This is a genomic window from Microvirga sp. CF3062 (assembly GCF_036314045.1).
Classification (GTDB): Bacteria; Pseudomonadota; Alphaproteobacteria; order Rhizobiales; family Beijerinckiaceae; genus Microvirga.
Genome location: NZ_JAYGGN010000009.1, coordinates 1 through 114,425, shown reverse-complemented (window position 1 = coordinate 114,425; position 114,425 = coordinate 1). Strand labels below are relative to the sequence as shown.

The following is a 114,425-nucleotide window of genomic DNA, read 5'->3' as shown; positions in this document are numbered from 1 at the left end:
GCTGGAAGGCGGCGAGAAGCAGTACCTGAAGGCGGTCGACGGCGTCTCCTTCTCCATCGCCAAGGGCGAGACCTTTGCGCTCGTCGGCGAGTCCGGCTCGGGCAAGTCGACGGTCGCCCGCATGGTGGTGGGCTTACTGCCGCCAACGGACGGCGAGGTGGTGATCGACGGCGTCTCCATGTCCAGCAGGGCCGCCCTGGCCGAGCGCCAGCGCCTGCGGCGGCGCATTCAGATGATCTTCCAGGATCCCTATGCCAGCCTCAATCCCCGCTGGCAGGTGGATCGCATCGTCGCAGAGCCGATCCGGGCCTTCGGTCTGATCGAGCGGGAGAAGGAGATCGAGGCGCGGGTCGGCGAATTGCTGACCCTTGTCGGCCTTCATCCGGCGGACGGCAAGAAGTACCCGCACGAATTCTCCGGCGGCCAACGTCAGCGCGTCGCGATCGCGCGCGCGCTTGCGTCGAATGCGGAGTTCATTGTCTGTGACGAGCCGACCTCCGCGCTCGACGTGTCCGTGCAGGCTCAGATCCTGAACCTCATGCGCGACCTGCAGGATCGCCTCGGCCTGACTTATCTCCTCATCAGCCATAATCTCGCTGTCGTGCGCCACATGGCGAGCCGGATCGGCGTCATGTATCTCGGCCGCATCGTCGAGATCTCCAACGGGCGCGAACTCTTCGCACAGCCGAAGCATCCCTATACCCGTATGCTCCTCGATGCCGTGCCGGATGTGGGCATGACCGGGCGCCAGCGCATTCCCGTGAGCGGCGAGATCCCGAATCCGATCAGCCCGCCCTCCGGCTGCACGTTCAACCCGCGCTGCCCCTTCGCCAACGAACGCTGCCGGGCAGAGATCCCGCCGCTCCTCGGAGGCGTAGCATGTCACGCCATTCATGAAGGGCGCCTGGCGGTGGATGCTGCTGCATAGAGTCAAGGTGCCATCCATATTGTTGACAAAGTCAACTATCTGGACGAGTTTGATCGGCAGGGGAGGCGGCTATGTCTCAACTGCCCAGACTGCCTGCGGATGATCGGGTCGAGCAGGTCCGACAATTCAACCGTTTCTATACGCGCCATATCGGGCTTCTGAACGAGGGGCTGCTCGACAGCGAGTATTCCCTGACAGAGGTTCGTATTCTCTACGAACTCTCCAATCGCGGACCGATGACTGCTTCGGAGCTTGGCCAGGAACTGGGTCTCGATCCGGGCTATCTCAGCAGGATCCTCAAAAAGTTCGATGGCCGCAACCTGCTTCAACGGTCCCGTTCAGAGGATGACCGGCGTCAGGTTTTCCTCTCCCTTACCGATGCCGGACGTGCTGCCTTCGAGCCTCTCAACCAAGCTTCTGCCGATCAGATCGGCACCATGCTGTCCAGGCTCTCGAGAACCGAGCAGGAGAGGCTGGTGCAGGCTATGGCCGTCGTGGAGCGCCTCATCGGCGCCTCGCCACCGCAGGTTCCCTACATCCTGCGCTCGCATCGGGTCGGCGACATCGGCTGGATCGCGCATCGGCAGGGGCTGCTCTATGCCGAGGAGTATGGGTGGGACCAGACCTTCGAGGCGCTGGTCGCGGAGATTGCAGCCGCGTTCGCCAGAAACTTCGATCCGGAGCGGGAGCGCTGCTGGATCGCGGAGCGCGACAGCGAGATTGTCGGCAGCGTCTTCCTGGTGCGTCACACGGATGAAATCGCCAAACTCCGGCTGCTTTATGTGGAGCCTTCTGCGAGAGGGCTCGGCCTCGGGCGCCGGCTCGTCGATGAGTGCATCGCCTTCGCCAAAGCCAAGGGGTACCGAACGTTGACCCTCTGGACCAACGATGTCCTGGTGGCGGCTCGCGGGATCTATCAGGCAACGGGCTTTCGGTTAGTGAAGGAAGAGGCGCATCATTACTTCGGCCAGGATCTCGTCGGGCAGACCTGGAATCTCGACCTGTGAGGCGACACGATACACTCGCCCTGCTGGCTGCCGCAGCGACGGGAGTGCAGGTCGGGGCCGCGCTCGTGGCGAGCCGCTTTGTGATCCACGACATTGGTCCGGCATCCCTGGCTTTCCTGCGCTACGCCATCGCTGTTCTCTGCCTTGCACCATTCGTGATCGCGGGCGCGCGGGTGCGGTTTTCATTTCGCGATCTTCTCGCCGTGATGGGGCTGGGAATTGTTCAGTTCGGCATTCTCATCGCGCTTCTAAACCTCGGCCTCCAGTTCATCTCGTCCACGCGTGCGGCGCTTCTGTTTTCCACCTTTCCGTTGATGACCATGGTCATCGCGGCCTTTCTCGGGCGCGAGCGCCTGACAGGTGCCAAGACGGCCGGTGTGCTGCTGACCATCGTCGGCGTTGCAGTCGCCTTGGGCGAGGGGCTGATCAGGAGCAACGGCACAAATGATTTTTTCGGAGCACTTCTCGTGCTTACCGCCGCGCTGTGTGGTGCCGTGAGTTCTGTTTTGTATCGCCCCTATCTCTCCCGCTATCCCACACTGCCTGTCGGAGCCTCGGCGATGCTGGCTTCGATCTTGTTCCTGGCCGGTCCGGCAGGCCTGGAAGGGCTCTTCACGGATGGAACGCACCTCGATCAGCGCGGCTGGATCGTTGTGATCCTGATCGGGCTCTCAAGCGGCGTCGGCTATATTCTATGGCTCTGGGCGCTCAAGCACACGACCCCGACCCGGGTTACGGTTTTTCTTTCCGTTAGCCCCATCACTGCATCCTTGCTCGGTGCGCTGATCCTCAACGAGCCCTTCACGTTTGGTGTCTTTCTCGGGCTCGCAGGCGTCGTGAGTGGATTGTGGCTTGCCACGCGAACGGGCGCCGATGAACGGCGTTGAGAGCTTCAATGATTGTGCGGATCTGACTGAGAGAATTAAGCTTCGCATTCTCTGAGTTTGATATAGCTTAGATCTCGTTTAGTTTAGAAGAACTATAGATTGCACTGATGTTTATGATCTTGCAGGAAAGATCCTCAGGCTAGTTTCCCTGGTAATACATCATCTCAAGGCTTGGCAATACGAGAGCTTGGCCTTCCATGGAGAGAGTATCACAACTCCGTGGGCTTAAAATACGCTTGGAAACCTATCAGGGCGAATGCGTTAAGCCTGTGTTCTTATGGCGAGAAGCCATGCCTAAACCAAGCACAGGAGACTTCTATGAAGAAGATCGCATTTATTGCTGGCGCTGGTCTGATGGCCCTTTCCGGGATTGGCACTGCCGTCGCGCAACCGGCTTCCGGGACGCCAAATTCCCCATTCCCGTATGCGGCTCCGCACGAGATTCGCTGGATCAACGGTGTGCCGTGCCGCACCGTTTATGATTACAGCTCGAAAACAAGGATCCCTGTTACCTGCGCTGGTCCGGTGGCAGGTGTTTCGGGTGCCCCGATGGCCGTCGGCGATGATGTTGTCTCGACCGGCAGCATCGCTCCCGCCCCTGTTGGCCCGATGATGGGAGCTCCCGTGTCTGGGACACCCAACTCCCCGTTCCCACATGCGGCTCCGCATGAGATCCACTGGATCAACGGTGTGCCCTGTCAGACGGTTCTCGACCGGCAGTCGAACACCCGTGTTCCGGTAGCGTGCGCGCGGTAATCTCTGCGCTTCCTAAAATAGGGCGTGCACCTTATGGATGCGCGCCTTTTTCTCCAGCTAGTTTGAACACAGGAAGGCTGATGATGCCGAAATCATGAGCTTTTCTGTTCAGGAACTCGGCCTACTCGGCTGCCGGTCTGAGGGGCAGGAAACCTATGGCTTGACGCTGCGGCCCAGTCTGCTTGAGGGTGCCAACCAGTCCCTCATATTCCCGCTCCATCTCCGGCGTGACGGAGGGGCGCGTTTCACGTAAGGCATGTTCGAAATGGGCCATGGTGACGCTGTGTGCCTGAAGCGACTCCCGTAGCGCAAAGAGGCCGGCTCGACGCGTCAGGTCCTCGAGGTCGGCTCCCGTATATCGGTCCGTCCGTTCGGCGATGGCGTTCAGATCGACATCGGGTCCGAGCGGCATGGTCTTGGTGTGGATGCCCAGAATATGCCGGCGGCCTTTGGCATCGGGAACCGGCACATAGATCAATTCATCAATGCGGCCTGGCCGCAGCAGGGCAGGGTCGATGAGGTTGGGCCTGTTCGTTGCGGCCAGCACGACGACGCCTTGCAGTTCCTCGAGGCCGTCCATCTCGGCCAGGATCGTATTCACCACCCGCTCCGTAACGGCCGGCTCACCGAAGCCACCGCCACGAGCGGGTGCAAGGGAGTCGATCTCGTCGATGAAGATGACCGCCGGGGCAACCTGACGGGCGCGGGCGAAGAGGCGGGAGACCTGCTGCTCGGATTCCCCATACCACTTGGACAGGAGGTCCGAGGATTTGGTCGCCACGAAGTTGGCCTGGGCCTCACGTGCGACAGCCTTCGCCAGCAGGGTCTTGCCGGTTCCGGGTGGGCCGAAGAGCAGGAAGCCCTTGGCGGGCCTGATCCCGAGGCGGCGGAAGGATTCCGGGTTCTTGAGGGGAAGCTCCACACCTTCGCGCAGGCGCGTCTGCGCCTCCTCGACGCCGCCGATGTCGTCCCAGGTGACGTTGGGCACCTGGATCATGATCTCGCGCAGGGCGGACGGCTGGACGCGCTTCATCGCGTTCATGAAGTCCTGCCGGTTCACCTGCAGGCTTTCGAGAACATTCGACGGGATGCCGTCGCGCAGATTGACGCCGGGCAGGATGCGCCTCAGCGAATCCATGGCGGCCTCGCGGGACAGCGCGGCAAGATCAGCGCCGACAAAGCCGTAGGTCGTGCGGGCGATCTCATCGAGATTCACGTCCTCGGCCAGGGGCATGCCGCGGGTGTGAATGCCCATGATTTCCCGTCGGCCTGGCTCGTCCGGCACGCCGATAACGATTTCGCGGTCGAACCGGCCCGGACGGCGCAGGGCCTCGTCGATGACCTCGCGCCGATTGGTGGCACCGATCACCACGATATTCTGGCGCGGCTCCAACCCGTCCATTAGGGTGAGAAGCTGCGCCACGATGCGCCGCTCGACCTCGCCGGTCACCTCCTCGCGCTTAGGCGCAATGCTGTCGATCTCGTCGATGAAGATGATCGCCGGCGCATTCTGCTGCGCCTCCTGGAAGACCTGACGCAGCCGCTGCTCAGACTCGCCGTAATGACGGCCCATGATCTCAGGGCCTGCGATGTGGTAGAACTGTGCCTCCGTCTCGTTGGCGACCGCCCGCGCCAACCTGGTCTTGCCGGTGCCGGGCGGTCCATACAGCAGAACACCCTTGGGCGGGTCGATGCCGAGGCGTTGGAACAGTTCTGGATGGCGAAGCGGCAGTTCCACCATCTCGCGTAACTGATCGACCGTGGTGCCCAGGCCGCCGATATCATCATACGTCACATCGGCGCGGCGGGCTTCCCGCGGCTCCTCGAATTGCGGGCGAAGCTCGATTTCGGTTTCCGCCGTCACATGAACGATGCCGCGCGGTTGGGTCGTCACAACGACAAGGCGGATTTCCTGCAGGCCGTAGGCCGGAATGTTGAGCAGTCCGCGCAACTCCTCCGGCAGGCGCTGATCCGTCGAACGCTGCGAATACACTGAGGTTGAGATCACGTCGCCGGCCGTGAGCGGGCGCTGGTAAAAGGTGCGCTTGAGGGCATCGCCGGAACCTTGAAGCCGCAGTCCCTTCTGGGCTGGCGCCAGCACGACGCGTGTCGCGGGACGAACATCGGCGCGCTTCACCTCCACATGATCGCCGCTGCCGACACCAGCGTTGACACGCTGGAGGCCGTCGAGGCGCACAATGGTGAGGCCCTCGTCCTCGGCATAGGGAGTGACCGCAATGGCCGTGGTGTGGCGCTTTCCGATGATCTCGACGGCTTGGCCTTCCTGCACGCCGATCTCGGCCAAGGACTGACGGCTCATGCGGGCGATGCCGCGTCCGGAATCGTCCGGTCGGGCATTCGCGACTTGGAGCCGTACATTCTGCCCGTCCTCTGCCATGGCTGTCTTCCCATCGTTCGAGTGCTCGCTCATGCGATGGCAGATGCGGGAAGAGGCCGGGGCTCAGGCCTTCCAGTGCCATGCGGCGGGGCTTTGCTGGCATTTCAAGTGGCGAAACCGGAGGGCAAACGCGAGATGCGTGGAATTGTTGCAGGTTTATCGGCAGGTCTCAGAGCTACGAAGAGGCATCCCTGGACGGTGCCCAAAGCCTTTGGAGTGACAGTTCGATTCCGTCCTCCTCAGGGACCAGGCGGCGCGCCGGTATGCCGGCAGGCATGAAGGGGGCAATTGTCGGCAGCCTCAATGACCCTTCGGTGACGTCCTGCTCTGCCGTCTCCTTCGAGGGAGGATCGATCAGTTCCCAGCTGTCGAAAAGATCCATGGTCGAGTGGCCTGGCAGGTCAGAGCCGAGATAGGGGACAATTTCGATCCAGGGGCGCCCATGAGGGCGTGGAGTGACCTTCGTGACGCGTCCAAAGAAATTCGTCAGAGGGCAGCGGACGAAGTCGCCCGGTGCGGGCAGGCGTGCCTTTTCGCACTCGAGTTCGGCTTCGGCTTGCTGAAGCTCGTCCTGCAGCCGGGCGATCCGGGACTCGAGTTCCGCCACACGCCTCGTGCAGGAGTTTTCGTGCTCCTGACTCAGCGTGGAGACCAGCGTTAGGCTCTTGTCCGAACCGGTATCCATCACCGGGAATGCCCTCATCGTGGGCCCTCCAGTCCTTCATGCATTTTGGTGCATCTCTATGTGAGAACAAGATGCGCGGAAGGCTGAGTGGGAACTCAAGCGTGGCGCATGAGGGTTATAGGCCTGACAGGCTGGAGAATTGGAGTTCTCATGAATCTTCAGGGACGTAGGGCAGGGCGGATTTGCGGCATCATAGTTCTGCTGCTGATGATGGCACCTGCTGCCTGGTCTCAAGCGCCAACAGCGCCGCTGCCGCCGCCGCGTCCTGACCGTCCAGCGCAGTCCGAGCCTGAGGCTCGGACTGAAAGTCCGCCTTCAATCGAGGAGCCCGCCGAAAAGTTGGCCTCCGAGGACAACAGCGTCAACAACGCCTGTCTCGACCGGCTGTCCAAGCTGGGATTGGGCTTCGAGAAACGGCCTAACGTGCAGGAGGGCAGGTGCAGCATCGAGAACCCGGTGCTCCTGTCATCCCTATCCAACGGCATCGAGGTTGCTCCCGCGTCGCTCATGGCGTGCCCCGTGGCAGAGGGCCTTGCACGCTGGATGAGCGAAGTGGTTATTCCCGAGGCCGAGCGTCAGCTCCAGAGTGCCCCGACCAAGCTCCTGATCGGAACCTCTTATCAATGCCGTGACCAGCGCAACGGAGCCAAGCTCAGCGAGCACGCGCTCGGCAATGGTGTCGATGTCATGGGCTTTGAGTTCGCCAAGCGCTCTCCCCTGGCGATCGCCTCACAGGCCGAGAACTCGCCGGAGGCGAGTTTTCAATCCACGATCCAGAAGGCTGCCTGCCCCATCTTCAACACGGTGCTCGGTCCCGGTTCCGATGATGCCCACGGCGATCACCTTCATCTCGATCTGCGTGAGCGCAAGGGCGACTACCGGATCTGCCAGTAGATCATCGTGGGAACAGGAAGGAGATCCGGGCTTTGTCGTTCACGACATTGCCCATGGAGCTACCTATGAAGTTTGCCGCCTATGCTGCTGTTGGAATCTTGAGCTTCCTTGGACCTGCTCTGGCCGAGCCTCAAGGGCTCGATCTAGAAGCGGTGAACGGCGCCGAATGGACGCCCAAGAGTGACAAGGGCAAGGAGATCAATCCGGCTCTGATCAAAGCCCAGGTCTTGCTCGACCGGGCACGCTTCTCGCCTGGCGTCATTGACGGCCACAACGGCGAGAACCTTCAGAACGCGATCAAGATCTTCGAGAAGACAAATGAGCTTAAGCCGGATGGAGCGCTCGACGGCGAGGTATGGAGAAAGCTCGCCGAAACATCGGCCGAGCCGGTGCTGACCGAATACACGATCACGGATGAGGACGTGAAAGGCCCGTTCGTCAAGATTCCCGACAAGTTGGAGGATCAGGCGAAGCTCGACCGGCTCGGCTATTCGAACCCGGAGGAGCTGCTGGCTGAGAAGTTCCATATGGACGTGGACCTGCTCAAGGCCCTGAACCCCGACAAGCCTTTCGACAAGGCTGGTACGGCCATTGTCGTGGCTAATATTGATGCGAAGGCCGATTCCGGGAAGCCGAAGGAAAAGGTGGCAAAGATTGAGATCGTCAAAAGCGAGAAGGTCTTGCGAGCAGTGGCCAAAGATGGTGCCGTGATGGCGGTTTATCCGGCCTCCATCGGCAGTGAGGAGAAGCCGGCGCCCAGTGGCTCCCACACGGTCCGAGCCGTCGCAAAGAACCCGAACTACACCTACAACCCGGATTATGCCTTCAAGGGCGTGAAGGCAAAGGAGAAGTTTGAGATCAAGCCAGGCCCCAATAACCCGGTCGGGAGTACCTGGATCGACCTGTCCGTCGAATCCTTCGGCATCCATGGTACACCCGAACCGGAGAAGGTTGGAAAAGCCTATTCCCAGGGATGTGTGCGGCTGACGAACTGGGACGTGCAGGAATTGGCCCAGATGGTGGAGAGGGGCACGCCGGTGGAGTTCATAGAATAGCCCAGGGTCTTAAGACGCGGAAAATTAGCCGTCGTTGGCTGAGTTGAGCTGGTCCGGTCTCAAGCCTTCGTCCGTCTCCGCGTCGTGCGCTTGAACGAGCCACTCCAGCTGCTCCTGGACAAAGTTGGGGTCGCTGTGAAAGCGCATGGCGCAGGCCACGAGGAAGATCGCGATCTCCGGTAGGTCGCTGTCGCCCATATCCGGAAGGATCAACTCAAGATCCGTCATGTTGCCGGAGGTCAAGATGGCGGCCTCATTGGGAGGAATGACGGTTCCGCTGTTGTCAGAATCTTGAGCCATAGAGCTTTTCCTGAGCCTTCTGTTCTGTTGATAGGCGTTTTGGGCCTGGCCTCGCAGGCCTTGTCGAATGTTCTAAGGCGTGCCTTTCCGAGGTAAAGGCTGCGCTGGACATGGAGGTAGCCTGTCCAAGCAAAAGCCCTGCGACAGCACATCTGTCGCAGGGCTTTTGAATGAGTGATCCGCGAAAAATTACGGATAGGTACAGACGTACCGCATTCCGTTCGTCGAAAGGAAGGTTCCGGTTGCGGGGTCATAGGAACGGTACTTGCGCGCGCAGTAGGCCGCGACCTGCGGATTGACGACACCTGGGGGCTGAGGAGCGGCCGGCTGAGCCTGGGCTTGGTTGGCGATCGCGCCGGCGATCAGGGCTCCAGCAGCAATGCCAGCAACGCCTGCTGCAACGGCCGCGCCATTATCACGGCGATAGTAATATCGGTCACGATAATAAGGACGATAGCCACGGCGGTAGGATTGGGCGTAGCTCTCATTCGGATAGGCTTGCTCCACCTGGGGCAGGGGGCGGATCTGAATGGGGGTTGCGCTGGCCGGGAGGGCGGTGGCCAGCATGGCCATACCAAGCAAGGCCGTGATGAACTTGCGCATCATTGTCTCCTGTTGGGCAGATGAGCCGGAAGCATTTTAATCTTGATCAGCCTCGTTATAGCCTCTGTGGCCAAGCTTGCAAAGGCTGACAAGCAATCTGTTGGGAAGGAATCTAACGTGCCTATCAAGCTCAGAGTCTTGCGGCGATTGAGGTGCAAATAATTATTCTGTAATAATTAGTAGGTATACATAAATTAAGTGCGAATTTGCCTATTTGTGAAAAAATATAGTGAGAAATATTATCTTTAATACAAATAATTTATTCATAGTTCAGTAATTTTCATCGGCGTCATGCTTGATATCTTTTCTCCTTCATCCTTCTGGATTTTTAGGATGAAATCGGAGAAGATGGCGTGGTTCTATTATAATCTGTCTTGATTGGGAACTGATGCGTCCTCTCATCGGGCTTATATCCTTTGCAATAGCCATGGGCATAAGCGGCCTGTCCTATGCGGCGGAGCCGCTGCCGCTGCCCAAAGGCCCTGTCGTGTTGACTGTGTCGGGTAAGATCGAACAGACCAATGGCAAGGGCGTTGCACTGTTCGACATGGAAATGTTGGAGGCGCTCGGCAGAACATCCTTTGCCACACGGTCAGAGTTGTCAGAGGTACCACAGCTATTCGAGGGAATCCCGCTTCGCGCATTGCTGGAAAGGATAGGCGCGCAGGGCAAAAGCCTGAGGGCATCTGCCCTGAACGATTATGTCGCTATCATTCCCATGGAGGATCTTAGATTCGAGCCGATACTCGCGACTAAGGTAAATGGTCGTGTGCTGACGATCCGCGACAAGGGACCATTGTGGATCACTTACCCGAGAGATCAGTACAAAGTTCTGCAGGATGCCAGATATGACGCCCGCTGGGTCTGGCAGCTCAACAAGCTTCACATCGAGTAGTCATGCGGTTCAGCTTGCATCATTATAAGACTGCTTTGGTCACGCTTCTTGCAACTGCAAGCCTCGTCGTGTGCCTCGGTTTCACTGTTGCGCGATTGTTCGAAATGGAGCACGAGTTTCGCAATGATGGATCCGTCGTTACAGTTTGGTATGTGACTCAAGCTCAATTCGAGGCAGTCGTCTTCGCAGAGACTCTGGCCCGTGTTGCCGCAAACGAGAGCTTCAGCACCCCGGAGCAGCAGCCAGGTTTTCGCACAAATATCCTGATCAGCCGCTTGTCGGTCCTGCTGGAGGGACGCCAAGGCAAGTTGATGGATGATCTGGGAATTGCAGGCGACCTTAAGCGAGCCTACCTTCAGCTCACAATGGCTGAGCCGCTACTGCAGAACGAGATCAATGCTCAGGCTGCGGTACTGCTTCGCGAGCAGATGATGCAGATCGCTTACAGGCTCAGGGACGCCGCCAATCAGATGATCTCGCTTATCCATGATAAGGCTGCTTTGAAGCGCTCCGGCTATTTGCAAGTCATATTCGAAGGCTTTGCCTTTCTCCTGGGAATAGTTCTGAGCGCCGGCTTCCTTCTCGTGCGCCTCTTCAAGGGCGTTCAGGAGGCGAGTCAGGCCAAGCAGCTACTCAAGCAGGAGCAGGAGTTGTCCGATCTGGTGATCAACAACATCAGCAATCAGGGCATCATCATGTTTGACAACCAGCTCCGTTGCCTGCTCTGGAATCCAGGCATGGAGGATTTGCTGAACGTCAAGCCGGACCAGGCGATCGGCCAGCGGATGGAGAACCTGGATCGGCTGTTCAGCAAGACCGAGATCGTCGATGCTCTCACCCGGGCCACCGAAGGGGCCAGCTCGATCCTGGAGAATGAGGCTGTGACTTCGGAGGGTCACGAACGTTGCCTGGAGATCAACAGCTTTCCTATTTATATGGCCGAGCGGAAGCTGGGAATCGCCTTCATCCGTGATGTGACGGAGCAATGGCTTGCGCGCAAGCAGGCGGAGCGGCAGAACTTCGATCTCGAGATCAAGGTTCTCCAGAGAACTGCTGCCCTGCGCCAAGCCGAGCGCCGCCTGATCGCAGCCATCAACTCCGCCTCGGAGGGTTTTGCGGCTTTCGATTGGACGGGAAAGCTTCTCTTCGCCAACGAACAGATCTGGGCGGCGGCTCCCGTGTCTCTGTGGTGCAACGATGACATGAGTCTGCCCGTGTTCTTGCGGTGCTTCGCCATGTGCGAGGGAGCCGACCTGCGCCTCGTGAACGCTCAGACCCCTTTCGAGGAACTCGAATACGATCTCTTGGTGAGGAAGGATACTTGGCACCGGCTCTCCCTCACAAAGGCCGACGGGGCTACGATCTTTGTGCGCCTGACCGATATTAGCGGGTACAAGCAAGTCGCGAGGGCCCTCGAATCGGCGCTCGAACGCGAGCGCGAGACGACGAACGCCTACCGCAGCTTCGTGTCGATGGTGTCTCACCAGTTCCGGACACCGCTCGCCATCCTGGACTCGAGCGCGCAGCGTATCCTGCGGCGCGGTTCGGCGTTGACCCAGGACGAGCTCGTCACCCGAGTCCAGAAGATCCGCAATGCGGGAACGAGGCTGACGCGCCTGGTGGACAGCGTTCTGAATGCGGCCAAGCTCGATGCTGGAACGATCGAGCTGAATCCAGCGTCCTATAACTTGGTCGATCTGGTCATGGATATCTGCGAGCGGCAGCGGGAGGTCAGCAATCAGGCTGATATCCGCTTCGATGTGCCGGACGTTCCCGTACGCGTCTATTGCGACGGCATGCTCATCGAGCAGGTCGTGGTGAACCTTCTGTCCAATGCCATCAAGTATTCCGGAGCAGCGCCTGTCGTCGAATTCAAGATCTGGATGGACGGCTCCCGAGCCTATTGTTCCGTTCGTGACTGGGGCATCGGAATTCCCGCTGGTGAGTTGCCGAAGATCTTTGAACGGTTCTATCGCGCCAGTACAGCCTCTGGGATTGCCGGCACAGGCATTGGGCTGAACTTCGCTCAACGGATCATGCACCTCCATGGAGGCGAGATCCAGGTTGAGAGCTATGAGGCGGCAGGTTCCCTGTTTACCTTTGACCTACCCATCGCCAATGCGGATCAAGCGCAGCAGGCTGCATGAGTGACAACAATCATGACAATACAAAAAACAATTCTCTGCGTTGAAGACGAAAATGATCTCCGGAGCGACATCGCCGAGGAACTGGAAGCTGCCAATTATCGCGTGCTCCAGGCAGCCAACGGCAGCGAGGCGCTGGCGCTTCTCGAAAAGCATCGTCCGGATCTGGTTCTCTGCGACATCACCATGCCGGGTCTTGGCGGCTATGATGTTCTCAAGGCCCTGCGCGAGCAGGGAGGCATGGCGGACGTGCCCTTCATCTTCCTCACGGCTCTGGCCGAGCGCAACGACGTCCTGACCGGAAAGCAGGCCGGAGCGGACGATTACCTGGTCAAGCCCATTGATTATGAGATCCTGCTCGCAACTGTTGCCGCCCGTCTCGACCAGGTGACCCGGGTGCAGACCAGTGCCGTTCACCGGGCGGAGGAATCCTGGCAGGAGGTCCTGAAGGCTTCTCAAGGGCGCACCGTTGATGCCCTCTACAAGGCCACTTTCGCTTTCGACCGCTTCCTTGTGGGTGTCGTGATCGTCAACGAGGCCGGAGAGGTCCGGGTGATGAACAAGGAGGCGCAGCGCATCCTCGCAGAAGACGATGGCCTGAGCGCATCGCAGGGCATCCTAAAGGGCTCCGTCGCCAAGCAGAACAGTAAGCTCTACTCCGCGATTGAAAAGGCCTTCGAGGAGGAAACGCTCGACGAGATCATCTCTTTCCCGCGCCTTTCAGGTGGACGGCCCTACCTCGTGCTGATCCCAGGTCAGCGCTTCTCGCCCGAGGAGCGGCCCGAGGCCGTGGTGCTGCTCGTCATCGACACGGAGCAGCGCGCCAAGGTTTCCGGCGATACGCTGGTCCGTCTCTACAACCTGACACCGTCCGAGACACGGGTCGCGCTGATGCTGATCGACGGCAAGCGTCTGGACCTGATCGCGGAGGAACTCGAAGTGGCTCAGACCACCGTCGTCTTCCACCTCAAGAACCTTTTCCGCAAGACGGACACCAACCGGCAGGCGGATCTGGTGCGCGTGCTCCTCTCGGTGCCGTTGCGCACCGCCGCTGACTGAACCGGTCGCGAGAGCCGCGTTAAGAGCTTGCTCACCATTCCGGCAAGATCGGCCAAAGCCTAAGCTTTGCCACAATCTGTTCAGCTTTCAGAGAGGTTTCGAACAGTATATCTCAGGGCATGAAGAGGGAGACATGGAGCCTCCCTTCTGTCGGGGGTGTTGATCATGAAGATCTTCCGTCTTGTTTCCGGCACGGCCGCTGCTCTGGCGCTGGTCTCCGGCCTGGCTGTCACTGAGCCGGCTGCAGCGCGTGATCGCCTGTCGCCTGGTGCCGCTGTGGCTCTCGGTGCTCTGGGCGGTCTTGCCGTGGGTGCCGCCGTTGGCGCCGCTGTGGCTCAGCCTCAGCCGCCTGTTGTCTACCGCGCTCCGCCTCCGCCGCCGGTCTATGTGGAAGAGCGTCGGGTGCCGGTATACTACGAGCGGCCGGTTCGCGAGCGGGTTTATGTGGAGCAGTGCACGACCGAGCGCTACCGGGAATGGGTTCCCGGCTGGGGCTGGGAGCACCGCTCGCGCAGGGTGTGTCACTGATGCATTCGATTGGGCCCGCCTCCGAGCGGGCCTTTTCTTTGGACCATCGGAGAACCGGGGTTTTGCTGCCGCGTTGATCGCATGAGAACCATGCGAGATTTGCCATGACCAGCACACCGAAAGATCAGACCGGTTCCGATCAGACGAAGCTGAATCCCGGCGATCAGGCCGAACCGGGCACTCCCGGTGCTGGCGAGAATGTGTGCCCGGAATGCAAAGGCAGCGGCCGAGTCGGCGCTGCTGCGTGCCAGACCTGCGGCGGGACCGGCACGATCATCGAAGGCATTGGCGGCGCTTAAGCCTTAGGGCTTGTCTGGCTTCGCCATCCAACGAATGAGCGGCATGAGCGGGACGATCCAGATCAGGCCGAGAACGATGTAGGCCAGCGTCTGGATGAGCTTCGGCGCTTCGGAGATCCGTCCTTCGGCGACTGCCATGGCGAAGAGCGCGTAGAAGAAGATGAAGGCCAGCATCACCACTGTCCCGATCAGCTTGCGAGCGCGCGTGCCCATGGTCGATACCCTCATCTTGGTGAAATCTCATCACGGTGGTGCGTCACCGGCATGAATTGCCTCCAGGAGGCGCAGCCTCTATGTGACGTCCATATCCTGGGTTCAAGCCCTAATCGATGATGAGAGTGAGCATGGCTGTCGCAGCCTCCACCGAGGACATGCCGCTGGCGCGTGTGCCCCAAACCCGATCTCTGTCCGCGGTCCGGGCCTGGATCTACACCCTGGCTGTCTTGGTGGTGCTGATGGTTGCCGTCGGTGGCGCCACGCGCTTGACAGGTTCCGGCCTCTCAATCACCGAGTGGCGGCCTGTCACAGGCGCCATCCCGCCGCTCACCGAGCAGGCCTGGTTGGTCGAGTTCGAAAAATACAAGCAGATCTCGCAATATGAACTCGTGAACAAAGGCATGACCCTGTCCGAGTTCAAGTTCATTTATGGCTGGGAGTGGGGGCATCGGCAGCTCGGCCGCCTTCTCGGCCTGGTGTTCTTCCTGCCGCTGGTCTGGTTCTGGGTCAGAGGCATGATCCAGGGCAGGCTTGCCCTGACCCTCCTGGGCATCGGGGCATTGGGCGGGCTGCAGGGTGCTATTGGCTGGATCATGGTGGCCTCGGGCCTTGAGCCCGGCATGACCGCTGTCGCTCCCATCAAACTTGCTCTTCACCTGACGGTCGCCAGCATCATTCTGGCCTGTCTCGTCTGGGTGGCGGCCGGCCTGAAGGACCGTTCCACCGCACGCGAAGTGCGTGCAGGCTACGCGCCGCGCATTCTCATGGGGCTGATCCTGTTCCAGATCGCGCTCGGTGGCCTCGTGGCAGGCTCGAAAGCCGGATTGACCTACAACACCTGGCCCTTGATGGACGGCGCTCTCCTCCCGCCGGCCTCGGCCCTGTTCTCGGTCTCGCCCTGGATCGAAAACTTCGTCGACAACGTCGTGCTGGTTCAGTTAAACCACCGCTTGGCTGCCTATGCCATCGTGGCCTTTGCCATGTGGCATGCTTGGGCCCTGCGGCGGACAGCACCGGCCTCCAAGACTGCAAGCAGGGCCACGGCCATGGCCGCTCTGACTTTGTCCCAGATGGCGCTCGGCATCGTGACCCTGGTGCTCGTCGTGCCCCTTTGGGCCGGCCTTGCGCATCAGGTCTTTGCCATGGCCGTTCTGGCGATGGCCGTGGTCCACGCCCGTGTGAGCGCCGCCTGACATGAAAAAGGGCGGCCTTTCGGCCGCCCTGATCTTCAACCGCTTGGATGATTAGCGGATGACCTGGACGATGCGGCGGGTGCCGGGATCAACCAGAACCGGGGTCTCGTTGACCACGGTGTAGCGGTAGTTGGAGACGCCGTACTGCTGCGGAACCTCGTAGTACTGCACGCCGGAGGACGGAAGGGTCGCACCGACGCGAACCTCTTCCTGGTAACGGTAGGACGGAACGCCCTGGGTCACCACGTACTGGCGGAACTGCGGCTGCTGCTGCTCGGCAAGGCCGCCCACGATCGCGCCCGTCACGCCGCCGATGGCTGCGCCAACCGGACCGCCGACAATGGCGCCGCCAACGGCACCGGTGGTCGCACCGGCTGCAGCGCCGCCGCCGGACTGAGCAAAAGCGCTAATCGGCGCAAGGGCCACAAGAACAGCGCCTGCAAACAAGATTTTCTTCGACATGTGTCAGCTCCTAATTGGTGAAGTCTGGAGCTTAACGGCCAAGCACAAGGGTGGTTCCGAGTCTTGAAAGCTGTTTGGAACACGAATTGTGAATAAGTGGAGTTGGCTTCTTATCTAGCCGCACCATTTGGCGCGCAAAACTTTGGAACCTTGCTCTCGCCGCTTAAATCAGCGTTTGGAGACTTGGCTCTCCCTGTGCCAGCCCAATCTGCACATTGGGTTAAGCGGCTTGAAGCGGAACTTAAGGCGTGGCTAAAGTCAGATCGATTCCCGCCGCAGGCTGCGAAGCACCATACAGCTTGGCTCTGCGGGCGCTCAGCCGCCGGAATCTGAGCAGCTTCGGCCGGGAAACGTTAAAATCGCAGTGGGAACAGTGCAGGAATTAGGAAATCAGTACTTGCTCTGCTACAGGTGAACAATATTAAGATGGCCTTACCCCTCAAGCGTAGTGCTGCAGGAATAGGCTGATAAGGAGTCAGGCATGAACGTGCTGGTCTTTGCTTCGCGAAAAGGCGGCTCGGGTAAGAGCACGCTCGCTGCTCATCTCGCGAGTTATATCGCCAACCCTTCACGCCCAACATTGCTGATCGACAATGACCCGCAGGGGTCCTTGTCCTTGTGGCACAAGATCCGGAACCAGGAATATCTTGGCCTCAAGCACAACGTCCGCAACATTGCGGATGCTATCCGGGACGCCAAGCGCGAAGGCTATGAGTGGGTCCTCGTCGATACGCCCCCGAATAAGTCCTCCATCGTCGCCGAGGCGATCAAGCAGGCAACCCTCGTGATCATTCCGACCCGGGCAAGCCTGTTCGACATCGCAGCCCTTCAGGATACGGTGGCTATCGCCCGCGAGCACCGCAAGCCCTATGCGGCCGTGATCAACGCTGCTCCGGCCAAGCACGGGGATAGCGAGGCCCATGTCGTGGCTGATGCACGCGGAGCCCTGAATGCGCTCCAGGTTCCCGTTTGGGCCGGCCAGATCACGCATCGTCCGGAACTGACGCTCTCCCTCTCAACAGGCGAGGGTGCCCGGGAATATGATGCAGGTTCACAGGGTGCGGACGAAGTCGGACGCCTCTGGACGGCGCTCGAACGCTCTCTCAACGCGATTCACAACACCTACAAGAAGGCGGGCTCCTCCCGCGCTGCGTAACGCCGAGCTCTATGGCATGAAGAAGGGCGGCCTTGAGCCGCCCTTTTCGTTTCAGCTATCGCAACGCAGCGCAGCTCAGGCTGCGTCCAGCGCCTGATTGAGATCGTCGATCAGGTCCTGCGTATCCTCGAGGCCGATGGACAGGCGCACAACCTCCGGTCCGGCACCGGCCTGGGTCTTCTGCTCGTCCGTGAGCTGGCGGTGCGTGGTCGAGGCCGGGTGGATCACCAGAGAGCGGGTGTCGCCGATATTGGCCAAGTGAGAGAACAGCTTGAGGTTGGATACCAGTTTCACGCCGGCCTCGTAGCCGCCCTTAAGTCCGAAGGTGAACACCGCACCGGCACCCTTGGGGCAGTACTGCTTGGCAAGGTTGTGATAGCGGTCCGAGCGAAGGCCGGGATAGCTCACCCAGGAGATCTTGCTGTGGCTCGCCAGATGCTCGGCGACCGTCAGCGCATTGTCCGAGTGGCGCTGCATGCGCAGCGGCAGGGTCTCGATGCCATTCAGGATCAGGAAGGCGTTGAACGGTGATAGCGCCGGGCCTAAGTCGCGGAGGCCGAGCACGCGGCAGGCGATGGCGAAGCCGAAATTGCCGAAGGTCTCGCCCAGCACCATGCCGCCATATTCGGGGCGCGGCTTGGAGAGCATCGGATAGCGATCATCGCCGGCAAAGTTGAACGTGCCGCCGTCCACGATCACGCCGCCGACGGAATTGCCGTGGCCGCCGAGGAACTTGGTGGCCGAATGCACGATGATGTCAGCCCCATGCTCGAACGGCTTGATCAGATATGGGGAGGCCATCGTGTTGTCGACGATGAACGGGATGCGGTGCTTCTTGGCGATGGCTGCAATCGCCTGCAGGTCGACAATCACGCCGCCCGGATTGGCAATCGATTCGACGAAAATCGCCTTGGTCTTCGGGGTGATGGCGGCCTCGAAGGAAGACGGATCGTCCGAATCGGCCCAGACCACGTTCCAGCCAAAGTTCTTATAGGCGTGGTTGAACTGATTGATCGAGCCGCCATAGAGCTTCTTGGCGGCAATGAACTCGTCACCCGGCTGCAGGAGAGTATGAAAGGTCAGGAACTCGGCCGCGTGGCCTGAGGCGACCGCCAGAGCCGCCGTGCCGCCTTCCAGCGCCGCCACGCGCTCCTCGAGGACGGCGCAGGTCGGGTTGCCGATACGGGAATAGATATTGCCGAAAGCCTGAAGTCCGAAAAGCGAGGCGGCGTGATCCACATCGTCGAACACGAAGGATGTTGTCTGATAGATCGGCGTGGCCCGCGCGCCTGTGGCCGCATCGGGGGCGGCTCCGGCATGGATGGCGAGCGTGTTGAAACCTGGCAGACGGTCGGACATGGCAGCAGCCTCTTCCTCACAAAGACGACGTTCTGTTCTCTATAAAGAACGAAACGTTCTTCCGGTCAAGGCGGTGCCCGAAAGCTCTCTGCTAAGACTTAGGACCGATTGAGGCTGAGCTTCTGGAAGCCTTTTCCTGACAGAACCGGCTTCTTCGAGCTGATCATCCGCGAGTTGACGCCCTGCCAGGAGATCTCGCCGGAGAGTCGGCCGAACTCGATCTTCGGGCAGCGGTCCATGACCACCTGCAGGCCCTTCGCCTCGGCCTTGGCGGCCGCCTCGTCGTTGCGGACGGAGAGCTGCATCCAGAGAACCTTCGGCAACGGGTCGAGCGCCAGCGCCTCGTCCGTGATGGGTCCGGCGGCTTCCGAGTTACGGAAGACCTCAACCATGTCGATCGGGACCGGCACGTCCTTCAGGGAGGCGTAAACCGTCTTGCCCAGAAGCTCGGTGCCGGCCAGCCCCGGATTGATCGGGATCACATCGTAGCCCCGCTCCAGCAGGTACTTGGTGACGATCCAGCTCGGGCGCGCCGGGTTCTGCGATGCCCCAACCATCGCAATGGTCTTCACGCTGTTGAGGATGCCGCGGATGTAATCGTTCGGATAATTGTCGTGATTCATGAAGGGAACGTATGGGATAGGGCAGGGCAGTTCAATGAGCATCGCACATCCATGGCATCACATCATCCCATCATGACCCGGGACGAACTCGCGGCCTTCCTCGACCGGGAGTTCCCGCAGATCCACATGGGCGGACAGACCTATTTCGTGGATGAGGTCGGGCCTCTCTCGGCGCGGATGCGGATGGCCTACCACGAGCGCCATATCCGACCGGGAGGAACGATCTCCGGACCGGCCATGATGGCCTTGGCGGATCTCGCCCTTTATGTTGCGATTCTGGCCCATATCGGCCCGGTGGCACTCGCCGTCACCACGAGCCTGAACTTCAACTTCCTGCGAAAGCCCGAGCAGCGCGATCTCATCGCCGATTGCCGGCTCTTGAAGCTCGGCAAGCGGCTGGCGGTGGGCGACGTCTCCATCACTTCGGAAGGCAGCCCGGAGGTGGTCTGCCATGCGACCGGGACCTATTCGATCCCGGATCGCCGCTGACGTTCAAAGTCCCGTTCAAGTTTTCGGCGGCAGGAGCGCGTCGTCCTTCTCGCGGGCCTTGAGGGCGGCCGGACGATTGCCGATGCGATTCCAGTAAGCCTCGAAAGCAGGCCGCTTCTCGATTGTCCCGAACATCATGCCCCAGCCCAGCTGAGCGCCGACATAGACATCGGCGGCGCTGAACTGGTCGCCAGCGATGTACTCAGTTTGGGAGACCGCATATTCCAAGGCGTTCAGCACATCCTCGATGGAGCCGTAGCCGACCATGCCCTGGCGGTCAGCCGGCACCTCGAAGCCGAGGGACTTGTTGCTGACAGCCGCTTCCACCGGACCGGCCGCGAAGAACATCCAGCGGTAATAGGTGCCGCGGCGGGGATCTCCAGGCTGCGGCGCCAGCTTGGCATTGGGGAAGGCATCGGCCAGATAGGCGCAGATCGCCGCCGCCTCGGTGACGACCACACCCTCATGAAGGATCGCCGGCACCTTGCCCATGGGGTTGATAGCCCGATACCCAGGCGCCTTCATTTCCGGCCCGAAACCCAGAATCTCCGCGCGATAGGCGCAGCCCGTTTCCTCCAGCATCCAGCGCACGATGCGGCCCCGCGACATGGGATTCGTGAAGAAAATCAGTTCATCAGCCATGTAGAGCCCCTCGTTATAATTGTAGGCTGATTGTGCCTCAGACTTAAGGCCAAGCATAGTGTTCCCTGATCTGAGGAGAAAATCATGCGGTGTCTTAATACCCCATATGTGGTTTCATATTACCGCTTAAGGCTAAGCAATTGTGTTATATGGATTTTACAGCCCTGATAGGCTGCTCATTTCCGGTTGACTTCGACACCTGAAAACACTAAACAGCCCTCACTCGCCGCCGCACCTCGCGGCGGTTTGTCGTTTTCAGAACCTGAGCCATATGGCTCCAACGGGAAACAGCGCAATGAAGACTACGACTTCGCTGAAGCCCGCCGATGTCGAGAAGAAGTGGGTTGTGATCGACGCGAAGGGCCTCGTTGTAGGCCGCCTCGCTTCGGTCGTTGCCATGCGCCTGCGCGGCAAGCACAAGGCCAGCTACACGCCCCACGTCGACTGCGGCGACAATGTTATCGTCATCAACGCCGACAAGGTGGTGTTCACCGGCCGCAAGCGCGAGCAGAAGGTGTACTACCATCACACCGGTTATCCGGGTGGCATCAAGGAGCGCACCGCCAAGTTCATTCTCGACGGCCGCTTCCCTGAGCGCGTGGTCGAGAAGGCTGTGGAGCGCATGCTCCCCCGCGGCCCGCTCTTCCGTCAGATCCTGAGCAACCTGCGCGTCTACAAGGGCGCCGAGCATCCGCATACGGCTCAGCAGCCGGAGACGCTGGATGTGGGTGCCCTCAACAGCAAGAACGTGAGAGCATAATCATGGCGACCCTCCAGTCTCTCGCCGATCTCGGCATCAATGCTGAGGCCGCTGCTCCGGAAGCTCCGAAGCACGTCCAGAAGCTCGACTCGCTCGGCCGCGCTTATGCCACCGGCAAGCGCAAGGACGCAGTTGCCCGCGTTTGGATCAAGCCCGGTTCCGGCAAGATCGTGATCAACGGCCGTACGGCCGAGGTTTACTTCGCCCGTCCCGTGCTGCGCATGATCCTCGCTCAGCCCCTGCAGATCGTCCAGCGCGAAGGCCAGTATGACATCACCGTCAACGTTGACGGTGGCGGCCTCTCCGGCCAAGCCGGCGCGGTCCGTCACGGCCTCGCCAAGGCGCTGACCTACTATGAGCCGGAGCTTCGCGGCCCGCTCAAGAAGGAAGGCTTCCTGACCCGCGATCCGCGCGTCGTCGAGCGTAAGAAGTACGGCAAGAAGAAAGCCCGCCGCAGCTTCCAGTTCTCGAAGCGCTAAGGCTCCTCAGCCAGATATTTTGGAAAGGGCGGTCCTCGGACCGCCCTTTTTGTTGGCCCTATGGCTCCGCTTGTTGACAGGGCGGTGCTTCGACCTCATACAAATGGCATGAGCGAGAGCTATTTCAGCATCCGACGCCGAATGACCGCCGCCACGGCGCGCGTGCGATGACGGCTGCCTGAAGCCCGACCGCAAGCCGCGCCGATGCGCGGCTTTTTTGTTTTCCAAGAACCATATCGGGATTATCGGCTTTGCCTAAGAACAGGCGGCCGCAGGTGAAAACGGATCGATCATGACGACCATAACTCAAAGTTCAGCGGATCTCGGCCTCAAGACGAAGACAGTCTTCATCGACGGGGAGGCGGGCACCACCGGTCTCGGAATCCGCGATCGGCTTCAAAACGTTCCTGGCGTTGCCATCCGCAGCATCGATCCGGAGCGGCGCAAGGATCCGGCCGCCAAGCGCGAGATCCTGGCCGAGGTCGATCTCGTCGTGCTCTGCCTGCACGACGATGCGGCGCGGGAGACCGTTGGCCTCGTCGATGACTTGAGCGGTCACAAGCCCAAGGTTCTCGATGCCAGCACGGCCCACCGGGTGAGCCCGGGCTGGGCCTATGGCTTTGCCGAACTCGATTCTGCCCAGTGGGAGGCGGTTGCCAAGGCCGACCGGGTCGCCAATCCGGGCTGCTACCCGACCGGCGCCATCGCGCTCATCCGGCCCCTTGTGGATGCGGGCCTTATTCCGGCCGATTACCCGATCAGCGTCAACGCGGTGAGCGGCTATAGCGGCGGCGGACGCTCCATGATCGAGGCTTACGAGACCGGTACGGCGCCTTCCTTCGAACTCTACGGCCTCGGCTTCGAGCACAAGCACGTGCCCGAGCTGCAGAAGTACACTGGCCTGACGCGGCGCCCGATCTTCATTCCCTCGGTGGGCAATTTCCGGCAAGGCATGCTGGTGAGCGTGCCGCTCCACCTCGACATGCTGCCGGGCAAGCCGAAGGCTGCGGATCTCGAGGCTGCGCTCATGAGGCATTACGTAGGCGGTGGCCTCGTAAGCGTGGTGCCGACGATCGTGGGGGCTAAGAAGATCGAGCGTCTCGAGCCAGAGGCCCTGAACGACACGGACCGGCTGGAGCTCTTCGTCTTCCAGCAGGACAACTACAACCACGCGCTCCTGGTCGCCCGTCTCGACAATCTCGGCAAGGGAGCCTCGGGTGCAGCGGTGCAGAACATCCAGCTCATGCTGGGGCTTATCTGAGGGACAGTTCTGCTTTGATTGTCATCACCGGCCTTGTGCCGGTGATCTCGATCCGAGAAGCAATAAGCCTCATGAAAGCGAGATGGCCGGGAGCAAGCCCGGCCATGACATGAGAAAAGCACTTGCTTTTCTTGGTGGGGCTAATGTCCCTTCCAGCTCTTGCTGGTGTCCACTGCATTCCCCTCGAAGGCCACGAAGCGCTGCCGCTGTTCGCCGAGCCCCTCGATTCCGAGCGACACCACATCGCCCGGCTTGAGAAAGCGCGGGGGCTTCAGGGCCATGCCGACGCCGGGCGGTGTGCCGGTGGTGATCACGTCGCCGGGCTCCAGGATCATGAAGTGCGAGACGTAAGAAACGATCTGCGCCACGTTGAAGATCATGGTCTTGGTCGAGCCGTTCTGCATGCGCTCGCCGTTCACGTCGAGCCACATGGCGAGGTTTTGCGGGTCCGGGATCTCGTCCTTGGTCACGAGCCAGGGGCCGAGGGGGCCGAAGGTCGGGCAACCCTTGCCCTTGGTCCAGGTGCCGCCGCGCTCGAGCTGATACTCGCGCTCGGAGACGTCGTTGCAGACACAGAAGCCGGCCACGAAATCGAGCGCCTCGTTGGCTCCGATATAGGACGCCCGGTCGCCGATCACGATGGCCAACTCCACCTCCCAGTCAGTCTTCTGCGATCCGCGCGGGATGATCACATCGTCGTTGGGCCCGACGATGCAGGACGGCGCCTTGTTGAACACGATGGGCTCTGCCGGGATGGCCGCGCCGGTCTCGGCAGCATGGTCGGCATAGTTCAACCCGATGGCGATGAAATTGCGCACCTGCCCCACGCAGGCGCCTAGGCGCTGGCCAGATGGAGCAAGGGGGAGGGTGGATGTGTCGGCCTGACGGATGCGGTTCAAGGTCTCCGATGACAGCGTCGTTCCGCCAATGTCGGGAACGAGACCTGAGAGGTCACGAACCTGTCCCTGGGCATCGACCAGTCCGGGCTTCTCCTGTCCCGCTTCCCCAAATCTCACCAGCTTCATCAAGCGCTCCTCTCTTTGCGTCATGTGCATAATTGGCGCGAATGCGCCCCGCTACAATGCATTTTCCCAGTGCAAATATGTTGCTGTTTTGCCACGAGGCCTCACAAAGTGCACGACATCCCTATTCCCATAGGTGGTAGAAAGCAGCCGGAGATTAGCCGCCAATACATTTGTTTATATATGAACCATTGTTCCATACTTGCTCTTGCTATGAGTTTCTGAAAGTAAACTCAAGTATTGAACGAAGAATATACATAAATTTTATAGATTCTTAACAGCCTGAACCTGCCTCATAAACAGATTGCGGCAAAATTTAAGCATTGGCAGATTGTGCTCAAGGCGGGATTCGCCCGCACAAGAAGCAAATGGGCAGGAAAACTTCCATGAGTCATCTCTCTCGTTCTTTGACCCTGGCTGCGGTCTCTCTTGCAGCCCTCGTCGCCGCGCAGGGCGGTGCTCATGCCGGTGCCTTCGGTATCCGTGAGCAGAGCGCCGCAGCTCAAGGTCTATCGTTCGCCGGTGCCGCATCTGGCTCTGGCTACCTGTCCTCCATGTTCTGGAACCCAGCCGTCATCACGATGATGCCGGGCTGGAACACCGAGGCGAGCCTGTCGCTCATCGTTCCGCGCGTGGACATCAACCCGCTGCCGTCCGTTCCCACCTTTGCGCTCGGTGACTCCGGCGATATCGGCCAGGACGCCATCGTTCCGTCGAGCTACAATTCCTACCAGATCAACGACATGCTCTGGGTCGGTCTGTCCACCACTTCGCCCTACGGGCTTGTCACTGATCCGCGCGACAACTGGGCCGGTCAGGTTTACTCGCGCTCGTCCAAGGTCTTCTCCCTGAATGCCAATCCGGTTCTCGGCATCAAGGTGAACAACTGGCTGTCCGTTGCTGCCGGTCCGTCCCTCCAGTACTTCGATATCCGCCTCAAGCGTGCGGCCGCCGTCACGCCTGGTGCTCCGAGCGTTATCCTTGACGGTGATGACATCGGCTTCGGTTTCACGGCCGGTGTGACCCTCACGCCGTTCGCGGGAACGTCGATCGGTATCGGCTATCGCTCTCGGATCGATCATGAGCTTGAGGGAACGGTCACTTCCCCCGCAGGCCAGATCCCGATCAGCTCCGACCTGACGACGCCGGACCAACTCACCATCGGCATCTCCCAGGCCATCACGCCGGCCCTGACCGTGCATGCCGGTTTCGAGTGGACGAACTGGAGCGTTCTTGAGACGCCTCTCGTCACCGGTCCAGGCGGTGTCGTCGTGACAGATCTTCCGCTCAACTACGACGACGGCTACTTCTACTCCCTCGGCTTCGATTACAAGTATAACAACCAGCTGACCCTGCGCGCCGGTGTGGCCTACGAGGAGTCGCCCATCGACACGGAAGTTCGCTCCACCCGTCTTCCTGACAACGACCGCATCTGGGCATCGGTCGGCGCCACCTACCAGTGGAACGAGAAGCTGTCCTTCGACATCGCCTACACGCACATCTTCGCGAAGGAGACGGACATCCGCATCCTTCCGGGCCACCAGGATTACGAAGGCCTGCCCTTCGTGGCCGACGTGGACGCAAGCGTCGATATCGTGTCGGTCGGCCTACGCTACCGTTGGGACAACCCGGCCGTTGCGATCCCGGCTGCTCCGATCGTCCGCAAGTACTGATCTCGTTGGTCAGCAAGCAAACCGAAAGGCCGGCGTTTCGCCGGCCTTTCTTTTTGGGTTCGCGCAAGAAAATTGAAGTTTCAGGATTTCGCCAGGACGTAAGTCCCCGGCGCTTCGCAGAGGGGCTCCAGCTTGCCGCATCCGGGTTCGCGCGCCGGCACCATCTTGGGACCTTGGGCCTTGATCCATTCGAACCAGTAGGGCCACCAGGAGCCGGGTGTCTCGGTCGCCTGCTTTATCCAATCCTCCAGTTCGCCTTCAACCGAGCCGCCGGTCCAGAACTGGTATTTCGGCTTGCCGGGAGGATTGACGACGCCGGCAATGTGTCCCGATCCGGCGAGCACGTAATGAACCGGCCCGCCGAAGGCTTTCGAGCCGACGAAGACGGAGCGGGCAGGGGCGATGTGGTCTTCCTTGGTGGCAAGGTTGAAGATCGGCACCTTCACCTTCTTCAGATCCAGCTTGACCCCGGCGAGTTCCATCTCGCCTTGGGCAAGCCTGTTCTCGAGATAGCAGTTGCGAAGATAGAAGGCATGGTTGGCTGCTGGCATGCGGGTCGAATCGGCGTTCCAGTAGAGCAGGTCGAAGGGGAGCGGCGCCTTGCCCTTCATGTAGACATTGACCACGTAGGGCCAGATCAGATCGGTCGGCCGCAGCATGTTGAAGGCGTTGGCCATGCGTGAGCCTTCGAGATAGCCGCGCTTCTTCATGGAGGTCTCGATGTTGCGGACCTCCTCCTCGCCGGCAAACACCTTCAGGTCGCCCGCATGGGTGAAGTCCACCTGCGCGGTAAAGAGCGTCGCGCTGTCGATACGCTTGTCCCGCTTGGCGGCCATGTAGGCCAAGGTCGTCGCCAGCAGGGTTCCGCCGACGCAGTAGCCGATCGCCGTCACCTTCTTTTCGCCCGTGGCCTGCTCGATGGCCTCAAGCGCCGCGAAAATGCCGTCGCGCATGTAGTGCTCAAAGCCCTTCTCGGCATGCTGCTCGGCCGGATTGACCCATGAGATGCAGAATACGGTGAGACCCTGCGCCACCGCCCAGCGAATGAAGCTCTTCTCCGGGTTGAGATCGAGGATGTAGAATTTGTTGATCCAGGGCGGCACGATCAGCAGCGGTCGCTTGAGCACCTTCTCGGTGGTTGGCGTATACTGAATCAGCTCGATGAGATCGTTGCGGAAGATCACCTTGCCCGGCGTGTTGGCGATGTTGACGCCAATCCTGAAGTTGCTCGGATCCGACTGGCGGATCTTCAGCTCGCCTTGGCCAGCTTCGATATCCTCCGCCAGCATAGTGATGCCACGCACGAGGTTGGCCCCGTTCTCGCGCATGGTCTCGCGGATCAACTCAGGATTGGTCAGGAGGAAGTTGGAGGGTGAGAGAGCGCTGGACAACTGCTTGAGATAGAACTGCGCCTTGTGGCGCGTCCGCTCATCGAGACCATCCGCGTTCTCCACCAGGTCCTCCGCCCAACGGGAGGAGATGAGATAGGCCTGCTTCAGGAAATCGAAGATCGGGTTCTCGGACCACTCCGGATCCTTGAAGCGGTTGTCCTTGGGCTCGGGCTCGGCGACCGGCTCCGCAGGCTCGCCCTGAGCACGCTTCAGGGTCGAGGCCCACAGGCTCAAGAACTGGGTGCCAAGGCGGGTCTGGGCCTCCAGGCTCCTCTGCGGGTCGGTCATCCAGACTTCGGCCACGCGGCTCAAGGACTTGATCGCCTCGGATGCATCCGCCGGGGGTTCCGACAGGGCTTTGCCTTCCTGGACAGGTTTGAAATAGGCGGCGGCGGCCTTGCCGGCCCCTTCGATGAACCGGGCGGCGTTTTGGGAGAGCTGCTCGAAATCCGGGGTAGGGCCTTGGGTCTTCTCTTCACCATATGGCTTGTCCATAAGGCGATCTCCCTCTATCGCAGCATCATTGCCCTCGGGCTGCACTTCCGACATCTTAGCGTTCGATGCGCTGGGTTTGCCAGAGTCATGTTGCCATCCTTAGGTATCAGAAATGCGTATGAAGCCCCTTTCGATCCCTCGTGCTGCGGCCTTTGCGTTGATCATGTTCGCGGCCGCTGGCATGGCCGGCTGCAACAGCAATCCCGTGCGTGACGTAGCCACCTCCCTCGGAGCAGGCCCCCAGGTGGCGCCGAGGCCTGATTTTGTGGAGCGCTCAAGGCCCGCTGATCTCGAGTACATGCCGATCGGCACGCCCGTTCCCCAGCGTTCGACTCCCGCGCGCACGGCGGAGGAGATCAAGGCAGCCGAGGCGGAGCTCGATGCGCTGCGCAGCCGGAATGAGGCTGCGGGTGCTGCGGCTGCAGAATTGGGCAAGACCCCACCGCCTCAGCCGGTCAGGCTCCCGGCCAACACGTCGCAGCAAACGCGCCAGAAGACGAATTCCAACAGAAGGCCTTAGTGCCTATACGGAATGATGTGATTCCGCTCGGGGACGAGAACCATGTCTGATTTCTACCGGATCAAACGCCTTCCGCCTTATGTTTTCGAGCAGGTCAACCGCATCAAGGCCGCTGCCCGGGCCAATGGGGCAGACATCATCGATCTCGGAATGGGGAATCCGGACCTCCAGGCCCCGCAGCACGTCATCGACAAGCTCGTCGAGACCGTGGGTAAGCCCCGGACCGACCGGTACTCGGCCTCCAAGGGCATCGGCGGCCTGCGTCGCGCCCAGGCCGGCTATTACGAGCGCCGCTTCGGTGTGAAGCTCAACCCGGACACCCAGGTGGTGGCGACGCTGGGCTCCAAGGAGGGCTTTGCCAACATGGCCCAGGCGATCACGGAGCCGGGCGATGTGATCCTCGTGCCGAATCCGAGCTATCCGATCCATGCCTTCGGCTTCCTCATGGCAGGCGGCGTTATTCGCTCCGTTCCGGCTGAGCCGACCCCGGAGTTTTTTGTGGCCGCCGAGCGGGCCGTGGCGCATTCCATCCCGAAGCCTGTGGCGCTCGTGGTCTGCTATCCGTCGAACCCGACCGCCTATGTGGCTTCCCTGGACTTCTACCGGGACCTCGTGGCCTTCGCGAAGAAACACGAGCTGATTCTGCTGTCGGATCTTGCTTATTCCGAGGTCTATTTCGACGAGGCAAACCCGCCGCCCTCGATCCTCCAGGTGCCCGGCGCCATGGATGTGGCGGTGGAGTTCACCTCCATGTCCAAGACCTTCTCCATGGCCGGCTGGCGCATCGGCTTCGCGGTTGGCAACGAGCGACTCCTGGCGGCTCTTGCCCGCGTGAAATCTTATCTCGATTACGGTGCTTTCACGCCTGTGCAGGTGGCAGCCACCGCCGCCCTGAACGGGCCGGAGGATTGCATCCGCGAGATGCGCACAACCTACAAGCGCCGCCGGGACGTGATGGTCGATTCCTTCGCCAAGGCCGGCTGGGACGTGCCGGTGCCCACCGCCTCCATGTTCGCCTGGGTGCAGATCCCCGAGAAATTCCGGACTCTGGGGAGCCTCGAATTCTCCAAGCTCCTGGTGGAAAAGGCGGATGTGGCAGTCGCTCCCGGCATCGGCTTCGGCGAGCACGGCGACGACTACGTGCGTATCGCCCTTGTGGAAAACGAGCAGCGCATCCGCCAGGCCGCCCGCAACATCCGCAAATTCTTCGATCACGCGGATCAGACCCTCCACAACGTGGTGCCGATGGTTCGGCGGGTCTGACCCCTGTCGCAGGAACTTATGCCGATGCCTTCGACTGGGATTTCCGGTCCGCATGGACATGGAACCCTAGCGGTCGTAAAAGCAGCCCAAGATTTTCAAGGAGCTGCTGTTCGTGACACGTCCCCTTCGGGTCGGTATTGCCGGCCTCGGCACCGTCGGCGCATCGGTCATTCGCATCCTCGACCGCCAGAATGAAGCCATTGCACAGCGCGGCGGGAAGCCGGTTCAGGTTGTAGCCATTTCGGCCCGTGACAGGTCCAAGGATCGAGGATTCGATCTCTCGGGCTTCACGTGGTTCGACAATCCCGTGGACCTTGCCGGTGCAACTGACGTGGATTGCGTCGTCGAGCTCGTGGGCGGTGCGGATGGGACGGCGCTGGAGACGGTGCGCACGGCGCTCTCCCACGGCAAACATGTGGTCACGGCCAATAAGGCGCTGCTTGCCAAGCACGGGCTCGAACTCGCGAGGCTCGCCGAGGATAAGGGCGTATCGCTGGCTTTCGAGGCCTCGGTCGCCGGCGGCATCCCGATCATCAAGACCCTGCGCGAGGCCATGCCGGCCAATCGAATCTCGCGCCTCTACGGCATCCTCAACGGCACCTGCAACTACATCCTTTCCCGGATGGAGCTGGAGGGGCTGACCTTCCAGGAGTGCCTGAAGGACGCTCAGCACCTCGGCTATGCGGAAGCCGATCCGACCTTCGACGTCGAAGGATTCGACACCGCCCACAAGCTCGCCATCCTCACCAGCCTTGCCTTCGGCACGCAGATCGACGCGGAAGCCATCTATGTGGAGGGCATCTCCTCCATCACCCCACTCGATCTCGCCATGGCCAAGGAACTGGGCTTCCGCATAAAGCTTCTGGGCGTTGCCGAGCGTACCAAGACCGGCATCGAGCAGCGCGTCCACCCGACCATGGTGCCCCGCACATCCTCCATCGCCCAGGTGATGGGCGTGACGAATGCGGTGACCATCGACGCCGATGCTATCCGCGAGCTGACCCTGATTGGGCCGGGGGCAGGGGGCGATGCCACCGCGTCCGCCGTCGTGGCGGATATCGCCGATGTTGCAACCGGCAATGTCCAGCCGCTCTTCGGCGCTCCCATCGACCAGCTGGAAAAGGCGCCCCGCGCCCCCATGCAGCGCCACGAGGGCGGCTACTACATCCGCCTGACCGTCCATGATCGGCCTGGTGTCGCCGCCGGCGTGGCGACCCGCATGGCTGAGGCCGACATTTCGCTCGAAAGCATCCTGCAGAAGCGCTCGGAAGTTGCCGCGAACAAGGATCCGCACGGCCGTTCGGGTGCCCCGGTTCCGCTGGTGCTCATCACCTATGCGGCCACCGAGGCTTCGATCCGTTCTGCTCTGGAAAAGATTACGGGGGATGGTCTTATTGCCGAGCCGCCCCAAGTCATTCGCATCGAACGCGAGTAACCTACGACTGGATCTTAAGATCCAGCCACGACCACGATAAGGGAGACGACACGTCCATGTCGCAAGGCATTACCGTCCAACCGGGCCAAATCATCGAGCGTATCCTGACCCTGGAGCTCGTCCGCGTCACCGAGCGCGCGGCGGTGGCCTCCGCCAGGCTGCGCGGCCGCGGCAACGAAAAGGCCGCCGACCAAGCGGCCGTGGATGCCATGCGCCGTGAGCTGAACAAGCTGCCCATCGACGGCACAGTGGTGATCGGCGAGGGCGAGCGCGACGAGGCCCCGATGCTCTTCATCGGCGAGCGCGTCGGCAACAAGCAGGGCCCGAAGGTCGACATCGCGGTCGATCCGCTTGAGGGCACCACTTTGTGCGCCAAGGACATGCCGGGCTCCATCGCCGTCATGGCCATGGCCGAATCCGGCACCCTGCTGGCAGCGCCCGACGTCTACATGCACAAGATCGCCATCGGCCCCGGCTATCCGACCGGCACAGTCGACCTCGATGCCAGCCCGGAGGAGAACCTTCACAACCTCGCCAAGGCGAAGGGCGTGAAGGTGAACGAACTGACCGCCCTCGTGCTCGACCGTCCGCGCCATGCCGATCTCATCGCAGCCATCCGCAAGACTGGCGCCGGCATCCGGCTGATTTCCGATGGCGACGTGGCCGGCGTGATCTTCACCACGAAGCCGGAAGAGACGGGCATCGACATCTATCTCGGCATCGGCGCGGCCCCCGAGGGCGTGCTGGCGGCCGGGGCGCTGCGCTGTATCGGCGGCCAGATGCAGGCCCGCCTGATCCTCGACACGGAGGAGAAGCGCTCCCGTGCTCTGCAGATGGGCGTCACGGACCCCAACCGAAAGTACGACATGACGGATCTTGCCCGCGGCGACGTGATCGTGGCCGCTACCGGTGTGACCGACGGCGCCCTGATCAAGGGGGTTCATTTCGGCAGGGACGTGATCACCACAGAGACCGTGGTCTATCGCTCCGCCACCGGCACCGTCCGCCGCATCTACGGCGAGCACCGGGAGCTGGCGAAGTTCCACTTGGATTAAGTCGCTCCAGGCACGACACGATCCATTCTGCGTCATGGCCGGGCTCGTCCCGGCCATCCACGTTTCAGATGGATTGAGACGTAGATTCCCGGAACAAGTCCGGGGATGACGATGGAGCAGGTTAGGAGAACTCCATGATTCAAATCCGCCCCTTCCAGTCCGACGACCGGCAGGCCTGGGAGCCCCTCTGGCAGGGCTATCTCACCTTCTACAAATCCTCCCTACCGGCGGAGGTCACGGAGGAGACGTGGCGGCGGCTCAACGATCCTGTGGAGCCCATGCATGGTCTGGCTGCCGTTCTCGACGGCACGATCATCGGCATCGGTCACTACCTCTATCACCGCTCCACCTGGACGACGGGCGATTATTGCTACCTGCAGGATCTGTTCACGGCCGAGGAGGCACGGGGGCGCGGGATAGGCAGGATGCTGATCAAGGCAGTCTACGAGAAGGCGAGGGCAGATGGAGCAAGCCGGGTCTATTGGCTGACCCACGAGACCAATACGGCAGCCCAGGCCCTCTACGAGAAGGTCGCCTCGAGAAGCGGTTTCATACAGTACCGGCATCTGTTGGGCTGATGCCTACTTTCATTTCGGTAGGCCGGGAGTGACGATGTGGGGAAGGTGCTTTGACCACAATTCGCGGTTAAGACTCCCCCTGTGACCGAATCATCTCCTCTTCTCCTGCCCAAGCCCTTCCTGGGCGTCGCTAATTCCGCCCTTGGGCGCACCTGGGTTGAGCGCTGCGATGCCGCCCAGAGCACGATTGCGCTCGCGATCGCCCAGACCCATGGCCTGCCGGATGTCCTCGCCCGCGTGCTCGCGGGGCGGGGTGTTGGCATCCATGACACAGACGGCTTCCTGAACCCGCGCCTGCGGGATCTCATGCCTGACCCGCACAAGCTCACCGACATGGAGGCGGCAGCCTCCCGCCTCGCCGATGCGGTGACGCGGGGCGAGAAGGTGGCGATCTTCGGCGACTACGACGTGGACGGCGCCTGCAGCGCAGCGCTCCTGGCCGAGTATCTGCGCGCCTGCGGGGTGGAATACGCGATCCACATCCCCGACCGGATCACGGAAGGCTACGGCCCTAACGTGGATGCGATACGGGCCCTGAAAGAGCAGGGTGCCGATGTCCTGGTTACGGTCGATTGCGGCACCGCCAGCATCGAGCCCCTGGCCGAAGCCCGCCGACTAGGGCTCGATCCGCTCGTCATCGACCATCACCAGGCCCCCGAGCAGCTGCCCGACGCGCTCGCCATCGTGAACCCGAACCGGCAGGACGACCTGTCGGGGCTCGGCCACCTCTGCGCGGCAGGCGTGGTCTTCCTATTCCTAGTTGCCCTCAACCGGACCCTGCGCTCGCGTGGGTTCTTCGATGGCCGACCCGAGCCCGACCTGATGGGCAGCCTAGACCTCGTGGCCCTGGCGACCGTTGCCGACGTGGTGCCGCTGCTGGGCCTCAACCGCGCCTTCGTGCGCCAGGGGCTGGCCATCATGCGGAGCCGCCGTCGGGTGGGGCTTGCAGCACTCTTCGACACTGCAGGGCTCGCAGGGGCGCCGGAAAGCTGGCATCTCGGCTATCTCGTCGGGCCTCGCATCAATGCCGGCGGGCGCATCGGCGATGCCGCCCTGGGCTCGAAGCTTCTCCTGACCGAAGATCCGGTCCAGGCCGGCAGGCTGGCCGCGGAGCTCGACCAGCTCAACCGGGAGCGGCAGGCCATCGAGGTCGTGGCTGTCGCGGAGGCCGAAGCTCAGGCCATGATGGCCCTCGAGCGCATGCCGGACCTGCCGGTTCTCGTGACGGCTTCAGCCGAGTGGCATCCCGGCGTCGTTGGCCTAATCTCCGCCCGCACCAAGGAGCGGTTCCGCCGCCCGGCTTTTGCGTTCACGCTCAATATGGATGGGACAGCCACCGGCTCCGGCCGGTCCGTGCCTGGCGTCGATCTGGGCTACGCCGTGCGGGCAGCCGTGGGCGCTGGGCTTGCCATCAAGGGTGGCGGCCACACCATGGCGGCCGGCGTAACGATTCAGGCGGCCGATCTCCAGCGCTTCCTGGACTTTGTGACCGAAAGGCTCTCGGAGCCGGTGAGCGCCATGCGACTGCGCGACAGTTTCGCCATCGACGCGACCTTGACCGCCGGCGGCGCCCAGCCGGCCGTGGTGACGGCGCTCGAACGGGCAGGGCCGTTCGGCCAGGGCCAGCCTGAGCCCATGTTCGTCTTTCCGCAGCATCGAGTGATCGAGGCGAGGGAAGTCGGCAGCGGCGGGCATCTGCGCGTCAAGCTTCGAGGCGGCGACGGCAGCTTCATCGGCGGAATCGCCTTCCGCGCCGCAGGCCAGCCGCTGGGCAACGTGCTGTCCCAGGCCATCGGAAACCCGCTCCATGTGGCGGGCACGCTCTCCATCGACCGGTGGGGCGGCGGGGAAAAAGCCGAGCTTCGCATAGCGGATGCCGCAAGGCCCGAATAATTGAAATCGGGTGCTTGCGATGCGTCACGAACCCATCTATAGGTTCGCCCACTTCGGCGGCACCGCCCCGAATGACCCGCGCCCTTCGTCTATCGGTTAGGACGCCAGCCTTTCACGCTGGAGAGAGGGGTTCGACTCCCCTAGGGCGCGCCACACTATCTTCATCCTTGAAAAATCAATGGTCTGAATGAGTTGAAGGCGTTCTTGCGCCTGACTTGTCATCAGGCGAAGCCTCCCACAAGGGCGGTTCTCCTGTCGTAGGTTCGAGGCTTGCTGCGACTCTGGCCTGCTGCTCCAGCTCACGATGCCCGCAGCCACTGGCGCGGGTTGTTTCGCTCTGTCGGCTCGCCCGACAGGGCACGGCAGAGCTCTCCCATGGACGCCAGATTGTGGATGGGCCGGAATTCATCGACATAGGGCAGCATCGCCCGGATGCCGGTGGCGCGGGCCTCGAAGGCATCGAAGCGCAGGAGCGGATTCAGCCAGATCAGGCGGCGGCATGAACGCTTGAGACGATCCATTTCGAAGGTCAATTCTCGGGTCACCTCCCGCTCAAGCCCGTCCGTAAATAGCAGGACGATTGCGCCCTGGCCGAGCACGCGGCGGGACCAGTGGCGGTTGAAGTCGTGGAGCGCATGAGCGATCCGGGTCCCGCCCTCCCAGTCCTGCACGCGCTTCGAGGCACGGGCGAGCGCCTCGTCCGGGTCGCGGCTCGTCAGCTCGCGGCTGATGTTTGTCAGGCGCGTTGCAAAGACGAAGGAATGGACGCGCCGCCGCTTCTCGGCGACGGCATGCAGGAAATGCAGGAAGAGGCGGGAGTAGTCCGCCATGGAGCCAGAGATGTCCATGAGCGCCACCACCGGCGCATGGCGTACGGCAGGAGAGCGGTAGGCCAGATCGATCGCGGCCCCGCCGCCGCGCAGCGACCGCCGGAAGGTTTTTCGTGGGTCGATCCGGCGGCCTCGCGGATCGGACAGGAAGCGGCGCGTGGTTACTTCGTCATCCGGCAGGGACATCTCGGCGATCAGGCGCTTGGCCACAGCGATCTCGGCGGCCGACATCTGGGCGAAATCCTTGGCCTTCAGAACCTCGCGATCCGACACGGTGAGGCGGGCGGAGAACTCGGTCTTCTCGACCGGCTCCGGCTTCTCCTGCCGGGGCGTGGCGAGGGCTTCGGCCACGCGCAAGGCGCCGGCCAGCGGCTTCTTCTCCTCCTTGGCTCCGCCGGGAGCGATGGGCGACATCTGGGCGATCAGCTTCTCAATCAGTGCGCGCCGCCGCCAGAAAATCCTGAAAGCCTGGTCGAACAGGATGCTGTGTTCGTGCCGCTTCACGAACACGGCATGGAGCGTCCAGTAAAAGTCCTCGCGCGTGCCGATCCGCGCCGCCTCGACCGCCGCAATGGCATCGAGAACCGCACCGGGGCCGACCGGCAGTCCGGCGGTTCGCAAGGCCCGCGCGAAATACGCGATGTTGTCCGCAAGACGACCTTCACCCTGACGGGTGGTCTCGTCGTTCACGCAGATGCCCTCAGCACGTTCTGCACCTGATCGAGCATATCCTTGGCCCGGCTGCCCTGCATCTTCTGGATGTCGTCCTGATATTTCAACAGAACGCCGACAGTATCGGAGACAAGCGCCGGATCGAGCGCTACCGCATCGAGCTCCACGAGAGCCGAGGCCCAGTCAAGAGTTTCGGCCACGCCCGGTGCCTTGAACAGATCCTCCTTGCGGATCGCCTGGACGAAGGCGACGATCTCCTGCGACAGGCGTTCGGCCGCCTGCGGAACACGGCTTGAGAGGATCGCGAGTTCCCGTTCGGCATCCGGATAATCGACCCAATGATAGAGGCAGCGGCGCTTGAGCGCGTCGTGAATCTCGCGGGTGCGGTTCGATGTGATGATGACGATGGGCGGATGCTCCGCTTTGACAGTGCCGAGCTCTGGGATGGTGACTTGGAAATCCGAGAGCACCTCCAGAAGGAACGCCTCGAAGGCCTCGTCCGTGCGGTCGAGTTCGTCAATGAGCAGAACCGGGGCGCCGGATGTGTCGGGTTCCAGAGCCTGCAGGAGCGGCCGCTTCACCAGATAGCGTTCCGAGAACAGGTCGCTCTCGAGCGTGTCCCTGTCCACCGCTCCGCCGGCCTCGGCCAGCCGGATCGCCATCATCTGCCCGGCATAGTTCCACTCATAAACAGCCGAGGCGACATCGAGTCCCTCATAGCATTGCAGGCGGATGAGACGGCGTCCGAGCGCGGACGAGAGCACCTTGGCGATCTCCGTCTTGCCGACGCCAGCCTCCCCTTCGAGAAAGAGAGGGCGTCCGAGCTTCAACGCGAGAAAGAGCACCGTCGCGAGCGAGCGGTCGGCCACATAGCCGGCGCTCTGCAGAAGAGCCAAAGTGCTGTCGATGGAACCGGGTTGATCGGCCACGGGCTGTGCTGCTCCCAAGGGCATGATGCCCGGGCGAGGCCCGGGCATCGAGACAACGTCGTACTGGTTTGGCTGTTCATCTCCGCACAGCAGCCTGCACGGCCCTACGGGCCATGACGCCGACGAGGTGAGCCCGATAGGCGGCATCCGCATGGATGTCGCTGTTCATCTCGCTCTCATCAACAGCCACGCCGTCGAGGGCCTCAGGCGCGAAGTTCCCGCTCAGCGCCTGCTCCATTGCCGGCACGCGGAACACGCCGTTCGAGCCGGCTCCCGTCACAGCAACGCGCGCGCCGTCCGCGTGCTGTGCCACGAACACGCCGACGAGGGCGTAGCGCGAGGCCGGGTTGCGGAACTTGGTGTAGGCCGCCTGGGACGGGACCTGGAACGACACCCCGGTAATGATCTCGCCTTCCTCCAGAGCAGTAGTGAAGATGCCCTGGAAGAAGTCGTCCGCGGCGATCTTGCGCTGGTTGGTGATGATCGTCGCGTTGAGGGCCAGACACGCGGCCGGGTAATCCGCCGAGGGGTCGTTGTTGGCGACGGAGCCGCCGATGGTGCCGCGGTTGCGCACATGCGGATCGCCGATGAGTTCGGCCATCTCGGCGAGAGCCGGGATCGCCTCCTTCACCTCGGCGGAATTGGCGACCTCTGCATGCTTCATCATGGCTCCGATGGTGATCGTGTCACCGGAGCGCTCGATGCCGCGTAGCTCCGCGATCTGGCCGAGATCGATCAGGTTGGCGGGGCCTGCGAGCCGCAGCTTCATGGTGGGCAGCAGCGTGTGCCCGCCGGCGAGGAACTTGGTGTCCTCGGCCTGCCCGGCGAGGCCGGCAGCCTCCTTGACGCTCGTGGGGCGGTGGTATTCGAAAGCGTACATTCCCGTCCTCCCTTATTCCGCCGCCATGGGCATGCGCGACTTCTGGGCCGCACGCCACACCGCCTGAGGCGTTGCCGGCATGGCAATGTCTTCGTGTCCCAGCGCATCGGTGATGGCGTTGATAACCGCCGGCGGGGCCGCGATGGCACCGGCCTCGCCACAGCCCTTGATCCCGAGCGGGTTCGAAGGGCAGGGGGTCACCGTGATGCCGATCTGGAACGACGGCAGATCGATGGCGCGCGGCATGCAGTAATCGTTGAAGCTCGCCGTGATGAGCTGGCCGCTCTCGTCATAGAAGGCCCCTTCGAGGAGCGCCTGACCGACGCCCTGCGCGATGCCGCCGTGAACCTGTCCTTCGACGATCATCGGGTTGATGATCACCCCGAAATCGTCCACCGCCGTCCAGCGCTCGATCTTGGTCACGCCGGTATCCGGGTCGATCTCCACCTCGCAGATGTGGACGCCGGCCGGGAAGGTGAAGTTGGTGGGATCGTAGAACGCTCCCTCCTTCAGGCCGGGCTCCAGATCCTGGCCCGAGAACTTATGGGCGATATAAGCCTGAAGGGCGATCTCGCCGAAGGCCATGGAGCGGTCGGTGCCGGCGACGCCGAACCTGCCGTCCTTGAACTCGATGTCGCCCTCGGACGCTTCGAGCACATGGGCCGCCACCTTCTTGCCCTTGGCGATCACCTTGTCGATGGCTTTCGCAATGGCCGACATGCCCACCGCGCCGGAGCGCGAGCCGTAGGTGCCCATGCCGAACTGCACCTTGTCGGTGTCGCCATGGACGATGCTGACTTGATCGATGGAAATGCCGAGGCGGTCCGAGACGAGCTGGGCGAAGGTGGTCTCGTGCCCTTGTCCGTGGCTGTGCGAACCCGTGAGCACCTCGACGGAGCCGGTCGGGTTGACGCGTACTTCGGCGGATTCCCATAGGCCCACGCCGGCGCCGAGAGAGCCGACCGCCTGCGAGGGAGCGATGCCGCAGGCCTCGATATAGCTCGAGAAGCCGATGCCCCGCAGCTTGCCGCGCCGGGCGCTCTCCTGCTTGCGTGCCGGGAAGTTCCTGTAGTCGGCAATCTCGAGCGCCTTGTCGAGCGAGGCGGCATAATCGCCCGTGTCGTAGGTCATAATGACGGGCGTCGCATGCGGGAACTGCGTGATGTAGTTCTTCCGCCGGAACTCTGCCGGATCCTGCCCGAGTTCGCGCGCGGTCTTCTCGACGAGCCGCTCGACCACAAAGGTGGCCTCGGGCCGTCCCGCGCCGCGATAAGCATCGACCGGCGCCGTGTTCGTATAGACCCCATCCACCTCGCAGTAGATCGCCGGAATGTCATACTGGCCCGACAGGAGCGGGGCGTAGAGATAGGTCGGCACCGACGAGGAGAAGGTTGAGAGATAAGCGCCGAGATTGGCCGTGGTGTGCACCCTGAGGCCAATGATCTTGCCGTTCTCGTCTGTTGCCATCTCCGCGTGGGTGACGTGGTCGCGGCCGTGAGCGTCAGACAGGAACGCTTCCGAGCGGTCCGAGGTCCACTTCACGGGACGCTTCACCTTCTTCGCCGCCCAGACGCAGACCGTCTCTTCCGCGTAGATGAAGATCTTGGAGCCGAACCCGCCGCCGACATCCGGCGCGATGACCCGCAGCTTGTGCTCGGGTGCCACGCCGATGAAGGCCGAGAGGACGAGGCGGGCAACGTGCGGGTTCTGGCTCGTCGTGTAGAGCGTGTAGTTGTCGGTTCCGAAATCGTACTCGCCGACGGCTGCGCGGGGCTCGATGGGGTTCGGCACCAGACGGTTGTTGATGAGGTCGATCTTAGTGACGTGCTTCGCCCGCGCGAAGGCTGCTTCCGTGTCGTCCTTGTTGCCGAGATGCCAATTGAACACGGTGTTATCCGGCGAGACATCGTGAACCTGAGCGGGTGCCTTCGTCGCCTGGGCCGTGTCCACGACGGCCGGGAGGACATCGTAGTCCACCACGATAGCCTCGGCCGCGTCCTTCGCCTGAGCGAGCGTTTCGGCAATCACCACCGCCACGTGGTCGCCCACATAGCGCACCTTGCCCTGAGCGAGAGCCGGATGAGGTCCGGCCTTCATCGGTGAGCCGTCCTTGGAATGGATCATCCAGCCGCAGATGAGCCCGCCGATCTTGTCAGCCGCGAGATCGTCGCCCGTGAAGACGGCGATGACACCAGGCATGATCATCGCCGGTCCCGTGTCGATGGACCGGATCGCGGCATGGGCGTGCGGCGAGCGAAGGAAATACGCGTGAGTCTGGCCAGGTCGGTTAAAGTCGTCGACGTAGCGTCCCTGGCCGGTGATGAAACGCTGATCCTCTTTCCGGCGGACGGGTGCTCCGATCCCTGTTGCGGTCATGAAATCCTCCCTTGTCTGCGTTGGCCCTCATTGGGCGGAAGCGAAGCGAAAACCGGGAAGAAGGCTTTGGAGAGAAGCCGTCTGCCTCGAGGCTCGCCTGCAGCTTCCACCCGTTCAGGAGGGCGTCGTGCCACGAGCGTGTCGCCTTATTCCGCTGCCTGCTGCACAGGCGCCTGAGCCATATTCTGGGCTCCGGCGGCAACGGCCTTGACGATGTTGTGATAGCCCGTGCAGCGGCACAGATTACCTTCGAGCTCGGCCCGGATGGTCTGCTCGTCGAGGGCGTTTCCCTTGCGGTTCACGATGTCGATGGCGGACATGATCATGCCCGGCGTGCAGTACCCGCACTGAAGGCCGTGATGTTCACGGAAGGCGGCCTGCATCGGGTGCAGTTCGCCTCCTTCAGCGATGCCCTCGATGGTGGTGACGACGCTGGCATTCGCCTGAACGGTGAGAATCGTGCAGGACTTCACGGCCTGTCCGTTCAGGTGAACGACGCAGGCGCCGCACTGGCTGGTGTCACAGCCCACATGGGTTCCGGTGAGTCTCAAGTTGTCGCGAAGGAATTGGGCGAGCAGGGTGCGGGGATCGACGTCTGCGGTGACGGATTGACCGTTCACCGTCAGGGAGACGGTGGTCATGCGTGATATCCTCCTCAGTCGCCAGCAACCCGGCCAACCTTCAGGTGGTCTCAGGCACCGGCAGGTATTGTTGTTGGACGACCGCACGAATGCGACCTGTCAAAGCCGAGTGTGGCCCGCTCAGGTGGAGCGGTCAAGCATTGGAATGATTCAAAGGATGGCCGATGAGGATACGCTCATGCGGCAGACTCCGCAGGAGACAGGATCTTGGCGAAATTCGCGAAGAACTCGTCGGCGTATTTCTTGGCGACACCGTTGATCAGACGCCCTCCGAGCTGGGCGATCTTGCCGCCTATATTGGCTTCGACGTCGTAGATCAGCTTGGTGCCGCCCTCGATGTCTTCGAGCCGGACCTTCGCGCCGCCCTTGGCCCAGCCGGCAACGCCGCCTTGTCCCTCGCCGCTGATCGTGTAGCCATTGGGAGGGTCGAGATCTGTGAGGTTCACGCCACCCTTGAAGGTCGCCTTCACGGGCCCGACCGAGACCTTGGCGACCGCCTGGAACTCCGTGTCGCTGGTCTTCGCCAGTTCCTGGCAACCGGGGATCGCGGCCTTCAGAACTTCCGGATCGTTGAGGGCCGCCCATACCGTCGCCCGGTCGGCCGGAAGGGCGACTTCGCCCTGCATCGTCATCGCCATGGTGCGTTCTCCTCCTGTCAACAGCCCTACAGCAGAGTAAGGGCAAATCAGGCGGCGCGTCACCTGCCAAGCATTGCTGCAATGCACTCCCAAGCGCGGTACTCAGGTGCTGGCATCTGGAGCAGCCTGTTCCTTAACGGCCCTGGCGAGCGCGTTGGCCTGAGGAGGCGTGCGTCTCGGTTGCAGTTCAAGGCAAGGTGGTGGCAGTATCGATCATTGAGCGATCTCTAAACGCGCTCCTTTCACCGGGAAGTCTCATGCTCTCGACCGATACGGACATCCTGAAGACAGCGGAAGCCTGGAGGCGCGAGGGCAGGGGTGTCGCAATCGCGACCGTGGTTGAGACCTGGGGATCGGCGCCCCGGCCTGTGGGCAGTCATTTGGTGATCGACGGCGATACGAACTTCCTCGGGTCTGTCTCAGGTGGCTGCGTCGAAGGCGCTGTGATCACGGAGGCCCTGGATGTTATCACCGATGGAAAGCCCCGGATGATCGAGTTCGGGGTGGCTGACGAGGCCGCCTGGCAGGTCGGATTATCCTGCGGCGGACGGATCAAAGTGTACGTCGAGCGGGTGGATTAGACGGCATGCGCCTGAGCCTCCTGTCGGATCTCAACGCAGAGCGCGCCGCCCGGCGTGCTGCAATCCTCGTGACCGATGTTGCGTCAGGCGAGCAGCGTCTCGTTCGGGAGACTGATGTTGCAAGTGACCTGCTGGCCCAGGAGCTTCGGGAGTCTCTGCGCCGGGGCAAGAGCGGGCTCGTCGAGCGCAATGGCCGCCAGTTCTTTCTGACTGTACAAACGCCGCCGGTGCGGGTGGTCGTCATTGGGGCCGTCCATATCAGCCAGGCGTTGGCGCCTATGGCCAAGAGCCTCGATCTCGACGTCACGATCATCGACCCGCGTACGGCTTTCGCAACGCCCGAGCGCTTCCCCGATGTGCCCCTGCTGGCCGAGTGGCCCGATGCGGTTCTGCCGGAGATCGGGATCGATCAATACACGGCTGTCGTGGCACTTACCCACGATCCGAAGATTGACGATCCTGCGCTCGCTGCAGCCCTGCGGTCGGATTGCTTCTACATCGGGGCGCTCGGCTCGCGTAAAACCCATGAAAGGCGCGTTCAGCGCCTCACCGCGTCCGGGTTCACCGACGCAGATTTTGCCCGGATCCACGCGCCCATCGGCCTCGACATCGGGGCTGTATCGCCTGCGGAGATTGCGGTCTCCATCCTGGCCGAGATCGTCGCGACCCTGCGCAAGGAGCGGAGGCGTTCGGTGTGAAGTTCGGGCAGGTTCCAGTCGAGGAGGCGGTCGGGGCTCTGGCAGCTCACAGCGTGCGGGCTGGCGAGATGGTTGTGAAGAAGGGAACCCTCGTCACAGCGGACATCGCCATGCGCCTGAAGCAGGCCGGTGTCGAGACCCTCATCGCAGCCCGGTTCGAGCCCGGTGATATTTCCGAAGACGAGGCGGCCTCCCGGCTGGCTCATGCCCTTGCAGGCGGCAACGTCGCCGTCGAAGCGCCGTTTACCGGACGGTCGAATCTCTACGCTGAAACCGCGGGCGTTCTCGTCATCGATGTAGATGCGATCCACGGCCTCAACGCCATCGACGAGGCCATGACGGCCGCCACCCTGCCGGCCTACAAGCCGGTCGTCGCAGGGGAGATGGTCGGCACCGTCAAGATCATCCCCTATGCCATTCCGGAGGTCCTGCTGCTGAAAGGGATCGAAAGGATCGGCACGGGCTCCTTGCGGGTTGCTCCTTATACGCGCCGCTCGGTCGGCGTCGTTTCGACGATGCTGCCCGGCCTCAAACCAAGCGTGGTCGACAAGACCCTCGCCGTGCTCGGCAGACGGCTGGAGCCGGCCCGCGCGCGGATCGTTCAGGATCGCCGTGTGCCTCACGAAGCCACCATTCTGGCAGAGGATCTGGCTCTACAGGCGAATGGCGACACGGATCTCATCATCGTCTTTGGGGCGTCCGCCATTGCCGATCGGCGCGACGTCATTCCATCAGCCATCGAGATGGCCGGCGGACGGGTGGAGCATTTCGGCATGCCGGTCGATCCGGGAAATCTGCTTCTTGTGGGCTCCATCGCCGGAAAGCCCGTCATCGGCGCCCCTGGCTGTGCCCGCTCCCCGAAGGAAAACGGCTTCGACTGGATTCTGCACCGCCTTCTGGCGGACGTGCCCGTTACACGGGCCGACATCATGTCTCTTGGAGTCGGAGGGCTTCTCATGGAGATCGTCTCTCGGCCGCAGCCCCGCGAGGGCGGCGAGAGCGAGGGTGAGGAATGAGCGGTGTGGCGGCCATTCTTCTAGCGGCCGGGCGGGGCACCCGCTTCGGTGAAGAGTTCAAGCTGCTGGCTCAAGTCGGCGGCAAGGCCCTGGTTCGCCACGTGGCGGAGGCCGCCGTCCACTCCTCGATCAATCCGGTCATTGTAGTGACCGGCTATAGCGCTGAGGCAGTCCGGGCAGAGCTGCAGGAGCTTCCGGTCCAGATCGTTCACAATCCTTTTTTCGCGGATGGTCTCTCGACATCTCTGAAAGCCGGCTTCTCTGCATTGCCGCTGGAGGCACGGGCTGCCTTGATGCTGCTCGGAGACATGCCGCTCGTGAGCGCCAGCCTCATCGACGCTCTCGTGGCCGGCTGGCATGAGAGCGGAGAACCCGCTGCCCTCGTTCCTACCCTGAACGGCCGGCGTGGCAATCCTGTCGTGATCTCGCGTGATCTTCAGGCTGCAATCGAAAGCCTTTCCGGCGATGTCGGCGCAGGACCTTTTCTTCGCGGAAGGCCGGACGTTGTGGAATGGCCGACGGCGGACAATGCCGTTGTGCAAGACATCGACACCAAAGAGGAATTCGGCAAGCTCCGGCTTTAGAGCATCACGCCCAAAGCAAGGCCACCCATCAGACAGGATTGCCTTTGACCCTGGTCACCATCTCCCAGTTGTCACCGGCGGCGATCATGCAGGCTTTGCCGTCCGGCATGGTCATGACCATGGTCCAGGAGCCATTCGAAGATGCGAAGACCTCCAGAATCTGTCCGGGCTGGGACAGACCCATCCCGACCGGGTCTTCCTTGTATTGGTCAGCCAGCAGTTTGACGAGCTGTTCGCGAGGGCCGCAGGCCGACTGGGCGCTGGCCGGAGACGCGGTGCCCGCCACCAGTGCGGCCAAGGCCGCGAGCGGGGCAAGGGAGGAGCGGATCATGACATTTCCCTATACGGTTGACCCGCACGGACCCTTGGCGTGCGAATAAACGCACCATCGCGAAAAAAGCTCCACTGTTTGAATGCGGCTGTTGTCTGGGGCAGGAATGTGTATAGGAGGCGGGAGGCTCTCGGTTGAACCTGCCGCCAACGAAGGCGTTTCTCCCGCCACACATCAGAATGAAGCTGGAACCATGCCCCGCTATTTCTTCAACATCAGGGACGGGCACGACGTCGATGAAGACGAGGAGGGCGTTGAGCTTCCCGATCTCGATGCGGCTAAGGCCGAAGCCCTGGCGACGGTCGAGGAGCTTCGCGACGAACTGGCCGATGCGGGCAATATCGAGCTCGAGATCACCGACGAGTCGGGGCGGCGCCTTCTGACGGTTCCGTTCTTTCGCGGCGGGCGCCGATAAGAAAAAGGCCCGGCATGCGATACCGGGCCTTGATGGGGAAAGCGTGAGAGCGGCTTAGCACTCGGTCTTCTTCTGGGTCGTCGTATCACCGAACTCGTCGGTCTTCTGCTTGGTCTCGGAGGTGCAGCCGACGCTTCCGGTCGTGGAGGTCGTCACCGAGGTCGAGGACGTCGTGCTGGGCTCCGTGCTGCGCTCGATAGTGGTCTTGCTGCCCAGAATGCCTTCTTCCTTCTTGATGGTCGTCGTGGTGTCCTGAGCGAATGCAGCCGTGCTCAGAAGCGAAGCCGCAAAGATCAAAGCCGTCTTCTTCATCGTCAAACTCCAACAAAAGGGCATCTCTTCCTGAGAACGGCTTTCGCTCTCGGGGGTTCCTGCCGGAGTTTTGAGGATGCCGTTCGCGGAAGGCTCAAGCGGCGCTGAGTGCCTGCCAGGCAGCAGCAAAATTGCGGGCATTCCGGCCGATCTCCTCGACCGACATAGCCGGCGTGAACAGCGCCGAGCCGAGCCCAAACCCGTTGGCGCCGGCGTCCACATAAGGCTTCATATTATCCGGCTTGATGCCGCCGACGGGTATGACGAGAGCATTCTTTGGCAGCACGGCCCGCCAAGCCTTCACGACGGCTGGCGGGATGGCCTCGGCGGGAAAGATCTTGATGGCATCTGCTCCGGCCTTGAGAGCCGCAAAGGCCTCGGTCGGTGTCGCCACGCCGGGAGTGCAGATGAGGTCCTGCTCCTTGGCCCGCTTGATGACATCGAGATCCGCGTGAGGCATGACGATCAGCTTACCGCCCACGTCACGGATACCATTGACCTGTTCAGGGTCGAGAACCGTGCCGGCGCCGACGAGCACGTTTTTGGGCATGGTCTTGGCGAGGCGCTCGATGCTGCGGAACGGCTCCGGGGAGTTGAGCGGAACCTCGATGATGCGAAAGCCTGCCTCGACCAGAGCATGACCGACGGCTTCCGCGTTTTCAGGCTTCAGGCCCCGCAGGATGGCGACGAGAGGAAGCTCAGCCATATATTCGCGCAGCACAACTCGCCTCCTATGGGTGATACCGGATCACAGGACGCCGGCAGCCAGCCGGCCGCTACTAGGTGGACCGGTGCAGGTCCGGTTTCAACCTTTCAGGCGCTTGGTGCGAGAAATCGCGTCATGTAGGTGACAGCGCTGCCGAGCGTGTCCCGTCCGTCTGTGCTGTGCTCGATGAACCAGTCTTCAAGTGCGATGCCGGGATAGAGTTGCTCGATCCCTGCAAAGAATTGCATGAGCTTGAGGGAATCGAAGGCTAAGGTGCGCGTCAGCGATACGTCTATGGCTATATCGGTCGTCCTATCCCCGTCGATCGACTGGCAGAGGGCGATGACGCGTTTGGCGACATCCGCCTTCAATGGAAAGGTCACTGGAAGGGTCCTTGGGCATCTAACGTAAGGGAACTATGCGATAGATACTTTATCCATATTCAAAATGATATAACAAAATTAAGCTTGCAGCCAAAGTCTAAGACCCACAATTCAAGGCCCTTTGTGTAATATCATCGATCGGCTGCGGCCGTCATAAAGGAGTTGCCTAAGATGGTGGGCTCTGGCGCAGGCATTGCTGCGCGGCCCGCGAAATACGGGCTTGGTCCTCGGCTGTCGTGGTGTCGTTGAGCACCTTCTGCCAGAGATCGCTCTGGCGAAGCGTTTCAACGGTGCAGGAGCAGAGGGCTCGGCAGGTTTGAGGCTGCGCGTTCTGCAAGCAGGTGGCCTGACACTGAAGCATGAAGGGCTGTGCTTCGGCCATGCGGTTTGGGCCGACGATCTGCAGCACCCCGTAGAGAATGCCCAGCAGGATGACCTGGTGGGTCAGGTAGATCGGCAGGCTCTTGCGCCCGGCCCAGATCAGAAGCCCTGAGAGACGGTTCCTGGAACGCCAGCCGGCAAGTCTCATGGTCTCCTGACGAGCCAGCAGGGCCCTGCCTGCGGCCACGCCGATGAGCACGGGGGCAAGCCAGGGAAAGATGGGCACGTAATCGTTAGTGACCGGATCGGCCGAGCCGAGACCGAGCCAGTCGAGCCATGGGGCATCTAAGACGGGGGCTGTCAGGACATGCGGCGCCATTAAGCACAAGGCTGCGATGGTCAGGGTGACGGCAGGGTGCATCCTCAGGAAGGGCAGGGCCAGCACGCTCGAGACCGCGATGCAGTGAAGGATGCCGAAGAATATATAGCTATCGGGAAACGCAAAATACGTCGCGAAAGTGACCGCGAGAGCCGCCCCGCCCACCTTGATGAGTCGCTTCAGGAAGCTCCTGCCGTCAAAGCTCTTTGCGTGAGCCAGGACGAGGCCAAGCCCCGACAGCATGAGAAAGGAGCCTGCGATACCGCGCGCGAACCAGCGCCAGGCGGGAATCTCCAGGATGTTCGTCTCAATGAGTTTCAGGAAGCTCAGGTCCCAGCTGAAATGGTAGACGATCATCGCCAGGATCGCGAGACCACGGGCGACGTCGATCGCATCCCACCGTTGAACCGCAATCGCTTGTGGCGGGAAGGAACTGGCCTTCACATCCGAATGTCTCATGGGCAGGGCGTTCCCTCCTGATCTTCCAGTCTTAGGTGAGCAGGTATGACCGAAAGCCTTATCGCTTCAATCGCCACATTGCAGGACATGATTCAAGAGGCCCGGATCGTAGCAGGGTTCACGGGAGCCGGAATCTCGACGGAGAGCGGCATTCCCGACTTCCGCTCGCCGGGCTCTCCCTGGATGCGCAACAAGCCGATCCCGTTCGAGCTCTTTCTCCAGAGCCCAAAGGCACGCCGGGAGGCATGGCGGCGCAAGTTCACCATGGACGATCTCTATCGCGGGGCTCACCCGAGCGCCGGTCACATCGGCTTTGCGTCCCTCATCACCTCGGGGCGGATGCCCGCCGTCATTACCCAGAATATCGACGGGCTCCATCAGGCATCCGGCCTGGCTGAGGACCAGGTCATCGAGCTGCATGGCAACGGCACCTATGCCAAATGCCTGTCCTGCGGTCGCCGGCATGAGCTCGACTGGGTGAGATACCATTTCGAGCGAAGCGGTGATCCGCCGGAATGCATGGTCTGCGGGGGAATTCTCAAATCGGCCACCATCTCGTTCGGACAGGCCATGCCGGAAGAACCCATGCGGCGGGCGCAGCGGCTTACGGCGGCTTGCGACCTCTTCCTTGTGGCCGGCTCATCGCTGGTGGTCTTTCCCGCGGCCGCGTTTCCGGCCTTTGCCAAGGAGAACGGAGCGCGCCTCGTCATCGTCAATCGGGAGCCGACACCCCTCGATAGGGCTGCCGATCTGGTGATCCATGCGGAAATCGGAGAAGTCTTCTCGAAATTTGTTTCGTAACTTCAAGAACATGCGACGTGATGAAAATTTCATCGCCCGTTGAGGTGTGTTTCTGGCTTCCCCTGATTCAGGACGATGTTATCTTCTTTTTAAGAATCGGGTTCATGATTCGAGTTTGGGTTATTTCATGACTGGCGATTACGGCACCAATTCTTTCAGTCTCCGAGAGGAGAATTCTTCCTTAGATCAAGGGCGCCGCGAGGTTTCCCAGCCGGGCTCGGATGAGGGCGCTCTCGACCTTGTCCAGGTCAGCGGCCGTATCAAGTGGTTCGATGTGGCCAAGGGCTTCGGCTTCATCGTTCCCGACAACGGTATGCCCGACGTTCTGCTTCATGTGACCTGCCTGCGCCGCGAAGGCTACCAGGCCGCCAATGAAGGGGCCAGGATCGTTGTCGAGGCCGTTCATCGCCCACGAGGCCTGCAAGCCTTCCGCATCCTTTCTCTCGACGAGTCGACGGCGCTCCATCCATCCGAGCTTCCGCTGCCACGCACCCATGTCCAGGTGGTGCCGACCAGCGGCCTGGAGCCTGCGGTCGTGAAGTGGTTCAACCGCCTGCGCGGCTTCGGCTTCCTGACGCAGGGCGAAGGCAAGCCGGACATCTTCGTCCATATGGAAACCCTGCGCCGATACGGTATTGCCGAGCTGAAGCCCGGCGAGCGGGTCTTTGTGCGGTTCGGCGACGGCTCGAAGGGCCTCATGGCTGCCGAAGTCCGTCTGGCCGATATGGCCCTGCCGCATTCTCATTGATGAGGCGATCCGTGCTGCAGCGGTTCCGGCCGGTTTTTCCGGCTCTATGCTTTGTCGCCCTCTTGGCCGGTGCGGTTTACGCGCAAGCGCTCGAGACTCTGTCGATCGCCATCCAGGGTGGACAGAAGCAGTCCTTCCGAGTTGAGGTGGCCCGCAATGATGCGGACCGGGCCCAGGGGCTGATGTTCCGGCGTTCCATGCCGGCGGACCAGGGCATGCTGTTCGACTTCGCGCGTGTCGAACCTGTGTCCATGTGGATGCAGAACACCTACCTCTCGCTCGACATGCTGTTCATCCGGCCTGACGGGACGATCGCTCGCATCGCTGCCAATACCGAGCCCCTGTCCACCCGCACGATCCCATCCGGTGAGCCGGTGCTGGCCGTTCTTGAGCTAAACGCTGGCACGGCGGCCAAGTTGGGGATCAAGGCAGGTGACCGGGTAGAGCACTCCATCTTCAAACGCTAAAGACAGGTGCGGGCAGGAATGTCCAACATACGCATGAGGGCGGTCGCTGTCGTGGCCGGCCTGCTGCTGACGGATATTGCAGTGGCCCAGGTTGGGCCCCACGCGGTGATCAGCGTGTCTCAGGACCTCCTGCGCATCTACAATGCAAGGGACGCCGCAGCGCTCCGCGACATTCTCGCGCCGCCCTTACAGGCGAAATACTCCGTGGAGGACCTGCGTCTGATCTTGGCGCGCTGCCATGGTTTGACGCATGAGATCGACCGTTTCAGCCTGCCTTCATGGGGAGCACGCCGCTACGGCTTCTTTGGCGTCTATGCTGAGAACACGGTTCTCGAAATGGTGCTCGAGATCGATGAACACGAGAAGATCGTCCATTGGGTGATCACCGATGATGTAACGGCCAGGGGCCAGCAATGTACGCTAAGTGGGATGCCCTGACGCCCTTCTAAGCACAGGATTATAGCGCGGACTGCCTAAGGACTGCTGGTTCAATCATTGAGCCCGGGACATTAGCGTTTGTTCCGCGTTGGCAGGGCAGATCTTAAACAAGCCCGGAGAGTGCTATGGACCGCCGAGACCGCAATAATGCCCTGACCGTCGCGGGCTTCGCTACAGGCGTCGTCGCCCTCGGAGCGCTCATGCTGGCCTTCGGATGATTTAGGGCAAAAGAAAGCGTACATGGCTGTGCATAGACGCTCCAGTGTCCGGCCCGTAGGGGCAAAGAAGGCCAGTTATTCAATATATTCTATAGTATCGTGTTTTTATTGCGGCAATTCGGAAAACAATCAGACGTATCAATAGGTTGATGGGATATCGTATCGCAAATGAAGGTTCATCTGTAAACGGAAATAGATTGATCAAGTACAAACATTGTCTTACGGAGGTTTATCCCGTAGGGGCAATACGGGCCGGAAGGGTCGCGAACACTGTCGAATAATGACAGGACGCGGCCCTTTTCTCCATGATTCTATGATGAAATCTTTCTTATATTTAGGAATATGCTTACCTATCTGGTGTCCTGTGGCCGGTTAATCTGATCTCTGCCTGCCAGGAAGCTTCTTCAAAAGAAGCGCTGAAGAAAACAATCCATTAGGTCAGGGTATCGTGTCATTCGCCTCATCGGTTCACAGGAGGGCCTTGATGAGGAACTGGAGGGCTTGCACAGGGGTTCTCAAATCGATAGAGAACCCAAGCTGTTGAAGATGTCGGGGTGTAGCGCAGTCTGGTAGCGCATCTGCTTTGGGAGCAGAGGGTCGCGGGTTCAAATCCTGCCGCCCCGACCATTTTCACCAGATGAGTCTCGGAGAGAGTCCAAAACAGATGCCTGCGCGGATTTACAAGCCTGCCAAGTCTGCAACCCAATCCGGGATGGCCCGGACCAAGCAGTGGCTTCTCGTTTTCGAGCAGGACAAGCCCCGTGAGATCGAGCCCTTGATGGGCTGGACGAGTTCGGGCGATACCCGCCAGCAGCTCCGGCTGTGGTTCGATTCTAAGGAAGAGGCCATGGCTTATGCGGAGCGGGAAGGCATTGCCTACCGGGTCGAGGAGCCGCATGAGATCAAGCGGCGGACGATCTCCTATTCCGACAATTTCAAGTTCAACCGAGTCGGCCCCTGGACCCACTGAGGTCGAGGCTCGCCACCGGACGGCCACGTAGCTCAGCTGGATAGAGCACTCGCCTTCTAAGCGAGATGTCGCAGGTTCGAGCCCTGCCGTGGTCGCCATTCCCTGAATGAGCCGGCAGCCTTATGCCGGTTACTTCCGAGTTCGCTGACCAGGAACAGCAGGGAGCATTAAGCGTTTGGCTCCGGCCAACCGAGAAGCCTCACTCTTGTCATCTGCCTCCGACAACCGAAAACTCATCTGGCTTGCCGCCGCATCCGTGATCGGCTTCGTTGCCCTCATTGCCGCTTGGTTCCTGCTGCCCATGGATGAGTGGCTGAAGCATTTTAGCCATTGGGCGCAAGGCCTCGGCACAATGGGCGTTGTGATCGTGAGCATCGCCTATGTGATCTGCACGATCCTCCTCGTTCCAGGTGTGGCGCTGACGCTCGCGGTCGCTGTTGCCTATGGCTGGTGGGCCTTGGCGATCTGCTTTTTCGGAGGCATGACGGCGGCCCTGATCTCCTTCCTGATCAGCCGATATCTTGCCCGGGAGCGGGTGAAACGATTCCTCGACCGGCATCCGACCATGAAGGCCGTCGATACGGTTGCCCATGAGGAGACGTTCAAGACCATCGTGCTGACTCGTCTGACTCCAGTTACGCCCTTTGCCGTGGAAAATTACGCTTTCGGTGTCACCGGCGTGCGGCTCGGCTCGTTCCTCTTGGCAACTGCCATCGGGATCGTGCCGGGGACGATCCAGAACGTGTGGATCGGCGTGATCGGGCGCACCGCGGCGCAAGGGGGCGCAGGGGTGATGAACTGGATTCTGCTGACCGTTGGGCTCGTTGCAACAATCGTCCTCACCGTCTGGATGACGCGGCAAGCGAAGATCCGCATGAAGTTGCAGGCCGAGCCTGCTTAGCGAGGCTGACTATACAGTCTCCGCGGCCCCATCGTTCTTCTGATGCTCGTGAATGTATTTCAGGAGCGACGTCCCGGCGCCTTCGATATGCGTTTTCAGCAGCTTGCAGGCCTCATTGATCTGTCCTTCAAGGCAGAGGCGGAGCAGCTCGTCGTGTTCGGCCTCCGCCCGCGCGCGGCCATCGGTCAGGGCGAGCTGAAGCCGGGTGTGCCGGTCACATTCCTGCAGGAGATTTGCCACGATGGCGAGCGAACGCGGCTGGCTCGCATGCTGATACAGGACCAGATGGAACTCCCGATTCAGCTCGCCCCAGCGACTGACATGCATGGCGTGAAGCTCTGAGCTGTATTCCTGCAGAATACCCTTGAGCCGCTGGTAGTCGGCCTCCGTCAGGTGTGGAGCCGAGGCCTTGAGCAGGCGTGGCTCGAGCAGTGCCCGGAGATCGAACAGCTCCTCGACTTCCTCCGGGGAGAGCGCCGACACGATGGCACCCCGATGGGGATGGATCTTTACGAGCCCCTCGGCTTCCAGCTGCATCAGGGCCTCCCGGACCGGAATCCGGCTGACGCCGAACTCCACGGCCAGCGCCTCCTGGCGGAGCTGGAATCCAGCCTGGAACTCGCCGTCCACAATGCGCCGACGCACCTCCTCCGCCACTGAGGCGGAGATCGTCCGGTGCTGGAAGGTCTTCGGAACTGGCTTTGGTGAGGGTGCAGCTCGGTTCGTCATCAAACTCGTGGGGCAGGAGGGTAGGGCTCGCTTGACAGCGTAGATTTTATACAATCTACAATATGGAACTTCAATGCACCATCGGAAGCAGGACCACAATGGCGAACAAAATCGGTTGGGAAGGTGTCTTTCCCGCGGTCACGACCCAGTTCAAGTCGAACTACGATCTTGATCTCGATGCGACGGCCAAGGTGTTGGATGGCCTGATCCGGGATGGTGTCTCCGGCCTCATCGTCTGCGGTACCGTTGGCGAGAATACGTCGCTGAGCCGCTCCGAGAAGGTGGCCGTCATGGAGACCGCCAAGAGCGTCTCCCGCGGTCGGGTACCGGTGATCGCCGGCATTGCTGAGTTCACCACGCAGTTCGCGTCTGAGGTCGCCAAGGAGGCCGCGCGCGTCGGCGTCGACGGCGTGATGGTCATGCCGGCCCTGGTCTATTCATCGAAGCCGCACGAGACCGCCGCCCATTTCCGCGGCGTTGCCAAGGCCACGGACCTGCCGGTGATGGTCTACAACAACCCGCCGATCTACAAGAACGACGTGACGCCCGATATCCTGGCCTCGCTCGCCGACTGTGAGACCGTCGTGTGCTTCAAGGATTCGTCCGGAGACACGCGCCGCTTCATCGACACCAGGAACATGGTCGGTGACCGTTTCGTGCTTTTCGCGGGCCTCGACGATGTGGTGGTCGAGAGCGTGATGCTGGGCGCCGCGGGCTGGATCTCCGGGATGTCCAATGCCTTCCCGCAAGAGGGCGAAACCCTGTTCCGCCTGGCGAAGGCCGGGCGCTACGAGGAGGCGAGGGCGCTCTACGAGTGGTTCATGCCGCTCCTGCATCTCGATGCGCGCCCAGACTTGGTGCAGTGCATCAAGCTTTGCGAAGAGATCATGGGGCGCGGCTCGGCTCTCACTCGTCCGCCGCGTCTGCCCCTCGAAGGAGCGGACCGCGCTCACGTCGAGGCTGTCATGGACAAGGCGCTCAAGAACCGTCCGAAGCTGCCGGAGGTGGGTCTGAGGTCCGCAGCCTGATAAAACCAAGGCGGTGCGATCGCGCACCGCCTTTCATCATGGATAATATCTTTTTGTGAACAGCGAGTGAGGCCATGGCGCGCCACACCTTCTTCTGCATCGACGGCCACACCTGCGGCAACCCGGTTCGCGTGGTGGGCGGCGGCAGCATTCCCCAACTCAAAGGGGACACGATGTTCGACCGGCGCCAGCACTTCCTGGCGGAATACGACTGGATTCGAACCGGCCTGATGTTCGAGCCGCGCGGCCACGACATGATGTCGGGCTCGATCCTGTACCCGCCGACGCGGCCGGATTGCGATGTGGGCATCCTGTTCATCGAGACATCGGGCTGCTTGCCCATGTGCGGCCATGGCACCATCGGCACGGTGACCATCGCGCTTGAGAACGGCCTCATTCACCCGAAGACGCCGGGCCTGCTGCGGCTCGACACGCCAGCCGGTGTGGTGGAGGCGCGCTACGAGCAGAACGGCCCCTTCGTCGAGCGGGTGCGCATCACCAACATCCCGTCCTTCCTCTATGGCACCGGCTACGAGGTCGAGGTCGATGGACTCGGTCACCTTACAGTCGACGTGGCCTATGGCGGCAATTTCTATGCCATCGTGGAGCCGCAGACGCTCTATTCGGATGTTGCCGACGTCAATCCGTCCGACATCCTGCGCTGGAGCCCGAAGTTGCGCGACGCCTTCAACGCGCGCTACCAGATCGCGCATCCCGAGAACCCGGCCATCGACCGCCTGACGCACGTGCTCTGGACCGGAAAGGCCCAGAATCCGGGCAGCACTGCGCGCAATGCGGTGTTCTACGGCGACAAGGCCATCGACCGCTCGCCCTGCGGCACGGGAACGTCGGCGCGCATGGCGCATCTCGCCGCTCGTGGAGCGTTGAGCGAGGGCGATGCCTTCGTCCATGAGAGCATCATCGGCTCGACCTTCACGGGAAGGATCGAAGGTCGCACCAAGGTCGGCGACCGTGATGCGATCATCCCGTCCATCGAAGGCTGGGCACGAGTGACCGGGTTCAACACCATCTTCATCGACGACCGGGACCCCTTCGCCAGCGGCTTCCAGGTCGTGGACCAGAGCCGCTCGGCCTGAGACTGTTCGGGGACAAAGCATGCAGGTTGCGATCATCGGGGCAGGTATCGTGGGGCTTGCCACCGCGCACGCCTTGCTCGACAGGGGCCATGAGGTCGTCCTGATCGAGCCAGGCGGCAAGCAGGGGCGCCCGACCGACGGCAATGCCGGCTGGATCGCCCATACCGACGTCATGCCGCTCGCGTCCCCAAAGGCGTGGCGGAACCTGCCGCGCTGGCTCATGGACCCGCTCGGGCCGCTGACTATCAGGCCGGGATACCTGCCGCATCTGGCACCCTGGCTGGCGCGCTTCCTGCTGGCCTCGTCGCCCTCTCGCATCAAGGCCAGCATCGGGGCGATCCGCGCGATCAACGCGGAGGCGCTGCCGGCGTGGAAGAGCCTCCTGTCGTCTCTCGATTTGAACGGGCATCTGAGGGAAAACGGGATCCTCTCCGTGTGGAGGCACCGCGGTGACTTCAATCGATCTCAGGACATTATCGAACGTCAACGCAGCTTGGGGATCGCGGCAGAAGTGTTGAGCCCTCAGGCACTAACAGAGCTGGAGCCCATGCTCCGCAATGTGGAAGCCGCCGTGCTTTACCCGGATGCATGCCATGTGTCCGATCCGGCTGTTCTGGCCGCTGACCTTCTGCGACTGGCTCTGGAGCGTGGCGCCATTCCTGTTGCGGCGCATGCCTCAAGAATCGAGTTGACGGACGGTGCCATTCGTATCCACACAGATGGATCCGCCTCGCCAGTGGTCGCCGACCAAGTCGTGATCTCAGCCGGGATCTGGTCGCGCGCCCTGGCGGCTCAACTGGGCGACCAGATCCCGCTCGACACCGAGAGAGGCTACAACGCGACCTATCCGAAGGGCACATTCGGGATCGGCCGGCCGATCATGTTCGAAGGCGAAGGCTTCGTCACGACGCCTCTCGACACAGGCGACCGGGTCGGCGGCGCGGTCGAGTTCGCAGGGATCGAGGCAGCGCCCAATCACAGCCGGACCGACGCCATGGTTCAGCGCCTGACGCGCTTCCTGCCTCATCTCCAGGCCGAACTGGCCGCAAAGCGCTGGATGGGATTTAGGCCCTCGATACCGGATTCCCTGCCGGTCATCGGACCTGCCGGACGGGACCGGCGCGTGATCTATGCCTTCGGTCACGGGCATTACGGCCTCACTCAGTCCGCCATTACGGCGCAGATGGTGGCAAGCATGCTCGAGGGGCGATCAGGCCCGGTTGATGTGAGCCCGTTCTCCGCACAGCGTTTCTGATCGGGCAGCCCTGTTCACAAACACTGGAGCTGGGCCCGAACAGGGATGAAAGGTCTTTCGCTGCACGGGGAAGGCCGCGCATAATCGAGCCTCGCCCCCCTGACGGATTTTTCATGAGCTCAACGAACCTTCTGGCCAATCTTGAGCAGCCCTCACGGGCCGTCGTGATCGGTGCTACGGGAGGGATCGGATCAGCCGTTACGGAGCTGCTGGCGCGGGAGGGCTTCGAGGCTGTCCATGCCTTGTCGCGGAGAGATATCGGCAGTGAGGTCGGCGGCGTACGAACAGGTCGCATCGATATCGAACACGAGCCCAGCATCGCCGCCGCGGCCGAGGAATTCCGGGAGGGCGCTCCTCTGCGTCTTGTTCTTGTGGCAACCGGGTTGCTTCATGCGGCGGATTATCAGCCCGAGAAAACCTATCGCAGTCTTGATCCGGAACTCCTGGCCAGGAGCTTTCGCGTCAACGCCATCGGCCCCGCGATAGTCGCCAAGCACATGCTCCCTCTCTTGCCTAAGAATGGGAAGAGCATCTTCGCCGTGATCTCGGCCCGTGTCGGCAGCATCGAGGACAATCGGCTCGGCGGATGGTACGGCTACCGCGCCTCGAAGGCTGCTCTCAACCAGCTCATGCGGACTCTCGCGGTCGAACTCCGGCGCCAGAAACCCAACGCTATCTGCGTTGCCCTTCATCCTGGCACGGTCGATACGGCTTTGAGCGAGCCCTTTCAGGGTGGGGTTGAGAACGGAAAGCTCTTTGCCCCTGGCTTTGCAGCCGAGCGGCTGCTCACTGTGCTGAATGGCCTCTCGACAGAAGACAGCGGCGGATTCTTCGCCTGGGATGGACAGGGGATCCCGTTCTAGAGCCTCCGACCAACCGCACCGGCGGCTGTGGCGGATTGCCTAGAACCGATCCCGCATTCAGGGCCGGCGTTCTCTCGACGACAGGAGAAGCCGCCTTACGCCGTCGAACAGGTCTTGGACGAGAAGAGAGAGCAGATTGCACTCAGGCTCTGGCGGCCCAGGCGCGTGCTCGCAACGCCAGCTGCGCTGGAGTGGGAGCATGGTCGCGCCATCCTGGAGCGAGCGGCGTCATTCGGATCCTGCATATGCGCAACCCGATCGCAAACCTCGCTGAAGCCTTTGCCGAAGGCATCACGAGCTGTGAATGTTCTGAAGCATCAGAATTCTCTCTTCTGCAACAGGAGGAAAATCGTGGTGCTGGTTCAGCCGAATATCGCCTCGATCCGCTCCTGGAGGGTTGCTAGCTCCCGGACATAAGGCGCGCGCTGCTCCTCATGGCTTGTCCGGAGGCTGATTATCATCTCAGCCTTGTGTGCCTCGTCGAGCGAGCTCTGCCGAATAAGCTCCAGGTTCTTCTCGTAGGCGACCTGAAGGTCGGCGAGATGAGCCAAAAAAGCCTGGAGCGTGGGGAGGATGACCGGGGAGTAGACACTGCCCGTGACAGGGGTCTGCTGCAGGGTGAGGTGCTCGATGTTGCTGATCATAGCGTCCTCCACGTTCTTCTCGTTGCCGGAATGCGTTCTTCCGTTCTGCCATCCTCCCATTGAGCGACACCAGTATGGTGAGCGTTGGGCACCTTGGCGGCAGAACAACGGGAAGCTTTCACATCCTATGATGATCATGTGCAGCTTGGATCTCGCTGACATTGATCGCGATCAAGGAAATGCCTCGAATGCAGCGCCATGTTGTATAGCGTTCAAGACAGGCACGGAGGCTCTGATGCTCAGTTGGATCGTTCGTCTCTTGATGATTTCAGCCGGTTTCGTGACGAGCTGGTTCGTCGCCAAGGATGCACCGATCTTCGGGGTGGCTCAGATGATGATGACCCTTGTTCTGATCGCGCTTATCGTTGCCGTGGTGGCCTTCTGGCCGCAGCGCTGGACGGTAGCGCTCAATCGCCTCTATCGGAATTGGTGAAAGAGCCCGTGCAGCCCGGCCATGTCTCTAGTGCTGAACCCCGAGCGGCCAGGGGGCAAACAGGTTGGGACGCCTCCACAGCACGAAGTGATCCTGGAGGGCAAGCTTCAGATCGGCGTCCTTCTCCAGGAGGGCGATCTGCGCCTCGACGGCTTTAAGTTCCCGCTCAAGCTTTGCGGCGCGGCGTGCGCTGGCTGCGAAAGGCTTTCTTTTTCTGCTCTTCATCTGGCACCTCATGGTCCGAAAAGCAGCCTTCGTTCTCCCCGCTGAGGAAGACGACGACCGACGTTCGGATGGCCATGCTTGTGCCCCCTGTAGATCGTTCGTTGTATTGTTGATTCGAATCCTACCTGAGGGGCGTCCTCTCGTCTGTCAGGAACCCGACACATTAATGACAATCGCAAACATGGATTAACCTTTGAAACCTCGGATCAGCACTTACGGTTGAGAGGATGGAACGGCTCTCGAACCTAGGGCGCATCGTGGCAAACACCGCATCCAGACGCTATCACCCATGGCCTGGCTATATGCTTGGCTTTGCCCTCGGCGGCTTCTTCGATGGCATTCTGCTCCACCAGATCCTGCAATGGCATCATCTCCTCAGTGCCATCAACGGCGACGACATCCGGTTCCAGGTCGCTGCCGACGGCTATTTCCATGCACTGATGTATGTGATTGCCGCCGTGGGGCTCTGGATGCTGTGGGCATCGCGGCGTACGCCTGGAGGTATGTCGGGCCGTCTGCTGTTTGGGGGCATCCTGATCGGCTTCGGTGCTTGGCACATCGTCGATGCGATCCTGTCCCATTGGCTGCTCGGAATACATCGCATCCGCATGGACAGCAGCAGCCCGCTCTTTTGGGATCTCCTCTGGCTGGGTCTTTTCGGCCTCGTGCCGGTGGTCGTCGGGTGGATGATGAGCGGGCCGAGAGACGATGGATCCCAGGCTGTCCGCTCGCCCGCTCCGGCCCGGGCGATGGCGACCCTTCTGGTTCTCGGCGCAGGAGCTTTGGGAATTTGGCCCCTGAGAGGCAGTGAATTCGCCACAGTGCTGTTTGCCCCAGGCACCGGGCAGGAACAGGTCTTGAGAGCCCTCGCATCAGCAGATGCGCAGCTGGTCTGGATGGACGGCAGCGGCGAACTCGCAGTGCTCCGGTTGGCCAATGGTCAGTCAGGCTGGGAGCTGTTCAGCCAGGGAGCGATCCTCGTATCCGGAGCCGGGCTTCCGGCAGGCTGCTTCAACAATCTTCGCACCTAATCGCTCTGGTTGAGCGTTAGCGCCTGCGCAGCCGCTCGATGGCATCCTTGTGCGCGGCGGGATCGACATCGTATTCGGCCGCGAGACGTTCGATCTCGGCCCGTCTGTCCGCGGCACTGAGCCTGGGGTTGAGGCTCGCGATTGCAGCCAGAAACGATGCGCCGGCAAAAACCGGATCGCGGCGGCGGGCGGTCTGCTCGCGCTCCTTCTTCAGCTCCGCCTGCCGCTCCCGGTAGGTCTCCAATGGCCCGAAGGCGCGGAGCGCCCGGTTTCGTAAGGCCTGGGGCGGAAGGTCGTGTTCCTGGGCGATATCCTGCAGCGCGCTTTCCGGATCCTCTCCCGCGAGCAGGGCTTCCGCGAGTTCTTCCAGCGCCGAAACGAACGGATCCATCGTGGCCCCTTTCGGAATGGTTTGACCGTCAACGGATGGTGATCGGTTCGGTTCTCCACCAAAATGTTGTCGAAGGCTCAGGCTGACCAATAATCCCTGTTATCGATTCTCATCCACCCGTCATCCCCACTCGAACGGAATTCACACACCATGGCCGAACAGATGCAGGAGCATGCCGATCCCTATCTCTGGCTGGAAGATGTGGAGGAGCATGAGGCGCTGGCCTGGGTGCGCGCCCATAACGAAGCCGCCAAGGCTGTCCTGTGCGATCCGGCTTTCGAGTCTGACAAGAAGGCGCTCTACGAGATCTCGACCCGGCCGGACAACATTCCGTTCATCACTCGGCGGCGGGGTCAACTCTACAACTTCTGGCAGGACGCTTCCCATGTGCGCGGCCTGTGGCGGCGCACCACCATGGAGGATTACCGCCGGCCGGACCCCACTTGGGAGACTGTACTCGACATCGATACGCTGGCGCGAACCGAGGGAGAGGACTGGGTCTGGAAGGGCTGCGGCACGCTTCAGCCCGAACAGCGCTACGGTCTGGTGAGCCTGTCGCGGGGCGGGGCCGATGCGGTGGTGGTCCGGGAATTCGATCTCGTCGAGAAGAGGTTCGTGGAGGACGGCTTTGCCCTGCCGGAGGCTAAGGGCGGGGCGACCTGGCTCGATCCGCATACGCTCCTCGTCTCGACAACCCTCGGCGCCAATGCCGCCACCGCTTCGGGTTATCCGCGCACCGTGCGCCTGTGGCGCCGCGGCTCGGACTTCATGCAGGCGCCTGTGCTCTTCGAGGGTGAGGCGAGCGACATCTACATCTCGGCGTCGGTGGATCGCGAGCCCGGTTTCGAGCGCACGTTCTACCGGCGGCAGATCACCTTCGAGGAGGGGATCAGCTATCTCGCACGCGAGGCTAGCGAGCCCTTGCTGATCGATCTGCCTCTCGATGCCCACTTCGATGTGGAGAAGGACTGGCTCGTCGTGAAGCTGAAAAGCGACTGGGCCCTGCCGGAGCGAACCTATCCGGCCGACTCTCTGCTCACGATCAGCTTTTCCCGCTTCCTTGAAGGAGACCGCCAGTTCGAGATGCTGTTCGAACCTGGGCCGCGGCGCGTTCTCTCCGGCTTCTGGTGGACGAGGTCCCGGCTGGTGCTCACGGTCCTCGACAATCTCGCCAGTCAGATCTGGCTCGGCACGCCAGGCTTGCCCTGGAGTTTGGAGCAGCTGGAGGGGCTGCCGGACACGGCTTCTGTCCACGCCATGTCGCTGGATGCCAGTCAGTTGGAGCGGACGGATGAGTTCCTCCTGACGATCTCCAGCTACGTCGAGCCGACGAAGCTCGCGATGGTGACGGAGGACAAGCAGATCGAGGTGCTGAAGGAAGCGCCCGCCGCCTTCAATGCCTCCGGCCTGGAGGTCACGCGCCACGAGGCCGTCTCGGTGGATGGAGAGCGGATTCCTTATTACCAGATCGGACCCAAGGACCAGGGCGGGCCGCGCCCGACGGTGCTCTATGGCTATGGCGGCTTCTCTGTCTCGATGACGCCGGGTTATCTCGGCGGCATCGGCAAGACGTGGCTCGAGCGCGGCAATGTCTGGGTGGTGGCCAACATCCGCGGCGGCGGCGAGTTCGGGGCTGCCTGGCACAAGTCCGGCATGCGCGAGGGCAAGCGCCTGTCCCACGACGATTTCGCCGCCATCGCCCAGGATCTCTCTGAACGTGGGGTGACGACACCGAAGCAGCTTGCGGCCTATGGCGGCTCGAATGGCGGCCTGCTCGTGGGCAATATGCTGACCCGCTATCCCGAACGCTTCGGGGCGATCTGGTGCACCGTTCCGCTGCTGGACATGCAGCGCTACACGCGCTTGCTGGCCGGTCCGAGCTGGGTGGCGGAATACGGCGATCCGGACAGGCCAGAGGATTGGGCCTATATGGCGCGGTTTTCCGCCTACCAGAACCTGGAGCAGGGCCGCGCCTATCCTCCAGTGCTGCTCGTGACATCCCGACGGGACGACCGCGTTCACCCGGGCCATGCCCGTAAGATGGCGGCCAAGCTGGAGGACATGGGGCACTCGGTCTTCTTCTACGAGCCCGACGATGGCGGCCACGGCGCCGCCAACAAGGAGCAGGCGGCTTTTCTCTCGGCCTTGGGGCTGTCATTCCTGCGAAGAGCGCTGGCTGGTGAGGTCAGCGCCTGAGTTGTGACGATCTGATCAGCAGGGGATAACCCTTTGCGGACGGGAGCTGCCCGTAGCCGGCAGCTCCCTTGATATTGCACTCTGTCGTGATCACATAAGCGCAGAGGAAAAGCGCGGCCTCTCAACATCTTAACCCTGCTTCCGGCCATCTCAACGAACGGCCGCGGCACGGGGTACATCATCGCCTGCGGGCGCTCATCAAAAACATCTTCAGCCTTCTGGAGTTTACCCCCAGCTCGTGGCTTAGGCTGCGATGATAAGGCTGTCCCATGAACGAGGCCGGAGCCGCTCCTTGCGTGCTCCGCCTGCTGGAAACTTGAATGTCCAAGAAGTCGAAGAATCTCGTCAGCCTCAACCACCTGCCAGGCATCCTGCTCGCGAGCCAGGCCGAATGCGAGCGCTGGATCGAGGCCGGGTTGATCCCGGTGGCGGAGCGCCGGACGGTCCAGAAGCATGGACGCAACATTAAGGAGCCGATGTTCGACCCCGAAGTTGTGGCCCAGCTCGCCGCCGAAGTGCCAGCTTGGCGGGAACACGGCGACGAACGGGGCCGGGAGCTGCGTTCCGATGCGCGTCGGAGGGAAGGTGGCAGGTCTGCCGATCCGTCGCACGACGATGCGGCGCATCGGCGGCGTCAGAGCATCCTCGCGCCTGTCCGCAAAAATACGGGGATCTACATCGCCGAGGATATTCGCCGGATCGAGAGCGGCCGGTGGAAGCCCGAGCGCGTTTTCGCCGGCTACCGTGCCGTGTTCAGCCAACCTATGCAGGTTTTGCCGGACAGCGATCCCATCGAGATCGCCATCGAGTTTGCCTTCGCCGAACCCGTCGAGGTTGCGACCGTCACCTTGGCGCCGGCTCGGGTGGAGCGTACCGAGCTAGCAGCTGCTTCTGAGACCCTGGAATCCAGGCTGATCGAGTTGCGCGACGCCACGTTCGAGGCCTGCGAGCAGGAGCTGGCGGGCTGGCGCGACGAGCTCGAGACATATCTCGACGCCTTCGAGGATGCTGACGAGCGGCAGGCCATTCTTGGAGGCATCCGTGCCGCTCTCGAAAAGCTCGAACGAATCCATGGGTCCGACAAGGGTGGCCCTGCCGGTGCCGCACGCAAGCTGCGCCAGAGGTTGGACGACTACCGCTCGAAAGCCGCGGCCCGCAGACTCCGGCATCTGCGCGAGGCTCAGATCCGCGAGGCTTCCGGCTATGAGCGCTATGCGGCGATCTTCCCCGTCGCCCGCTCCCTCAATCGTCGCTTCCTGTTCCTGGCAGGGCCAACCAACTCAGGAAAAACCTATGAGGCGCTGAAACTAGCGCGCGAGGCTGGGACTGCCGAAATCCTTTCACCCCTTCGGCTTCTTGCGCTTGAGCATTTCGAGCGTATGAGCGAGGAGGGGCTTCCTGCCGGCATGGTGACGGGTGAGGAGCGGGTGTTGCCGGAGGGCGCAACGCATATCGCTCGGACCATCGAGACGCTCGACCTTCATCGCGTCGTCGATGTCTGCGTCATCGACGAGGTGCAGATGCTGGGGGATCCGAGCCGTGGCTGGGCCTGGACCCAGGCGATGATCGGCGCTCCTGCCCGGCTCGTGGTTCTCACCGGCGCTCCGGAGGCGATCCCATTGGTCGAGCATCTGCTCGCCATGACCGGCGAGCCGCTGGAGGTAAAGATCCTCAAGCGCAAGGGCAGGCTGCGCGTGGAAGGCGTGCCGGCCAATCTCAACAAGCTAATGCGTGGCGATGCCGTCGTGGCTTTTACCCGCCGCGATGTGCACGACCTGCGCACGCGCCTCGTGCAGTCCGGGCGCACGGTAGCAACCGTCTATGGCGCGCTGGGTCCCGAGGTTCGACGGGCCGAGGCTGCGCGCTTCCGCAATGGCGAGGCCGAGATCCTGGTGGCCACCGATGCCATCGGTATGGGGCTGAATATCGGGCCGCTCCGGCGAGTCGTGTTCTCCACCCTGCGAAAGTACGATGGCGTGCGCGATCGCCAGCTCACGGCCATGGAGATCAAACAGATTGCCGGCCGGGCAGGGCGCTTCGGCCACCACGACGAGGGTCTCGTGACGGCTCTGCCGGATGTGGGTGGCTACGCGCAGGTGGAGAAGATCATCGGCCAGGCGCTGACCGGCGATGCCGGTAAGCTGCGGGGTAAGGCCTATGTTCGCCCGAACCAGGAGACGGTGCTGTCGGCAAGCGAGGTGTTGCAGACCGATCGGCTCGGTCGTGTGCTCCAGCACCTGTACGACACCCTCGTGGCCGGCCACCCGGATCTGCGCATGGCTGACATGGACGAGATGATCTCGCTGGCAACGCTTCTCGACACCGTCGATATGCCGATTCTCAACCGTCTGTCCTACTCCATGGCGCCGGTGGATGGACGCGAACAGCTGGCCATGGAACTGATCCTCGACTGGGCCCGGCAGCATGCCCGCGACGGGCGTGTTCAGGCGCCTGATTTCGGCTTTAACACTGACCTCCTGAAGCTGGAGGCCCGGGTGAAGATCGCCACCTCTTGGCTCTGGCTAGCTCAACGCTATCCGGATGTTTTCGAGGATCCGGAGGCGGTGGTCGACCTGCGTGCGAGCCTCAACGCCAAGATCGAGGAGAAGCTCGTTGACACGTCCGTCTCACATCGTCGGAAGCCCGAGGACAAGGCGAGGCGCGAAAGAGGCAAGACTCCGCAGAAGCAGAGAAAGAACCGGCGGCGCCGGTCCGATGTGGATGTGGGCGAAACGGAGCAGCACCTCGTCAGGAGGCGCTAGGCTGCAAGCTCCTGCTCCACGAGCGCAACCCAGAAGGCGACACCTGTCGGGATAGCCCCATCGTTGAAGTCGTAGGCCGTGTTGTGGTGGAGCGCCCCGTCGACGGCGGGGCCGTTTCCGAGCCACACATAAGCGCCGGGAGCCGCCTCGCTGAAAAACGCGAAGTCGTCGCCTGCGGTCGAGGGCTCGAAATTCGTAACGACTTTGGAGTCGCAGACGGCCTGCGCCGCTTTCAGCGCTCGGGCCGTGGCATCGGCATGGTTGATCACGGGCGGAATCCGCCTACGAAACTCGTAAGCTGCCTCGATATTGAACATCGCGGCCACACCCTTGGCGAGGCGTTCGATCTCGGCTTCAAGTTGATCGCGCACCTCGGCCGAATAAGCCCGAGCCGTTCCGCCGATTTCGACCACATCCGGAATGACGTTGAGCGCCCGTGGATCACCGGCCTGAACCGAGCAGGCGCTCACAACGGCTGGCTGCAGCGGGTTGACCACCCGCCCCACGATGGTCTGCAGGGCGGCGAGGAAATGGCCGCTCGCCGTGATCGGGTCCTTGCCGAGATGCGGCTTGGCTCCATGGGTGCCAACGCCCTTGAAGGTCACGAACCAGCTGTCCGAGGAGGCAAGCTGCGGGCCAGCGGTGACGGCCATTTCGTCGATGGCCAATCCGGGCATGTTGTGCAGGCCGTAGACAGCATCGCAGGGAAAGAGGTCGAAGAGCCCATCCTCCACCATCTTCTTCGCGCCGCCCCGACCTTCCTCCGCCGGCTGGAAGATGAAATGCACCGTGCCCGAGAAGTTGCAAGTCTTGGCCAAGGAGCGAGCCGCTCCCAACAGAAGCGTTGTGTGCCCGTCATGACCGCAGGCATGCATCTTGCCGGGGAACTTCGACTTGTACGGACGCTCCGCCTGCTCCGGCATGGCGAGTGCGTCCATGTCCGCACGAAGGCCGATGGTGCGCGTGCCATTGCCGACCTGCAGGGTGCCGACCACGCCGGTCTTGCCCAAGCCCCGATGCACCCGTAGGCCTGCCTCCTCCAGCAGGGAGGCGACAATCCCGCTCGTCCGCTCTTCTTCAAAACCCAATTCCGGATGGGCATGGAGATCCTGGCGGAGGCTGCGCAGGAATGATAGGTCCGCCTGGATGAGGTCCTGAATGAGCATGGTGCTGTCGTCCTGGATATGCCGGCTCGAATCGTTCGATAACCCGGCAGGCAGCGGCCTACAATCATCCTTCGCACAGCCCACGAACAGGAACGAGCGATGCAGCCCCATGATTTCTGGCAGGAGATCCACCCGCCATCGACTTTCGACCGACATCCTGCGGAGGGGCATCGCGGCTTCTATCCGGCGGAGTTCGAGGACGGCCGCCAGCTGCGCCTGCCGATCCGGGAATTGGCGGATGGAGAGCATGCTCTGGCATCCCTCATCATCAACCAGGCCGGCTTTGCCGTTGAGGACGCTCTCTGCGCCAGCCTTGCGGAGAAGGTCCGCGCTTTCGCCCCGGAGGTGGTGGTTGGGCTGCCGACATTAGGGCTCACTTTGGCGAGTGGTACGGCCAAGAAGCTGGGACATGGCCGGTATGTTCCCCTCGGAACCTCCCGCAAGTTCTGGTACCGGGAGGATCTCTCAGTCCCGATGACCTCTATCACCAGCCCGGAGCAGCTCAAGCGGCTCTATCTCGATCCACGCATGTTGCCCGTGATCGAGAACAGGCGGGTTCTGCTGGCGGACGACGTGATCAGCAGCGGGCGATCGATCGCTGCCGCCTTGGAACTCCTCGCCTCGTGCGGGATTAAGCCGGTCGCTATCGGCACGGCCATGCTCCAGACAGATGTATGGCGGGACAAGCTCGCCACCATCAGTCCGGAATGGCCAGACCGGGTTGTCAGCGTGCTGCGGACGCCGCGCCTCAAGCGGACGGCTGCCGGCGGCTGGGCGCCCGATTTTTGATTTGCGAGCTTTTTGAGCAGAATGACTGTAACGTGGGCAATGTCCTTGAGGGGCAGGGCTTTCCCATAGCCATGGTTGTGTTAATGCCTATGCACCAAGCCAGGGATAGGCCCTCGATCGGGGACCGGCACAATCCCCTTCGGCAGCGAAACAGTAAAACCTAGGAGATCCTGAGATGGTAGGGCGTTGGTACAAGCCAATCGTGAGCACGGGCATTCTTCTGGCGGCGCTGTCTTCAGCTCCTGCCATGGCTCAGAACAAGACGCTGACGATCTCCTGGTGGGGCTTCAACGGCGACAAGCTGGAAGAGATCGTGCTGAAGCCGTTCCGCGCCCAGTGCGGCTGCGAACTGGTCTTCGAGACCGGCAACAACGCCGACCGCCTGAACAAGATCAAGATCCGCGGCGGCAGCGGCGTCGATGTGGTCTATCTCACCGACAGCTACTCACAGCTCGGCATCCAGGAGGGCCTTTTCCAGCCGGTCGACCGATCCAAGCTTCCGAATCTCAACGGCATCTATGAACTCGCCCGCGCGCCGCAAGGGCAATTCGGTCCGGCCTACACCATCGGCCGCGTCGGCATCATCTACGACAGCGCCAAGGTGAGCGCGCCGGTCACCTCCTGGAACGATTTGTGGCGGGAGGATCTGAAGCGCCGCGTCTCGCTGCCTGGCATCACCACCACAGCCGGCCCGATGACCGTTCTGGTGGCCGCCAACAAGGCGGGCGTCGATCCCTATAAGGACGAGAAGGCGGCGTTCAAGGCTCTCGAGCAGCTGAAGCCCAATGTGGTGAAGAACTACAACACCGGCTCCGAGCTCGTGAATCTGTTCTCGACCGGCGAGGTCTCCGTCGCCATGGCACAGGACTTCACCCTGGCCCAGATCCAGGCGGCCGTGCCGACCGTTCGCTGGGCTGAGCTGAAGGAGGCCGACTATGCGACCCTCAACACGGTGAACATTGCAAAGGGCGCGGCGAATCCTGAACTCGCGCACCAGTTCATCAACTTCATCCTCGATCCCAAGATTCAGCAGACGCTCGCCGAACGCGGAGTGGACGCTCCGGTCGCGACCGCGGTGCAGCTGAAGCCCGAAGAAGCTGCCCGCTGGACCTATGGCCAGAAGATGATCTCGTCGCTCAAGCGCCTCGACTACGAAAAGCTGAATGCGGCGAAGAACGACTGGATCGATGCCTGGAGTGAGGTCTTCGGGAAGTAATCCGACCATCATGACCACAAGACGTTTCTGGCGCCGCAATGGCGCAACCGGGTGGGCGCTCTCGGCGCCCGCCACACTCGCCGTCATCGGCTTCCTGCTCGTCCCGATCGGGGCCGTGATCGCCGGCACCTTCATGGATCCACGCGGGGTCTTTGCTCCCTACATTTCCTATTTCAACAGCGGCTTCCGCACCACCGTCCTGTTCCGGACGCTCCAGATCGCTGCGATCACGACAATCATCTCCCTGATCTTCGGCTTCATGACTGCCTATGTGGTCTCCCGCGCGCCGGGAAAGCTGAAGAGCCTGCTCATCGTTGCCGCCGTCTTTCCTCTCCTGACAGGCGTGGTGGTCCGCGCCTTTGCGTGGCTCATCATCCTGGGCCGCAATGGCATCCTGAATCAGACCCTTCTGGCGCTCGGCATCACGAGCGAGCCGCTCGAGATGCTCTACACGCAAGGGGCCGTCATTATCGGCATGGTCTATCTCTTCGTGCCTCTGATGGTTCTGTCCCTTGTCGGCGTGCTGGAAAACATCCCGAGGGATGTGCTGCAGGCCTCCTCGTCGCTCGGGGCCTCGCCGCTCGCCACCTTCTGGCAGGTGCTGCTGCCGCTGGCGGTGCCGGGCTTGATCGTCGGCGCCGTGCTCGTCTTCACCGGCAGTTTCACGGCCTATGCCACGCCGCAGTTGCTCGGCGGCGAGCGGCAGACCGTTTTGGCGACGCTGCTCCATCAGCGTGCAATGGTGTCCTTCGACTGGGTCGGGGCTTCGACCATCGCGGCCATCATGACGGTGATCACCATCACCATCGTTCTCGCGATGAGCCACATCGCCCGCCGCATCAATCCCATGGCCACGTGATGTCCGACAGACCTCATCCCTTTCTCATCGTCGTTGCGGCACTGGTCTATCTCTTCCTCATGCTGCCGCTCGTAATCGTGGTCGGTGCGGCGCTCAGCGATACGACCTATCTCACCTTCCCGCCGCAGGGGCTGTCCCTGCGCTGGTTCGAGAACATCTTTGAGATCAGCGCGTTCCGCCGCACCATCGTGACGAGCCTGCAGATCGCCTTCATGGGGACGCTTCTCGCACTCTTGATCGGCATCCCGGCGGCCTATGCCCTCAACCGATTCCGGATTGAGCTTCCGAAATGGCTGGGGACGCTGTTCGTGCTGCCGATCCTCGTGCCCGAGATCGTTTTCGGGTTCGCACTGCTCAAATCGCTGACGGTCGGCGCGGGGGTGCCTATCCTCGCGGCTCTCCTCATCGGCCACACGCTTCTGGTGCTTCCCTATGTGGTCCGCGTCATCAGTGCGAGCCTGGCCTCCTTCGACTTCTCTATCGAGGAGGCGGCGATCAGCCTGGGCAGCGCTCGAGTCAAAACCTTCTTCACCATCGTGCTTCCGAATGTGAGGGCAGGGGTGATCGCGGCTTTCATTCTCGCCTTCATCACCTCGCTCAACGACGTGTCGGTCTCACTCTTCCTGACAGGGCCTGGGATCAGCACCCTGCCGATCCAGATCCTCGCCCATGTGGAGCAGTTCTTCGACCCCACCGTGGCGTCCGTTTCCGTCCTGTTGATGTTCCTTACCGTGGCCGTCATGGCAGTGGTGGAGCGAACCCTCGGCCTCACCTTTCTTGCGAAGTAGCTTTTACGTGACACAGCCCCTCGATCTCCAAGCCGTCTCGGCCCATTACGGAACGACCAAGGTTCTCGAAGACCTTTCGCTCTCGGTCCAGGCGGGCGAACTCGTCTCGCTCCTCGGCGCCAGCGGCTGCGGCAAGACCACGACCCTGCGCCTCATCGCGGGCTTTCTGTCGCCGACCACCGGATCGATCCAGCTTGGAGGCCGCGACCTGACCCGGCTGCCGCCCCACAAGCGCGATATCGGCCTTGTCTTCCAGAACTATGCCCTGTTTCCGCATCTCTCCGTGCTCGACAATGTGGCCTTCGGCCTTAAGCAGCGCGGCCTTGGAGCTTCGGAGCGCCGCAAGCGCGCCATGTCCATGCTGGAGCGCGTGGGTCTTTCGGCTCTGTCGGATCGTGCGCCCGGAGCGCTTTCTGGCGGCCAGAAGCAGCGCGTCGCCTTGGCGCGTGCGCTCGTCATCGAGCCGCCGCTGCTGATGTTCGACGAGCCACTCTCGAACCTTGATGCCAAGCTCAGGGTCGACATGCGTGTGGAGATCCGCCAGCTGCAGCGGTCGAACGGCACCACCTCGGTTTATGTCACCCACGACCAAGAGGAGGCCTTCTCGATCTCCGACCGTGTCGCCATCATGAATGCCGGACGGCTCATGCAGTTCGACCGGCCGGAGGTACTCTACCGGCGCCCCGCCAACACCTTCGTGGCCCGTTTCGTCGGTTTCGAGAATATCATTCCCTTAAAGGTCGTTGCACGCGATGGCGAGATGATCACCGCGGAAACAGCCGGGATGAGCCTCCGGCTGTCGCAAGCCGCCTATGGCGCCATCCCCGATAGCTTCCTCCTGGCCACGCGCCCCGACGGCTTGGTGGTATCCACCGACCCAGCCGCCGAAGGCATTCCAGCCCAATTGGGCCTGCGGACCTATCTCGGCCGTGCCTATCAGTACCAGTGCGAAACACCGGCTGGCCACCTCGTCGCCAATGGGAGCCTCACGACGCCGCTTGAGGCCGACACCGGCGTGAAGCTCGTGCCCATGCCAGAGCAATGCACCATCCTTTCGGCCGACGGGGCCCAGTGATGGCATCGATCCTCATCAGGAACGCCTGCCTGCTCCCCATCGACGAGGCCATGAGCGTCATTGAAGGCGGGTGGATCCACATCGAGGGCAGCACGGTCCGGGCGCTGGGCGCAGGCGAGCCGCCGCAGTTGGATGGGGCGGACATCATCGACGTGGATGGTGACGTGATCATGCCCGGCATGGTCAACCCCCATGCTCATCTGGCCATGACCCTGTTCCGCGGTCTCGGCGAGGATGTTGACGACCGGCTATTCCGCTACGTGCTGCCCATGGAACGCACGTTCGTGACGCCGGAGATGGTGCGTGTGGGCACGCTCCTTGGGGCGCTTGAGTCTATCGAGGCCGGTGTCACCACCATCGCGGACATGTATTACTACGAGACGGAGGTCGGGCGAGCTCTCGATCAGGCCGGCCTGCGCGGCGTGGTCGGCCAGACGCTTGCGACCTTCGACCCACCCGATCATAAGACGATGGACGAGGGCTTCGCGCTGGTCGAGGAACTCGTGGCCGAGTTTTTCGGGCACGACCGGATCATTCCGTCCATCGCACCCCATGCGCCATACTCGACCGATGTTGAGGTCATGGCCCGTGTCGCCCGTTGGGCCGAGGCATATCCTGGCGTTCCGGTGCAGATCCACCTCGCCGAGATGGACAGCGAAATGGAATGGTGCCGCAAGAACCATGGATTGCGGCCTGTCGCGGTGGTGGAGAAGGCAGGCCTGCTGATACCCGGGCTGATTGCGGCCCATTGCCTGCATATCGATCCGCTCGAGATCGAGCGTATGGCGAAAGCGGACGTGCGGGTCGCTCACAATGCGCGTTCCAATGCCAAGGCCGGACGCGGGATTGCGCCGATTGAGGCCATGCGGGCAGCCGGCATCAAGGTCGGCATCGCCACCGATGGCCCGATGAGCGGCAACACGCTGGATCTGTTCAGCCAGTTCGGGCCGGTTTCCATGTTCCAGAAGCTGCTCGGCCACAGCCGCAAGCCCATGCCAGCCGCCCAGGTGATCCGCATGGCGACGCTCGAAGGCGCGCAGGTGCTGGGCCTCGACAGCCGCATCGGCTCCCTTGAGCCCGGCAAGCAGGCGGATCTCATCCGCATCGACCTCTCCGCACCGCGTCTGCAGCCGGTCTACGACATCTACGCGACGCTCGTATTCTCAGGCATGCCTGTGGACGTGCAGGACGTGATGGTCGGCGGCCGGTGGATCATGCGCGGCCGCAATGTCGAGAGCCTGGAACGTAAGAAGATCCTGCGCGATGCGGGACAGATTGCGACGTCCTTCAAGGCTGAAATGGCCAGGATCGACGCTGCAGGGTGACGCCTTACCAGACGACCGGGTGCGTTTGCCCGGTTGCCACATTGACAAAGCCTTGGGGCGCAGCCTCGCAGGGCGCAACCAGAACCCAGCGCCACGGAGCGCAGGTGAGCGTCGCGAATTGCAGACGCTCCGGAAAGCCAGGGTACCAGCGTGGCGAGAAGGTCGGCTCGAAGAGCCATTCGATTGTCTCGGCTGCTGCGTATAGCCGCTGCATTTCCACATCGAGCTCTTCCGCCGGACGCTGGGTCATCAGCCCACCGATCTCATAGCGCACCTCGGCCAGAACCTTGCCGCCGCTGACAAGAACCCAGCCGCCGCCGATCTCCGCCACGCGGTTGGCCACCACCGCCATGGCCTCATCGGACGAGCCGACAATCCAGAGATTGTGCTTGTCATGGGCGACCGTGCATCCGACGGCCGTGTCGGGCGTCTTCGGTCCGCAGCCGAGCCAGAACATGCGCGAGATTTTTGCCTCGCCGGAGAAGCGGTCGACGATGGCGAACTTGGTGACGTTCCGGGCCGGATCGCGCTGGACCTCGCCGTTTTCGGCCGGCAGCTCCATTGTGATGAACTCGTCGTGCCAATGGAAAGGCCGCAGCAACGCCGCCTGCATCGTGGTTCGGCCGGGTTCAGCGGCGATAGCGAAGTCCTCAGGCTCGATGGTGCGTTTGATGTTCACCGTCTTCGATGCCCAATCGGGCCAGACGATGGAGGGCAGGGCTCCAAGATATTCCGTGCCCCTGGAGGCAGGTTCTCCGTCGGCCCACACCTCGGCGATCGAGAGCTTTTCAACGTCGTCGAGCAGCACGATGTCGGCAAAGCGTCCCGGCGCGATGCTGCCGACCCAGGGCGTCAGACGCATATGGCGCGCCGGGTTGATGGTCACGCACTGGATCGCGATCTCCGGCGAGAGACCCGACTGGATGGCGAGGCGCACATTGTAGTCCGTCGCCCCCATCCGCAGGGTGTCCGAGGCGCTACGGTCGTCGGTAGCAAAGGCAACTTGCGACCACTCGGAGAGGCCACGCTGGAGAAGGCCCTGTATGATCTCCGGCATGGAATGCGGCCGGATCTCGATGAAGGTGCCGTGTCGCAGCTTGTCCCACACCTCCTCGGCAGTCCAGCCTTCGTGATCGGACGCGAGGCCCGCCGCCGCGAAGGCGTTGATGGAGTTGAGATCGCGCAGACCAGCCCCGTGGCCTTCCACGACGCCGCGCTTCTCGAAGGTAGCTTGGATCATGCCCCAGAGACGCCTGTGCGATGGGTTCTCCGGGTTCCAAACGGCAGGCCAATCCATCACCTCGTCTAGGCCCGCGACCATCAGGCTCTGCGTCAGGAACTCCGACTGCTCGTCATAGCCGTAATAGCCGCCGCCCCATTCGTAGGCCGTGGGCGGCACCGCTGAGCCGGGAAGCGGGAAGATCTTCATGGGCGAGCCTTGCCGACGTGCCGTCAGCCAGAATTCCAGGTTGTGCGGGCCATCGACGTTCGAGAATTCGTGGCTTGCCTCACAGGTCCAGGTATTGCCGCGCGGCAGGACGAGGGCTGCCTCGTATTCCGGCGTGATATGCGAGCTCTCGATGTGCTTGTGCACCTCGCCGAAACCGGGAACGGCGGCAAGCCTCGAGCGGTCTTTCCGCACGAGGGCCGTTCCCGGGAACGTGCCTGCAGGTCCGGTCCAGGCGATGCGCCGACCGCGGATGGCGATCTCCTGATCGTCGAGCCACGTGCGTGTGTGAACATCGAGCAGCCGTCCGACGCGCAGGAGCATGTCCGTCGGCCGCTTGCCGAGTGCGACCAGAACGAGATCCTGACGGATCTTCACTTCGTCTGCGGCATTCACCAGAAGGTCGTCGGGAAGCGAGGCGGAACGGGTCACGGCGCACCTGTGGCTATGGTCAAAAACAGCCCGCTGTCGGATAAGACACCACCCGGACCTGAAAGGTTTCTACCCCGATCATGACCCTCGCAAAACCCCGCTTGACCGTCATCGACACCGATCCCGGCATCGACGATGCCATCGGCATCCTTCTGGCCCTCGCTTCGCCCGACTTCACTGTCGCCGGGATCACGACCGTGGCCGGCAACATCGGCATCGAAACCACAACGCGCAACGCAGGCCGCCTTCTCGCGTTTGCAGGGCGGGAGGATGTTCCGGTGTTCCAAGGGGCCGCCGCGCCGCTGTCGCGGATGGGACCTGAGCCGTTGAACCTGCATGGTGAGGACGGCATCGGCGGGGTTGCCTTGCCTGATCCCGCGCGGCCGCCCGAGAGCCCGCATGCCGTGGAATGGCTGGCGGATTTCCTGCTCGATCAGCCGGAAGGCATGGTCGACGTGCTCGCCCTCGGACCACTAACGAACCTCGCCCGCATCGTTCTGGAACGGCCTGCGGCTGCAAAGCGCATCGGCCGGATCATCGCCATGGGCGGCGCAATCCACGAGCACGGCAATGTCGGACCGCGCTCCGAGTTCAACCTATGGGCCGATCCCGAAGCGACAGCGGTCGTCGTCGCATCCGGCCTGCCACTCGTGCTCATTCCCCTCGACGTCACCCGCCGCGTGCGCGCCACGCGGGAATTCGTCGAGCGACTGGCAGCGAGCGGAAAACCTATGGCCACCATGGTTGCCAGTCTCATCGAGTCTTATTTCGAGGCTGAGACGAGCCGGGAGAGCCGTCCGCTCCACGACCCTTGCGTGATGTTGTACGTCCTCTCGCCCGAACTTTTCCGGGTCGAGGAACTTCGCCTAAGCGTTGATACGGGAGGCGCCGAGATGGCTGGAGCGCTCACGATCAATCCTGAAGGAGACCTTGTGAAGGTGGCCCTCGGCGTCGACGGTCTCGCCGCTCTGGATCTTCTCGCTCGACGCCTCACCGCTATCTAGACAAGCACCCCACAGCACATGACTGGGAAAATGTGATGACGGACGAGCAGCCGAAACCAGCGCCGGAATTGGACGAGGAGACCATTGCCTTCGCCCAGCGCGTTTTCCAGCACGCGCGAGCGGGGCAGGTGCAGGAGCTTGGCGATCTTCTCCGCATGGGCCTGCCGCCCAACCTTCGCAATGAGAAGGGCGACTCGCTTCTGATGCTGGCGAGCTATCATGGGCATGCCGAGACTGTGCGGGTTCTGCTTGAGCATGGCGCCGATCCCGAGCTTGCCAACGACCGCGGGCAGACGCCGCTCGCGGGAGCAGCCTTCAAGGGCGACATGGCATCGGTGGAGAGCCTTCTCAATGGAGGAGCCGATGTGAACGGGCGGGCTGACGGCGGCAAGACCCCGCTCATGGTGGCGGCTATGTTCAACCGGGTCGAGATCGTCGAGATGCTGCTGGCGCGTGGCGCGGATGTTCAGGCGCGCGATGCCGGCGGTCTGACGGCGGAGGCCCTGGCAGATGCGATGGGTGCATCGGATACGGCGGAATTGCTGGCTCGTTCGGCCCAATCTTAGAGATTCTTGAGGGCTATCCTGGTTTGTGCGCTGTCAGGAGACCATAGCGCATCGAGCCAGTCAGATAGGCAATCCAGATGCGCGGAACGCTTAGGACGAAGATGCGGTTCTTGGCATGGGCGTCCAGCAGGTAGCGTCTGTAGTGCGGCTGCTTCACAAGCTTCTTCGCAATGCGCCCGGTGCAGAGCGCCCAGGTGCGCCTCACCCTGACGCTGAGGTCTTCGAACCCATCGACTACGAGGCCGGCTTTGCTGGCCCATGCGCGATACTCCGCTTCGCTGCCCATGCCCGGCAGGCGCCCCTCGCGGCAGATCGGCTCCAGCAGATAGCGTTCCTCCCACGGACGGGCACCGTCACGAGCCAACCAAGCGTAGACAGCGAAACGTCCGCCAGGGCGCAGGGTACGAAAGACCTCGTCGAAAAAGCGCTGCTTGTCCGGCATGTGCTCAGAGCTCTCGATGGCGATCACATGGTCGAAGGTCTCACTCTCGAAGGTGTTCTCGAGCCAGTCCTGCTGGATGAAGTGCAGCAGGGGCGACACGGCGTTCCGCGTCTGTGCCTGCCGAAGCTGTACGGATGAGAGCGTGACTCCGGTCACGCGAACATCGTGGCGACGCGCGAGCCACTCTGCCGTCGCGCCATAGCCGCAGCCGACATCGCAGATGTGCTGGCCGGGCTTTAGGTCCAGTGTGCCTGCGAGATGGGCGACGAGGGCTTCAACTGCCTGGTCCGGAGTCTCTCGGCCATCGGTCCAGAGGCCGTGATGAACATGCTCGCCCCAGATTTCGCGGTAGAACGGGTCCAACTCGTCATAATGCTCTGCGATGGCAGCGGGTGTCTGAACCTCGCGCGGTACGATCATGGCAGAGCCAGCGCTTTCCGCATGGAGTCCTGTTGGATGCGGGTGAAGGCTGCAACCTGCTGCATGAGGGAGGGCCATGTCCGACAAAGGTGAAAGAGCACCATCTGGCTTGGTCCGAAACGCGCAGCCTTGTTAAGCACAAAGGCAAGCCGAACCTGACTCTGGACGTCGGCGGCCATTTGCCGATGGAAATCCGTGCTGGCGTGACCATGGCGCAGAAACATCGAGGCAGCGAGATGCCCACTGTGCAGGGCCATCGACATTCCCTCGCCGGTGAAGGAGGGGATCACGCCCACCTGATCACCGAGGCGGAAGAGGCCTTGGGGCTCGGCTAAGTCGGGATGATGAACAAAGCCGTAGGGGATCTGAAAGATAGACAGAGGTTTCTCGAATAGTGGCAGCGAGTCCTGCAGCCGGTCGGCCAGGCGCGGGCACTCACCGATGATCTGTTCAACCAGGTTGTCCCAGCTCTTGCCGATCCGCCCGAAGCGCTCCTGGGTCACGACCAGGCACAGATTGGCGATGCCATCCTCGATCAGCTGCAGCCCGGCATAGCCGTCCTCGAACAGGATGATCTCGATGGCGCCATCGAGCGCGGTTAGCTGCTCCTCAGGCAGCCGGTAATGCATCTTAAAGCCGATGAGATCATTGATGGATCCTGACGCCGGGCGTTTGACGCCCCTGACATCATGCTTGCCGCTGGCCAGAAAGAGAGTCTCTGCTCGGATCGTGCCGAAGGGACCCGCATCGATCCAACTGCGCGTTTCATCGGCGGTAATGGATCGGACAATGACCCCTCGTTCGACGCGTGCGCCCAGCGACATGACCTTCCGCAGCAGCGCCTCATCGAGAACCTTGCGGGAGAGGCCGCGAGCCACGAAGGGCAGTTCCGCTTCGGCCTGCTTCCCACGATGATACAGGCGAAGGCGTGAAATCCGGCTCGCACCAAGGTCGTCGAGATCGATGCCGAGATGGGCAAGATAGGTCTGAGCCTCGACGCTGAGGAACTCGCCGCACACCTTGTGCCGGGGCTCCGGATCGCGCTCGAGGAGAAGCGCCGAGTGTCCTTGCCTGCCCAGGATGCAAGCGGCAGAGGCGCCGGCGAGCCCTCCGCCAACGATCACGATCTTCTCGGTGTGGTGGCGGCTCATTTGAGCCGGCTCACGCACAGGCGGAATGGGACGTGCCAACGGATTTCCGCCGCTCCAGGCGCAAGACCTGCCGCTTGCAGGATTCTCTCCCAGTCCTCTTTCCGAAAGCTACGGGCGATGGAGACAGGCCCGTCATGCTGGACGAAGCGGTGCCAGCGGGCGACGCGGGCGAGGGTGCCGAAAACGTGGAATGGAACGGGATGGCGGTGCAGATCGGCAATGTACCAGCCCCGAACAGTCACCTGTTCCATCCAGCGGATGAAGGCTGCGAGCTCCTCGTTTGACATGTGATGCGTCGTCTGAGAGCTGATCACGAAGTCGATCGGCCGTTCCGGCTTATAGTCGAAGACATTGCCCGTCCGGTACTCGATCATGACATCAGAGGGTGTGGCGGCTTGGGCAATCGGTTCGCTCATGGGATTGAGGTCGACCCCGACCAGATCGACGGGACGGCCCTTGCGGCGGCTCCATGCATGAATCTTGCGCAGGAGATCGCCATAGCCGTAGCCGACATCGAGAACCGTCACACGCTCATTTCGTGCCAGGCTGCGCGTCGCGTGATCGAGCCATCCCAGAATCGGGCCATGGGTAAGGGTCAAAGCGTTGACAGTGGCGAGATCCTTGAGGCAGGCCCGGTAATCCTCGAAGCTGACGGCTTCGGTATCCATCAGCTCCGTCTCGTGGCTGCGCTCGGCGAAGCTCCGGCCCATGTCCGTGTTATCCTGCGATGTCGAACCGGAAGGTTTCGGCAACCAGTCCGGGCCCGAAGGCCATTCCGAAACCTCTCGAATCCGGCGGCGCCTGCTGCATCATGCGGTCGAGCACGAACATCAAGGTGGCGGACGACATATTGCCGAAATCCCGCAAGACGCCGCGGGACCAGCGCAGAGCCTCGGGCGCAAGCTCAAGACCCTGCTCGACCGCGTCGAGGATCGTGCGACCTCCGGCGTGAACGGCCCAGAGGTCGAAGTCGTCCTTGTGCTGCCCACGCAGGATGCCGCCATCATCGTTGCGGGTCGCCTCATGGCGAAGCGCTTTCGTGATCTGCTGCGGCACTTCGCCGGACAGGCTCATTTCAAAGCCGGCATCGCCGATCCGCCACGTGATGAGATCTTGCGTGTCCGGAATTGTCGTCACGCGGAAATCCTTGAGGGCAATGCCCCGTGGTTCGGCGGAAACGAGGCTCGCGGCGCATCCGTCGCCGAAGAGCAGGGCACCCAGGATGACCTCGAGGTTGTCGGTCTCCTGAAGGTGTAGGGTGCAGAGCTCCAGATTGACGACCAGCACCTTCGCGGAGGGCTCTGACCGGACAATGTGATGCGCCAGCTTCAACGCATTGACGGCCGCCGCGCAGCCCATGAACCCGACCAAGGTGCGCTCGATAGCGGGATCGAGGCCGAGCCGTTCCATCAGCTGCTGATCGAGCCCCGGAGCGGTGAAGCCGGTACAGGATGCCACAACCAGATGGGAGAGAGAGGAGAGATCACCGCCCAGATCGAGGGCTTCAACAGCCTTCTGGGCAAGCTCGATTGCGTGGGTTTCGAAGCGCTCCATACGGGCAGCCGTCCCGGCAAACTGCCCCGGTTGAAAGAAGCCCTCCTGATCGGCAGCGATGTCCAGATTCTCACTGGGTGTAAGGGTCGAGTAGCGATGCTCGATCCCGGAGCGCTGCACCATGCGCCTGAATAGGAGCTTGTCCTTTCGCTCGGGCAGGAAGTGGTCGACGAAACCGATGAAGGTCTGATGGACGTCATGCTCAGGCACAGCCGTGCCGATCCGGTTGATATACGCGCCTGTCACGAAAGCCACCCTGCCTCTCCGGCCCGAGCCTCAAAGATTGCCGCTCAGGGACATAGGGCGCGGGGCAGGCGAGTGAACGCGGGTGCCGCAGAAGTCGCACCCATGGCAGTTGGCCGTATCACTGTGGCGCAGATGCTACCGCTGGCGTGGGGGGCACTGTTTCGGGCAATGATTCTGCATCCGGCCGGCCCCGTTTGAGGGTTTGCTCTCGGGCAAAGATGAACAGGCCGGCTGCGACCACGATGAGGATGCCGAACAAGGCCAAGGCGTCAGGCCACTCGTCGAAGAAGAGGGCGCCGATGACCAGGGCCCAGAGGATCTGGCTGTACTGGGCCGCTCCCAGGCGGTCGGCTGGAGCGTACATAGTCGCCACGATGAAAAGAGCCTGCGCGACGAAGGCCGTGGCCGCAAAGGCGAGGAGCAGAATCCACTGATCGGCTGTTGGCCACATGAAGCCTGGGATCATCAGCACGCCGGCAATAGCGGTCGTCCCAAGGAATACAGTGCTGATCAGGGTGAAGCGTTTTTCCGTCTGGCCGATCATGCGGCCGGAAATGACCCCTCCAGCCGCGCATAAAGCGGCAGCGAGGGCTGCGATATGTCCGGGCAGAAGCTCCCTGAACCCGGGACGCACGATGATCAGCACCCCGATGAAGGCGGCGCAGACAGCAAGGCCGCGCCGCCAGCGGACGTGCTCCTTCAGGATGAAGATCGAAAGAACTGTCACTAGGCTGGGCATGAGGAAGAGAAGCGCAAAGGCTTCCGCAAAAGGCAGGCTCCGGAACGCGATGACGCTCAACGGCGTCGTGACCGCGAGCAGGAACACCCTCAGACCCATGAGCCAGGGTCTTTTCCAGCGCACGATATCGAGAACGCTGTCGCCCGACTTCATGAAAACGGGGGAGAGGATCAGCGGGATGAGATATCCGAAAAAGGTAACCTCGAACGGGTCGAGGCCATGGCCGATGGCCTTCACGATGGCGTCGCCCCAGGCGAAGACCGCAAAGGCGAGGAAGGCGAGAACAATACCTTTGACCATATTCAGGCGATCCCGCAGGAGGGGCGGTTAGAAAAGGCAAAGGCGCCAGCCAATCGGGCCAGCGCCACCGAGCGGGAGAACAGGATAACAGGGTTATCGCGGGATGACGAGGCGGGGGCGCTTGCGTTCGACCACTACGACCTTCGGTCCCTCATTGCGTTCGCCCATGGAGAAACGGTCTGCCAAGCGCACAGGTCGGCGGACCGGGGTAGGAACTGCGGCCCTCATGACCTCAGGCCTGACCTCGTCCTCAGGCATGCCCATGAGCTGGGCCGCGATCTCGACCTGGCTCTCTACATCCTCCGTCAGACCCTGGGCCGCCGCAATGGCTTCCTCAAGGGCAGGAGGGTCGACGCGGGTAACGCGTCGGTTCTGGGTTTCCGAAGGTTTCTTCTTGGCTAGCATCGGGCTTCTCCTGTGCAGAGCCTTAACTCACGACCCTCAGGTTTGCGTAATGCATGGTTGAGACGGCAGGGCTGCACTCAGCGCAAGCGAGGCTGAAACTCCCTCGATGCTCTTGAACGCGGCTGGAGGAAGCGGGATCCATGGAGAGGCGTGGAAATCAGCCAGCAACAAAGGTTTTCAAGGCGTGGCGCCTACCAGATGGGCACTGATGCAGGGCTGACATCACAATTCCTCTTTTCGTCCGGCACGGATTCGACCATATCGAGCGGCTGAGGCGTCCAGTGCCATCCTCGCCCGGAATCAGACGAAAGGCATTCCCGTGCTTACTGCCAAAATTCTCCTTCTCGGATCCGGTGAGCTCGGCAAGGAGTTCGTGATTTCGGCCAAGCGGTATGGATGCCATGTGGTGGCCTGCGACAGCTATGCGAACGCACCTGCCATGCAGGTGTCGGATGAGGCGGAGGTGTTCTCCATGCTGGATGCGGATGCACTGAGGCAAGCCATCGAGAAGCACCGGCCCGATTTCATCGTGCCCGAGATCGAGGCGATCCGGACCGAGGTTCTGCAGGAGTTCGAGGATAAGGGCTTTACGGTCGTGCCCTCCGCCCGTGCCGCCTCGCTGACCATGAACCGGGACCGGATCCGCGAGCTTGCTGCCACCGAGCTTGGGCTGCGCACGTCCAAGTACCGGTATGCGGAGAGCTTGGAGGAGGTGAGGGTCGGAGCTGAGCACACGGGCCTGCCCTGTGTCATCAAGCCAGTTATGTCCTCCTCGGGCAAAGGCCAGAGCACCGTGCGGACAGCCGATCAGCTGGAGCCGGCCTGGAGCGATGCCGTGGCCAACATGCGGGGCGACCGCAAGAAGGTGATCGTCGAGGAATTCGTTGCTTTTGAATATGAGATCACCCTGCTGACGATCCGCTCCCGCGAGGGCGTCTCTTTCTGCGAGCCCATCGGGCACCGGCAGGAGCGGGGGGATTACCAGGAATCCTGGCAGCCGACGCCGATGACCGAGAAGCTGCTCGATGATGCCAAGGAGATGGCCCGCAAGGTCGTCGACAACCTGGGTGGCTACGGGATCTTCGGCGTCGAGTTCTTCGTCACCCGTGACGAGGTGATCTTCTCGGAGCTTTCGCCGCGCCCGCACGATACGGGTCTCGTTACGCTCCTGTCTCAGAACCTCTCCGAGTTCGATCTCCATGCCCGCGCCGTCCTGGGGCTGCCGATCCCGCCTATCCGGCTCAACGGACCGAGCGCATCGGCTGTGATCCTGGCGGATCGCGAGGCCGAACGGTTCTCGATTCTGGGGCTGCGCGAGGCGTTGGAGCTTGCTTCCGAAGAAGCGGACGTAGAGGTCCGCCTGTTCGGCAAGCCGACGACCCGCAAGCACCGCCGCATGGGCGTCGCCCTGGCGTCCGGGAGTACAGTTGAGGAGGCCCGCGAGCGGGCGCGCCAGGCAGCGGATCGGATTCGGATCACCTACGAGGGCTGAACCTGCGGGTCAGGCCGCGGTGCTTTCCCGGTCGAGCACCTCGGTCGTGCGCCGGTAGAGCGCTTTCGTTTCATCGTGGGAGGGAGCGATGCAGAGGACGCCGAGCTTGCCGAACTCCGACAGGGCGCCGATCAGGTGGAACACGACACCCTTCTGGCAGGCTCCATCGAAGTGCAGCCTGTTGATGGCTGCGATGTCGATCAGGTCCCCGGGAGTGAGGCCACGATAGAGCGGCGATTCGAGGTTGTCGGAGGCGTAGTAGCAGCGGGGGTGACCGGCCGGGGTGAGGAAGTTGCCCGTGGCCGGATCGTAGCAGCCGTCCGTGAGGAACTCGAGCATCATGAACGGATGGGTCGTTCCCCCGCGCCTCAGGTTGATCTCGATAGCGTAGTGGCGCCACTCGTTGCCTTCCAGAACCGACAAGAAGTCGACGGCGAAGCGTCCGCAGACGCCCTTTTCGGCCAACACTCGCGCTGCCTTCAGACCATTCTCCTGGATTTCGAGGCGGTATTGCTCATCGGCCGGAAAGGTGCAGCCGAGGAAGACCTGTCCGCTCTCGCCGCCGAGAACCTGATCATGGGTCGAGACGGGCTCAAGCTGCCCGAGCGGGTCGATGCGGAACTGGGCCGAAGGGGAGCGCTTGACCTCCCCGTCGATGAACTCCTCCGCGATGCCACCCATGACGGAGAGCTTTTCCTCGAACAGCTCCCAGGTCATATCCTTGGCCTCGAAGGCCAGGTGAGGAAGGCGGCCGCGGATCCAGCTCCGCAGCTCGGCTCCTTCGGGGACGCCTTCATAGGCGAAGACTGCATTGCCCTCGCCTGAAAAACCCTCATTGAGCTTCACGACCGCTCGTCTGATGGCAGGTCGGCGTTGCTTCAGCTCCAGCAGGGCATCCACGATCTGATCCTGCGTGAAGAGATCCTCAAATCCCTCAGGCATTGCAATGCCTGCCTCCCGGAAGATTTTCCGCGAGCCACTTTTGGATCCTAAGGACAACAGGTCCGGGTCGCAGCCATAGATCGGCAGGTCGAGGCTGAGCGCAAGGTCGCGCTCCAGTTCCGTGACGTTGAAGCAGATCATGTAGGCAGAAGACGGATCAGGAATGGCATCCCGGATCCGCTGCTGCAGGCGAGGGCGATCGATGATTTTCTCTGTCAGCGATGTCTGTGAACCGTCATGGCAGGACAAAAGGGTCAGACGCTTCCTTGCATGCTGCGCCGGAATCCCCGGCAGCAGGTGCAGGTAATAATCGATGATGGGCTCCGGGATCGTGTGGCTCGTCACGTAGATGATCTGTGTTCGGGGCAGCCGCAGGAGCATCAGGTAGCAGAGCATCCGCTCTTCGTAGTGATGCGCGCCTGAGATGTTGGCGAGGACCTCCCGATCCATGGTCAGGCTCGGAACGATGACGACCGTCCGAGGAGTGTCCTGATCCAAAAAACCACGAAACATTGGAGGCAGACGAGCCTGCAACCGTGCGAATGCTCCCGGTTCAGGGGGAGGTCCTGAGCTGCCTGCTCCATCCAACATCGACTGGCTTCCCTTTCCATAGAGGCAATGAACCTTTGCCTTGCAGCGGAACGCGTGTGGCCAAGGTTTTGTTGCGCCGCAGCTGCGCGGGCAGGCTAGTTGCCCGAAAAGGCGTAATCGCCGCCAAGAGTGTCGAATAGGTAGTGTCGGATAGGTCACAGGTGCCGTTATCGTTAGCGCCTCCCATGGCTCTCAATCGGACAATACCTAAGTATGGAGAGGCTCCGCCCGGCATGAGACAGGGAGGCTGGATGCTCTCCAGCTTAAGTTCTTGAAGACCATCAATTTCGAGGCGCTGTTCAGCGCATCCCCGAATCCTTACGTGCTGCTGGACCTCTCCCTCAACATCGTCGGCATGAACGACGCCTACCTGCAGGTCACCATGCGGGAGCGGGACGATCTTATCGGACGCAACATGTTCGATGCCTTCCCCAGCGATCCGGATTCGCCGAGCCATCGCCAGCTGCGGAATTCCTTCGAAAAGGTCATCCGCGAGAAGATCGCCGACCATCTCCCGCTGATCGAATACGCCATCCCGCTGCCTAACGGCCAGGGTTTCGAGGAACGCTTCTGGAGCGCGACACACACACCTCTCTTCAACCATGCGGGCGAGATGACCTTCATCCTCCAGCACACGGTCGATGTGACGGAGCTTCAGCGCCTGAGAGTTCTCGCTCGAACCTCCGGCTTGTCGACAGGGGCATCCGTCCTGATCGAGACGGGCATGCTCCGCCGGGCGCAAGCGGTGCAGGAGGCTAATCAGGTACTGACCGAGGAGCGGCAGCACCTGCGAGGCCTCTTCGAACAGGCTCCTGGCTTCATGGCCGCCCTCAGCGGTCCGGACCATGTATTCACAATGGCCAATGCAGCGTATCTGCGGCTGGTCGGTCGCGAGGACATCGTCGGAAAGACCGTCCGTGAGGCTCTCCCCGAAGTCGTCGATCAGGGCTTCACGACACTCCTCGACCGCGTGCATCAGAGCGGACAGCCCTTCGTTGGCCGGAGCATCAGGATTGTCCTGGCGCCAAGCTCCGGCGGTGCTCCTGAGGAGCGCTTTCTCGATTTCGTCTACCAACCGATCTTCGACCCGGACAGCAAGGTGTCTGGAATCTTCGTCCAGGGCCACGACGTGACCGAGCAGAAGCGGAACGAGGAGGCCCTGCACGAAAGTGAGGAACGTTTCCGTGTGATTGCCAACTCCATCGACCAGATGATCTGGGCAACGCAGCCGAACGGCTTCCACGATTACTACAATCAGCGCTGGTACGAATATACAGGTGTCCCCGAAGGCACGACCGATGGCGAAGGATGGAACGGCATGTTCCATCCGGAAGATCAGGAAAAGGCTTGGGGTGTCTGGCGCCAATGCCTGGAAACCGGGGAGCCCTATCACATCGAATACCGGCTTCGGCATCGCTCGGGCGAGTACCGCTGGGTTTTAGGGCAGGCTCAGCCGCTGCGCGACGACAAGGGGCGCATTGTTCGGTGGTACGGCAGTTGCACAGATATCCATGACCTCAAGCAGGCTCAGGAGGAGACACGCCGTCTTGCGTCGATGCTGGCCGAGCGGGTGGCTGAGCTGGATGAGGCGAATGAGGAAATTCAGCGCTTTGCCTATATCGTGAGCCATGATCTCAGGGCGCCCCTCGTCAATGTCATGGGATTCACGAGCGAACTTGAGGCCGCCCAGGCAGAGGTGGAGCGCTTCTACCGAAATGTTCTCGGGAAGGATCCTCAGCTGGTCACACCGGAGGTTCGCACGGCTGTTGAGACGGACCTGCCGGAGGCAATCAGGTTTATTCGGTCCTCGACCGTTAAGATGGACAAGCTGATCAACGCCATCCTGAAACTTTCCCGCGAAGGCAGGCGCGTGCTCATGCCGGAGCCGCTCAGCATGCGCCAACTGCTCGAGGCCCAGCGCCAAAGCGTCGCACATCAGCTGCAGGAGCGCAGGGCGGAGCTCGTCATCGATGCTGTCCCGGATATAACAAGCGACCGCCTCGCCGTCGAACAGGTCTTCGGAAATCTGATCGAAAACGCCGTAAAGTATCTCGATCCGGCCCGGCTGGGCCGAATTGAGGTGCGTGGCAGGGATCTTGGCGGCAATGTTCGGTACGAAATCCAGGACAACGGGCGCGGGATCGACCCTAAGGATTTTGAACGGATTTTCGACCTGTTTCGGCGCTCCGGCGCTCAGGACCAGCAGGGGGAGGGCATCGGGCTTGCGCATGTGCGCGCGCTCGTGCGAAGGCTTGGCGGCACGATTAACGTGTCATCGCGACCGGGGCAGGGCTCTACCTTCACGGTCGTTCTGCCAAAATACATCAGCATGCCTTCGGAAGCCGCCTAATGCCTCAGCAACAACCCGTCATCATCATTATGGTCGAAGACGACGAGGGACACGCCCGCCTGATCGAGAAGAACATTCGCCGCGCGGGCGTCTGTAACGAGATCCGGACCTTTGCGAGCGGGACGAGCGCCCTGGAGCATCTGTTCAGCGAAGATGTTCGCAATGCTGGGCCGTTTCTCGTTCTGCTGGATCTGAACCTGCCGGACATGAACGGTGTGGACATTCTCATCAAGCTGAAGGCCGACGAAAAGTTGAAGCGCGCACCGGTCGTTGTGCTCACGACCACCGACGATCAGCGCGAGATCCAGCGCTGCTATGATCTCGGCGCCAATGTCTACATAACGAAACCGGTCGAATACGAATCGTTTTCCCAGGCGATACGCCAGTTGGGACTTTTCCTGTCGGTCATTCAGGTTCCCGAGACGCTATGATCGAAGGTTATACAGAAAGCCCGCCGATCCGGCTCCTGTACATCGATGACGACCACGGACTTGGTCGGCTCGTCGAGCGGTCCCTCTCACGTCACGGCTTCCATGTCAGGCATGCTTTGAGCGGGGACGAGGGACTCAGCCAGCTCGCCGCCGAGCGCTTCGATGTGATCGCTTTGGACCACTTCATGCCAGGCAAGGAGGGTCTGGAGGTTCTCACCGAGATTCACAAGCTCTCCGACCCTCCGCCGGTCGTCTACGTGACCGGCGCCGATGAAGGCCGGATCGCAGTTGCCGCTCTCAAGGCAGGCGCAGCTGATTACGTGATCAAGGATGTCGGCGGGGTCTTCCTTGATCTTCTTCGCACGGCCGCCGAGCAGGCGCTTGCGGCCGCACGCCTCCGACGCGAGAAGGAAGCGGCCGAGCGGGAAATGCGCGAGGCTCGAGAGCGGGCAGAGATGCTTCTTCGCGAGGTCAACCACCGCGTCGCCAATAGCCTGCAGCTGGTTGCCTCCCTGGTGGCCATGCAGCAGAGGGCGCTTGGAAACGATACGATCGCCAGGGACACCCTGACCGAAACCCAGAGCCGGATTACGGCCATCTCGCAGATCCATCGCCGTCTCTACACGTCGAACGACGTTCGTTTCGTCGAGATGGACACCTACCTGCAAGGGCTCGTTGAGGAACTGGAAGGTGCCATGCGGGCCGCCGGTCGCGTGCATACGATCAGGGTTTTGGCGGAACCTATCTCGATTCCCACCGACAAGGCTGTCTCCGTTGGAGTCATCGTGACAGAACTCGTCACTAACGCCTTCAAGTATGCTTACCCGGAGGGCGCATCTGGCGACATCCGTGTTACTCTGTCGTCGTCCGGCGAGAAGGTGGTTCTTGTCGTGGAGGATGACGGCATCGGCTGGAGGGGCGACGGAGAAGTGCAGGGGAGCGGGCTTGGCACAAAGATCGTAAGAGCCATGGCGTCCAATCTGCAATCGGCCATCGAGTTCGACAAGCAGCACGCGGGAACACGTGCTGTGCTGCTCTTTGCAATTTGACGGGCAGTTCTGAAGGGGACGTTTTCATAAGAAAAGAGGCGCCCAGTGCATGGGCGCCTCTTTTCACATAAGTCCAGTGACGGCTTTTTGGACCGTCAGATCAGATAGAAGTGGCTGTGCTTCAGGGTGATGTCGGCATCGATCTTGGCGAACTCGACCGCCTTGGCTTTCGTGCCCGAGCCATCCGCATCATAGGAGAGAATGCCGGTCTTTTTGTCGTAGACCAAATAGTCGTTCTTATCCTTGGCCTGCGTTCCGACAGTGAAGAAGTTCTTGCTCAACAGCGACGGCTTGTCGGGCGATCCTTTGCCCAGCTTCTTGAACACGGCGTCATTGAGGTAGAATTTATCGTCCTTCATCTTGAAGTCGGTAATCGTGTCGAAGTTCACCCTCCTGTCGGTCGAGGAACTTCCCAGCTTCTGGTCGAAAACGAATTTGTCCTTGCCGGTGCCTCCGGACAGGGTGTCGTTGCCGTAACCGCCAAAGACCATGTCGTCGCCTTCGACGGCGGCGATCATGTTCTTTCCGGCATTACCGATCATCACGTTGTTCAGGCTGTTGCCGGTCAGCGTGAGGGCGGTTGTACCGGAGGCGGTGATGTTGATGGCATCGCTCACGAGCGTCATGCTCGAGGAGGTGACAACGGTCTTCTCTTCCTGAAGCCAGACGAGATCGCCAGCGAAGGTCGACGGCAGAACGAAACCTGAGGGCATCTCGTCACCGAAGATATAATCTGCACCGCCTGTGCCGTAGAGCCTGTCTGAGCCGGCACCGCCAACGATCAGGTCATCGCCGCCATTGCCGTAGCCGATATCGTCGCCGTTTCCGCCGATCATCACGTCGCGGGTATTGCCCCCGAACAGCTGATCGTTGCCTTCTTTGCCGTTCAGGCCGTTGACACCCTCATTGCCGTAGAGATTGTCATCCCCGTCTGCGCCGATCAGCTTGTCCCGGTCATTGCCGCCAAAGCCGTTCTGACCCTTGCCGACATCACGCCACTCATACTTGCGAAGAGCCACCTGCCGCTCGTCATTGACCTCAAGGTCCGCCGGCTTGCGGCCCGCCATCGCGATCAGATCCGCGAATTTAACGACCGTGCCGTCACTGAGCTTGAGGGCCGAGGCGGAACTGCTGTCCAGTCCAGAGTAGTCGTTGAAGACGATGGCGCCGCCGTCGCTGAACACCAGCGCAAGCTTGTTGTGCTTCGGGGTGTCGATCCAGTTTGCAACCTTGCCGACCCAAGTCGCCTTGATGTCCTTGAGGGAGTAACCTGTCAGCTCAATGACATCATCACCGGGCCTGAAGTCCCAGATCATGTCGACGCCATCGCCCTTAGCATAGCGATAGGTATCCTGACCGTCATTGCCGTAGAGGTTGTCGCCAATAAGGACCTTTTTCAGCTTTCCGTTGCCCGGATTCCAGGCGATCTCGCCGCGATCCGTGCCGCCGTAGATCGTGTCGTTGCCGCCTTCACCCTGCATCTCGTCGTTGCCGCTGCCACCATGAATGAAATCATCGTGGTCGCCTGCTTCGATGAGGTCGTCGTTTCCGATCTCCTGCGGAGGAACAACGACGGGAAGTTGGACCTCGACCTTGGACAGCCCGGCATCGACGGCCGTGACATGCCTCGTCGTTTCATCGATCATGTAGGAGACTGTGCGGCCGGTGCTCGCATCGGCATCGCTGTCCAGGGTATCATCAGAGCCGGCATCCAGGTTGGTGAACTGGTATGTTCCGTCAGGACCCTTGCCGAACTGAACATTGTAGGTCCCATAGGACACATCACTGAACCGGTACTCGCCGTCGTCGCCCGTCACGACAATCGAAACGATCTTGCCGCTGAAATCGATGAGCTTGACCTCGACTCCGGACAGGCCAACTTCCTGGCCGCCGTCATCCTGGACGCCATCCTTGTCGAGGTCGAGCCATACCCGTCCTGAGAGAGAACCGGTCGGTCCTGCCGGAGGTGTGAGAGGCGGCGCGGAGGGTGCCAGTCCCCAAAGCTTGAGGCTGTCGTCGCGCTTGGTTCCGTCCGCGCCGACGCTCGTAAGACGCGCGCCAAAGCCCTGCAGAGCTAAGTGCTCAAGGGTCAGGTTTTCAGTGACATGGTCGAGGATGATCGTGACCGTCTTGACGTCATCACGCCCGATGCCGGATGTGCCGATCCCGATTCCCACATCGTAGGGAGTCAGGGGACGGCCGTTCATATTATCGCTGTTTCCAGCGCCCGGTACGGAGGCAACCCCATCGGCGTCCAATGCACGCCCTTCGATGAAGGAGGCGCTGCTGCCTGATCCAGCGATCGAGAGACCCTTCAGCCATGTCTCATCTGCGGAATTGTCTTCAATGCCAGCAATGTGGAAGAAAATGCCCCGCAGGTCGGCAGTGTCTGTATCCGTGCCCCCGTCGTTGTCGAAGACGGATGCGGTCAATTGAAGGGTGCCATCCGCCAGTTGCTCGACGAGAAACTTAACTGCCGGTGTCCCGATCTCATACACGGAACCGGTCTTCCCGATCAGTTCATCCTGATTGATGATGAACTCGAGAGCGCGAACTACGCCAGACATGCAACTTGCCCCTAGACCGGAATGAGCTACCGCAGTGAAGTCAGAGCGTGCCACCCCTTAGTTGGAGCCTATCAATCCGTTTCATGACGTAAAGTCAATTGCTGCTTAAGTTTCCAGCAGATTGCCCAACGTGAAATTAGATATAGAATATATAAATTGTTATGAGATTACCTAAAATACAGCACCTGAATTTGCTATTAAGCTGACACGAAGTTCCTGATGAAATGTACCAACTCGAGCTACGAACAGGTGAGGGCTGCCCATCTATCCTTCAGAAGGCTTCCCTGTTGTAAGAGATCACGCCTTTATCGATGCGGCGTTCGTCGTGAGGAGGCGACATTCAGTCTTGCCCGGATTTCCCCGACCAGTAGATTCAATTCCCTCTGCACCCTGTTCAATCGCGACAGAAGTTCACTGTCAGGCATGCTGGCGGTAGAGGCGTCATCCACTCCGTTGGGAATTTGCTGCGTCATGCTGCGTAACTCCTCCAGGGTTGTCGGGCCGATATTGGGCACCGTTAGCCACTGGGCATCGGAGATACTGGCCACCTCCCGGATCGTGGGGCACCGGCCCTGGAACTCTGCCAGGATGGCCCCCCGGACGCGTCCGGAGCATTTCTCGATCGGAAATGGATCGTCCAAACCCATCTCGCCCCCTCGCACGCTCACCAGTGAGATACTGTCCATCATCAAGAATGCGACCCTCAAGACTTGGCCGTGTCGGATACTCATGCGTACCGGCTAATTGTGGAAAAGAGCAGACGTCATTTCGAGGGTGGCGGCATGCGTTGGGAGTAGCCAAATTGCTCCACATCTACATTGGGCCGCTCGGAGAAGGTACATAGGCTCAAATCTTTGAACCTATTAGCCAAAAATGGGTTATGCCTCGGATCCTGGCTGCGATGTCTCCCTCTCCGCCGCCAGTTCCAAAATCTCGTGACTCTCAAGCTGCAGATGCCCATTATTAGCCGGCAACCTTATTGCGGTCATGGCTTTTGAGCGGTAAGCAGGGCGATTGTGCCGTCTTTTCCGATCCCCGAGGGCTGAATGTCTGCAACTTCCGTCTTGATCCACCTTTTCGGTGAGATTGCCCTGCTTCTCTGGGGCATCACCATGGTCAACAGCGGGGTGCAACGCGCTTTCGGCAGCGATCTGCGCTGGATCTTGGGAATAGCATTGAGAACTCGCCTCCAGGCCTTTCTGGCAGGCGTCGGCGTCACGACCGTCCTTCAAAGCAGCACGGCGACAGCCCTGATGGTGGCGTCTTTCACGGCCGGAGGAGCAGTAGACATCGTTCCGGCTCTTGCCGTGATGCTCGGGGCGAATGTCGGCACAACTCTGATCGTGCAGGTGCTTTCCTTCGACGTCTCCCTAATCTTCCCTATCCTGATCATCGCGGGCTTCACGGCCTACCGGCGCGGAAAGTCGAGCCGAATCAAGGATCTCGGGCGCGTGGCTATCGGGCTCGGCCTGATGCTGCTTTCGCTGCGCCTCCTGAGCGAGACGATCCATCTGATTGAGGATTCGATCATCCTCAAGGAGCTCCTTGCGTCCATCGCGTCCGATCCGCTGATCCTGGTACTTCTTTCAGCCTTCCTCGCATGGATTGCCCATTCCAGCGTCGCCGCGATGCTGCTGATCATGTCGCTGGCCGCAGCCGGCGTCATCGGGCCATCGGCGGCACTTGTGATGGTGCTCGGCGCCAATCTCGGCAGCGCTCTCAATCCATTTATCGAGGCAATGGGAGGAGACCCGGCCAAGATCCGCGTGCCCGTCGGCAATCTGGCCACCCGGGTCATTGGCTGCGCCGTGGCTATTCCGCTGATCGACCCGATCCTCTCCGCAATGGTGGCATTCGATCCGAACCCGGCGCGTCTCGCAGCAAACTTCCACACGATCTTCAACATCGTCGTGGCGGCCGCCTTCATCCTGCCGCTGCCATGGATCGCAAAGCTGCTTGTCAGGCTGTTCCCGGAAAAGCTCCAGGCCTCCGACCCAGGAGTGCCGCAATACCTGGATAAGGACGCCTTGGACACGCCTCCGGTCGCCCTGTCGAACGCAGCCCGCGAGGTTCTTCGCATGGTCGACACGGTCGAATCGATGCTGCGCAGCTCTCAGGATCTCTTTAGGGAAGACGACATCAGCCGTGTCGACCAGGTGAGCCGTACGGACGACGTGCTCGACCGGCTTTTCAGCGCCATCAGACGCTATCTCAGCTCTATCAACCATGAGGCCCTAAGCGAGGCGGAGGCGAAGCGCCTCTCGGATATCCTCGCCTTCGCCATCAACCTGGAGCATGTGGGCGACATCATCGACAAGAACCTGATGGAGCTTGCCGCCAAACGCATCAAGAACCACCTGCGCCTGCCGAAGGACAGTCTGGATGACATCACCAGCATGCACGGCAAGCTGCTGGAGCACCTGCAGCTGGCCGCGTCGGTTCTCATGTTCCAGGACATCGGCTCGGCCCGCAAGCTGGTCTCCGAGAAGGAACGGTTCCGGGATCTCGAACGCGCTGTGGCACAGAAGCATCTCGATCAGCTTCGATCCGGCAGGACGGCAGGGGACACCGGCACGCTTCAGCTTGATATTGTACGTGATCTGAAGCGTATCGAGGCTCACATCGCCTCCACCGGCCACTCCTTGCTGGAGCAGAGCGGTGAGCTCAAGCCGAGCCGTCTGACATCCTGATCGCGAAAGCTATTTCTGATCCTTGAGCGCGCGCCAGTCCATGTAGCGGACCGGATCGGGCAGTCCGATGTCCCGCCGCTCATGGTCTGACAGGTGGCTCAGATCCGAAATAACCGTATCGCTCCTGAGAGGATCCGGGAGGAGCCAGAATTTTAGGCGCAGCCAAGCGCTCTCGATACCGCGCAAGCGGCGAGTCTCTTCGTACCTCATGACAGCCTACCGATTTGTTTCGTCAGAGAGCTTCCAGAGCCCTCGATCAAGCATCCGTAAGGTGCGCCTGTTACGGTAGCTTGACAAAGCAAATGCCAATGGGCTGGCATAAGGCAGCCTTATGGATGATCTATGCCCAAGATGCCGTCGAAACTTCCTCCCATGAGCGCCGTCAGAGTCTTCGAGGCCGCGGCGCGGCACCAGAGCTTTACCCGGGCAGCCGAGGAACTGGGCATGACCCAAGCTGCCGTGAGCTATCAGATCAAGATTCTCGAAGATCGGATCGGCGCACCCCTGTTCGTCCGCCTGCCGCGCCAAGTCACCCTCACGGCGAAAGGACGGCAACTGGCTCCTGCCGTGACGGAGGCGTTTGAAGCTCTGCGCACTGCCTTTGCGGGCATCGAAGCGACGGCTCAAACCGTTCTCTCGATCTCGACGCTCACCACTTTTGCGGCCAATTGGCTGGTTCCCCGGCTGGGCCGTTTTCAACAGCTTCATCCGGATATTGCCGTTCAGATCAATATCTCAGGGCAGGTGGTGGATTTCGGTCAGAGTGACTTCGACCTGGCGATCAGGAGCGGGAATGGGAACTGGCCAGGCCTGGAGGCGCATCTTCTGTTCCCGAACCTGTTCACGCCGGTCTGTAGCCCCGAGTTGATCCGGGGTATCACACTCAAACAGCCTTCCGACATCCTGAGATTCCCGATCATCTCGCCGAACGATCCGTGGTGGCAGGATTGGTTTGCTGCGGCCGGGGTGCAGGACTTCGATCCCTCGCAGCGTCCCGACAACTATCTTGGCGCTCAGCAATTCGAGGGCACGGCCGCTATGGCAGGGCAGGGGTTCGCCCTGATCAACCCGTATTTCTTTCCCGGCGATCTTGCTGCGGGACGTCTTGTTCAGCCCTTCGAGCTGCTCGCCACGTCCGAGCGTGGGTACTGGCTGGTCTATCCGAAAGCCCGGCGTCGCTCCCCTAAGATCGAGGCATTCCGCGACTGGATGTTGAGCGAGGTGGCGGGCGATGCAGAGAAGACGGCCGCACTCACCCTACTGGAAACCGAGGCCTGACGGACCTCGGATCCGAGTTATTCCGCGGCCTGCGCCTCGGCTGGCTTGGGCTTCAAATGAACCAGCATGTCGATGAGGGCGCGATCATGGAGAACGACCATGCGTTCCTTGTTGTGGAGCCAGCTCACGGCATCTTCGATGGTTTCAGCATCGACGAGCTTGGCCTCCGCGAGCGCACGTTCCGTCTCGATGATCCCGCGTTTGCGCGGCGGCGCCGGCGGAAGCATCTCGATATGACGCTCCCTCAACATCGGGTCTTCATAGATAGCCCTGAGGCTGTCCGCGTCGTCGAAGCCGAAGGCAACATTGCGTGCCTGGAGCTCGTTTGCGCGGGTGGCGATTGCCGGCGGCTGGTGCTCTTCCGGCGTCCTGAGAAGCCCGAGCCGCTTCAGAGCAAGACCAGCCCCCAACTGGCCGCTGAGCCAGGAGAGAGGAATCGCCAGCAGCAGACCGATGATGGTAGGCGACATCCATAGGAAGAGGGACGTGGCGATCATGAAGGCCGAGAGACCGGCAAGGCCTCCAAGTACCGTGTGGGCCCGATGGCGCCGGACGATGTCCTTGAACGGGATCGAGCCGTCGTCACGACGCTGCGGCTGCCAGCCCGTGTCGCGTCCGAGCAGGATCTGGAACACCGAGCCCGACTGAATGAGCATGAGGATTGGCGCCACAAGGGCCGACAGGATGATCTCGATCGTCGAGGAAATGATGAGCCGGATGCCGCCTCCGGACGCACGCCGGTCATGGCCACGAACGAGCATCAGGATCAGCCCGAAGAGCTTCGGCGCAAGCAAGATCCCCATGGTCACTGCGAACAACGTGAGAGCTCGCTCAGGGTCGAACCGCGGCCAGATCGGGTAGAGGCGGAAGTCGCGGGCGAAATATTCCGGCCGGATATAGGTTGTCTGCAGGACCAGGGCGATACCGACGATCAGCTGGAAGAGCCAGAACGGCGAGGCGAGATACGACATGATGCCGGTGGCGAAGTGCTGTCGCGTCGGCAGCTTCAGGCCCTTCGCCGTGACCACCCGCATGTGCTGGAGATTGCCCTGGCACCAGCGCCGGTCGCGGGCCGACAGGTCGATGAGGGATGGCGGGCTTTCCTCGTAGGACCCCTGCAGGTCCGCCAGCATGTAGACCGACCAGCCGGCGCGTCGCAGGAGAGCCGCCTCGACGAAATCGTGGCTTAGGATATGGCCGCCGAAAGGTGGCTTGCCCTTCAGGTCCGGCAGTCCGCCATGGGCGGCGAAGGCCTTGGTGCGGATGATGGCGTTGTGGCCCCAGTAATTGCCGTCGCGCCCCATCCAGACCGCAAGGCCCATGGCGATCACCGGACCAGTGACGCGAGCGGCATATTGCTGGAGCCGGGCAAAGAGGGTGTTGCGGTTAATGATCAGCGGGAGAGACTGGATGATGCCCGCATCCGGGTCGGCTTCCATGGCGGCTGCGAGGTGCACAATACACTCGCCCGTCATGAGGCTGTCGGCGTCGAGCACCAGCGTATGCTCGTAATGCCCGCCCCAGCGCGAGACGAAATCGGCGATGTTGCCGGCCTTGCGATGATGGTTCTTCTGCCGGTGTCGGTAATAGAACCGTGCACCGGGTCCCAGGCGCTCCTTCAATGCCAGGAAAGCCCGCTCTTCCGCAATCCAGGCATCCGGATTGGTGGTGTCGGAGAGGATGAAATAATCGAAATGATCGTTCAGGCCCGTTGCCTGAACGGATTCATAGATCGCTTCCAGGGCCGCGAAGGTACGGTCTGTCTGCTCGTTATAGACCGGCATGACGATTGCGGTCTTGTGCTGCAGTGATGAAGGCAGCGATCCGCGATGTCCCGGGCGGCGGAGCAGGGCGAGGAAACCCAGGAGGGCGCTGGTGAACGCAACCGAGATCCACGAGAAGTTGACGGTGAACAGGCCGACGAGCACCCACTGTAGAGCCGTGGTGCGGCTGACCGACACAACTTGGTACATTTCCCAGGTGCCGTAGGCTGTCAGCAGGAGGCCACCCCCGAATACAAAAAGGCGGGCTAGCCAGGTTCCTAGCCTGGGGTGCTGCAGAACAGGGTTGCGCTCCTCAGAGGCCGACCAGCGCCGGAGCGACTGGGTCGGCATGTCGATAGACTTTTCGGGAGGCATTGCCGTCGCAGGCCGCTCAAGGGCAGCTACGTTTTCCTTCAAATCGTGACTTATGGTGTCCAACGATACAGCCATGTCTCGCTAATCGGTTTCCCGCCTGTTTCTAGGATCAGGCGCATCTCACACGCGTTTTCATTGCCCGGGTCAAGCTCGAATGCGACACGTACTGTCTTTCTATCAGGATATGGCAAAAGTTTGAGGTTCTGGAACGTTCCAGGGCCAACGGTTAAGACAGATTTTAGGTCTGCCGGCAGGTTTTCGCCAAGCATGTCGCCAACGAAATCGACTGTGAATCTCCGCCGCCGGCCTCCACTACCGCGGCCCGAGCGGGTCTGCGTCACAGTCGCGAGCGGTGGTCGCTCCGGCGCATTCCATCCCCAGTATTGCCGATAGGCGAGTGCAACCTCCGACCCGGCCGCCATCGGCCCTCTCGGGCGCCAGTATGTGAGAATGTTGTCATTAATCTCGGCATCGGTCGGGATTTCCAGAAGTTGGACGCTCCCCTGACCCCAATCACCGAGAGGTTCGATCCAGACACTCGGCCGGCGGTCGAAGCGCTGGTCGTCGTCCTGGAAGGCCTCGTAGGACCGCTCCCGCTGAAGCAGGCCGAAGCCCTTCGGCGAGGTGTCGACGAAGGCGGAGATCTGGAGCGTCTCCGGATTCTGAAGCGGGCGCCAAAGCCATTCCCCCGACCCGTTCCACATCTGCAGGCCGGACGATTCATACACGGCCGGTCGGATATCGTCGGAGTTCAGCAGATCGTTGGGCCCATAAAGATACGTCGAGGCGATGCCGCCCAAGCCCACATGCTCCAGATTGACGCGCGGGAAGAGAGTGGTCTCCACATCGACGATCGTCATGTCCCCTGGACGGAACGTCATGCGGACCGCACCGGTGGTCGATTCCGAATCGAGAACGCCGTGAATGGTAATGCTATTGCTTCCCACAGTCGGGCGCTCCAGCCAGAAAGCACGGAAGGCCGGGAACTCTTCGCCACGGGCTTCCGCCGGACGTAAGGTCAACGCTCGTGCGATAGCCCCATAGTTCTGCCCCCGGGCGAGCGCGCGGAAGAAGGTGCCACCCTGCACGACGGCAAAGTCGAATGGCTTGTCGTTGCCGACCTGCGCGATGAGCCGGAATCCTGAGTAGCGGATGTCTCCGAGATTGTTCGGAAGATTGACCCGGCCGAACTCGAACTGAGACGGATGATAGCCAATGCGACGGACGGCTCCGTCCTCGACCATGAAGAGATCGACCGCATCCCGGAACACGAACCCACGATGGAGCGGCTCGACCGCAATCCCGCGCGCCTCCGAACCCCAGATCGGCGGTTGCGTGTAGCGGATCGCCCCATACTGCTCCGGGTTCAGATTCGCGAAGACGTCCGGCAGGTCGTTCGGCGGAGGTGCGAACGGCTTTTTGGAGAGCTGGCGCGCAAGGTCGACCACCACTGCCGGATCGAACCGCTGATTCTCTCCCATCCTGGCGGATATAGTTTCCTGAGGTGTCTGGGCTTTAAGGGTCGGCGCGTATGCCAGCCCGGCGACGGAGGCACCGATGTAAGCCAGCATGTCGCGCCGGCGAAGATGGAAAGGGGATGGACCCCTTGGCGGAACCGGCACAGTAATACTCTTGCGTGAACGAAGGCTCTTCAGCCAGACAAGTGGAATGCCCTATACATATCGTCAATCATGAGCATGAAGTAAACGCGGCCGTTGGCCAAACTGTCTGATTGCTCATGAAACAATTGCCGATCTACCCCTTCTGATTTAGCTGCACGGCTGAGCCTCACCGGATTGAAACTATATGACCCTGTCTGACACTTCCCAATCCTCATCCCGGAGCTGCCTGGCCATCGTGCTCGCAGCAGGTGAGGGCACCCGGATGAAGTCCGCAAAGCCCAAGGTCCTGCATCAGGTCGCCAACCGATCCATGCTGGGCCACGTGCTGGCGACCCTGACCCAGGCGGGTGCCACCAGCACTGCTGTCGTGATCGGTCCGGACCGCGAAGATGTGGTCAAGGAGGTTCAGAAGATCTCGGCCCAGGCCCGGATCTTCGTTCAGAAGGACCGGCTCGGGACCGCTCACGCGGTTCTGAGCGCCCGGGAGGCGCTGGCGCAGTCCGCCGACGATGTGATCATCGCTTTCGGCGATACGCCCCTGATCCTGTCCGAGACCTTCGCCAAGTTGCGGGCTCCCCTGGTAGAAGGGGCGGCCGTAGTCGCCATGGGATTCGAGGCCAAGGACCCGACCGGCTATGGCCGTTTCATTACGTTGGGCAATGAGCTTCTGGCTATCCGCGAGCACAAGGATGCCAGCGAGGCGGAACGGGAGATCACCCTGTGCAACGGTGGCCTCATGGCGATCCGAGGCGATCTGGCCCTGACCCTCCTCGACCGGGTGGAGAACAGGAATACCAAGGGCGAGTACTACCTCACCGACATCGTCGAGATCGCCCGCAGCCTCGGTCATAGGACGGCGATTGCCGTCGTGCAGGAGGAGGAGGTGCATGGGGTCAATGACCGGGCACAGCTCGCCGCCGCCGAGCGCATGATCCAGGACCGGCTACGCCAGGCTGCCATGGCGGCCGGCGTCACGCTGGTCGCTCCCGAGACTGTCTTCCTCAGCCATGACACCCGGCTCGGGCCGGATGTCGTGGTCGAGCCGCATGTGGTGTTCGGTCCCGGCGTGGTGGTCGAAGAGGGGGCCATCATCCACAGCTTCAGCCATCTGGAGGGCGCGCGGATCGCGTCCGGCGCCGGCATCGGCCCCTTCGCCCGCCTGCGTCCGGGCGCGGCGATCGGCCCAAAGGCCAAGGTCGGAAATTTCGTCGAGATCAAGAACACGGACCTCGGGGCCGGCGCCAAGGTCAGCCACCTGACCTATCTCGGCGACGCAAGCGTGGGAGCCGAGGCGAATATCGGCGCCGGCACCATCACGTGCAATTACGACGGCTTCGGCAAGTACCGGACCGAGATCGGCGAGGGCGCCTTCGTCGGCTCCAACTCCTCGCTGGTTGCCCCTGTCACAATCGGGAAGGGGGCCTTTGTCGGCTCCGGTTCAGTTATTACGGACAATATACCTGATAACGCCTTGGGTCTCGGACGCGGGCGTCAGATCGTGAAGGAAGGCTGGGCCATCGAATTCCGAGAAAAGGCCCAGGCCGCCAAGAGAAAATAGGCGCTCTTGTCACAATAGGTTACGCAAGTTGATTCCGCCGCAGGGGCGAGCCTCTGTAAGGAAGCACCAAGCGTAGCGTTGGATGCATTGCAGAAGGAAGCTCGTTCGAATGTGCGGAATTGTTGGAATCATTGGGAAAACGCCGGTTGCCCCCCAGATCGTGGAGGCGCTTAAGCGGCTTGAATACCGTGGTTACGATTCCGCCGGTGTGGCAACCCTGGAGGAGGGGCGCCTCGACCGCCGGCGTGCCGAGGGCAAGCTGCGCAACCTCGAAACCAAGCTCTCCCAGTCTCCGCTCTCGGGCGTCATCGGTATCGGTCACACCCGCTGGGCGACCCACGGCAAGCCCAACGAGACCAACGCCCACCCGCATGCCACCGACAAGCTGGCGGTGGTCCATAACGGTATCATCGAGAATTTCCGCGAGCTGAAAACCGGGCTGGAAGCCAAGGGCATCCGGTTTGAGACCGAGACCGACACCGAAGTGGTGGCCCAGCTCGTCACCTATGAGATCCGTCAGGGGCGCGGGCCCATCGAGGCTGTGGCTGTGACCCTGCCGCGCCTTCGCGGCGCCTTTGCGCTCGGGTTTCTATTCTCCGGTGAGGACGATCTGCTGATCGGAGCGCGTCACGGTGCTCCTCTCGCCATCGGTTACGGTCAGGGCGAGATGTATCTCGGTTCCGATGCACTGGCACTGGCGCCGTTTACGGATGAAGTCGCTTATCTCGACGATGGCGACTGGGCGATCCTGACGCATCGGGGCGCGGATATTCACGATGAGTCCGGGAGGGCCGTGCAGCGCCCCCGTCACAAGATCCCGGCCGGGTCCTTCATGGCCGATAAGGGCAATTACCGCCACTTCATGGCCAAGGAAATCCATGAGCAGGCGGAGGTGGTAGGGCGCACGCTTGCGCATTACGTCAACTTCGCGGGCGAACGGGTCGAGCTGCCGTTCGAATTGCCCTTCGACTTCAAAGATCTGAAGCGCATCTCGATCTCCGCCTGCGGTACGGCCTATCTGGCGGGTTTGATCTCGAAATACTGGTTCGAGCGCCTGGCGCGCATCCCCGTCGAGATCGATGTCGCGTCCGAATTCCGGTACCGGGAAGCACCCTTGGAACCGGGCGGCTTGGCGCTCTTCGTCTCGCAATCGGGCGAGACGGCGGACACCCTGGCGTCATTGCGCTACGCGACAACTGAGAAGCAGCATACGCTCTCCGTGGTGAACGTGCCGACCTCCACGATGGCCCGCGAGAGCAACGTGGTCGCGCAGACCCTTGCTGGCGTCGAGGTGGGCGTGGCGTCGACCAAAGCCTTTACCTGCCAGCTCACCGTGCTTCTGTCGCTCGCCATCGCAGCGGGCCGCGCGCGGGGGACTTTGAGCGCCCAGGACGAGAAGGAACTGGTGAACGCCCTCATCGCCGTGCCGGGCCAGATCACCGAGGCGATCAAACGGGAGCATCAGATCGAGATTCTCTCCCGCGAGCTCTCCAAGGCCAAGGACGTGCTCTACCTCGGACGCGGAACCTCCTATCCGCTTGCGATGGAAGGCGCCCTGAAGCTCAAGGAGATCTCCTACATCCACGCGGAAGGCTATGCGGCCGGCGAGTTGAAGCATGGTCCCATCGCGCTCATCGACGAGACGATGCCGGTCATCGTCATCGCACCGCATGACGCTATCTTCGAGAAGACCGTCTCCAATATGCAGGAAGTGGCGGCCCGCGGCGGCCGCATCATCCTCATCACGGACGAGAAGGGGGCTCTTGAGACCGGTCTCGAAACTATGGCCACCATCGTAATGCCGTCGGTGCACCCCATTGTGGCGCCGATCATCAATGCGGTCCCGATCCAGCTGCTCGCCTATCACACGGCCGTCTTCATGGGCAAAGATGTCGACCAGCCCCGTAACCTCGCAAAGTCCGTAACGGTGGAGTGAGCAGGAGGCGGATCCTTCGCTCCCTGTTAAAGGTCACCTGAAGAGCTCCGCTGCCCAGCAGGGGTACGACGTGTTAGTGATTAGACGTGCTCGCCTGTCAGGATACTCTCGTGACGCCAGCAAATGAAGATGTGGCGGTCTGAGGAGCAATGCGAGGAATCATGTCCAACATTTCCATTCACAGGCCTCATCCAACGCGAGAGAGCGATAACGATTGGGACTCGATCAACTCTACCCAGCTTTATCGCTTATATCCGCACCCGCCACGGGCAACAGGGCAGAGCGAAAGTAAGTCCGATAAAACTAGTTTTGTATCTCCCGTGAAAGTAGCCGCTCCGCCGCAGCAAGAGTCATAAAGACGACACGGTCCAGACTCAGCAGTGTTGGCTGCAATATAACCAACACTGCTGAGTCCGGCCCCATAGCATTGGTACTCAGAAGCGCCCCCTGCTGGAGTTCGCCATATGTTCAATCTTCCGAAAGGGTGGCATTAGGCGCGAAAAGACAAAACCACTCTTCACTGGCGTAGACCTTGCGGTCTGCACGATTCTCTAGCTCTTCAGGCTTTGCGGAAGAGGGAGCGAACTTCGTGCTCGAAAGGAATTGGCCGCGACGCGCTGGAGCAGATCGAGATAAGTTCGACTCAGAACCTCGCGACTGAATTGCCTCCGGACGCAGTTCAAGCCATTTTCCCCCAGCTGCGTCCTGAGATGCGCATCGTCGGCGAGCGTCGCTATTGCAGCACTCAAATCCTCAGCATTTTCTGGAGCGACGACGAGACCCGACCTAGCCTTGCGGATGATTTCCGCAGACTCGCCCTCAACGCCCAGGACGATTGGCTTTGATGCCCCCATTGCCTCGAATATTTTTGACGGGATCACGGCTCGAAAGAGAGGGTTATTTGCCAACACGACCAAGGAGATATCCGTAGCGGCAAGAACATCGGGCATCTCGCTGCGTGGAAGCTCGCCCAGAAACATGACATTGGAGAGGCTTATCTTATCCCGCAATGCGATTAGCTTATTGCGTTCCGCGCCGTCTCCAACGAAGACGAACACGATCTCCGGGCGATGTTGGAGTTCGGCCGCAGCCATCAGCACAGTTTCTAGTTTATGAGCCATACCGTGAGTGCCGATGTAGGAAGCAACGATTTTTCCGGTCAAACCGTGCTTCTTTCTGAAACTCTCTCCGTCCCCTGCCGAGAACGTGCTTAGATCGACCCCGTTTTTGATCACATGGACCTTTTCGGGCTTGGCTCCATTGGTCACGATGTGCTTGACGAAGGTATCGGTGACGGAGACGACGCCGGCGGCTTTCCGGTATGCCCATCGCTCAAGGTACTCGAAGGGCGCGATGATCGCACGGTTCTTAATCGCGCCGACGGCTATTATGCTTTCTGGCCAGAGGTCCCGTATTTCCAAGATCCAGGGCCTGCGTTTGACCCAAGCCAGTAAGCCTCCAGCAACACCGCAGAACAGATTAGGTGAGGTCGATAGAACAACATCGGGACGTGGCAGCCATGGGCTTGCAATGACAACTGAGAGAAGCAGTGATAGGTAGTTCAGTGTCCTTAAAAGTATTCCTTCATTAGCGGAAACTAAAGTCCACAACCGGATCACGTTTACTCCGTCAATTACCTCTCTCTGGAAAAAGCGGTTTTGATATCCGGGAAATGTCTTGCCTCTTGGGTAATTGGGTACACAAGTGACGACAGTAACGGTTGCTCCACTTGCAGCCCACGCATGAGCATTCTCCGACATCCGAACAGCAAGAGCGCCATTCTCCGGAGGGTAATAGTGGCTAATGCAGAGCACATGCACGTTTCTTTTCCTTATGCTGATCCATAGTCGATCCCGTGATGTCTCCATCATGCATCGAGATAAGCTCTAATATGCTCACAAATTCGCTCGGCGGCTTTGCCATCGCCATAGGGGGAGACGCCTTTCGCCATGGAGCGATAAGCCTCTTGATCCTCAAGCAGGCGCGAAACCTCTGCGATGATTTGGTCCCGGTTCGAGCCCACAAGGCGGGCAACTCCCATCTCTACAGCCTCTGGACGCTCCGTTTCGCTCCGCATAACGAGAACCGGCTTCCCGAGAGCGGGGGCCTCCTCCTGCAAACCGCCACTGTCGGTCAGGACGAACATTGACCGAGCAAGGACGCTGACGAGGGTGGGATAGTCCAGAGGCGGGCACAAATGAATGCCTTCCTCACGGCTCAGCATGTCCCTGGCGAGTTGCCTGACGCCTGGATTGGGATGAACAGGATAGATAAACTCCAGATCTGGATAGCGCCGCCGCAAATCCAGGATTGCCTGAAACATCTGACGCATTGGCTCGCCCATGTTCTCGCGTCGATGAGCGGTTACAAGCGCAAGTCTTGAGCCCTCACGGAGAGAAAATGGCAGGGGTGGGGCGCGCTCCTTCATCCAGTAAAGGGCATCGATGCAGGTATTGCCGGTTACGAAGATGTTAGCATCGGGGACTGCGGCGCGGCGCAGGTTCGCCTGCGCCCCCGAAGTCGGTGCAAAATGCAGAGTGCTCAGGAGTCCGGCGACCCGACGGTTGAACTCCTCGGGAAACGGCAGATGAATATCTGCTGTCCTCAATCCCGCTTCGACATGCCCGAAAGGAATATTCTGATAAAAACAAGACACTGCTGCGACCATGACGGACGTGGTGTCGCCTTGCGCCAGGAGTATATCCGGCGCAAGGTCTGAAAGACAGACCTCAAGACGATCGAAGAGTCGGGCTGTCATTCTCGACAGCGACTGTCCCTCGACCATAACCTCAAGGTTTTGATGAACCTTGAGGCCAAAAGCGGAGAGAGACTGATCGAGCAACTCGCGGTGCTGGCCAGTGGCAACGACGATCGTCTCGGCCCAGGAGGCTTCCTGCAGCTTCATGATCACCGGTGCCATTTTGATGGCTTCAGGGCGTGTCCCGACAATACAGACTATTCGCTTCTTAAGCCTCAAAACAGCTGCCTCCGGAAACCCTCATGACGTGCTCAGTAAGGTTTTCCAAAGATAACAGGGTGCGTTTTAGGTCGGGAAAGCGAATGAGGATACAAGTCCAAGGATGACCGTCGAATAATCAGTAATCCTTCAGAGCAGGCGACAGGGAGTAGGGGAGGTTTCAATATAGGTTGGAGATAGAATGAGTTTGCCGCGTGACGCTAGACAGGTCTCTCACGCCCCACCTTTCCTCAGTCGAGATGATCGACAAGGGAGCGCATGAGGGAGTAATTCTGATTGGGAACTTCCTGTCCTCAACAGGCGGTAAGCGATCCGTGTGTGAAGACCTTGCACACGAACTGCAATCCCGAGGCTGGGAGACAACCTGCGCCTCCGATCGCACAAGGCCTATCGCAAAACTACAGCATATCCTGGAAACCGTCTGGTCTCAGAGACACAGATACAGCGTGGCACAGATTGATGTATTCAGCGGCAAAGCTTTCATCTGGGCACTGGCCGCATGTCTGCTCCTCCGCACCCTTTCGCGCCCCTATGTGCTCACGCTGCACGGAGGAAACCTTCCGAAATTCGCACTCAAATGGCGGCAACCCCTGCGATGGATAATGAAGCACGCAGCGGCCGTAACTGCTCCATCAAACTATCTCGTCCGTGAGTTTATGCCGCTGAGACCTGACCTGCAGCTTCTCCCTAACGGAATGCGGCTGGAAGGATATCCGTTTCGGCTGCGCTCCTCTGTATCACCACACCTGATCTGGGTGCGCAGTTTTCATGAGATGTACAATCCTGTCATGGCCGTCGATACAGTTGCCGCACTGATTGGGCGTTATCGCGACATTCACCTCACTATGATTGGGCCTGATCGGGGAGATGGTAGCCTAGAGAGGACGCGTCAGCGCATTGAAGAGCACGGTCTCACTCAGACCGTCACCATCATTCCGGGCGTCGCAAAATCTGAAATTCCAGCGATACTGAACCAGGCTGACATCTTTCTAAACACAACGAACATTGATAACGCTCCAGTGACCGTCTACGAGGCTTTGGCTTGCGGATTATGTGTAGTGAGCACCGACGTTGGCGGAATTCCAGACATCCTCACCAACCGGAAGAACGCTATTCTGGTTTCCCGTGGAGATATCGAGGCGATGTCGCGTGCAATAGATGACCTCTTATCTGGAAGGATAGACTGTGCAGGTCTGTCCCTTGAGGCGCACAGGACGGCCCATCAATCCGACTGGAATGTGGTGCTGCCACGCTGGATCAGCATATTGAGAGCTTCTCAGGATAGGTACACCTCCTAATCATTGGACAGTGATTTGACGGTGATATCAGAGTCGATATCGCTCGAGAAGTTCATCTACTTGGCTGGCTCGACCGAGTGGAAATGTAGTCTACAGTCATCGTTCGAAGCGGAGAATACTTAATGCATCGCGACGATAACCTTCTATCTGCACAGATCGACCTCATGCGCATTTCGGTCGTGATCGGGCTCGTTTTCTTGCATTATGGGGCCTTCCCAGGAACGACCTATGATCCCTTCGACGGGTTTGACCCAGATCATGGTGGGTTCTCACTTTTCGTGAATTCTTATTTCGTTTTTTTCTTCTACAGCGCGGTACCGCTTCTCAGCGCCATCTCGGGGTACTTATTCTTCAAGGAAGCGGATTTCTCGGTAGAATTCTATAAAAAACGCTATCGAAGCCGTATCAGATCCATCTTCTTTCCGATGGTTTCGTGGAACGCTATAGCTTTGTTGCTTTCGGCTGTAGTTGCTCTTGCGCTACCGATGTCAGAAAGGATCATCGCTTACGATGTCTTCAACCTCAGTGCTATGGACCTTGTAAACGCACTTATCGGCGTCACGCAGCGGCCAGCCGATTTTCAGTTCTGGTTTCTTCACGATCTGCTGCTGACTGTCTTGATCTCCCCAGTCCTGGCGTTCTTCATTCGGCGCGCGCCAGTGATCAGCCTTGTCTGTTTAGCTGCGATCTGGGCAGTGAATGTGAATCTCATCGTGTTCTTTCGAACTGATGTACTCTTCTTCTTCAGCATCGGCGCAGCTACTCGCATTCAAAATTGGTCGATTGGGAACATTGCGTCCCTACGTACTGCAATTATTCTGGTAACCACATATGCCGTGTTTGTAGCGCTTAGGACTTTGGCCCCGGTAATCATCCCCGATGATGTGCCGATAGCTCGAATCATCAACGGGGTTGGGACAAGAATGATCCGTCTCTATGGCGTGATAGCCTTGTGGAGTCTGGCCCCCTATCTCGTGCGGACGGCATTAGGTGCGCGTATCGCAAAATTCGGGGTTATTGCCTTCTTCCTGCATGCAATTCATTGGCCTCTCAATCAGCTGGTGAAGGCAGCCTTTGATAGTATTCTTCCCAACCGGAGCGATTCACTCCTGTTGTTGAATTATTCTGCTACGACGTGCCTGACGGTCCTTCTGGCGATCGCGATTGCAAGATTGCTTAACTACCTGGCACCTGGGATTTTCAATCATCTGAGTGGCGGTCGGTCGACTGCCTTGAACGTCCGGTTCGCGAGACCGTTAGCGACAGGCGAAGTATCGCAGACGGGGAGCCCCGCAGAACAGCAACTGCTTTCAAAGGTGCAGTAGGCGATTGATTCTATGCTGTCCATCAGAGCGTGAATAGATCGATTTTTATCGATCATCAATGTCAGCAAATTAGATAGTGACCTGATTGCGCTCATGTTGCGACCCAATTGATTTTTTTGTGCCAGCACTGCGGAACGCTTTTGCTGTCTATGACGCTTCTGGCCTTGCAGTTAGTCATCAGGGCCAATTCAGGTATCGTAACGTTTCATGCAGACAGGCAATCTATCTAACATGCGCAGTTGCCATTTGCAGGCAGGGTAAGCCGTTCCAAAAAAACTTGGATGCATGACAGAACATAAATATTCACGATTTATACCACTCGACCGCTAAAGGTCCAAATACTCCTTTGTATGATGCGCCAGAAGACTCATAGGAAAAATGTAATTACATCTTAGTCATTATAGAAAATTCCTGAATTGGGCAAATATACTCAGAAACACTTTTTGAGGATATCGCCCATGACAAGCGTTGTTGCACAGGCCGAGTTTCTTGGTTTCCACGCGGGCCGCGGCATCTACCGGATCGACCTTAGTCAGACCTCCCTAAGCGTTTTGCAAACGATATCCTTTGTCGATGACGGGATTCGGACAGGGGGTACAGGCGGTGCGTCCGGTGCCGATATCGATTTCGTTTCAGTCTCCGATATGTTCTGCGATTCAGTTGAACTGCATCCGTCCATTACGCGAGGAAACTCCCTATCTGCAGAGGTCGCCTATCGTCCAGGCTATCTGACGGAGTGGATTGCTGGAGACATGCCCTCATGGAACACTTCAAACCTTTTCGGGACCAACCCTGGCCATTATTATGACTCTACGCGATCTACTCTGGGGGTCGCAGACGGTGCTAACGACGCTAGTACCGGTACGCTCTCTCTCGGTGAAGGCGGGCAGCTGAGTCTGATGCTTAACTCAGCCGTGCCTACGGGCGCTGACGGATCTGCCAAGCGCTATGTCTATTTTGGCGAGTATGGCAGCCAGCTCCGGGATTTGGATGGAATGCGGGTAGTTCTTTCAGATGAGAGAACTACCAATCCGTTAGCAACCCTCTCCTCAGCTGGACTGACACTAGTTGGCGATGAACGTAGCGAGACGATTGCTTTCGGCAGAGGCTTCAACACCCATATCGGTGCCGGACATGACATCGTCTACGGGGTGGCCGGGCATGACAAAATCTACACAGCGAAAGGCAATGACCGCATCTATGGCGGTGACGATTATGACTGGCTCTATGGGGAGGCCGGAAAAGACCGCCTGTATGGCGAGGCCGGACATGACCGGCTCTTTGGAGGAGCCGATAACGACTGGCTGCATGGCGGATCTGGTCGCGACGCTTTCGCATTCAACACAAAGCTCGGGACATCCAAAACGGATCGCAAAGTGAACTTCGACAAAATCAGCGACTTCAATGTAAGAGATGACGCAATCTGGTTAGAGAACAAGTTCTTCACTAAGTTAGGTAAAAAAGGGACAGAGGCGAACCCTGCGCAATTAAATAAGAACTTATTCAAGGCAGGAGACAAAGCGCAAGATTCAAATGACTATGTTATCTATAACAAGAAAACAGGCGTGCTTTCCTATGACGCTGACGGATCAGGCTCAAAATCTGCCATAGAGTTTGCGCAAATCCAGAAAAACCTGAAGGTTACATATAAGGACTTCTTTATCATCTGAGCTCCGGCTCAAATCAGATCGCCCCTGTGTCTACGAAAGACAAACAGGGTGTCTGAATGCTGATCACGCTTGAGCGCCTCCTGCACGACTAGGGACGGGATGCCCTTGCACATGTCGCTGTGGCCGGTAGCCAGCCATACGTGCACGCCGGTGGGTACCGGGAGCACGATAGGCTCTCTACCACCTGAAGAGGCCGCCGGAGGGCCTTAGCATCGAACTCGCGATCCACGCGAGTGCGGCGCCCGCGGCCTAGGACAATCTCAATTACGACGGTGTGCTGCGTTGGGGATGCTATCGGCGTGGTTTGCACTGGGACAGGTGTGATCTCGACCGGCACGGCGGCGGGACCGGCATCACCAAGTCGCTCTTCGCGAGCCATAAGGCGCCAGGTGAAAACCACGCTGGATGTGCTCTTTCAGTCCCCGGTCACACCCGGCTGCAGCGTCTCTTCCGCGGTGTGAAGGTTGCCCTGAAAACTCCAGCGCCGCCAGTGCTGGGCCGGCATCCACACCTCGGAAAAGGGCTAAAAGAGCTTTACTAATGATCGGTCTGCGCAGCTCTCATGAGCAGAGCCGTCAGGATCAGCTCACCTGACACGATGATGATGCCGGACCACAACACGATCTGGTGAGGGTTGAGAGCTGGGATGAACATGAGCACGGCAGTTGCTGCTGCTCGAAGGATGTTTGCTAGTAAGGACAGGCGCACGAAGCCCGGCCGTTGGGAGCGGACAGTGTACAATCCAATCACGCAACTCACTGCGTAACAGCTGAAATACGTCATGAAGAAAGTACCGGCATCGGGAAACCGAGCTTCATAAAGGTAGTCGATTACCAGGCTTGCCGGAACGATTCCGATCGCAAGCATGACGCTCAAGCCGGCCATGATCAGGTACATGGATCTTTGGCCGAAGCCGAAGAGATCGATGTTCTTGAACTCGGACTCGACGATCTTCGGGAAAATGTAGACCTTCAAGGTCGCGAACAGCAGGTCGAGCGGCACCAAAAACATCAATACGACGCTGAATGCTGCGGCAGAGAGTGTATTGCCGTCGCTGTTGAGTAACCACAATGTCAGCAACGGGAGAGCAAGATAGAGGATCCTCGCGAGGAATGTGATCGGAGCCATCCGCATGACAGCATGTAAAGCACGCCAGTTGATGGAGCCAAAGCGGAGATAAGTGCTTTGACTTAATGTCACGATCTGAATGGGTAACTGCGCCAGAACGTAGATCGCGACGATGAGAGCGACCCATCCACCATAGATAATCGCAGCAAAGCCGAAGATGATTCGTGTCGCCGCCAATGCGATGTTCAGCAATGAGTATCGCCTGAAGCGCCGTGCATATTGCTCGACGGCTCTCGTTGCTGTCCAGAAGGACATGGAGGCCGCGGCAAGCGCCAGGATGATCTCCAGAGAAGGGCCTGAGACAAGAAGGGACAGTATCAGGGCTGCGAAGGCGACCGCGATGATAACACCTTTAATCGCAAGATTTAAGGCAATATAGTCATGCTTCTTGTGCTCGAAGGAGAGTGCAAGGCAACTTTGACTCATGCCGAGATCGAGAGCGGCGGCAATCAGCGGGATTGATGAATTTGCGAAGGATAGCTTCAGGAACTCGGATGGATCGAGCCACATTGAGGCCAAGAGCATGAGCAGAAAGAATGATGCATTCAGGACGATCTGTGAAATGAACACAAGGGATTGGTCGCCAATCTCCCGCAATGAATGCCATTTACTCGTCGCTGTGACATCCGATAGTGGATGGGCCTGAAGGGACTCTGCAGCAGTTTTCATAGTGGCGAAGCTTTCAAGATCTGCAGGAGTCGATCACTGACCGCACAAGGGCCTGGATACTAGGGCCGAGAATTTGCATATTCCGTTGCGAAAGTGAGAGAGGGTGATGTGAGACTTTCGGTTACCGAGAGACCTACAGAGGTTTATCAGCTTGTTCTCTCCCGTCCGTCATCTCTTCGTTCCGTCAAACTCCCGCCGCTTAGCCCTTGCCGCCCATCTTCACCACCTTGCCGCTTTGGCAGAGTGGAAAAGGACGGTAATCTCTCCCTCTGAGCGGTTCAGGCGGCGAAATCTCCTTAAACTCACTCGACTTCAGTTAATGTGACACCTTCAACGCGGCTCACCGCATCTCGGGAACTGCTCCGAACCTCCTCATTGGCGCGCCACACGCCATACATGTTTGCAGCGAAGATCTCCCGGCCAAAGGGCAGCTTGCTTAAGAGGCGAAGAACCCGGTGGACTGGGCGTGTGCCTTGATTGAGTGCAAAGAACTCTTCATGTAGACCAGTGGCGGCCATGATGTTTTTAAACTTTGCTACCGTCATCCGATTCATGCCGCCACGTACCTCTTCGTAGCATGTCGCAGGGTCGTCAGGCCGGTAGCTAAGGCGGACTTTCATCACCACCCGCTCTGGGAAAATCAGATGAAGCCAAGGGAGGCTGGTCATGAAGTTCGTATGACCGCCATAAACTGACTTCCATGGTGGGTTACCGATTGCAACAGCGCCGCCAGGGGCCAGTAGCTTCACTATCTCTGCCAGCGCCTTTTCGGGCTCGGCAATATGTTCAAATGAATCCTTGAAAAGGATTAAGTCGAAGCGTTGGTTCTCTACTGGCTGACTCGTGTCTGCTATATATAGCTCGACTTGGTCGGCAATATCCGGGTAGCATTTCTTGATGTAACTGCGGGCGAAGTCAATGCGCTCGCCATCCGAGTCCAGACCCACTGCCTTGATCGCGCCTTGCTCGACGGCGTACACGCAGGTTTCGCCAAAGCCGCAGCCGATATCGAGCACTCGCGCATCTTTGAGCCGCTCTACGCCGCCCAGACGTTCGAAAAATCGAGCCGACGACGCAAGGCCGCTCCCAAAGTACGGGGCGTAGTCGCTACGATCCGGATGATCATCACCCGGGAGCAGGCGGCAGACCGCCTTGAGCAGGGCCACCAAGATATGATCCATCATGATTGTATCATCCTTAAATCAATGCATGAGCCCAGCGTGCTGGCGAACCTGCCTTTTCGCAAAGGCTTTCTCACAATCCAGCTGGCAGACGCACGTGAAGCTTCTCCCAGCAGGGAGGGTAGAAGAACAGTTATGCTTTGGCATTCCGTTGCATTGTATGCTGCTGAGACAACTGATTATTATTTACTTACGTTATTTCTGCTACTGATCGGATGGCTATACTCTCTATGGATTAACTCTCAATGGAGTATCATGACTCTCAGCCATCTTGTTCTCTTAAGGATAGTCTGAAGGCAAGGCAGCTCTAGTTGACACCGAAATTGAGACCGGCCGCGATCAGCGGAAAGAGCAAATTGCGAACGTAAATTTCAGAAATTCAGAAGGTTCATCCTCATCGAGGCTATAGGCACAATGAGGATGTACGATTCACTCAGGATGAGTTGGGAGATAGGTGCAAAAGACTGATCTCAGACTTCGAGGAGAAAACGGGATCTACGCGGCTGCTCGGTATCAGTCGCTACTGTCAATTCTGAAAAAACTCTGTAGCCGTTTTCATAAACTGAATTTTTCAAATAAAAGAGTACATATTGATATGTACTATTGTGAGGTTATTGCCTTCTGACACCAACCTTAAATGCTCCTAGAAAAATGCACCGTTACCGCGCTTCAGCCGATGTCTGCTTTGCTCCAATTGCTGCTGCAAAGTCGCCATGACCCTTTCTGCTAGAGGCGAAACGGGCAGCGCCAAAGCACTTTATAAGCAGCCGAGGGATGCTGTCCTGCCTTCCGACATAGAGTCTCCGTACGGCTGTTGGTCGATTATTAACCTCTTCAAGCGTCGTTGGACCAGGTTCAAGCGAGAACCCCATGGCGAAGCCCGCCCTTTCGACAGCTTCTTCATGCTCGCTAGAGTAATCGGAGGCAGATCCGTTGGGATATGCAAAGGCACGCACGGGATGTCCCAACTCAGCACTCAATATCCTCTGGCTGGTCGCAATCTCGTCTTGTGCCTCTGACGAGGAAAGCTGAGTGAGGATAGGATGCGTGTGCGTGTGCCCTCCAAACTCCAGACCCTCTTTTTCTAGGGAACGGATTGTCGGCCAATCAAGGCAGAGTCGAGCGAACGCCTCTGGAGGAGGGGAGACTTCGAGCGCTTTAGCCAGCGCATGAACGAGGATACTGCGCTTTCCGGCCCGCTGGCGCTTGGAGGCCTCAACCCAGGCCGAAACTGCGATATGGCGCTCCGATGGCGTCGAAAGATGCGTTTCACCTAAGAGAGGCAAGAGTACGCGCTCATGCTTGGTTGCCTCGAAACAGTAAGCGGCGAAGTCCCAAAGGAATGCCTTCCCTGTCCCAATATAGTCCGTGGCGACGAATACGACTCCTGGAATTTCCAAACTGCGCATGATTGGCCAAGCCAAATCGCCGTTATCTCGGTAGCCGTCATCGAACGTGACGAGCACAGCCCGGCGGGGAAGGGCATTGCCAGTTTCGTGCCAATGTAAGACGTCCTGCAGCGAGACGGGGGAGAAGAGAGTTCTTAGAAGCTTCATCTGCAGCTTAAACTGTTCAGGGGATGCGCTGAAGTTGGGCCGGAAGCCATGGAATTGATCATCATCCGGTCGGCCGATACGGTGATAACAGAGGACTGTGAGGGTATCGCTCCGCAGAAGATCCAGCTGGCTTTTGAAGTTCAGAAGGCTAAGAGCCTCTGGCAGACGTGATCCAAAGACTTTGGAGGCTCCGCCGCGCATAATTTCTTCCTTCAGTTTATGTCACTGTTGCCGTCGGAGACCGTGCTTTCATAGCATCATAATTCGAGAGATCTTGCGCATTCGCGCGTTCCATTTGCAGAGGTGCCGTTTCCGCTCTTCGGGGAGGCTTCTGGTCCGGCGGAAGATCGCAGACCATGAAGCGGAATTTTCCATTTGCGGATCGTGGGATCTGCTCGACCTGCTCGAACACCACCTCGACGTCGCCCATGCGGCTGCGGATCGCCGAGAGGATCTCGCCCTCGGCCGCCGCGCTCCACTCCGGAGCCGGAATGTAGCGCACCCGCAGACGCGCCAGCGTCTCCTGCACAATCTGCGCCTCCCGAATGGGGGCTCCTGCCTTGATGACGGATCCGAGGCGGCTCACGCGCCGCCCATCCGGGGTGTAGAGCACGTCGTCGCTGCGGCCCTCCACCCGGGCCAGCCGCGGCAGCGTGCGCCCGCACCCGCACACCTCCGAGCCCGCCTCCACGGCCCCCCGGTCGCCCGTGCGGTAGCGGATCAGCGGCATGTCCGGGTTGTTCAGCCCCGTGGCCACAAACTCCCCCGCCTGACCGGCCGCCACCGGAGCCGATCCGTCCACCACCTCCAGCACTCCCGATTCCGGCCACAGATGCAGCGCCCCATGCCGGCACTGGCTGGCTGAGACCACCGCCTCGGTCATGCCGTAGCTCTCCACCACCGGGCAGCCGAACGCCCGCTCGATCGCAGCCCGCTGAACCTCCAGAAGAGGTTCCGAGACTGTTATGACAACCTCGAGGCCTGGCACGGTGAGGCCGCGCGCCAGCAGGTCCTCGGCCAGGGCATGCAGGCCCGACGGATAGCCCCAGATGTAGCGCACCCGGTGGCGCACCAGCGCCGCCCGGTAGTGCTCGGCCGCCGCTGGCGAGAGATGGTAGGCCGACATGTACAGCTGGCGCAGGCCCGCATTCCACACCCAGTACGGCGGCGCCGCCTGCGCCACCGGCGTCACAAGCTGCCCGCTGATCGTCGCCCATCGGTCGCGGCGGGAGACGCCGTTCCAGCCGCGCCAGCGTGCCTCCATCAGGGCGTACTGGCGCAGCACCGTGGCGCGGCTCTGCA

Annotated in this window: 108 protein-coding genes and 3 tRNA genes (1 of these 111 running past the window's edge); 65 read left to right on the top strand and 46 right to left on the bottom strand. The window is 60.8% G+C overall.

From position 1 onward, the window contains the following. The 4 genes from VB618_RS16280 to VB618_RS16265 form a co-directional block, all read left to right on the top strand. On the top strand, nt 1-928 hold the 3' portion of the coding sequence (locus VB618_RS16280) for an ABC transporter ATP-binding protein (RefSeq protein WP_329797772.1). Its footprint begins 77 nt before the window's first position; only the last 928 of its 1,005 coding nucleotides appear in the window; its start codon lies off the left edge, out of view; it ends in the stop codon at nt 926-928. 71 nt (nt 929-999) lie between these two features. Then, complete coding sequence (locus tag VB618_RS16275) at nt 1,000-1,935, top strand: bifunctional helix-turn-helix transcriptional regulator/GNAT family N-acetyltransferase (RefSeq protein WP_329797771.1); 936 nt, start codon at nt 1,000-1,002, stop codon at nt 1,933-1,935. Beyond that, nucleotides 1,932-2,822 (top strand): DMT family transporter, encoded by an 891-nt coding sequence (locus VB618_RS16270; RefSeq protein ID WP_329797770.1) that lies wholly within the window; start codon nt 1,932-1,934, stop codon nt 2,820-2,822. Before VB618_RS16275 ends, VB618_RS16270 begins: the two co-directional genes overlap by 4 nt. 318 nt (nt 2,823-3,140) lie before the next feature. Beyond that, nucleotides 3,141-3,578 carry a hypothetical protein gene (locus tag VB618_RS16265; protein WP_329797769.1) on the top strand — a complete coding sequence of 146 codons (438 nt, stop codon included), beginning with the start codon at nt 3,141-3,143 and terminating at the stop codon, nt 3,576-3,578. A 121-nt stretch (nt 3,579-3,699) separates the two neighbouring features. On the opposite strand, the gene VB618_RS16260 is transcribed toward VB618_RS16265, so the two are convergent. Both VB618_RS16260 and VB618_RS16255 read right to left on the bottom strand, forming a co-directional pair. Continuing rightward, nucleotides 3,700-5,976: a CDC48 family AAA ATPase gene (locus VB618_RS16260; protein ID WP_329797768.1), complete on the bottom strand. Its 2,277-nt coding sequence runs from the start codon at nt 5,974-5,976 to the stop codon at nt 3,700-3,702. Between the two features lie 175 nt (nt 5,977-6,151). Continuing rightward, a complete protein-coding gene (locus tag VB618_RS16255) occupies nt 6,152-6,679 on the bottom strand; it encodes a hypothetical protein (protein ID WP_329797767.1) in 528 nt (175 codons plus the stop codon). A gap of 321 nt (nt 6,680-7,000) precedes the next feature. On the opposite strand from VB618_RS16255, the gene VB618_RS16250 reads away from it, so the two are divergent. Both VB618_RS16250 and VB618_RS16245 read left to right on the top strand, forming a co-directional pair. After that, a complete protein-coding gene (locus tag VB618_RS16250) occupies nt 7,001-7,555 on the top strand; it encodes an extensin-like domain-containing protein (protein WP_329797766.1) in 555 nt (184 codons plus the stop codon). Nucleotides 7,556-7,620: 65 nt separating this feature from the next. Continuing rightward, nucleotides 7,621-8,610 (top strand): L,D-transpeptidase, encoded by a 990-nt coding sequence (locus VB618_RS16245; protein WP_329797765.1) that lies wholly within the window; start codon nt 7,621-7,623, stop codon nt 8,608-8,610. 24 nt (nt 8,611-8,634) lie between these two features. Here the strand turns inward: VB618_RS16245 and VB618_RS16240 are convergent, their stop codons facing one another. Together VB618_RS16240 and VB618_RS16235 are read right to left on the bottom strand one after the other, a co-directional pair. Then, a complete protein-coding gene (locus VB618_RS16240) occupies nt 8,635-8,910 on the bottom strand; it encodes a hypothetical protein (RefSeq protein WP_329797764.1) in 276 nt (91 codons plus the stop codon). A gap of 189 nt (nt 8,911-9,099) precedes the next feature. Then, nucleotides 9,100-9,513 carry a BA14K family protein gene (locus tag VB618_RS16235; RefSeq protein ID WP_329797763.1) on the bottom strand — a complete coding sequence of 138 codons (414 nt, stop codon included), beginning with the start codon at nt 9,511-9,513 and terminating at the stop codon, nt 9,100-9,102. Between the two features lie 388 nt (nt 9,514-9,901). On the opposite strand from VB618_RS16235, the gene VB618_RS16230 reads away from it, so the two are divergent. From VB618_RS16230 to VB618_RS16210, 5 genes are all read left to right on the top strand, one after another. Then, nucleotides 9,902-10,408, top strand: coding sequence for an oxidoreductase (locus VB618_RS16230; RefSeq protein WP_329797762.1), 507 nt, complete (start codon nt 9,902-9,904; stop codon nt 10,406-10,408). Between the two features lie 35 nt (nt 10,409-10,443). After that, nucleotides 10,444-12,555: a sensor histidine kinase gene (locus tag VB618_RS16225; protein ID WP_329797761.1), complete on the top strand. Its 2,112-nt coding sequence runs from the start codon at nt 10,444-10,446 to the stop codon at nt 12,553-12,555. A 12-nt stretch (nt 12,556-12,567) separates the two neighbouring features. Beyond that, nucleotides 12,568-13,611 (top strand): response regulator, encoded by a 1,044-nt coding sequence (locus tag VB618_RS16220; protein ID WP_329797760.1) that lies wholly within the window; start codon nt 12,568-12,570, stop codon nt 13,609-13,611. A gap of 165 nt (nt 13,612-13,776) precedes the next feature. After that, nucleotides 13,777-14,139 (top strand): hypothetical protein, encoded by a 363-nt coding sequence (locus VB618_RS16215; protein ID WP_329797759.1) that lies wholly within the window; start codon nt 13,777-13,779, stop codon nt 14,137-14,139. Between the two features lie 104 nt (nt 14,140-14,243). Further along, on the top strand, nt 14,244-14,438 hold the full coding sequence (locus tag VB618_RS16210; RefSeq protein WP_329797758.1) for a hypothetical protein: 195 nt from the start codon (nt 14,244-14,246) through the stop codon (nt 14,436-14,438). A gap of 3 nt (nt 14,439-14,441) precedes the next feature. Here the strand turns inward: VB618_RS16210 and VB618_RS16205 are convergent, their stop codons facing one another. Next, entirely contained in the window at nt 14,442-14,651 is a 210-nt protein-coding gene (locus VB618_RS16205; RefSeq protein ID WP_329797757.1) for a DUF2842 domain-containing protein, read from the bottom strand. A 131-nt stretch (nt 14,652-14,782) separates the two neighbouring features. On the opposite strand from VB618_RS16205, the gene VB618_RS16200 reads away from it, so the two are divergent. Beyond that, a complete protein-coding gene (locus VB618_RS16200) occupies nt 14,783-15,847 on the top strand; it encodes a COX15/CtaA family protein (RefSeq protein WP_442931820.1) in 1,065 nt (354 codons plus the stop codon). Between the two features lie 51 nt (nt 15,848-15,898). Here VB618_RS16200 and VB618_RS16195 read toward each other — a convergent pair whose 3' ends face one another. Then, nucleotides 15,899-16,309 carry a DUF1236 domain-containing protein gene (locus VB618_RS16195; protein WP_329797756.1) on the bottom strand — a complete coding sequence of 137 codons (411 nt, stop codon included), beginning with the start codon at nt 16,307-16,309 and terminating at the stop codon, nt 15,899-15,901. Between the two features lie 481 nt (nt 16,310-16,790). Here VB618_RS16195 and VB618_RS16190 point away from each other — a divergent pair, with 481 nt between their 5' ends. Next, complete coding sequence (locus VB618_RS16190; RefSeq protein ID WP_329797755.1) at nt 16,791-17,465, top strand: ParA family protein; 675 nt, start codon at nt 16,791-16,793, stop codon at nt 17,463-17,465. A 75-nt stretch (nt 17,466-17,540) separates the two neighbouring features. Here the strand turns inward: VB618_RS16190 and VB618_RS16185 are convergent, their stop codons facing one another. Further along, complete coding sequence (locus VB618_RS16185; protein WP_329797754.1) at nt 17,541-18,824, bottom strand: O-acetylhomoserine aminocarboxypropyltransferase; 1,284 nt, start codon at nt 18,822-18,824, stop codon at nt 17,541-17,543. A 98-nt stretch (nt 18,825-18,922) separates the two neighbouring features. Then, entirely contained in the window at nt 18,923-19,447 is a 525-nt protein-coding gene (locus VB618_RS16180; protein ID WP_329797753.1) for a CoA-binding protein, read from the bottom strand. Nucleotides 19,448-19,498: 51 nt separating this feature from the next. On the opposite strand from VB618_RS16180, the gene VB618_RS16175 reads away from it, so the two are divergent. Then, nucleotides 19,499-19,936, top strand: a complete 438-nt coding sequence (locus tag VB618_RS16175) for a PaaI family thioesterase (RefSeq protein ID WP_329797752.1) — start codon at nt 19,499-19,501, stop codon at nt 19,934-19,936. A 15-nt stretch (nt 19,937-19,951) separates the two neighbouring features. Here VB618_RS16175 and VB618_RS16170 read toward each other — a convergent pair whose 3' ends face one another. Beyond that, on the bottom strand, nt 19,952-20,578 hold the full coding sequence (locus VB618_RS16170; protein ID WP_329797751.1) for a glutathione S-transferase family protein: 627 nt from the start codon (nt 20,576-20,578) through the stop codon (nt 19,952-19,954). A gap of 295 nt (nt 20,579-20,873) precedes the next feature. On the opposite strand from VB618_RS16170, the gene rplM reads away from it, so the two are divergent. The 3 genes from rplM to argC all read left to right on the top strand — a co-directional run bounded on the left by rplM (nt 20,874) and on the right by argC (nt 23,078). Next, a complete protein-coding gene (rplM, locus tag VB618_RS16165; RefSeq protein WP_329797750.1) occupies nt 20,874-21,338 on the top strand; it encodes a 50S ribosomal protein L13 in 465 nt (154 codons plus the stop codon). 2 nt (nt 21,339-21,340) lie between these two features. Further along, complete coding sequence (gene rpsI / locus VB618_RS16160) at nt 21,341-21,817, top strand: 30S ribosomal protein S9 (protein WP_329797749.1); 477 nt, start codon at nt 21,341-21,343, stop codon at nt 21,815-21,817. A 292-nt stretch (nt 21,818-22,109) separates the two neighbouring features. Continuing rightward, nucleotides 22,110-23,078, top strand: coding sequence for an N-acetyl-gamma-glutamyl-phosphate reductase (gene argC / locus VB618_RS16155; protein WP_329797748.1), 969 nt, complete (start codon nt 22,110-22,112; stop codon nt 23,076-23,078). Between the two features lie 140 nt (nt 23,079-23,218). Here argC and VB618_RS16150 read toward each other — a convergent pair whose 3' ends face one another. Beyond that, entirely contained in the window at nt 23,219-24,103 is an 885-nt protein-coding gene (locus VB618_RS16150; RefSeq protein WP_329797747.1) for a fumarylacetoacetate hydrolase family protein, read from the bottom strand. Between the two features lie 383 nt (nt 24,104-24,486). On the opposite strand from VB618_RS16150, the gene VB618_RS16145 reads away from it, so the two are divergent. Beyond that, nucleotides 24,487-25,773: an OmpP1/FadL family transporter gene (locus VB618_RS16145; RefSeq protein ID WP_329797746.1), complete on the top strand. Its 1,287-nt coding sequence runs from the start codon at nt 24,487-24,489 to the stop codon at nt 25,771-25,773. 80 nt (nt 25,774-25,853) lie between these two features. On the opposite strand, the gene VB618_RS16140 is transcribed toward VB618_RS16145, so the two are convergent. Further along, nucleotides 25,854-27,659, bottom strand: coding sequence for a PHA/PHB synthase family protein (locus VB618_RS16140; RefSeq protein WP_329797745.1), 1,806 nt, complete (start codon nt 27,657-27,659; stop codon nt 25,854-25,856). A 112-nt stretch (nt 27,660-27,771) separates the two neighbouring features. Between VB618_RS16140 and VB618_RS16135 the strand changes: the two genes are divergently transcribed. The 7 genes from VB618_RS16135 to VB618_RS16105 all read left to right on the top strand — a co-directional run bounded on the left by VB618_RS16135 (nt 27,772) and on the right by VB618_RS16105 (nt 34,556). Further along, nucleotides 27,772-28,179 carry a hypothetical protein gene (locus VB618_RS16135; protein ID WP_329797744.1) on the top strand — a complete coding sequence of 136 codons (408 nt, stop codon included), beginning with the start codon at nt 27,772-27,774 and terminating at the stop codon, nt 28,177-28,179. Nucleotides 28,180-28,221: 42 nt separating this feature from the next. Then, nucleotides 28,222-29,442, top strand: a complete 1,221-nt coding sequence (locus VB618_RS16130) for an LL-diaminopimelate aminotransferase (RefSeq protein ID WP_329797743.1) — start codon at nt 28,222-28,224, stop codon at nt 29,440-29,442. Between the two features lie 112 nt (nt 29,443-29,554). Beyond that, nucleotides 29,555-30,877: a homoserine dehydrogenase gene (locus VB618_RS16125; protein WP_329797742.1), complete on the top strand. Its 1,323-nt coding sequence runs from the start codon at nt 29,555-29,557 to the stop codon at nt 30,875-30,877. Nucleotides 30,878-30,933: 56 nt separating this feature from the next. After that, the gene (glpX, locus tag VB618_RS16120) at nt 30,934-31,932 is read left to right on the top strand and encodes a class II fructose-bisphosphatase (protein WP_329797741.1); all 999 of its coding nucleotides are present in this window, start codon (nt 30,934-30,936) and stop codon (nt 31,930-31,932) included. A 134-nt stretch (nt 31,933-32,066) separates the two neighbouring features. Beyond that, a complete protein-coding gene (locus VB618_RS16115; RefSeq protein ID WP_329797740.1) occupies nt 32,067-32,510 on the top strand; it encodes a GNAT family N-acetyltransferase in 444 nt (147 codons plus the stop codon). 81 nt (nt 32,511-32,591) lie between these two features. After that, nucleotides 32,592-34,403 (top strand): single-stranded-DNA-specific exonuclease RecJ, encoded by a 1,812-nt coding sequence (gene recJ, locus VB618_RS16110; protein ID WP_329797739.1) that lies wholly within the window; start codon nt 32,592-32,594, stop codon nt 34,401-34,403. A gap of 78 nt (nt 34,404-34,481) precedes the next feature. Beyond that, nucleotides 34,482-34,556, top strand: a tRNA-Glu gene (locus VB618_RS16105). A gap of 146 nt (nt 34,557-34,702) precedes the next feature. On the opposite strand, the gene VB618_RS16100 is transcribed toward VB618_RS16105, so the two are convergent. The 6 genes from VB618_RS16100 to VB618_RS16075 form a co-directional block, all read right to left on the bottom strand. Next, nucleotides 34,703-35,923: a vWA domain-containing protein gene (locus VB618_RS16100; RefSeq protein ID WP_329797738.1), complete on the bottom strand. Its 1,221-nt coding sequence runs from the start codon at nt 35,921-35,923 to the stop codon at nt 34,703-34,705. Beyond that, nucleotides 35,920-36,858, bottom strand: coding sequence for an AAA family ATPase (locus VB618_RS16095; protein WP_442931831.1), 939 nt, complete (start codon nt 36,856-36,858; stop codon nt 35,920-35,922). The genes VB618_RS16100 and VB618_RS16095 overlap by 4 nt, the downstream gene beginning before the upstream one ends. Before the next feature lie 52 nt (nt 36,859-36,910). Continuing rightward, nucleotides 36,911-37,714, bottom strand: a complete 804-nt coding sequence (locus VB618_RS16090) for an FAD binding domain-containing protein (RefSeq protein WP_329797736.1) — start codon at nt 37,712-37,714, stop codon at nt 36,911-36,913. A gap of 12 nt (nt 37,715-37,726) precedes the next feature. Then, entirely contained in the window at nt 37,727-40,090 is a 2,364-nt protein-coding gene (locus VB618_RS16085; protein ID WP_329797735.1) for a xanthine dehydrogenase family protein molybdopterin-binding subunit, read from the bottom strand. Nucleotides 40,091-40,236: 146 nt separating this feature from the next. Continuing rightward, nucleotides 40,237-40,731 carry a (2Fe-2S)-binding protein gene (locus tag VB618_RS16080; RefSeq protein ID WP_329797734.1) on the bottom strand — a complete coding sequence of 165 codons (495 nt, stop codon included), beginning with the start codon at nt 40,729-40,731 and terminating at the stop codon, nt 40,237-40,239. 176 nt (nt 40,732-40,907) lie between these two features. Then, nucleotides 40,908-41,369 carry a CoxG family protein gene (locus tag VB618_RS16075; RefSeq protein WP_329797733.1) on the bottom strand — a complete coding sequence of 154 codons (462 nt, stop codon included), beginning with the start codon at nt 41,367-41,369 and terminating at the stop codon, nt 40,908-40,910. A 257-nt stretch (nt 41,370-41,626) separates the two neighbouring features. On the opposite strand from VB618_RS16075, the gene VB618_RS16070 reads away from it, so the two are divergent. Genes VB618_RS16070 through VB618_RS16055 form a run of 4 tightly spaced genes read left to right on the top strand, consistent with a single transcriptional unit; the run spans nt 41,627 to nt 44,248 of the window. After that, on the top strand, nt 41,627-41,950 hold the full coding sequence (locus VB618_RS16070; protein ID WP_329797732.1) for an XdhC family protein: 324 nt from the start codon (nt 41,627-41,629) through the stop codon (nt 41,948-41,950). Between the two features lie 5 nt (nt 41,951-41,955). Next, entirely contained in the window at nt 41,956-42,648 is a 693-nt protein-coding gene (locus VB618_RS16065) for an XdhC family protein (RefSeq protein WP_329797731.1), read from the top strand. Next, complete coding sequence (locus tag VB618_RS16060) at nt 42,645-43,664, top strand: molybdopterin-binding protein (protein WP_329797730.1); 1,020 nt, start codon at nt 42,645-42,647, stop codon at nt 43,662-43,664. The genes VB618_RS16065 and VB618_RS16060 overlap by 4 nt, the downstream gene beginning before the upstream one ends. Next, the gene (locus VB618_RS16055) at nt 43,661-44,248 is read left to right on the top strand and encodes a nucleotidyltransferase family protein (protein ID WP_329797729.1); all 588 of its coding nucleotides are present in this window, start codon (nt 43,661-43,663) and stop codon (nt 44,246-44,248) included. The genes VB618_RS16060 and VB618_RS16055 overlap by 4 nt, the downstream gene beginning before the upstream one ends. Before the next feature lie 28 nt (nt 44,249-44,276). Here VB618_RS16055 and VB618_RS16050 read toward each other — a convergent pair whose 3' ends face one another. Next, nucleotides 44,277-44,579, bottom strand: coding sequence for a hypothetical protein (locus tag VB618_RS16050; RefSeq protein ID WP_329797728.1), 303 nt, complete (start codon nt 44,577-44,579; stop codon nt 44,277-44,279). A 193-nt stretch (nt 44,580-44,772) separates the two neighbouring features. On the opposite strand from VB618_RS16050, the gene VB618_RS16045 reads away from it, so the two are divergent. Continuing rightward, nucleotides 44,773-44,994, top strand: a complete 222-nt coding sequence (locus VB618_RS16045; protein ID WP_329797727.1) for a DUF6894 family protein — start codon at nt 44,773-44,775, stop codon at nt 44,992-44,994. A gap of 54 nt (nt 44,995-45,048) precedes the next feature. Here the strand turns inward: VB618_RS16045 and VB618_RS16040 are convergent, their stop codons facing one another. The 4 genes from VB618_RS16040 to VB618_RS16025 all read right to left on the bottom strand — a co-directional run bounded on the left by VB618_RS16040 (nt 45,049) and on the right by VB618_RS16025 (nt 47,554). Further along, nucleotides 45,049-45,306 (bottom strand): hypothetical protein, encoded by a 258-nt coding sequence (locus VB618_RS16040; RefSeq protein ID WP_329797726.1) that lies wholly within the window; start codon nt 45,304-45,306, stop codon nt 45,049-45,051. Nucleotides 45,307-45,400: 94 nt separating this feature from the next. After that, nucleotides 45,401-46,027, bottom strand: coding sequence for a 2-dehydro-3-deoxy-6-phosphogalactonate aldolase (locus tag VB618_RS16035; protein ID WP_329797725.1), 627 nt, complete (start codon nt 46,025-46,027; stop codon nt 45,401-45,403). A 92-nt stretch (nt 46,028-46,119) separates the two neighbouring features. Further along, nucleotides 46,120-46,395, bottom strand: coding sequence for a hypothetical protein (locus VB618_RS16030; RefSeq protein WP_329797724.1), 276 nt, complete (start codon nt 46,393-46,395; stop codon nt 46,120-46,122). A 166-nt stretch (nt 46,396-46,561) separates the two neighbouring features. Further along, nucleotides 46,562-47,554, bottom strand: coding sequence for a heparan-alpha-glucosaminide N-acetyltransferase (locus VB618_RS16025; RefSeq protein ID WP_329797723.1), 993 nt, complete (start codon nt 47,552-47,554; stop codon nt 46,562-46,564). A 45-nt stretch (nt 47,555-47,599) separates the two neighbouring features. Here VB618_RS16025 and VB618_RS16020 point away from each other — a divergent pair, with 45 nt between their 5' ends. The 8 genes from VB618_RS16020 to VB618_RS15985 all read left to right on the top strand — a co-directional run bounded on the left by VB618_RS16020 (nt 47,600) and on the right by VB618_RS15985 (nt 52,097). Beyond that, a complete protein-coding gene (locus tag VB618_RS16020; RefSeq protein ID WP_329797722.1) occupies nt 47,600-48,355 on the top strand; it encodes an SIR2 family NAD-dependent protein deacylase in 756 nt (251 codons plus the stop codon). 127 nt (nt 48,356-48,482) lie between these two features. After that, nucleotides 48,483-49,103 carry a cold-shock protein gene (locus tag VB618_RS16015; protein WP_329797721.1) on the top strand — a complete coding sequence of 207 codons (621 nt, stop codon included), beginning with the start codon at nt 48,483-48,485 and terminating at the stop codon, nt 49,101-49,103. Further along, nucleotides 49,103-49,570 (top strand): DUF192 domain-containing protein, encoded by a 468-nt coding sequence (locus VB618_RS16010; RefSeq protein WP_442931815.1) that lies wholly within the window; start codon nt 49,103-49,105, stop codon nt 49,568-49,570. Before VB618_RS16015 ends, VB618_RS16010 begins: the two co-directional genes overlap by 1 nt. An 18-nt stretch (nt 49,571-49,588) precedes the next feature. Continuing rightward, a complete protein-coding gene (locus VB618_RS16005) occupies nt 49,589-50,008 on the top strand; it encodes a hypothetical protein (protein WP_329797720.1) in 420 nt (139 codons plus the stop codon). Nucleotides 50,009-50,776: 768 nt separating this feature from the next. Continuing rightward, nucleotides 50,777-50,853 (top strand) — tRNA-Pro (locus tag VB618_RS16000). 37 nt (nt 50,854-50,890) lie between these two features. Then, nucleotides 50,891-51,196 carry an ETC complex I subunit gene (locus VB618_RS15995; protein WP_183450393.1) on the top strand — a complete coding sequence of 102 codons (306 nt, stop codon included), beginning with the start codon at nt 50,891-50,893 and terminating at the stop codon, nt 51,194-51,196. A 21-nt stretch (nt 51,197-51,217) separates the two neighbouring features. After that, nucleotides 51,218-51,294, top strand: a tRNA-Arg gene (locus VB618_RS15990). Between the two features lie 107 nt (nt 51,295-51,401). After that, nucleotides 51,402-52,097, top strand: a complete 696-nt coding sequence (locus VB618_RS15985) for a TVP38/TMEM64 family protein (RefSeq protein ID WP_329797718.1) — start codon at nt 51,402-51,404, stop codon at nt 52,095-52,097. A 9-nt stretch (nt 52,098-52,106) separates the two neighbouring features. Here VB618_RS15985 and VB618_RS15980 read toward each other — a convergent pair whose 3' ends face one another. Continuing rightward, entirely contained in the window at nt 52,107-52,826 is a 720-nt protein-coding gene (locus VB618_RS15980) for a GntR family transcriptional regulator (RefSeq protein WP_329797717.1), read from the bottom strand. A gap of 98 nt (nt 52,827-52,924) precedes the next feature. Between VB618_RS15980 and VB618_RS15975 the strand changes: the two genes are divergently transcribed. The 4 genes from VB618_RS15975 to VB618_RS15960 all read left to right on the top strand — a co-directional run bounded on the left by VB618_RS15975 (nt 52,925) and on the right by VB618_RS15960 (nt 57,069). Beyond that, on the top strand, nt 52,925-53,854 hold the full coding sequence (locus VB618_RS15975; RefSeq protein WP_329797716.1) for a dihydrodipicolinate synthase family protein: 930 nt from the start codon (nt 52,925-52,927) through the stop codon (nt 53,852-53,854). 74 nt (nt 53,855-53,928) lie between these two features. Beyond that, nucleotides 53,929-54,951, top strand: a complete 1,023-nt coding sequence (locus VB618_RS15970; protein ID WP_329797715.1) for a 4-hydroxyproline epimerase — start codon at nt 53,929-53,931, stop codon at nt 54,949-54,951. 19 nt (nt 54,952-54,970) lie between these two features. Beyond that, entirely contained in the window at nt 54,971-56,206 is a 1,236-nt protein-coding gene (locus tag VB618_RS15965) for an NAD(P)/FAD-dependent oxidoreductase (protein WP_329797714.1), read from the top strand. A gap of 113 nt (nt 56,207-56,319) precedes the next feature. Then, nucleotides 56,320-57,069, top strand: coding sequence for an SDR family NAD(P)-dependent oxidoreductase (locus VB618_RS15960; protein ID WP_329797713.1), 750 nt, complete (start codon nt 56,320-56,322; stop codon nt 57,067-57,069). A 362-nt stretch (nt 57,070-57,431) separates the two neighbouring features. Here VB618_RS15960 and VB618_RS15955 read toward each other — a convergent pair whose 3' ends face one another. Further along, nucleotides 57,432-57,713: a hypothetical protein gene (locus VB618_RS15955; RefSeq protein WP_329797712.1), complete on the bottom strand. Its 282-nt coding sequence runs from the start codon at nt 57,711-57,713 to the stop codon at nt 57,432-57,434. Between the two features lie 235 nt (nt 57,714-57,948). On the opposite strand from VB618_RS15955, the gene VB618_RS15950 reads away from it, so the two are divergent. After that, entirely contained in the window at nt 57,949-58,146 is a 198-nt protein-coding gene (locus tag VB618_RS15950) for a hypothetical protein (protein WP_329797711.1), read from the top strand. Between the two features lie 27 nt (nt 58,147-58,173). Here VB618_RS15950 and VB618_RS15945 read toward each other — a convergent pair whose 3' ends face one another. Continuing rightward, entirely contained in the window at nt 58,174-58,371 is a 198-nt protein-coding gene (locus VB618_RS15945) for a hypothetical protein (protein WP_329797710.1), read from the bottom strand. A gap of 257 nt (nt 58,372-58,628) precedes the next feature. Here VB618_RS15945 and VB618_RS15940 point away from each other — a divergent pair, with 257 nt between their 5' ends. Continuing rightward, nucleotides 58,629-59,402, top strand: a complete 774-nt coding sequence (locus tag VB618_RS15940; RefSeq protein WP_329797709.1) for a DUF2243 domain-containing protein — start codon at nt 58,629-58,631, stop codon at nt 59,400-59,402. Between the two features lie 16 nt (nt 59,403-59,418). Here VB618_RS15940 and VB618_RS15935 read toward each other — a convergent pair whose 3' ends face one another. Then, nucleotides 59,419-59,793 (bottom strand): hypothetical protein, encoded by a 375-nt coding sequence (locus tag VB618_RS15935; RefSeq protein WP_329797708.1) that lies wholly within the window; start codon nt 59,791-59,793, stop codon nt 59,419-59,421. A gap of 150 nt (nt 59,794-59,943) precedes the next feature. Here VB618_RS15935 and VB618_RS15930 point away from each other — a divergent pair, with 150 nt between their 5' ends. Both VB618_RS15930 and VB618_RS15925 read left to right on the top strand, forming a co-directional pair. Next, on the top strand, nt 59,944-61,989 hold the full coding sequence (locus tag VB618_RS15930; RefSeq protein WP_329797707.1) for a prolyl oligopeptidase family serine peptidase: 2,046 nt from the start codon (nt 59,944-59,946) through the stop codon (nt 61,987-61,989). A gap of 320 nt (nt 61,990-62,309) precedes the next feature. Then, a complete protein-coding gene (locus VB618_RS15925; RefSeq protein ID WP_329797706.1) occupies nt 62,310-64,751 on the top strand; it encodes a helicase-related protein in 2,442 nt (813 codons plus the stop codon). Here the strand turns inward: VB618_RS15925 and VB618_RS15920 are convergent. Then, nucleotides 64,748-65,917 carry a M20 aminoacylase family protein gene (locus VB618_RS15920; protein ID WP_329797863.1) on the bottom strand — a complete coding sequence of 390 codons (1,170 nt, stop codon included), beginning with the start codon at nt 65,915-65,917 and terminating at the stop codon, nt 64,748-64,750. The genes VB618_RS15925 and VB618_RS15920 overlap by 4 nt on opposite strands. A 99-nt stretch (nt 65,918-66,016) precedes the next feature. Here VB618_RS15920 and VB618_RS15915 point away from each other — a divergent pair, with 99 nt between their 5' ends. The 6 genes from VB618_RS15915 to VB618_RS15890 all read left to right on the top strand — a co-directional run bounded on the left by VB618_RS15915 (nt 66,017) and on the right by VB618_RS15890 (nt 71,969). Next, nucleotides 66,017-66,706 (top strand): phosphoribosyltransferase, encoded by a 690-nt coding sequence (locus VB618_RS15915; RefSeq protein WP_329797705.1) that lies wholly within the window; start codon nt 66,017-66,019, stop codon nt 66,704-66,706. A 175-nt stretch (nt 66,707-66,881) separates the two neighbouring features. Next, entirely contained in the window at nt 66,882-67,922 is a 1,041-nt protein-coding gene (locus tag VB618_RS15910; RefSeq protein ID WP_329797704.1) for an ABC transporter substrate-binding protein, read from the top strand. 10 nt (nt 67,923-67,932) lie between these two features. Next, complete coding sequence (locus VB618_RS15905) at nt 67,933-68,781, top strand: ABC transporter permease (protein WP_329797703.1); 849 nt, start codon at nt 67,933-67,935, stop codon at nt 68,779-68,781. Beyond that, nucleotides 68,778-69,569, top strand: a complete 792-nt coding sequence (locus VB618_RS15900) for an ABC transporter permease (protein ID WP_442931813.1) — start codon at nt 68,778-68,780, stop codon at nt 69,567-69,569. The genes VB618_RS15905 and VB618_RS15900 overlap by 4 nt, the downstream gene beginning before the upstream one ends. A 7-nt stretch (nt 69,570-69,576) precedes the next feature. Further along, entirely contained in the window at nt 69,577-70,644 is a 1,068-nt protein-coding gene (locus VB618_RS15895; RefSeq protein WP_329797701.1) for an ABC transporter ATP-binding protein, read from the top strand. Then, nucleotides 70,644-71,969 (top strand): amidohydrolase family protein, encoded by a 1,326-nt coding sequence (locus tag VB618_RS15890; protein WP_329797700.1) that lies wholly within the window; start codon nt 70,644-70,646, stop codon nt 71,967-71,969. Before VB618_RS15895 ends, VB618_RS15890 begins: the two co-directional genes overlap by 1 nt. 4 nt (nt 71,970-71,973) lie before the next feature. On the opposite strand, the gene VB618_RS15885 is transcribed toward VB618_RS15890, so the two are convergent. Further along, nucleotides 71,974-73,848 (bottom strand): adenine deaminase, encoded by a 1,875-nt coding sequence (locus VB618_RS15885; RefSeq protein ID WP_329797699.1) that lies wholly within the window; start codon nt 73,846-73,848, stop codon nt 71,974-71,976. A gap of 80 nt (nt 73,849-73,928) precedes the next feature. Between VB618_RS15885 and VB618_RS15880 the strand changes: the two genes are divergently transcribed. Beyond that, complete coding sequence (locus VB618_RS15880) at nt 73,929-74,852, top strand: nucleoside hydrolase (RefSeq protein ID WP_329797698.1); 924 nt, start codon at nt 73,929-73,931, stop codon at nt 74,850-74,852. 35 nt (nt 74,853-74,887) lie between these two features. Then, nucleotides 74,888-75,418, top strand: a complete 531-nt coding sequence (locus VB618_RS15875; protein WP_329797697.1) for an ankyrin repeat domain-containing protein — start codon at nt 74,888-74,890, stop codon at nt 75,416-75,418. A 13-nt stretch (nt 75,419-75,431) separates the two neighbouring features. Here the strand turns inward: VB618_RS15875 and VB618_RS15870 are convergent, their stop codons facing one another. The 6 genes from VB618_RS15870 to VB618_RS15845 all read right to left on the bottom strand — a co-directional run bounded on the left by VB618_RS15870 (nt 75,432) and on the right by VB618_RS15845 (nt 80,675). Further along, entirely contained in the window at nt 75,432-76,280 is an 849-nt protein-coding gene (locus tag VB618_RS15870) for an SAM-dependent methyltransferase (protein ID WP_329797696.1), read from the bottom strand. After that, nucleotides 76,277-77,431 carry an NAD(P)/FAD-dependent oxidoreductase gene (locus VB618_RS15865; RefSeq protein WP_329797695.1) on the bottom strand — a complete coding sequence of 385 codons (1,155 nt, stop codon included), beginning with the start codon at nt 77,429-77,431 and terminating at the stop codon, nt 76,277-76,279. Before VB618_RS15865 ends, VB618_RS15870 begins: the two co-directional genes overlap by 4 nt. Continuing rightward, complete coding sequence (locus VB618_RS15860) at nt 77,428-78,141, bottom strand: methyltransferase domain-containing protein (protein ID WP_329797694.1); 714 nt, start codon at nt 78,139-78,141, stop codon at nt 77,428-77,430. Before VB618_RS15860 ends, VB618_RS15865 begins: the two co-directional genes overlap by 4 nt. A 7-nt stretch (nt 78,142-78,148) precedes the next feature. Continuing rightward, complete coding sequence (locus tag VB618_RS15855; protein WP_329797693.1) at nt 78,149-79,240, bottom strand: type III polyketide synthase; 1,092 nt, start codon at nt 79,238-79,240, stop codon at nt 78,149-78,151. A 109-nt stretch (nt 79,241-79,349) separates the two neighbouring features. Beyond that, entirely contained in the window at nt 79,350-80,270 is a 921-nt protein-coding gene (locus VB618_RS15850; RefSeq protein ID WP_329797692.1) for a DMT family transporter, read from the bottom strand. A gap of 93 nt (nt 80,271-80,363) precedes the next feature. Continuing rightward, a complete protein-coding gene (locus tag VB618_RS15845) occupies nt 80,364-80,675 on the bottom strand; it encodes a hypothetical protein (RefSeq protein WP_329797691.1) in 312 nt (103 codons plus the stop codon). 319 nt (nt 80,676-80,994) lie between these two features. Here VB618_RS15845 and purT point away from each other — a divergent pair, with 319 nt between their 5' ends. Further along, nucleotides 80,995-82,167, top strand: coding sequence for a formate-dependent phosphoribosylglycinamide formyltransferase (gene purT, locus VB618_RS15840; RefSeq protein WP_329797690.1), 1,173 nt, complete (start codon nt 80,995-80,997; stop codon nt 82,165-82,167). Nucleotides 82,168-82,176: 9 nt separating this feature from the next. On the opposite strand, the gene VB618_RS15835 is transcribed toward purT, so the two are convergent. Next, on the bottom strand, nt 82,177-83,559 hold the full coding sequence (locus VB618_RS15835; protein WP_329797689.1) for a peptide ligase PGM1-related protein: 1,383 nt from the start codon (nt 83,557-83,559) through the stop codon (nt 82,177-82,179). Nucleotides 83,560-83,971: 412 nt separating this feature from the next. On the opposite strand from VB618_RS15835, the gene VB618_RS15830 reads away from it, so the two are divergent. The 3 genes from VB618_RS15830 to VB618_RS15820 are packed head-to-tail and all read left to right on the top strand — an operon-like array spanning nt 83,972 to nt 87,530. Then, nucleotides 83,972-86,050 (top strand): PAS domain-containing sensor histidine kinase, encoded by a 2,079-nt coding sequence (locus tag VB618_RS15830; protein WP_329797688.1) that lies wholly within the window; start codon nt 83,972-83,974, stop codon nt 86,048-86,050. Beyond that, complete coding sequence (locus VB618_RS15825; RefSeq protein WP_329797687.1) at nt 86,050-86,481, top strand: response regulator; 432 nt, start codon at nt 86,050-86,052, stop codon at nt 86,479-86,481. The genes VB618_RS15830 and VB618_RS15825 overlap by 1 nt, the downstream gene beginning before the upstream one ends. Beyond that, nucleotides 86,478-87,530 carry a histidine kinase dimerization/phosphoacceptor domain -containing protein gene (locus VB618_RS15820; protein WP_329797686.1) on the top strand — a complete coding sequence of 351 codons (1,053 nt, stop codon included), beginning with the start codon at nt 86,478-86,480 and terminating at the stop codon, nt 87,528-87,530. Before VB618_RS15825 ends, VB618_RS15820 begins: the two co-directional genes overlap by 4 nt. 95 nt (nt 87,531-87,625) lie before the next feature. Here the strand turns inward: VB618_RS15820 and VB618_RS15815 are convergent, their stop codons facing one another. Beyond that, entirely contained in the window at nt 87,626-90,097 is a 2,472-nt protein-coding gene (locus VB618_RS15815) for an SdrD B-like domain-containing protein (protein WP_329797685.1), read from the bottom strand. A 1,046-nt stretch (nt 90,098-91,143) separates the two neighbouring features. On the opposite strand from VB618_RS15815, the gene VB618_RS15810 reads away from it, so the two are divergent. Then, nucleotides 91,144-92,787 (top strand): Na/Pi cotransporter family protein, encoded by a 1,644-nt coding sequence (locus VB618_RS15810; protein WP_329797684.1) that lies wholly within the window; start codon nt 91,144-91,146, stop codon nt 92,785-92,787. 9 nt (nt 92,788-92,796) lie between these two features. On the opposite strand, the gene VB618_RS15805 is transcribed toward VB618_RS15810, so the two are convergent. After that, on the bottom strand, nt 92,797-92,973 hold the full coding sequence (locus VB618_RS15805) for a hypothetical protein (protein WP_329797682.1): 177 nt from the start codon (nt 92,971-92,973) through the stop codon (nt 92,797-92,799). Between the two features lie 165 nt (nt 92,974-93,138). On the opposite strand from VB618_RS15805, the gene gcvA reads away from it, so the two are divergent. Then, nucleotides 93,139-94,065 (top strand): transcriptional regulator GcvA, encoded by a 927-nt coding sequence (gcvA, locus tag VB618_RS15800; RefSeq protein WP_442931830.1) that lies wholly within the window; start codon nt 93,139-93,141, stop codon nt 94,063-94,065. Between the two features lie 17 nt (nt 94,066-94,082). On the opposite strand, the gene mdoH is transcribed toward gcvA, so the two are convergent. Both mdoH and VB618_RS15790 read right to left on the bottom strand, forming a co-directional pair. Further along, nucleotides 94,083-96,278, bottom strand: coding sequence for a glucans biosynthesis glucosyltransferase MdoH (gene mdoH, locus VB618_RS15795; protein ID WP_329797680.1), 2,196 nt, complete (start codon nt 96,276-96,278; stop codon nt 94,083-94,085). After that, nucleotides 96,254-97,684, bottom strand: coding sequence for a glucan biosynthesis protein (locus VB618_RS15790; RefSeq protein WP_329797679.1), 1,431 nt, complete (start codon nt 97,682-97,684; stop codon nt 96,254-96,256). The genes mdoH and VB618_RS15790 overlap by 25 nt, the downstream gene beginning before the upstream one ends. Nucleotides 97,685-98,009: 325 nt before the next feature. On the opposite strand from VB618_RS15790, the gene glmU reads away from it, so the two are divergent. Beyond that, nucleotides 98,010-99,383 (top strand): bifunctional UDP-N-acetylglucosamine diphosphorylase/glucosamine-1-phosphate N-acetyltransferase GlmU, encoded by a 1,374-nt coding sequence (gene glmU, locus VB618_RS15785; RefSeq protein ID WP_329797678.1) that lies wholly within the window; start codon nt 98,010-98,012, stop codon nt 99,381-99,383. Nucleotides 99,384-99,492: 109 nt separating this feature from the next. Beyond that, nucleotides 99,493-101,319, top strand: coding sequence for a glutamine--fructose-6-phosphate transaminase (isomerizing) (gene glmS, locus VB618_RS15780; protein WP_329797677.1), 1,827 nt, complete (start codon nt 99,493-99,495; stop codon nt 101,317-101,319). Between the two features lie 551 nt (nt 101,320-101,870). On the opposite strand, the gene VB618_RS15775 is transcribed toward glmS, so the two are convergent. After that, nucleotides 101,871-103,190: a glycosyltransferase family 4 protein gene (locus VB618_RS15775; protein ID WP_329797676.1), complete on the bottom strand. Its 1,320-nt coding sequence runs from the start codon at nt 103,188-103,190 to the stop codon at nt 101,871-101,873. Continuing rightward, entirely contained in the window at nt 103,187-104,296 is a 1,110-nt protein-coding gene (gene wecB / locus VB618_RS15770; RefSeq protein ID WP_329797675.1) for a non-hydrolyzing UDP-N-acetylglucosamine 2-epimerase, read from the bottom strand. The genes VB618_RS15775 and wecB overlap by 4 nt, the downstream gene beginning before the upstream one ends. A gap of 239 nt (nt 104,297-104,535) precedes the next feature. On the opposite strand from wecB, the gene VB618_RS15765 reads away from it, so the two are divergent. The 3 genes from VB618_RS15765 to VB618_RS15755 all read left to right on the top strand — a co-directional run bounded on the left by VB618_RS15765 (nt 104,536) and on the right by VB618_RS15755 (nt 108,589). After that, the gene (locus tag VB618_RS15765; protein WP_329797674.1) at nt 104,536-105,594 is read left to right on the top strand and encodes a glycosyltransferase family 4 protein; all 1,059 of its coding nucleotides are present in this window, start codon (nt 104,536-104,538) and stop codon (nt 105,592-105,594) included. A gap of 122 nt (nt 105,595-105,716) precedes the next feature. Further along, on the top strand, nt 105,717-106,919 hold the full coding sequence (locus tag VB618_RS15760) for an acyltransferase (RefSeq protein ID WP_329797673.1): 1,203 nt from the start codon (nt 105,717-105,719) through the stop codon (nt 106,917-106,919). A 458-nt stretch (nt 106,920-107,377) separates the two neighbouring features. Beyond that, complete coding sequence (locus VB618_RS15755) at nt 107,378-108,589, top strand: calcium-binding protein (protein WP_329797672.1); 1,212 nt, start codon at nt 107,378-107,380, stop codon at nt 108,587-108,589. 8 nt (nt 108,590-108,597) lie between these two features. Here the strand turns inward: VB618_RS15755 and tnpB are convergent, their stop codons facing one another. The 5 genes from tnpB to VB618_RS15735 all read right to left on the bottom strand — a co-directional run. Beyond that, nucleotides 108,598-108,735 carry an IS66 family insertion sequence element accessory protein TnpB gene (tnpB, locus tag VB618_RS19815; protein WP_442931829.1) on the bottom strand — a complete coding sequence of 46 codons (138 nt, stop codon included), beginning with the start codon at nt 108,733-108,735 and terminating at the stop codon, nt 108,598-108,600. A 391-nt stretch (nt 108,736-109,126) separates the two neighbouring features. Beyond that, complete coding sequence (locus VB618_RS15750) at nt 109,127-110,386, bottom strand: hypothetical protein (protein ID WP_329797671.1); 1,260 nt, start codon at nt 110,384-110,386, stop codon at nt 109,127-109,129. 302 nt (nt 110,387-110,688) lie between these two features. After that, nucleotides 110,689-111,570: a class I SAM-dependent methyltransferase gene (locus VB618_RS15745; protein ID WP_329797670.1), complete on the bottom strand. Its 882-nt coding sequence runs from the start codon at nt 111,568-111,570 to the stop codon at nt 110,689-110,691. Nucleotides 111,571-112,226: 656 nt separating this feature from the next. Further along, complete coding sequence (locus VB618_RS15740; RefSeq protein WP_329797669.1) at nt 112,227-113,324, bottom strand: polysaccharide deacetylase family protein; 1,098 nt, start codon at nt 113,322-113,324, stop codon at nt 112,227-112,229. 16 nt (nt 113,325-113,340) lie between these two features. Then, on the bottom strand, nt 113,341-114,425 hold a 1,085-nt coding region (locus VB618_RS15735), incomplete at its 5' end, for a phenylacetate--CoA ligase family protein (protein ID WP_329797668.1).

Coding starts and splice junctions, on each gene's coding strand:
- VB618_RS16275 (WP_329797771.1), top strand. CDS start 1,000: ATGTCTCAACTGCCCAGACTGCCTGCGGATGATCGGGTCGAGCAGGTC.
- VB618_RS16265 (WP_329797769.1), top strand. CDS start 3,141: ATGAAGAAGATCGCATTTATTGCTGGCGCTGGTCTGATGGCCCTTTCC.
- VB618_RS16260 (WP_329797768.1), bottom strand. CDS start 5,976: ATGGCAGAGGACGGGCAGAATGTACGGCTCCAAGTCGCGAATGCCCGA.
- VB618_RS16255 (WP_329797767.1), bottom strand. CDS start 6,679: ATGAGGGCATTCCCGGTGATGGATACCGGTTCGGACAAGAGCCTAACG.
- VB618_RS16245 (WP_329797765.1), top strand. CDS start 7,621: ATGAAGTTTGCCGCCTATGCTGCTGTTGGAATCTTGAGCTTCCTTGGA.
- VB618_RS16240 (WP_329797764.1), bottom strand. CDS start 8,910: ATGGCTCAAGATTCTGACAACAGCGGAACCGTCATTCCTCCCAATGAG.
- VB618_RS16235 (WP_329797763.1), bottom strand. CDS start 9,513: ATGCGCAAGTTCATCACGGCCTTGCTTGGTATGGCCATGCTGGCCACC.
- VB618_RS16230 (WP_329797762.1), top strand. CDS start 9,902: ATGCGTCCTCTCATCGGGCTTATATCCTTTGCAATAGCCATGGGCATA.
- VB618_RS16220 (WP_329797760.1), top strand. CDS start 12,568: ATGACAATACAAAAAACAATTCTCTGCGTTGAAGACGAAAATGATCTC.
- VB618_RS16215 (WP_329797759.1), top strand. CDS start 13,777: ATGAAGATCTTCCGTCTTGTTTCCGGCACGGCCGCTGCTCTGGCGCTG.
- VB618_RS16210 (WP_329797758.1), top strand. CDS start 14,244: ATGACCAGCACACCGAAAGATCAGACCGGTTCCGATCAGACGAAGCTG.
- VB618_RS16205 (WP_329797757.1), bottom strand. CDS start 14,651: ATGGGCACGCGCGCTCGCAAGCTGATCGGGACAGTGGTGATGCTGGCC.
- VB618_RS16200 (WP_442931820.1), top strand. CDS start 14,783: ATGGCTGTCGCAGCCTCCACCGAGGACATGCCGCTGGCGCGTGTGCCC.
- VB618_RS16195 (WP_329797756.1), bottom strand. CDS start 16,309: ATGTCGAAGAAAATCTTGTTTGCAGGCGCTGTTCTTGTGGCCCTTGCG.
- VB618_RS16190 (WP_329797755.1), top strand. CDS start 16,791: ATGAACGTGCTGGTCTTTGCTTCGCGAAAAGGCGGCTCGGGTAAGAGC.
- VB618_RS16185 (WP_329797754.1), bottom strand. CDS start 18,824: ATGTCCGACCGTCTGCCAGGTTTCAACACGCTCGCCATCCATGCCGGA.
- VB618_RS16180 (WP_329797753.1), bottom strand. CDS start 19,447: ATGAATCACGACAATTATCCGAACGATTACATCCGCGGCATCCTCAAC.
- VB618_RS16175 (WP_329797752.1), top strand. CDS start 19,499: ATGGCATCACATCATCCCATCATGACCCGGGACGAACTCGCGGCCTTC.
- VB618_RS16170 (WP_329797751.1), bottom strand. CDS start 20,578: ATGGCTGATGAACTGATTTTCTTCACGAATCCCATGTCGCGGGGCCGC.
- rplM (WP_329797750.1), top strand. CDS start 20,874: ATGAAGACTACGACTTCGCTGAAGCCCGCCGATGTCGAGAAGAAGTGG.
- rpsI (WP_329797749.1), top strand. CDS start 21,341: ATGGCGACCCTCCAGTCTCTCGCCGATCTCGGCATCAATGCTGAGGCC.
- argC (WP_329797748.1), top strand. CDS start 22,110: ATGACGACCATAACTCAAAGTTCAGCGGATCTCGGCCTCAAGACGAAG.
- VB618_RS16150 (WP_329797747.1), bottom strand. CDS start 24,103: ATGAAGCTGGTGAGATTTGGGGAAGCGGGACAGGAGAAGCCCGGACTG.
- VB618_RS16145 (WP_329797746.1), top strand. CDS start 24,487: ATGAGTCATCTCTCTCGTTCTTTGACCCTGGCTGCGGTCTCTCTTGCA.
- VB618_RS16140 (WP_329797745.1), bottom strand. CDS start 27,659: ATGGACAAGCCATATGGTGAAGAGAAGACCCAAGGCCCTACCCCGGAT.
- VB618_RS16135 (WP_329797744.1), top strand. CDS start 27,772: ATGCGTATGAAGCCCCTTTCGATCCCTCGTGCTGCGGCCTTTGCGTTG.
- VB618_RS16130 (WP_329797743.1), top strand. CDS start 28,222: ATGTCTGATTTCTACCGGATCAAACGCCTTCCGCCTTATGTTTTCGAG.
- glpX (WP_329797741.1), top strand. CDS start 30,934: ATGTCGCAAGGCATTACCGTCCAACCGGGCCAAATCATCGAGCGTATC.
- VB618_RS16115 (WP_329797740.1), top strand. CDS start 32,067: ATGATTCAAATCCGCCCCTTCCAGTCCGACGACCGGCAGGCCTGGGAG.
- VB618_RS16095 (WP_442931831.1), bottom strand. CDS start 36,858: ATGCCCTTGGGAGCAGCACAGCCCGTGGCCGATCAACCCGGTTCCATC.
- VB618_RS16090 (WP_329797736.1), bottom strand. CDS start 37,714: ATGTACGCTTTCGAATACCACCGCCCCACGAGCGTCAAGGAGGCTGCC.
- VB618_RS16085 (WP_329797735.1), bottom strand. CDS start 40,090: ATGACCGCAACAGGGATCGGAGCACCCGTCCGCCGGAAAGAGGATCAG.
- VB618_RS16080 (WP_329797734.1), bottom strand. CDS start 40,731: ATGACCACCGTCTCCCTGACGGTGAACGGTCAATCCGTCACCGCAGAC.
- VB618_RS16075 (WP_329797733.1), bottom strand. CDS start 41,369: ATGGCGATGACGATGCAGGGCGAAGTCGCCCTTCCGGCCGACCGGGCG.
- VB618_RS16070 (WP_329797732.1), top strand. CDS start 41,627: ATGCTCTCGACCGATACGGACATCCTGAAGACAGCGGAAGCCTGGAGG.
- VB618_RS16065 (WP_329797731.1), top strand. CDS start 41,956: ATGCGCCTGAGCCTCCTGTCGGATCTCAACGCAGAGCGCGCCGCCCGG.
- VB618_RS16055 (WP_329797729.1), top strand. CDS start 43,661: ATGAGCGGTGTGGCGGCCATTCTTCTAGCGGCCGGGCGGGGCACCCGC.
- VB618_RS16050 (WP_329797728.1), bottom strand. CDS start 44,579: ATGATCCGCTCCTCCCTTGCCCCGCTCGCGGCCTTGGCCGCACTGGTG.
- VB618_RS16045 (WP_329797727.1), top strand. CDS start 44,773: ATGCCCCGCTATTTCTTCAACATCAGGGACGGGCACGACGTCGATGAA.
- VB618_RS16040 (WP_329797726.1), bottom strand. CDS start 45,306: ATGAAGAAGACGGCTTTGATCTTTGCGGCTTCGCTTCTGAGCACGGCT.
- VB618_RS16025 (WP_329797723.1), bottom strand. CDS start 47,554: ATGAGACATTCGGATGTGAAGGCCAGTTCCTTCCCGCCACAAGCGATT.
- VB618_RS16020 (WP_329797722.1), top strand. CDS start 47,600: ATGACCGAAAGCCTTATCGCTTCAATCGCCACATTGCAGGACATGATT.
- VB618_RS16015 (WP_329797721.1), top strand. CDS start 48,483: ATGACTGGCGATTACGGCACCAATTCTTTCAGTCTCCGAGAGGAGAAT.
- VB618_RS16010 (WP_442931815.1), top strand. CDS start 49,103: ATGAGGCGATCCGTGCTGCAGCGGTTCCGGCCGGTTTTTCCGGCTCTA.
- VB618_RS16005 (WP_329797720.1), top strand. CDS start 49,589: ATGTCCAACATACGCATGAGGGCGGTCGCTGTCGTGGCCGGCCTGCTG.
- VB618_RS15995 (WP_183450393.1), top strand. CDS start 50,891: ATGCCTGCGCGGATTTACAAGCCTGCCAAGTCTGCAACCCAATCCGGG.
- VB618_RS15980 (WP_329797717.1), bottom strand. CDS start 52,826: ATGACGAACCGAGCTGCACCCTCACCAAAGCCAGTTCCGAAGACCTTC.
- VB618_RS15975 (WP_329797716.1), top strand. CDS start 52,925: ATGGCGAACAAAATCGGTTGGGAAGGTGTCTTTCCCGCGGTCACGACC.
- VB618_RS15970 (WP_329797715.1), top strand. CDS start 53,929: ATGGCGCGCCACACCTTCTTCTGCATCGACGGCCACACCTGCGGCAAC.
- VB618_RS15965 (WP_329797714.1), top strand. CDS start 54,971: ATGCAGGTTGCGATCATCGGGGCAGGTATCGTGGGGCTTGCCACCGCG.
- VB618_RS15960 (WP_329797713.1), top strand. CDS start 56,320: ATGAGCTCAACGAACCTTCTGGCCAATCTTGAGCAGCCCTCACGGGCC.
- VB618_RS15955 (WP_329797712.1), bottom strand. CDS start 57,713: ATGATCAGCAACATCGAGCACCTCACCCTGCAGCAGACCCCTGTCACG.
- VB618_RS15950 (WP_329797711.1), top strand. CDS start 57,949: ATGCTCAGTTGGATCGTTCGTCTCTTGATGATTTCAGCCGGTTTCGTG.
- VB618_RS15945 (WP_329797710.1), bottom strand. CDS start 58,371: ATGAAGAGCAGAAAAAGAAAGCCTTTCGCAGCCAGCGCACGCCGCGCC.
- VB618_RS15935 (WP_329797708.1), bottom strand. CDS start 59,793: ATGGATCCGTTCGTTTCGGCGCTGGAAGAACTCGCGGAAGCCCTGCTC.
- VB618_RS15930 (WP_329797707.1), top strand. CDS start 59,944: ATGGCCGAACAGATGCAGGAGCATGCCGATCCCTATCTCTGGCTGGAA.
- VB618_RS15925 (WP_329797706.1), top strand. CDS start 62,310: ATGTCCAAGAAGTCGAAGAATCTCGTCAGCCTCAACCACCTGCCAGGC.
- VB618_RS15920 (WP_329797863.1), bottom strand. CDS start 65,917: ATGCTCATTCAGGACCTCATCCAGGCGGACCTATCATTCCTGCGCAGC.
- VB618_RS15915 (WP_329797705.1), top strand. CDS start 66,017: ATGCAGCCCCATGATTTCTGGCAGGAGATCCACCCGCCATCGACTTTC.
- VB618_RS15910 (WP_329797704.1), top strand. CDS start 66,882: ATGGTAGGGCGTTGGTACAAGCCAATCGTGAGCACGGGCATTCTTCTG.
- VB618_RS15905 (WP_329797703.1), top strand. CDS start 67,933: ATGACCACAAGACGTTTCTGGCGCCGCAATGGCGCAACCGGGTGGGCG.
- VB618_RS15890 (WP_329797700.1), top strand. CDS start 70,644: ATGGCATCGATCCTCATCAGGAACGCCTGCCTGCTCCCCATCGACGAG.
- VB618_RS15880 (WP_329797698.1), top strand. CDS start 73,929: ATGACCCTCGCAAAACCCCGCTTGACCGTCATCGACACCGATCCCGGC.
- VB618_RS15875 (WP_329797697.1), top strand. CDS start 74,888: ATGACGGACGAGCAGCCGAAACCAGCGCCGGAATTGGACGAGGAGACC.
- VB618_RS15870 (WP_329797696.1), bottom strand. CDS start 76,280: ATGATCGTACCGCGCGAGGTTCAGACACCCGCTGCCATCGCAGAGCAT.
- VB618_RS15865 (WP_329797695.1), bottom strand. CDS start 77,431: ATGAGCCGCCACCACACCGAGAAGATCGTGATCGTTGGCGGAGGGCTC.
- VB618_RS15860 (WP_329797694.1), bottom strand. CDS start 78,141: ATGGGCCGGAGCTTCGCCGAGCGCAGCCACGAGACGGAGCTGATGGAT.
- VB618_RS15850 (WP_329797692.1), bottom strand. CDS start 80,270: ATGGTCAAAGGTATTGTTCTCGCCTTCCTCGCCTTTGCGGTCTTCGCC.
- VB618_RS15845 (WP_329797691.1), bottom strand. CDS start 80,675: ATGCTAGCCAAGAAGAAACCTTCGGAAACCCAGAACCGACGCGTTACC.
- VB618_RS15835 (WP_329797689.1), bottom strand. CDS start 83,559: ATGGATCGGGAGGTCCTCGCCAACATCTCAGGCGCGCATCACTACGAA.
- VB618_RS15825 (WP_329797687.1), top strand. CDS start 86,050: ATGCCTCAGCAACAACCCGTCATCATCATTATGGTCGAAGACGACGAG.
- VB618_RS15820 (WP_329797686.1), top strand. CDS start 86,478: ATGATCGAAGGTTATACAGAAAGCCCGCCGATCCGGCTCCTGTACATC.
- VB618_RS15815 (WP_329797685.1), bottom strand. CDS start 90,097: ATGTCTGGCGTAGTTCGCGCTCTCGAGTTCATCATCAATCAGGATGAA.
- VB618_RS15810 (WP_329797684.1), top strand. CDS start 91,144: ATGTCTGCAACTTCCGTCTTGATCCACCTTTTCGGTGAGATTGCCCTG.
- gcvA (WP_442931830.1), top strand. CDS start 93,139: ATGCCGTCGAAACTTCCTCCCATGAGCGCCGTCAGAGTCTTCGAGGCC.
- mdoH (WP_329797680.1), bottom strand. CDS start 96,278: ATGGCTGTATCGTTGGACACCATAAGTCACGATTTGAAGGAAAACGTA.
- VB618_RS15790 (WP_329797679.1), bottom strand. CDS start 97,684: ATGGGAGAGAATCAGCGGTTCGATCCGGCAGTGGTGGTCGACCTTGCG.
- glmU (WP_329797678.1), top strand. CDS start 98,010: ATGACCCTGTCTGACACTTCCCAATCCTCATCCCGGAGCTGCCTGGCC.
- glmS (WP_329797677.1), top strand. CDS start 99,493: ATGTGCGGAATTGTTGGAATCATTGGGAAAACGCCGGTTGCCCCCCAG.
- VB618_RS15775 (WP_329797676.1), bottom strand. CDS start 103,190: ATGATGGAGACATCACGGGATCGACTATGGATCAGCATAAGGAAAAGA.
- VB618_RS15765 (WP_329797674.1), top strand. CDS start 104,536: ATGATCGACAAGGGAGCGCATGAGGGAGTAATTCTGATTGGGAACTTC.
- VB618_RS15760 (WP_329797673.1), top strand. CDS start 105,717: ATGCATCGCGACGATAACCTTCTATCTGCACAGATCGACCTCATGCGC.
- VB618_RS15755 (WP_329797672.1), top strand. CDS start 107,378: ATGACAAGCGTTGTTGCACAGGCCGAGTTTCTTGGTTTCCACGCGGGC.
- VB618_RS15750 (WP_329797671.1), bottom strand. CDS start 110,386: ATGAAAACTGCTGCAGAGTCCCTTCAGGCCCATCCACTATCGGATGTC.
- VB618_RS15745 (WP_329797670.1), bottom strand. CDS start 111,570: ATGATGGATCATATCTTGGTGGCCCTGCTCAAGGCGGTCTGCCGCCTG.
- VB618_RS15740 (WP_329797669.1), bottom strand. CDS start 113,324: ATGCGCGGCGGAGCCTCCAAAGTCTTTGGATCACGTCTGCCAGAGGCT.